The 115,343-nt window shown below is 54.1% G+C and carries 84 protein-coding genes and 2 tRNA genes (2 of these 86 cut by a window edge); 58 read left to right on the top strand and 28 right to left on the bottom strand.

What is annotated here, in order from left to right:
* Positions 1-1,257: the 5' portion of a thioredoxin family protein gene (locus tag KIS77_02280; protein ID MCW5921142.1), read on the bottom strand. The gene continues 939 nt to the left of window position 1, outside the view; only the first 1,257 of its 2,196 coding nucleotides appear in the window; its start codon is at positions 1,255-1,257; its stop codon lies off the left edge, out of view.
* Between the two features lie 370 nt (positions 1,258-1,627).
* Between KIS77_02280 and rpmH the strand changes: the two genes are divergently transcribed.
* The 3 genes from rpmH (at position 1,628) to KIS77_02265 (ending at position 3,048) form a co-directional block, all read left to right on the top strand.
* Complete coding sequence (rpmH, locus tag KIS77_02275; GenBank protein ID MCW5921141.1) at positions 1,628-1,783, top strand: 50S ribosomal protein L34; 156 nt, start codon at positions 1,628-1,630, stop codon at positions 1,781-1,783.
* A gap of 127 nt (positions 1,784-1,910) precedes the next feature.
* The gene (rnpA, locus tag KIS77_02270) at positions 1,911-2,309 is read left to right on the top strand and encodes a ribonuclease P protein component (GenBank protein MCW5921140.1); all 399 of its coding nucleotides are present in this window, start codon (positions 1,911-1,913) and stop codon (positions 2,307-2,309) included.
* Between the two features lie 67 nt (positions 2,310-2,376).
* Positions 2,377-3,048, top strand: a complete 672-nt coding sequence (locus KIS77_02265) for a rhomboid family intramembrane serine protease (protein ID MCW5921139.1) — start codon at positions 2,377-2,379, stop codon at positions 3,046-3,048.
* A 207-nt stretch (positions 3,049-3,255) separates the two neighbouring features.
* On the opposite strand, the gene KIS77_02260 is transcribed toward KIS77_02265, so the two are convergent.
* Positions 3,256-3,329: transfer RNA gene (locus KIS77_02260), tRNA-Met, on the bottom strand.
* Between the two features lie 132 nt (positions 3,330-3,461).
* Here KIS77_02260 and KIS77_02255 point away from each other — a divergent pair.
* Together KIS77_02255 and KIS77_02250 are read left to right on the top strand one after the other, a co-directional pair.
* Positions 3,462-4,391, top strand: a complete 930-nt coding sequence (locus tag KIS77_02255; protein MCW5921138.1) for a DNA/RNA non-specific endonuclease — start codon at positions 3,462-3,464, stop codon at positions 4,389-4,391.
* Positions 4,392-4,435: 44 nt separating this feature from the next.
* Positions 4,436-5,041: a hypothetical protein gene (locus KIS77_02250; protein MCW5921137.1), complete on the top strand. Its 606-nt coding sequence runs from the start codon at positions 4,436-4,438 to the stop codon at positions 5,039-5,041.
* A 9-nt stretch (positions 5,042-5,050) separates the two neighbouring features.
* Here KIS77_02250 and KIS77_02245 read toward each other — a convergent pair whose 3' ends face one another.
* The gene (locus tag KIS77_02245) at positions 5,051-6,106 is read right to left on the bottom strand and encodes an iron-sulfur cluster-binding domain-containing protein (protein MCW5921136.1); all 1,056 of its coding nucleotides are present in this window, start codon (positions 6,104-6,106) and stop codon (positions 5,051-5,053) included.
* Positions 6,107-6,109: 3 nt separating this feature from the next.
* The gene (locus KIS77_02240) at positions 6,110-7,948 is read right to left on the bottom strand and encodes an ABC transporter ATP-binding protein (protein MCW5921135.1); all 1,839 of its coding nucleotides are present in this window, start codon (positions 7,946-7,948) and stop codon (positions 6,110-6,112) included.
* Positions 7,949-8,174: 226 nt separating this feature from the next.
* Here KIS77_02240 and KIS77_02235 point away from each other — a divergent pair, with 226 nt between their 5' ends.
* The 4 genes from KIS77_02235 (at position 8,175) to KIS77_02220 (ending at position 12,294) form a co-directional block, all read left to right on the top strand.
* Positions 8,175-9,569: a dipeptidase gene (locus KIS77_02235; protein ID MCW5921134.1), complete on the top strand. Its 1,395-nt coding sequence runs from the start codon at positions 8,175-8,177 to the stop codon at positions 9,567-9,569.
* A gap of 75 nt (positions 9,570-9,644) precedes the next feature.
* On the top strand, positions 9,645-10,316 hold the full coding sequence (locus tag KIS77_02230; GenBank protein MCW5921133.1) for an FKBP-type peptidyl-prolyl cis-trans isomerase: 672 nt from the start codon (positions 9,645-9,647) through the stop codon (positions 10,314-10,316).
* 29 nt (positions 10,317-10,345) lie between these two features.
* On the top strand, positions 10,346-10,993 hold the full coding sequence (locus KIS77_02225) for a M50 family metallopeptidase (protein MCW5921132.1): 648 nt from the start codon (positions 10,346-10,348) through the stop codon (positions 10,991-10,993).
* A 311-nt stretch (positions 10,994-11,304) separates the two neighbouring features.
* Complete coding sequence (locus KIS77_02220) at positions 11,305-12,294, top strand: sensor histidine kinase (protein ID MCW5921131.1); 990 nt, start codon at positions 11,305-11,307, stop codon at positions 12,292-12,294.
* 9 nt (positions 12,295-12,303) lie between these two features.
* On the opposite strand, the gene KIS77_02215 is transcribed toward KIS77_02220, so the two are convergent.
* The 3 genes from KIS77_02215 to KIS77_02205 form a co-directional block, all read right to left on the bottom strand.
* Positions 12,304-13,530, bottom strand: coding sequence for a PKD domain-containing protein (locus KIS77_02215; protein ID MCW5921130.1), 1,227 nt, complete (start codon positions 13,528-13,530; stop codon positions 12,304-12,306).
* 577 nt (positions 13,531-14,107) lie between these two features.
* Complete coding sequence (locus tag KIS77_02210) at positions 14,108-15,382, bottom strand: PKD domain-containing protein (protein MCW5921129.1); 1,275 nt, start codon at positions 15,380-15,382, stop codon at positions 14,108-14,110.
* A 545-nt stretch (positions 15,383-15,927) separates the two neighbouring features.
* Positions 15,928-19,110 (bottom strand): T9SS type A sorting domain-containing protein, encoded by a 3,183-nt coding sequence (locus KIS77_02205; protein MCW5921128.1) that lies wholly within the window; start codon positions 19,108-19,110, stop codon positions 15,928-15,930.
* A gap of 711 nt (positions 19,111-19,821) precedes the next feature.
* Here KIS77_02205 and prmC point away from each other — a divergent pair.
* The gene (prmC, locus tag KIS77_02200; GenBank protein ID MCW5921127.1) at positions 19,822-20,679 is read left to right on the top strand and encodes a peptide chain release factor N(5)-glutamine methyltransferase; all 858 of its coding nucleotides are present in this window, start codon (positions 19,822-19,824) and stop codon (positions 20,677-20,679) included.
* Here the strand turns inward: prmC and KIS77_02195 are convergent.
* Complete coding sequence (locus KIS77_02195; GenBank protein ID MCW5921126.1) at positions 20,660-22,504, bottom strand: hypothetical protein; 1,845 nt, start codon at positions 22,502-22,504, stop codon at positions 20,660-20,662. The genes prmC and KIS77_02195 overlap by 20 nt on opposite strands.
* Positions 22,505-22,722: 218 nt before the next feature.
* Here KIS77_02195 and KIS77_02190 point away from each other — a divergent pair, with 218 nt between their 5' ends.
* The 7 genes from KIS77_02190 (at position 22,723) to KIS77_02160 (ending at position 34,665) form a co-directional block, all read left to right on the top strand.
* Positions 22,723-24,042 (top strand): serine hydrolase, encoded by a 1,320-nt coding sequence (locus KIS77_02190; protein MCW5921125.1) that lies wholly within the window; start codon positions 22,723-22,725, stop codon positions 24,040-24,042.
* A 52-nt stretch (positions 24,043-24,094) separates the two neighbouring features.
* On the top strand, positions 24,095-25,057 hold the full coding sequence (locus KIS77_02185) for an Rpn family recombination-promoting nuclease/putative transposase (protein MCW5921124.1): 963 nt from the start codon (positions 24,095-24,097) through the stop codon (positions 25,055-25,057).
* A 224-nt stretch (positions 25,058-25,281) separates the two neighbouring features.
* Positions 25,282-26,004 carry a carboxypeptidase-like regulatory domain-containing protein gene (locus tag KIS77_02180; protein MCW5921123.1) on the top strand — a complete coding sequence of 241 codons (723 nt, stop codon included), beginning with the start codon at positions 25,282-25,284 and terminating at the stop codon, positions 26,002-26,004.
* 31 nt (positions 26,005-26,035) lie between these two features.
* Positions 26,036-32,185 (top strand): alpha-2-macroglobulin, encoded by a 6,150-nt coding sequence (locus tag KIS77_02175; GenBank protein ID MCW5921122.1) that lies wholly within the window; start codon positions 26,036-26,038, stop codon positions 32,183-32,185.
* Between the two features lie 601 nt (positions 32,186-32,786).
* On the top strand, positions 32,787-33,350 hold the full coding sequence (locus KIS77_02170; GenBank protein ID MCW5921121.1) for a hypothetical protein: 564 nt from the start codon (positions 32,787-32,789) through the stop codon (positions 33,348-33,350).
* A complete protein-coding gene (locus KIS77_02165) occupies positions 33,289-33,921 on the top strand; it encodes a hypothetical protein (protein ID MCW5921120.1) in 633 nt (210 codons plus the stop codon). The genes KIS77_02170 and KIS77_02165 overlap by 62 nt, the downstream gene beginning before the upstream one ends.
* A 441-nt stretch (positions 33,922-34,362) precedes the next feature.
* Entirely contained in the window at positions 34,363-34,665 is a 303-nt protein-coding gene (locus KIS77_02160; GenBank protein ID MCW5921119.1) for a hypothetical protein, read from the top strand.
* A 140-nt stretch (positions 34,666-34,805) separates the two neighbouring features.
* Here KIS77_02160 and KIS77_02155 read toward each other — a convergent pair whose 3' ends face one another.
* The 4 genes from KIS77_02155 to KIS77_02140 all read right to left on the bottom strand — a co-directional run bounded on the left by KIS77_02155 (position 34,806) and on the right by KIS77_02140 (position 43,214).
* Positions 34,806-38,975, bottom strand: coding sequence for a choice-of-anchor L domain-containing protein (locus KIS77_02155; GenBank protein MCW5921118.1), 4,170 nt, complete (start codon positions 38,973-38,975; stop codon positions 34,806-34,808).
* Between the two features lie 217 nt (positions 38,976-39,192).
* Positions 39,193-39,777: a gliding motility-associated C-terminal domain-containing protein gene (locus KIS77_02150; protein MCW5921117.1), complete on the bottom strand. Its 585-nt coding sequence runs from the start codon at positions 39,775-39,777 to the stop codon at positions 39,193-39,195.
* Entirely contained in the window at positions 39,740-41,317 is a 1,578-nt protein-coding gene (locus KIS77_02145; protein MCW5921116.1) for a hypothetical protein, read from the bottom strand. The genes KIS77_02150 and KIS77_02145 overlap by 38 nt, the downstream gene beginning before the upstream one ends.
* Before the next feature lie 751 nt (positions 41,318-42,068).
* Complete coding sequence (locus tag KIS77_02140) at positions 42,069-43,214, bottom strand: PLP-dependent transferase (GenBank protein MCW5921115.1); 1,146 nt, start codon at positions 43,212-43,214, stop codon at positions 42,069-42,071.
* A 68-nt stretch (positions 43,215-43,282) separates the two neighbouring features.
* Here KIS77_02140 and queG point away from each other — a divergent pair, with 68 nt between their 5' ends.
* Positions 43,283-44,221 (top strand): tRNA epoxyqueuosine(34) reductase QueG, encoded by a 939-nt coding sequence (gene queG, locus KIS77_02135; protein ID MCW5921114.1) that lies wholly within the window; start codon positions 43,283-43,285, stop codon positions 44,219-44,221.
* 7 nt (positions 44,222-44,228) lie between these two features.
* Here queG and KIS77_02130 read toward each other — a convergent pair whose 3' ends face one another.
* Together KIS77_02130 and glgB are read right to left on the bottom strand one after the other, a co-directional pair.
* Positions 44,229-44,834 carry a Uma2 family endonuclease gene (locus tag KIS77_02130; GenBank protein MCW5921113.1) on the bottom strand — a complete coding sequence of 202 codons (606 nt, stop codon included), beginning with the start codon at positions 44,832-44,834 and terminating at the stop codon, positions 44,229-44,231.
* A 64-nt stretch (positions 44,835-44,898) separates the two neighbouring features.
* A complete protein-coding gene (glgB, locus tag KIS77_02125; protein ID MCW5921112.1) occupies positions 44,899-46,905 on the bottom strand; it encodes a 1,4-alpha-glucan branching protein GlgB in 2,007 nt (668 codons plus the stop codon).
* A gap of 244 nt (positions 46,906-47,149) precedes the next feature.
* Here glgB and KIS77_02120 point away from each other — a divergent pair, with 244 nt between their 5' ends.
* The gene (locus KIS77_02120) at positions 47,150-47,830 is read left to right on the top strand and encodes a Crp/Fnr family transcriptional regulator (GenBank protein MCW5921111.1); all 681 of its coding nucleotides are present in this window, start codon (positions 47,150-47,152) and stop codon (positions 47,828-47,830) included.
* A 120-nt stretch (positions 47,831-47,950) separates the two neighbouring features.
* Here the strand turns inward: KIS77_02120 and KIS77_02115 are convergent, their stop codons facing one another.
* The gene (locus tag KIS77_02115; GenBank protein ID MCW5921110.1) at positions 47,951-48,718 is read right to left on the bottom strand and encodes a DUF481 domain-containing protein; all 768 of its coding nucleotides are present in this window, start codon (positions 48,716-48,718) and stop codon (positions 47,951-47,953) included.
* Positions 48,719-48,874: 156 nt separating this feature from the next.
* On the opposite strand from KIS77_02115, the gene KIS77_02110 reads away from it, so the two are divergent.
* The 6 genes from KIS77_02110 to KIS77_02085 all read left to right on the top strand — a co-directional run bounded on the left by KIS77_02110 (position 48,875) and on the right by KIS77_02085 (position 59,374).
* A complete protein-coding gene (locus KIS77_02110) occupies positions 48,875-50,530 on the top strand; it encodes a hypothetical protein (protein ID MCW5921109.1) in 1,656 nt (551 codons plus the stop codon).
* Positions 50,531-50,775: 245 nt separating this feature from the next.
* Positions 50,776-51,546, top strand: coding sequence for a hypothetical protein (locus KIS77_02105; GenBank protein ID MCW5921108.1), 771 nt, complete (start codon positions 50,776-50,778; stop codon positions 51,544-51,546).
* 309 nt (positions 51,547-51,855) lie between these two features.
* Positions 51,856-55,164, top strand: coding sequence for a SusC/RagA family TonB-linked outer membrane protein (locus KIS77_02100; protein ID MCW5921107.1), 3,309 nt, complete (start codon positions 51,856-51,858; stop codon positions 55,162-55,164).
* A 200-nt stretch (positions 55,165-55,364) separates the two neighbouring features.
* The gene (locus tag KIS77_02095) at positions 55,365-56,834 is read left to right on the top strand and encodes a SusD/RagB family nutrient-binding outer membrane lipoprotein (protein ID MCW5921106.1); all 1,470 of its coding nucleotides are present in this window, start codon (positions 55,365-55,367) and stop codon (positions 56,832-56,834) included.
* Positions 56,835-57,012: 178 nt separating this feature from the next.
* A complete protein-coding gene (locus tag KIS77_02090; protein ID MCW5921105.1) occupies positions 57,013-57,588 on the top strand; it encodes a hypothetical protein in 576 nt (191 codons plus the stop codon).
* A 7-nt stretch (positions 57,589-57,595) separates the two neighbouring features.
* Entirely contained in the window at positions 57,596-59,374 is a 1,779-nt protein-coding gene (locus KIS77_02085) for an alkaline phosphatase family protein (protein ID MCW5921104.1), read from the top strand.
* Between the two features lie 425 nt (positions 59,375-59,799).
* Here KIS77_02085 and KIS77_02080 read toward each other — a convergent pair whose 3' ends face one another.
* Together KIS77_02080 and KIS77_02075 are read right to left on the bottom strand one after the other, a co-directional pair.
* A complete protein-coding gene (locus KIS77_02080; protein ID MCW5921103.1) occupies positions 59,800-60,921 on the bottom strand; it encodes a TIGR03364 family FAD-dependent oxidoreductase in 1,122 nt (373 codons plus the stop codon).
* 218 nt (positions 60,922-61,139) lie between these two features.
* Entirely contained in the window at positions 61,140-62,420 is a 1,281-nt protein-coding gene (locus tag KIS77_02075) for a hypothetical protein (protein MCW5921102.1), read from the bottom strand.
* Between the two features lie 201 nt (positions 62,421-62,621).
* On the opposite strand from KIS77_02075, the gene KIS77_02070 reads away from it, so the two are divergent.
* On the top strand, positions 62,622-63,371 hold the full coding sequence (locus tag KIS77_02070; protein ID MCW5921101.1) for an HAD hydrolase-like protein: 750 nt from the start codon (positions 62,622-62,624) through the stop codon (positions 63,369-63,371).
* 21 nt (positions 63,372-63,392) lie between these two features.
* Positions 63,393-64,502 (top strand): DNA replication/repair protein RecF, encoded by a 1,110-nt coding sequence (locus KIS77_02065; GenBank protein ID MCW5921100.1) that lies wholly within the window; start codon positions 63,393-63,395, stop codon positions 64,500-64,502.
* Between the two features lie 49 nt (positions 64,503-64,551).
* Here KIS77_02065 and KIS77_02060 read toward each other — a convergent pair whose 3' ends face one another.
* A complete protein-coding gene (locus KIS77_02060) occupies positions 64,552-64,902 on the bottom strand; it encodes a DUF1573 domain-containing protein (protein MCW5921099.1) in 351 nt (116 codons plus the stop codon).
* A gap of 131 nt (positions 64,903-65,033) precedes the next feature.
* Here KIS77_02060 and KIS77_02055 point away from each other — a divergent pair, with 131 nt between their 5' ends.
* Complete coding sequence (locus KIS77_02055; GenBank protein ID MCW5921098.1) at positions 65,034-65,768, top strand: DUF2807 domain-containing protein; 735 nt, start codon at positions 65,034-65,036, stop codon at positions 65,766-65,768.
* A gap of 378 nt (positions 65,769-66,146) precedes the next feature.
* On the opposite strand, the gene KIS77_02050 is transcribed toward KIS77_02055, so the two are convergent.
* From KIS77_02050 to raiA, 4 genes are all read right to left on the bottom strand, one after another.
* The gene (locus KIS77_02050) at positions 66,147-66,695 is read right to left on the bottom strand and encodes a hypothetical protein (protein MCW5921097.1); all 549 of its coding nucleotides are present in this window, start codon (positions 66,693-66,695) and stop codon (positions 66,147-66,149) included.
* 58 nt (positions 66,696-66,753) lie between these two features.
* The gene (locus KIS77_02045; GenBank protein MCW5921096.1) at positions 66,754-69,150 is read right to left on the bottom strand and encodes a TonB-dependent receptor; all 2,397 of its coding nucleotides are present in this window, start codon (positions 69,148-69,150) and stop codon (positions 66,754-66,756) included.
* 175 nt (positions 69,151-69,325) lie between these two features.
* Entirely contained in the window at positions 69,326-69,688 is a 363-nt protein-coding gene (locus KIS77_02040; protein ID MCW5921095.1) for a hypothetical protein, read from the bottom strand.
* A gap of 170 nt (positions 69,689-69,858) precedes the next feature.
* Positions 69,859-70,182, bottom strand: coding sequence for a ribosome-associated translation inhibitor RaiA (raiA, locus tag KIS77_02035; protein MCW5921094.1), 324 nt, complete (start codon positions 70,180-70,182; stop codon positions 69,859-69,861).
* A gap of 619 nt (positions 70,183-70,801) precedes the next feature.
* Between raiA and KIS77_02030 the strand changes: the two genes are divergently transcribed.
* Positions 70,802-72,259, top strand: coding sequence for an aldehyde dehydrogenase family protein (locus tag KIS77_02030; protein MCW5921093.1), 1,458 nt, complete (start codon positions 70,802-70,804; stop codon positions 72,257-72,259).
* Between the two features lie 168 nt (positions 72,260-72,427).
* Here the strand turns inward: KIS77_02030 and KIS77_02025 are convergent, their stop codons facing one another.
* Complete coding sequence (locus KIS77_02025) at positions 72,428-74,530, bottom strand: SurA N-terminal domain-containing protein (protein MCW5921092.1); 2,103 nt, start codon at positions 74,528-74,530, stop codon at positions 72,428-72,430.
* A 210-nt stretch (positions 74,531-74,740) separates the two neighbouring features.
* Between KIS77_02025 and KIS77_02020 the strand changes: the two genes are divergently transcribed.
* Positions 74,741-75,559: a hypothetical protein gene (locus tag KIS77_02020; protein MCW5921091.1), complete on the top strand. Its 819-nt coding sequence runs from the start codon at positions 74,741-74,743 to the stop codon at positions 75,557-75,559.
* Between the two features lie 175 nt (positions 75,560-75,734).
* Positions 75,735-76,220 (top strand): hypothetical protein, encoded by a 486-nt coding sequence (locus KIS77_02015; GenBank protein MCW5921090.1) that lies wholly within the window; start codon positions 75,735-75,737, stop codon positions 76,218-76,220.
* Positions 76,221-76,252: 32 nt separating this feature from the next.
* Here the strand turns inward: KIS77_02015 and KIS77_02010 are convergent, their stop codons facing one another.
* Positions 76,253-76,408, bottom strand: a complete 156-nt coding sequence (locus tag KIS77_02010) for a hypothetical protein (protein ID MCW5921089.1) — start codon at positions 76,406-76,408, stop codon at positions 76,253-76,255.
* Positions 76,409-76,457: 49 nt separating this feature from the next.
* On the opposite strand from KIS77_02010, the gene KIS77_02005 reads away from it, so the two are divergent.
* The 15 genes from KIS77_02005 (at position 76,458) to gldN (ending at position 97,997) form a co-directional block, all read left to right on the top strand.
* Positions 76,458-78,350 carry a hypothetical protein gene (locus KIS77_02005; protein MCW5921088.1) on the top strand — a complete coding sequence of 631 codons (1,893 nt, stop codon included), beginning with the start codon at positions 76,458-76,460 and terminating at the stop codon, positions 78,348-78,350.
* 206 nt (positions 78,351-78,556) lie between these two features.
* Positions 78,557-78,997 (top strand): hypothetical protein, encoded by a 441-nt coding sequence (locus KIS77_02000; protein ID MCW5921087.1) that lies wholly within the window; start codon positions 78,557-78,559, stop codon positions 78,995-78,997.
* 215 nt (positions 78,998-79,212) lie between these two features.
* Positions 79,213-81,222, top strand: a complete 2,010-nt coding sequence (locus tag KIS77_01995; GenBank protein MCW5921086.1) for a hypothetical protein — start codon at positions 79,213-79,215, stop codon at positions 81,220-81,222.
* Between the two features lie 161 nt (positions 81,223-81,383).
* Positions 81,384-81,875, top strand: a complete 492-nt coding sequence (locus KIS77_01990; protein MCW5921085.1) for a hypothetical protein — start codon at positions 81,384-81,386, stop codon at positions 81,873-81,875.
* A gap of 139 nt (positions 81,876-82,014) precedes the next feature.
* The gene (locus KIS77_01985; GenBank protein MCW5921084.1) at positions 82,015-84,021 is read left to right on the top strand and encodes a hypothetical protein; all 2,007 of its coding nucleotides are present in this window, start codon (positions 82,015-82,017) and stop codon (positions 84,019-84,021) included.
* Positions 84,022-84,187: 166 nt separating this feature from the next.
* The gene (locus KIS77_01980; GenBank protein ID MCW5921083.1) at positions 84,188-84,676 is read left to right on the top strand and encodes a hypothetical protein; all 489 of its coding nucleotides are present in this window, start codon (positions 84,188-84,190) and stop codon (positions 84,674-84,676) included.
* 140 nt (positions 84,677-84,816) lie between these two features.
* Positions 84,817-86,808 carry a hypothetical protein gene (locus KIS77_01975; protein MCW5921082.1) on the top strand — a complete coding sequence of 664 codons (1,992 nt, stop codon included), beginning with the start codon at positions 84,817-84,819 and terminating at the stop codon, positions 86,806-86,808.
* 163 nt (positions 86,809-86,971) lie between these two features.
* Positions 86,972-87,463, top strand: coding sequence for a hypothetical protein (locus KIS77_01970; protein ID MCW5921081.1), 492 nt, complete (start codon positions 86,972-86,974; stop codon positions 87,461-87,463).
* Between the two features lie 473 nt (positions 87,464-87,936).
* Positions 87,937-89,058 (top strand): hypothetical protein, encoded by a 1,122-nt coding sequence (locus KIS77_01965; GenBank protein MCW5921080.1) that lies wholly within the window; start codon positions 87,937-87,939, stop codon positions 89,056-89,058.
* On the top strand, positions 89,007-89,615 hold the full coding sequence (locus KIS77_01960; protein ID MCW5921079.1) for a hypothetical protein: 609 nt from the start codon (positions 89,007-89,009) through the stop codon (positions 89,613-89,615). Before KIS77_01965 ends, KIS77_01960 begins: the two co-directional genes overlap by 52 nt.
* A gap of 174 nt (positions 89,616-89,789) precedes the next feature.
* On the top strand, positions 89,790-90,275 hold the full coding sequence (locus KIS77_01955) for a hypothetical protein (protein ID MCW5921078.1): 486 nt from the start codon (positions 89,790-89,792) through the stop codon (positions 90,273-90,275).
* A gap of 128 nt (positions 90,276-90,403) precedes the next feature.
* Positions 90,404-92,410 carry a hypothetical protein gene (locus KIS77_01950; GenBank protein MCW5921077.1) on the top strand — a complete coding sequence of 669 codons (2,007 nt, stop codon included), beginning with the start codon at positions 90,404-90,406 and terminating at the stop codon, positions 92,408-92,410.
* A 210-nt stretch (positions 92,411-92,620) separates the two neighbouring features.
* Complete coding sequence (locus tag KIS77_01945; GenBank protein ID MCW5921076.1) at positions 92,621-96,232, top strand: PD40 domain-containing protein; 3,612 nt, start codon at positions 92,621-92,623, stop codon at positions 96,230-96,232.
* A gap of 12 nt (positions 96,233-96,244) precedes the next feature.
* Positions 96,245-96,793 (top strand): HAD-IIIA family hydrolase, encoded by a 549-nt coding sequence (locus KIS77_01940; protein ID MCW5921075.1) that lies wholly within the window; start codon positions 96,245-96,247, stop codon positions 96,791-96,793.
* 337 nt (positions 96,794-97,130) lie between these two features.
* Complete coding sequence (gene gldN, locus KIS77_01935; protein ID MCW5921074.1) at positions 97,131-97,997, top strand: gliding motility protein GldN; 867 nt, start codon at positions 97,131-97,133, stop codon at positions 97,995-97,997.
* 100 nt (positions 97,998-98,097) lie between these two features.
* Here gldN and KIS77_01930 read toward each other — a convergent pair whose 3' ends face one another.
* Positions 98,098-98,634, bottom strand: coding sequence for a YceI family protein (locus KIS77_01930; protein MCW5921073.1), 537 nt, complete (start codon positions 98,632-98,634; stop codon positions 98,098-98,100).
* Positions 98,635-98,842: 208 nt separating this feature from the next.
* Here KIS77_01930 and KIS77_01925 point away from each other — a divergent pair, with 208 nt between their 5' ends.
* From KIS77_01925 to KIS77_01895, 7 genes are all read left to right on the top strand, one after another.
* The gene (locus KIS77_01925) at positions 98,843-102,292 is read left to right on the top strand and encodes a methylmalonyl-CoA mutase family protein (protein ID MCW5921072.1); all 3,450 of its coding nucleotides are present in this window, start codon (positions 98,843-98,845) and stop codon (positions 102,290-102,292) included.
* A gap of 32 nt (positions 102,293-102,324) precedes the next feature.
* Entirely contained in the window at positions 102,325-102,780 is a 456-nt protein-coding gene (locus tag KIS77_01920) for an HNH endonuclease (GenBank protein ID MCW5921071.1), read from the top strand.
* A 74-nt stretch (positions 102,781-102,854) separates the two neighbouring features.
* Positions 102,855-103,091, top strand: coding sequence for a hypothetical protein (locus KIS77_01915; protein ID MCW5921070.1), 237 nt, complete (start codon positions 102,855-102,857; stop codon positions 103,089-103,091).
* 37 nt (positions 103,092-103,128) lie between these two features.
* Positions 103,129-103,422 carry a DUF2442 domain-containing protein gene (locus KIS77_01910; GenBank protein MCW5921069.1) on the top strand — a complete coding sequence of 98 codons (294 nt, stop codon included), beginning with the start codon at positions 103,129-103,131 and terminating at the stop codon, positions 103,420-103,422.
* Positions 103,409-103,669, top strand: coding sequence for a DUF4160 domain-containing protein (locus KIS77_01905; GenBank protein MCW5921068.1), 261 nt, complete (start codon positions 103,409-103,411; stop codon positions 103,667-103,669). The genes KIS77_01910 and KIS77_01905 overlap by 14 nt, the downstream gene beginning before the upstream one ends.
* A gap of 122 nt (positions 103,670-103,791) precedes the next feature.
* Complete coding sequence (locus KIS77_01900; GenBank protein ID MCW5921067.1) at positions 103,792-104,061, top strand: hypothetical protein; 270 nt, start codon at positions 103,792-103,794, stop codon at positions 104,059-104,061.
* A gap of 24 nt (positions 104,062-104,085) precedes the next feature.
* Complete coding sequence (locus KIS77_01895; protein MCW5921066.1) at positions 104,086-104,691, top strand: GNAT family N-acetyltransferase; 606 nt, start codon at positions 104,086-104,088, stop codon at positions 104,689-104,691.
* On the opposite strand, the gene KIS77_01890 is transcribed toward KIS77_01895, so the two are convergent.
* Together KIS77_01890 and KIS77_01885 are read right to left on the bottom strand one after the other, a co-directional pair.
* Complete coding sequence (locus tag KIS77_01890; protein MCW5921065.1) at positions 104,688-106,934, bottom strand: patatin-like phospholipase family protein; 2,247 nt, start codon at positions 106,932-106,934, stop codon at positions 104,688-104,690. The two genes, KIS77_01895 and KIS77_01890, sit on opposite strands and share 4 nt — an antisense overlap.
* 233 nt (positions 106,935-107,167) lie before the next feature.
* The gene (locus tag KIS77_01885; GenBank protein ID MCW5921064.1) at positions 107,168-109,390 is read right to left on the bottom strand and encodes a bifunctional (p)ppGpp synthetase/guanosine-3',5'-bis(diphosphate) 3'-pyrophosphohydrolase; all 2,223 of its coding nucleotides are present in this window, start codon (positions 109,388-109,390) and stop codon (positions 107,168-107,170) included.
* 352 nt (positions 109,391-109,742) lie between these two features.
* Here KIS77_01885 and KIS77_01880 point away from each other — a divergent pair.
* The 5 genes from KIS77_01880 to KIS77_01860 all read left to right on the top strand — a co-directional run bounded on the left by KIS77_01880 (position 109,743) and on the right by KIS77_01860 (position 115,203).
* Positions 109,743-109,824: transfer RNA gene (locus tag KIS77_01880), tRNA-Leu, on the top strand.
* A gap of 57 nt (positions 109,825-109,881) precedes the next feature.
* A complete protein-coding gene (locus KIS77_01875; GenBank protein ID MCW5921063.1) occupies positions 109,882-111,291 on the top strand; it encodes a hypothetical protein in 1,410 nt (469 codons plus the stop codon).
* A 170-nt stretch (positions 111,292-111,461) separates the two neighbouring features.
* Entirely contained in the window at positions 111,462-112,175 is a 714-nt protein-coding gene (locus tag KIS77_01870; GenBank protein ID MCW5921062.1) for an ATP-dependent Clp protease proteolytic subunit, read from the top strand.
* 254 nt (positions 112,176-112,429) lie between these two features.
* Positions 112,430-113,716: an ATP-dependent Clp protease ATP-binding subunit ClpX gene (gene clpX / locus KIS77_01865; protein MCW5921061.1), complete on the top strand. Its 1,287-nt coding sequence runs from the start codon at positions 112,430-112,432 to the stop codon at positions 113,714-113,716.
* A gap of 323 nt (positions 113,717-114,039) precedes the next feature.
* Entirely contained in the window at positions 114,040-115,203 is a 1,164-nt protein-coding gene (locus KIS77_01860) for an OmpA family protein (GenBank protein ID MCW5921060.1), read from the top strand.
* Between the two features lie 95 nt (positions 115,204-115,298).
* On the opposite strand, the gene KIS77_01855 is transcribed toward KIS77_01860, so the two are convergent.
* Positions 115,299-115,343 carry the 3' portion of a DUF4252 domain-containing protein gene (locus tag KIS77_01855; protein MCW5921059.1) on the bottom strand. It continues 729 nt past the right edge of the window, so 45 of the gene's 774 nt are visible here — the last part of the coding sequence; its start codon lies beyond the right edge, outside the window — the gene reads right to left on this strand; its stop codon occupies positions 115,299-115,301.

The following is a 115,343-nucleotide window of genomic DNA, read 5'->3' as shown; positions in this document are numbered from 1 at the left end:
AAATCCCAGCATGCCAACAGTCGGCTTCATGGGGATAAAGCCAAACAACGCCGCGCCAGCATTGGTGCGGGCAGCCTCCACCAACAATGTGCCCACAATAGGGCCGGTACAAGAGAACGAGACCAATACCAGCGTGAAAGCCATGAAAAAAGTGCCGACCAAGCCGCCTTTGTCAGCCATGCGGTCGCTCTTGTTCACCCATGAAGAGGGCAACGAAATTTCATAAAAACCAAAAAACGAAAACGCAAACACCACGAGCAACACGAACACCACAAGGTTGAACCATATATTGGTGCTCATCTCGTTGAGCGCCGTCGGGCCAAGAGCCGCTGTCACAGCGGTGCCCAACGCCAGAAAAATCAGCACAATACTTCCCGCATAAATAAAAGCATTGCGGATACCCGCGCTGCGGTCCTTCGAGCGTTTCACGAAAAAACTCACCGTCATCGGAATCATCGGAAACACGCAAGGCGTGAGCAGCGCGATGAGTCCGCCCAAAAAACAAAGCAAAAAGATAGACATAAGCGAGGAACCGTCGCTACTACCGCTCATGTCGCCGCAACTTCCGACGAACTGCGCCGCGTTGATTTCCGGGCGCTTGGAGAAAAAGAAACCTTTGAAGTTGGGGTCGTTGGGAGGCGTCAGGTCCCGATATTCGGCAGGAATGTTGGCATCCGCGATGTGAGCCGCGCTTGCCGAATCTTCTTTCACTGGCGACACATTCCCTTGCCCTTGAGGCGAGGCATCTGGCAACGGGCTTTTGTCTTCCTTGCCCGAAGCCGCGCCGCAATTAGCCAAAGCGCCGATGCTAAAAGTGAAATCCACATCTTTCGGAGGCAGACACATCTCGTCGTTGCAGACCATGAACGTGATGTAACCCACAATTGGCTTGGATGGGTCTTTTACCTCCACACGCTGGGTGAGAATAGCTTTGTGCTTGAATTTGGTCAGATTCATCTCAAACACCTTGTCGAAGGTCTTGATTATCTCACCGCCTTCCTTCGCCTTGCCGACAAGTTTGAAATGCGACTGGGCATCGAAGGTGATAGTGGTTGCCACTGGCCCATCCTCGCTCTCAAGAAATTGCGAGTAGGTGTACCAACCCTCGTCTATCGTGCCAGTCAAAATCAAATCTACTTGGCAGTTGCCCGCATCCTTTGTGGTGAAAGACCATTTCACGGGGTTTTGGGCGTGAAGAATTGCCGAAGACAAAATCGAAAACAGTGCAAACAGGGAAGTAAAAAGACCGTTGCGCATATTTTTTTGATAAAATTAAGAAATTCAAAAAAGTTGGGAATGCCTCACTCGCCAATATCTAACCATCTCAATCAATCGGCTTGCAAAGAAACAGCGAATAAACGTGTCGCTGCCTACATAGTTGGGGTTTAAAAGAACATTAACCGGATGAAATGTCCGCTTGCAGCCAATTTTCATCCTCATGCAATCCTGCACATTTTTGAATAGGAGACAAAAATAGCGGTTGCAGCAGGATGCTTGAGGGGCGAGCCGGGCATTTTTTAAAGACATTCCCAAAAATCTGAACACCTCTATTTGATTTTTGGAAAGTAGCCTTACCTTTGCGCTCCGATTTTTGAATAGCAGCACTCAATTACTTTTTCGATAAGCGATGAAACGCACTTACCAACCATCCCGCCGCGCCCGTAAGAACAAACACGGCTTCCGCGAGCGTATGTCAACGAAGAATGGCCGCAAATTGATTTCGCGTCGCCGCAAGCAAGGCCGTTACAAGCTTAGCGTGTCGGACGAGCGCCGCCTGAAATAAGCACTTGGCCTACCGCCTTCACCACCTCAATGGTTACGAAAGATATTTGCCCGTTCTGTGGCCGCCGCCGCAGAACGGGTTTCTTTTGTGGCAGTAGTGACATCGAATGTTACTTTTGCCCCCTGCAATGCCCACTTTTTCCAAACATGAAAGGCTCAAAAGCCGCAAAACGATTGCCCAGCTGTTCGCGCTCGGCAAAGACAATTCGTTCGTAGCCTATCCATTGCGAGTACTCTGGTTGGATGCCCCCATGACGGGGGAAGCCCCCCCTACCCCATTGGCAGAGAGAGACGGGGCAGCACAAATCGCCATATCCGTGCCCAAACGCGCATTCAAAACCGCCGTCGCTCGCAACCGCATCAAGCGTCAAATCCGCGAGGCATACCGCTTGCACAAGGCGGGATTGTATGAAAAACTGGCGGGCCGCCGTGTTTCATTGATGTTGGTGTATATTGCCAAAGAAGCACTTCCATACGCCGAAATCGAGGCGGGAGTGAAAAAGATGATTCGGAAATTCCCTTCATAGACCTATCTTGCGGTGCGAAACACGCTCGGCACTATGCCTCAATGCGGGCAAAACTCAGAACCACACCATGCTTTTTCCCATCGGCGACGACAACATCAAGGGGGGCTACGCACCCATTTTCAGCTATGGATTCATCCTGCTAAATGTATTGGTGTTTTTATTCCAAACCTCCATGCCGAGCGGTACTCAGGCCGCGTTCGTGGAGACGTGGGGTGTCGTGCCCTTCCAAATAACACAAGGCATCGAGCTACAGACCTTGCTGACAAGCATATTTCTGCACGGGAGTTGGCTTCATCTGCTTGGCAATATGCTTTACCTCTGGATTTTTGCCGACAACATCGAGGCGGTGGTGGGCAATATCCGCTTCCTGATATTTTATCTGGCCGGGGGCTTGTTGGCAGCGTTGGCACAAGTGGCCTTCGACCCACAAAGCGGCATTCCGATGGTGGGCGCGAGTGGTGCCATTGCGGCAGTAATGGGAGCTTATGTCGTCATGTTTCCCGGCTCACGCGTCAAAATGCTTTTCCTGCTCTTCTTTATCGTTTTCTATGTGCCATCTTGGGTATTTTTGGGCTTGTGGTTTGTGCAGCAGGCCTTGTCGGGCATTGGCAGCATCGGCTTAGAGTTGGAAGGTGGTGGCGGAATCGCTTGGTGGGCACACATAGGCGGTTTTGTGTTCGGGTTGTTGGCGGGCGCTTTTTTCCGAGACCAATCCTATGCAAGAAGATTTGAGCGATAAGCCCAAGAGAGAGTGCCTCTAAAATGTCCCATACCTTTAAGGATAAGGACGCTTTCTTTTGCATCACACTTCTCAGAGCATAGTTTATTACAAATCAGAACCCTGTGCCTTTGTGCCTCTGTGTTGTTTTTGTAAAAACTTAGACGCTCCAACCCTGCGAAAAAAAAAACGCGGATACCCCCTCAGGGAAACCCGCGTCCGACCCGGTAGCGCGAGGGAGACTTGAACTCCCGACCTTGCGATTATGAATCGCACGCTCTAACCAGCTGAGCTATCGCGCCTCGAAAAGCGGGTGCAAAGGTAAATCGCAAAATTGTTTTTGCAAATGAGGCACCAAAGATTTTCAGAATAGCGATTTTATTCCGCCCTCTTAAAAACAAAAAGTTTATGTTTGCCCCAACAAATCTTTTTGAATGGCACGTCACAACACATCCTCCGACTCGGGAGGCTTTTTGTTTAAAACTGGTTTATTCGCTCTATTGGCGGGCGTGGCTTTTTGGGTGTTCAACCAATTTGGTGGCAAAAAGACACCTGAGCTGCCCAGTAGTGTCCCCACCACCGAAATCCCTCAAAGCAGCCAGAATGCCCCTGCATCAGGCACGCCCAATCCAACAAAGGTCCCCGACAACATCCTGCCCCACTCCACCACAGGCGTTGTGGTGCGCCACGAATACTTCGCGCTCTCTTACCACGAAGACCACGAACAGGCCGAGTGGGTGGCCTACGAACTCACTCGCGAGCGACTGAACCAAAATTGGGCGGCCCGCCCCAACACCTTCCGCCCCGACCCCGCAGTGCGCACAGAAAGCGCCACACCGCGTGATTACAGCGGCAGCGGTTACGACCGGGGCCATCTCGTGCCAGCTGCCGACATGGCCTTCGATGCGGCGGCCATTGATGCTACGTTTCTGATGAGCAATATCAGCCCACAAGTGCGCACCTTCAACGGTGGCGTGTGGCGCGAGTTGGAGGAATGTACGCGCGATTGGGCACGCAAGTTCAAGCGACTCTATGTGGTGACTGGCCCCGTGCTGACACAAAAACCATTGGGTGCCATTGGCTTCAACAAAGTGACCGTGCCCGCGTCCTACTACCGGGTACTCTATGCGCCAGAAGTGCACAAGGCCATTGGCTTTGTGATGCCCAACGCATTGAGTGCCAGACCCGTGATGGACTACGCTGTTTCCATTGATGAAGTGGAGCGTATCACTGGGCTTGATTTTTTCCCTAAGCTGCTCGGCGGGCTAAACGAGGAACTGGAAGGCTCGCTCGATAAGGACGCATGGCCCGTAAGCCGCCAACGCTACGAAAAAAGGGTGAACGAGTGGAACAAGCAGCAATGACGTTTTTGTGCGAACTTTGCCGCCCACTTTCCCGACAATCAGCTATGTTTTTTACAAAAAAAATCACTCCGCTCGCGTTCGTGCTTGTAGTGCTTGCGCCTTCCTGCGAGGAACACACCCCCTTCCCAAAACCCCGCGCCTACCCGCGTGTCGTATATCCCGAAAAAGTGTATAAACCTTTTGAGGCGGCCTACTGCAATTTCACTTTCGAGATGCCAGCGTATGCCACCATCGAAAAAGACACGAGTTTTTTCGGCGAAAAACCCAAACACGAATGTTGGTTCAATCTTGACGTGGAACAACTCAACGCCAAAATTTACTGTAGCTACAATCCCATCCGCAGCCGCTCGGATTTTGACGAGCTGGTGGCGGATGCCTTTGTGATGACCAACAAGCACAATATCAAGGCAAATTACATTGACGAGATTCCAGTGCGCCGACCCAATGACCGCGTGTTCGGATTGGTGTTCGACGTGGAGGGCGCGGCGGCCTCTTCCTACCAGTTTTTCTTAACCGACTCGACGAGCAATTTCCTGCGTGGCGCACTTTACTTCAACACGCAAACCCGCCCCGACTCGCTTGCCCCGGTCATTGAGTTCATGAAAAAAGACTTGGATATGTTGGTGAACACCCTGCGCTGGCATCGCTAATGCAGGCTTTCATTCATACCACAGCTCCACACGCTCAGTGGCCGCGTAGCCGATGCACGTGTTCACCATGTCGCCCGGCCCCTCGCGACGCACCGAATCCACGAAAGCCACATCCACCTCGCCTTTTGTGCATTTTGCCAAGCAAGTGAAACACACGCCGCTTTTGCAGGTGTAGGGCAGCGGAATGCCTTGCCGTAGGGCGGCGTTCAAAATCGTTTCTCCCGCAAATGCCTTGAACTCAATGCGTTCTCGCGCATTTGAAGCGACGATGAGGTGTGTTCGAGTAGTATCGAGCTCCTGCGTGGGGAGTCGCGTTTCAGCCACGAAATTTTCTTTGACAATGTTTTTTTCGGGAAAACTCATGGCGCGCAAGGTCATTTCGGCCATTCGCATCATGGCTTTGGGAGCGCAGAGATAAAAAAGAGTTCCGCGCAGTTGTTTGGCCGCGATGCCATCGGCAAAATGCCGCGAAAGGAGTTCTTCGAGCAGCTGATTGTTCAGGTGGCGATGCAGGGCATTTTCCGCTTTTTTTTCCTTGCTAAAAAAATAGAGGCATCTGAACCGTGCGGGAAAATCCTTTATCCACTGGTCAATTTGTGGTTTGAAAATGGTGCTTTGGCTGTCGCGATTTGCGTAATAAAGAATGATTTTCGCACCGTGAGGCTTAGCCAAAATCGCTTTCAAATGACTCATCACTGGCGTGATGCCGCTCCCTGCCGCGATATAAAAAATGGTGTCGGGCTGCTTTGGGGGCAACAAGAAGCGCCCGTGTGGCTCGGTCGCCGTGAGCACATTGCCCGGTTCGGCATAGCGGAGCAGCCAATTGGAAAACTCCCCATTCACCACGCGCTTCACCGTGATGGCAGGCAACGCATCCACGCCGGGACAGGTGCTGAACGAGTAAGCGCGGCGTTTTTCGCCTGTTTGGGTCGAAAAAACAAGCGACACATACTGGCCCGGCAGGTATCGGAGCGGATGCCCGTCGGTCGGTTCGAGGGCAAACGTGGCAGTGTCGGCCGTTTCCCACGTCTTGCGCACGATGCGGAGTTCCCGTTTCTTTTCCATCTTTCAAACGATGTTTGCTGGATTTTGCAATTCCAACGAGTTCTCGCCGTCTTCCCGTGCTTGTTCTTCCGCCTCCGTGTCTTGCGATTGGAATTGTCGCTTATCCCGCTCGCCAATTTGCTGCCTCCACATGGCGTAGTAAAGCCCCTTTTGTTCCACCAATTCTTGGTGAGTACCCTGCTCCACCATACGCCCCCTTTCGAGCACATAAATCGCGTCGGCATACATGATAGTGCTCAATCGGTGCGCTATCATAATGATGATGTGCTCTTTGCGTTCGGCAATTTGCTTGATGGTGTCAGTGATTTCCTCTTCGGTGAGCGAATCGAGCGCAGATGTTGCCTCATCGAAAATGAGCAGCCGCGGGTTGCGCACCAAGGCCCGCGCGATAGAGACTCGCTGGCGTTCGCCGCCCGACATTTTGCCGCCACTTTCGCCCACCACCGTGTCCAGCCCTTGCCCTGAACGAGCCAACAACTGATGAGCGGATGCCTTTTGTAAGGCCGTCAGCATTTCTTCGTCGGTAGCGTCTGGTTTTACAAAAAGCAAGTTCTCACGGATAGTGCCAGAGAAAAGCTGCGGGTCTTGCGTGACAAAACCAATCTGACGACGAAACTGATTGAGCCGGATATCCTTAGTGGGCACATTGTCGAGCAGGATGGTGCCGGCATTGGGTGCGTAAAGCCCGGCCAGCAGTTTGACCAGCGTTGATTTGCCGGAGCCGGACGGCCCGACAAAAGCGACCGTGTCGCCAATTTTAAATTCAAAGGAGATGTTGTCAATCGCATTTTCGGTGGCATTGCGAAAACGAAACACCACATTGTCGAAGCGCAAGCTGTCCAACGCGCCAATGTCCACGGGTTCGTCCGGTCGGGTTTCTACAGGTTTTTGCATCAGCTGGTCGAATGTAAGCAAGGAGCCTTCAGCCTCTCGATAGGTGAGAATGATGTTCCCCAAATCCTGCAAGGGGCCAAAAATGGTGTTCAATATCACCTGCATCGAAATAAGTTCGCCCGTCGTGAGTATGTGGCGAAAAATCAACCAAAGTAGTATGAACAAAATGGACTGCCTCAGCACGCTCAGGATGGTGCCTTGCATGAAGGAAAGCGTCCGCACTTTGCGCACCTTCACCATTTCGAGGTCGAATATGCGTTGGGTAAAAGCTTGCAAACGGCGTATCTCCGGGAAAGTCAAGCCGAGGCTTTTTACCAATTCGATATTGCGCAACGACTCTGTGATGGCTCCCGACATCTTTCGGGTCTCGCGCATGATGGAGCGTTGCAACGTCTTGATTTTTTCGCTGAGCAACCCCGTGAGGCCACCCAGCACCACCACCCCCAGCAAAAAAACCGGTATCAACGACCAGTGCTTCGTGATGCCGTAAAAGACCAAGAAACCCACTCCCACGACCGTGGAAAAAAGGATGTTGATGAATGAGTTGACAAACCGCTCGGTATCTGTCCGCACTTTTTGAAGCATGGCCACCACCTCGCCGCTACTTTGCTCTTGGAACTCCTCGAACGAGAGCCTAAGGGTGTGTCGGAGGCCATCGTTGTAGATTTGAACTCCGAATTTTTGCACCACCCAGCGCATAACAAACTCTTGAAAAGTTTTGAACAGCCGAGCCAGCAGCGCCACTGCTACCGCCACGCCCAGCCACCACAACACCCCTCGGACGAGTTCGCCCTCCGTTTTGTCGCCCGGGTTTAGGGCATACTCGTCAATGATTTTTCCAAAAATGACGGGGTCGAGCAAAGTCAGCACTTGCGCCACACCCGCCAAAGCCAAGGTCAGCGCGACCCACCACTTGTAGGGCTTGAGGTATTGCCATAGAATGCGCATGGGGAAGAAAGTTGTTTTGTTTTGCGGCAAAGATTGCGAATCCGCCCGAACCAGTCAACGCAAGGGCGATTATTGTCAACATCTGTTATTCTTTTATCCCGTTCCCTCGTTTATCAAAATTTCAGGAACTTTGCCCGCCTTTTGCGGCAAATCCTCCGCAAAGGGCAAACCATTTCATCATTCGACCAACCATTCGGCGGACCACCAAATCCGCAGCATTACCACCATGAAAGAGCTCAAACCATATTTCGAGGCCAATAAACAACGCTTCCTCGATGAACTCCTCGAACTCCTCCGCATCCCCTCCGTAAGTGCCGACCCCAAATACAAAGACGATGTGCGCCGCATGGCCGAAGCCACTGCCCAGCACCTTCGAAGCGTCGGTGCCGACACCGTGGAAATCCACGAGACCGCTGGCCACCCCATCGTTTATGGCGAAAAAATGATTGACCCCAAAGCCCCCACCGTGCTTGTGTATGGCCACTACGATGTGCAGCCACCCGACCCGCTCGACTTGTGGGACAGCCCGCCGTTTGAGCCAGTGGTGAAAAAAACCAAGCTCCACCCGCAGGGTGCCATTTTCGCCCGCGGCGCTTGCGACGACAAGGGTCAGTTCTTCATGCACGTCAAGGCATTTGAGATGATGCTGAAAAACAACGCCCTGACCTGCAATGTCAAGTTTATGATAGAAGGCGAGGAAGAAGTCGGCTCGAAGAACTTGGAAAAATTTTGCAAGGAAAACAAAAAGAAACTCGCCTGCGACGTGGTGCTCATTTCCGATACCAGCATCATCGCCAACGATACGCCCAGCCTCACCGTAGGCCTGCGCGGCCTTTGCTACATGGAAGTGGAGGTGACAGGCCCCAACAAGGATTTGCACTCCGGCGTGTACGGCGGTGCGGTGGCCAATCCCGTCAACGTATTGTGCCAAATGATTGCCTCGCTCCACGACTCCAAGCGCCGCGTCACCGTCAAGGGATTCTACGACGACGTGCAAAAAGTGAGCGCCAAAGAGCGCAAAATGATGAACGAGGCCCCCTACGATGAAAAACAATACATGAAAGACCTCAACGTGGCCGAACTCATGGGCGAAAAAGGCTACACCACCATCGAGCGCACAGGCATCCGCCCAACGCTCGACGTGAACGGCATCTGGGGAGGCTACATCGGCGAGGGCGCCAAGACCGTGTTGCCCTCAAAGGCTTTTGCCAAAATCTCCATGCGCCTCGTGCCCAACCAAGACCCGAAGAAGATGGAAAAACTTTTTCAAAAACACTTCGAGAGCCTCGCGCCCAAATCGGTGAAGGTGAAAGTCTCCGCCCATCACGGTGGCTGGCCCGTGGTGGTGCCGACCAACTCGGTGGAATACAAAGCCTCCGAGAAGGCCCTCGAGCAAGCCTTCGGCAAAAAGCCCCTGCCACAGCGCGGCGGCGGCAGCATCCCCATCGTGGCGATGTTCGACCAAGTCCTCGATGCCAAATCAGTGCTCATGGGTTTTGGCCTCGACTCTGACGACATTCACTCGCCCAACGAGCACTACGGCTTGTTCAACTACTACAAGGGCATTGAGACCATTCCGTATTTCTACCAGTATTATGCGGAAATGAAGAAGAAAAAATAATGGTTTGGCGGGCTAGCTGGTCAACCCGCCAAACCCAATAGTTCACTCAAATTCAAAACCGTATTACATTTCACCATGAAAAAAACGCTTTTATCGCTCACGCTCATTGCGGCCACTTGGGGCCTTTTTGCCCAAAAAACAACGCTGAACACTGCTAAAGACAGTGCCAGCTATGCCTACGGCATCATGTTGGCCAACAGCATCAAACGCCAGCTCAGCAACGACCTCAACCGCGAGGTGATGTTGGCCTCTCTCAATAGCGCCCTCCGCGACGAGGAGATGATGTTCACGCCAGAAGCAGCCAACAAAATTTTTAGCGATTACAACCGCGCCATCCAAGCCAAAGCAGGCGAAAAAGCCCGTGAGGAAGGCAAGGCTTTTTTGGAAAAAAACAAGCTTCGCAAAGAAGTGACCACCACCACCAGCGGCCTTCAGTATGAGGTAATGAAGCGCGGAGATGGAACCGCCTCGCCCAAAGCCACCGACAAAGTGGAAGTGCACTACCACGGCACACTCATCAGCGGGGAAATTTTCGATAGCAGCGTGGAGCGCGGCCAGCCCGCACAATTCGGCCTCAACCAAGTCATCGCAGGCTGGACAGAGGGCCTGCAATACATGAAAGAAGGCGACAAGTTCAAGTTCTTCATCCCTGCCGAACTCGCTTATGGCGACCGCGGCGCCGGAGCCACCATCAAGCCCGGCTCGACCTTGATCTTCGAAGTAGAGCTCTTGAAAATCTTGAAATAAAGCAATCGGGCCTATAGCCGACGGGAAACATGAACCACCTCCATTATCGCGCACTCGGCATGATGCTGATATACGTCGTCCTCCGCTTTTTTGGCGGGTCGTTCGGCAGCATCGTCCTGTATCCTGTCACGCTGCTGGTCACTTTCTTGCACGAGTTTGGCCATGCCCTAGGCGCGATACTGACGGGCGGCGCGGTGCGAGCCATGCAAATCAACCCCGATGGCAGCGGCTACACCGTCACGGTGGGGGGCAGCCCCGGCATCGTGCTGATGGGAGGCTATCTCGGTAGCGCCCTGTTGGGCAATGTGCTGTTTCGCATCGGGGCCAAACACCCCTCGCTCACGACCTTCACGCTCACCACGCTGGCCTGCCTGATGGCATTGGCAGGCGTGGTATGGTTCGAATCGTTCGTCAGCACAGCGATACTGTTCGGCTTTGCCGCGTTGCTCTTTGTGGTGGCTCGCAACAAGGGCTGGGGGCAGGATGTGCTGATGTTTCTCGGCTTGGCCGCCGTGCTCTACATCATTCAGGATTTCGATGTCGGCCCTAAAAGCGACCTTGCGATGTATGAGCAAGAAGTCGGCGTTTTTTCCTCTCAAGTTTGGAAATACGTTTGGCTGGGCGTGGCGGGCGCGATTTTTTACCTGAATCTGAAAGAGGTTTTTGGAAAAAGGTAGCGCGTGCAGGGCATTTCAGCAGACACTTGGTCATTGATAATGAGAGTTGTTGCGGTGGGGGCCTTTGGCGAAGGGAAAGGCCTCCACCGCAACAACTCTATTTTTTGAATTTCAAAATTATACCTCTCGTCGTCAGGTTTTGTGCATTCGGTTGGCGGCGTTTACTAAATTTTGAAAGTTTGGTAAACCTATCTTCGGTTTAGCCCATGCACAAAACTCGGCGGTGCGAGGTATAAATGGCCAATGAACAATGGCCAAGTGTCTCGTGAAACAGCCTCCGCCCTCTACCTTAACCCTCAACCCTTTCAACCATGCGCATAGAAAAAATACCCGTCCGACGAATGTCCCACTTTGTCATTGGCTACATGGTGCTGGCCTTTGGGTGGTGGGCCTATAGCCTCTGGCAACAAAACGACCGCCTTTACAAATTGGAAATAAAGGCGCTGGAACAACGCTTCGACCGTCAGAACCGAGGCGTCAATCTCACCCAACTCTATCAAACGGCGGAGTACAAAAAAATAGAGCGCAACTGGCACAAAGGGCACCGCATGATTATCGCCGAAGGCCTTTTTTTCACGGCCTGCCTGATTTTCGGCTTGTGGGTCATCAATCGGAGCGCCAACCGCGAGGTGACGCTCGCCCGCCAACGCCGCAATTTCCTGCTCAGCATCACCCACGAATTGAAATCGCCCATTGCCTCGTTGCGTCTGGTGCTCGAAACGCTGCACAAGCGCGAACTGCCCCGCGAACAAATCGAAAACCTCTGCAAAAGCGGCCTCAAAGATGCCAACCGCTTGCAACAATTGGTGGAAGACCTGCTGCTCGCCGCCCGATTGGACGACAACTGGCGCCCTCTCCTCGAACCCGTTGACTTGCCCTCCATCGCACGCGACGTGGCCGCAGGGCTGCTCATTCGTTTCCCAAAAGCCAATATCCAACTGAATTTCCCCGACAACCTGCCGCTCGTGCTGGCCGACCAATCGGGATTGACTGCGATTGTGCAAAATCTGTTGGAAAACGCCGTGAAGTACTCCCCCGAGGGCACGCCTGTGGAAATATCGGCAACGGTGGAACATGGCCAAATGCAACTCCGCGTGGCCGACTCGGGACATGGCATTCCCGACACCGAAAAAAAGGCTGTTTTTGAAAAATTCTACCGCCTCGGCAATGAAGAAACGCGCCAATCCACTGGCACCGGGCTGGGGCTTTACATCGTCAGTCAAGTGGTGAAAGCACACGGCGGCGCTATTCAGGTGACGGACAACAAGCCGCAGGGGACGGTGTTTGTGGTGGAAATATGAACCGCTCGCCTATCGCTTTTCGACCTTGCCGGAATAAACGGCTCCTTTTTCTGCCACGATAAGCCAATAATACAGACCCGCAGGTAAACCTCCCAAATCCGCCCGCCCTGCCCGCGTCGTCGCTTGCAAGCACAGCCTCCCCAAAGCATCATGTACCCGCACCGTCACCTCCTCGTCCTCCGGCAGCCCACCCCATCGCACCTCGCCCGTCGTCGGGTTCGGCCACAGCGCCACTCCCCCTCTATTGGAGGGGGCCGGGGGGGGACCACTAGTCATTTTCACTTCCACCACCTTGCATTTTGTGTCCGAGCCATACTGGTTGCTCACCGTGAGGCACACGGTGTAGAAACCCGGCGCAGAAAAAGTATGCACCGGGCTGGTGTCCTGACTCATTGCCCCGTCGCCGAAGTCCCACAGCCACTGGGCAGGCTCGTAGGCCGAGACATCCCAAAAGTGCATGGCAAGGCCACTTGTGTCCGTCGGCTCGGGGCGGAAGTCAGCCAGCGGGTGGTTGTCGAGGCCGAGCGTGTCGCAGGGCGAGCCGTCGAGCGGGCCGAGGCGGAAGTTGGGGAAAACAGGCGTATTGCCATAGGGGTATGGGAACTCGATGTCATGCTGGCGAAAGTCGCAGGCTGCACCGGGCAAGTTTGGCCGGTTGATGACGTGCATGTTCTTGGTTGTTGTTGGGGGAACAACATACATTCGGCCATCGGGCGCGTTGATTATATATGAAAACAATGTTGCCAAATTATTGGTGTAGCCATCATAGACAGCTATCAATTGCTTTGACGAAAAAATGTCGTCAGCCTGCAAATCAAATTGGTACAAGTACTCAAAGTCTGCCACATAGAGGTACCGGTTGTTTGGCGACACTGCGCAGCCGCCAAAAATGCCCTGAGTCGTGTCGTTGAACGGAAAGTGCGCCACATTGCTCAATGTACCGTCGCAGCGGTCGAAATCGTAGATAAAGACCCCGTGAAAACGGTTGTAGCGGACATACTTGGAGCCGTCGGGGGAAAACGAGGCCTGAAAACCGCCGTTATCGTCCCAGGCCGGGCCAATGTGCTGCGAATGATGCAGATAAGCGGTGTCTTTGGTGAGCAGCACTATATGGATTTTGTTGCCGATTTCCACCGGCATCGGAAGCCACCAGTCGCGACCGTTGCCGTGTTTGACGGCCGTAATCTGCCCGTAACCAAGTTGATCATTTATCAGTATTCTGTCTTTGACAATCACCCTGCCGGTATCGTTGTTGGCATGGGCGTCAATGATTGCGTATTTGAATTTTTCAGCGTATATATCAAGCGGAGGAGTCTCAGATTTGTAACTTGATTTGTAAAAATAAAATACATATTGAGAATTAGTTGGCGATGGCATAAAAATACTATAGTAATAATATGGATGCCAATGGTACTTTTCACACCAATCTAACTCCCAGCCCTGCATCATTGTATCGCCCCAATTTACTGGCAGATTAAATTTGTTGTATATTTTGCAAGTGTTTGAATACAAAGTATTATTCCCTGATGAATCGCAAATACTGGAATATCCATTTAAAAAATAGACTTCTCTACTATCTATCTCTATCCTTGGTGGAAAAGTATCAAAGCTTAGATTAAAGGCTTCAGCCTCAAGGGTTAGTGTATTGTGGTTATAGCCAAAAAGCCAAACATTGTCAAATTTTTGAGCGAATAAGGCGGGGGCGCAGAAATAGCAGAGCAATGAGAGAAATACTTTTTGCATTTTCTTTCTAAATAAAACAGCCATGCCGCACCTAATATACCATCGGTGCGGCACGACCAAGTGGAAAAATCTATTTGCTGACGATAACTTTCGCGCTTCCGACAGCACCGTTGTCCATACGGGTCACACGCAAAAAGTACAGTCCGTTTTCGAGCTCGCTCAAGTCGAGCTCGTTTTCAGACATATTGACAGAGCGAACAAGCCGACCGGTGATGTCGAGCACTTCAATCAAACGGGGGACACCGTCAATATCAGGCAGCATTATCCAGCCCGATGTCGGGTTGGGATAAACCTTCACCTCCCCCACCCCTTGTGGGTTGCTCGTGCCGCTAGTGATTTTCACTTCCACCACCTTGCATTTTGTGTCCGAGCCATACTGGTTGCTCACCGTGAGGCACACGGTATAGAAGCCCGGAGAGGCGTAGGCATGCACCGGGCTGGTATCCTGACTCATTGCCCCGTCGCCGAAGTCCCACAGCCACTGGGCAGGCTCATAGGCCGAGACGTCCCAAAAGTGCATGGCAAGGCCACTTGTGTCCGTCGGCTCGGGGCGGAAGTCGGCCAGCGGGTGGTTGTCGAGGCCGAGCGTGTCGCAGGGCGAGCCGTCGAGCGGGCCGAGGCGGAAGTTGGGGAAAATAGGCGTATTGCCATAGGGGTATGGGAACTCGATGTCATGCTGGCGAAAGTCGCAGGCTGCGCCGGGCAAGTTTGGCCGGTTGATGACGTGGATAGCAGAAGTTGTATTCGGCGGTATGATATACATCCTTCCGTCGGGGGCATTGATTATGTATGAAAACTTTGTCCAAAGAGAACTGATATGTCCGTCGTATATTCCAATTAGTTCTTTAGAGTACAAGATATCGTTTGCCCAAAGGTCAAATTGATATAAATAATCAAAGTCCGCCACATAGAGGAATCGGTTATTTGGCGATATGGCGCAGCCACCGTAGATGCCTTGAGTTGTGTCGTTGAACGGAAAGTGCACCAAATTGCTCAGCATACCGTCGCAGCGGTCAAAATCATAGATAAAGACCCCGTGAAAACGGTTGTAGCGGACATATTTGGAGCCGTCGGGGGAAAACGAGGCCTGAAAACCGCCATTCCTGTCCCAGGCCGGGCCGATGTGCTGCGAATGATGCAGATAAGCGGTGTCTTTGGTGAGCAGCGATATATGGATTTTATTGCCGATGTCCACTGGCATCGGAAGCCACCAGTCGCGCCCGTTGCCATGCTTGACAGCTGTAAACTGACCATATCCAAACTTATCGTCAATGATTGCTCTATCTTTTACAATTACTTTGCCTTCTCCGCTGTTTTTGGACATATCAATTACAGAATACTTCAAATCATGTTGATATATGACTAAAGGAGCGTTGTCAGATTTAAATGTTGACTTGTTAAAAAAATACACCTTATGCTCGCCCTCTGGGGCAGGTAAAAATATATTGTAGTAATGGTAAGGGTGAGCTCCATACATATCACACCATTGCAATTCCCAACCTTTCGTTAAAGTATCGCCACCTTGCACTACATTATCAGCAGGGCCAAAAATTTTACAGTTGTTTGTATATAGAAGCACATCACCAATTGAGTCACAAATACTACCGCCACCAACCAATAAATATGCTTTTCGGGTATTTGATTTTTCTATTCTTGGTGGAAAAGTATCGAAAATTAAATTAAATGCCTCAGTACCTACATCTTCTGGATAACTATTATAGCCAAAAAGCCAAACGTTGTCAAATTTTTGAGCGAATGAGATTGAAAAGATGAACATTGAAAAAAGTAATCCCAAAGACGTGGGAAGTATGTTAATTATTTTCATGGCAAAACGAAAAACAGTACAGGGTTAGCATGGACGCCGCCAACCCTGTACACGGTGAAAAAGATTTATTTGCTGACAATGATTTTTGAACGGGCAGCCAAGCCGCCGTTCGGATGCGTGAAGCGCAGGAAATAAATTCCAGACGGAAGATTGCTAAAGTCAAGGCTGTTGCCAGACATAGCGACTGTTGCGACTTTCTGTCCTGTCACGTCAAATACTGCGACAAGGCAACCCGCGACATCCATGCCTGTAAAAGAAACGAAGCCGGTGGTAGGGTTCGGAAAGATTCTTAAAGAAGATTCTGCCATCTTCTTTATCGAATCTTCCCGCTCGCCTGCACAATTGACAGGCGTGTATTCCTTCTCCAAAAACAGGTTGTACAGCACTTGCGCCCGCAACACCGCTTCTCCGTTGGTATGTAAGCACAGCGAGCCGATGCTGTCGAGCGTCGCCAATTGAGCGGCGTAGAGGGTGTCGCCTTGCAGAAACATATCAATCTCCAATTCATTGACTTTCTGCTCGGTATGCTCCCATGCGTCGGTGACCGAAATCGCCGCGTTCTGCGTCAGCAGCTGCGTCGCGTCTGTCTGTCGCTGTGCGCGGATGCCAGTCAGCAAGTCGCGTAAACTGTCCGACTTGGAAGCCAGTTGGGCGAGCGTCTGTGCGTACAGCGCCTCGTCCACCTCTGTGTCGGCATTGCGGGTGCTGTCCAATTCCGCCAGTTCGGCACTCAGGGCAACGATGTCCGATTCCTTTGCCTCCACTTCATTCTGCTCATTGGTCGGGCGGTTGTGAAAGGCGTTGATTCCTTGTCTGATTGCCCAAAATGCAGCGGTCGAGGTGCCTGTTTTGCTTTGCTCAAACTGTTGAAAAACCGTTTCGCTCCCCCACGACGGGTGTTCCTGCAATCGGGCATAAAGGTGATTTTCCAACATTTTAGGTATTAAGCCGGGCAGGCCGGAGCTGTGAATGGAGCCATCGGCGATGGCACGCTCCAGCGCTTTGCCAGAAACAGTGGAGGCTTGTCCCGGCGGCAGGCAGGAAAAACCTGCGCAAGAAAATGTGGGGATGGTGGGGGTGGGTTCGACGATGAACCAATTATTCCCCCAATTATTGGGAGGGTTGAATTGAGCATTTTCTGAAGGATCCACCCCAAAAGCAGAAAGTTGCACCACTATTTGATCAGAGGAAGCATGAAAAGCAGTACTGCCCGACCATGTGTTTCCATGGTCTGTGACAAAAAAGGGCAAACCATTTACAAGATAATCCAAGCCCTGTGTGCCAAGTGCCACGTCGCCGTTGAGGAAAAGTCCGGTGCCTCCTGAGAAAGTAGAGCCTTTCAGCACCGTCGCGTCGCACATCGCGCTGAACTCCATGCCCGTGCTGGTGGAAAAGGCATCGTTGCAAGTGTATTCGCTCTGGCTGACGTTTTTGATGAAGTATCCCTTTTTGGAGGCGGAAGAAAAACCGTGCACGTTGTTGCAGTTGAGTGTCATGTTGTTGGCGTTGAGCAAATCGAAACCCAAATAGTGAGGATACTGGCTTTGCGAGGCAAACGTGACGTCGTTTTCGCTTATCTCCGATTGGTTGCCGCCCCAAAAACGGATGCCCCAGCGAGAGCGGTCCAGTTGAATCGAATTGTTCACAACCTTCCAGCCCACCGCGTTTGTGCCCGTGACCTGTGTCGCGTCGTCGAGCAGTATGCCATTGCCTGTGGCAGCAGCATTGCCCGGGTTCGTCACCGTGATATCATTGTTTGCTATCCTGCTGCCCATTTTCAATGGCAGGCACTTGGACGCACGGATGCCGGTAAAGCGGCAATCCATCGGATTGTTGATTATCCTAACAGTGTTCATGCGACAGTTTTCGAGGAAAAAGCCTGAGTTGGCTTGCGTGCTGATATTGTTCAGCGTGACGTTCATGCGATTGGCGTACACGCCGCGTCTTTCACAATCGCTGATATCGGCGCCACCCGTGGTGTTGGGCGAAAAAAACAGGGTTTCCACGCCGGAGCCCCATGCCCAAATGGCGTGTCCATGCCACGGGGCACTTGCGTTGGCCCCTATTGCTATCACACCAAATTTTACATCGCCGAGACTAAGCGAGGAGTTCACAAGCCGAATGCCCGTGTTGAGAATGCCAAAAGTGCCCGCCTGCAAAGTAACAAAAGGATGGTTCAGGATTTCCATTCCATATCCGTCTTCGGAGTTGGGCACCATGCCCGTGTAACCGGGTTTTAGGTTTCCTCCGAAAAAATCGTTGAACGATGTAAAATTCACATCCAATTCGGCACCGGTTGTGCCGGTGTTGTCCAGTCTTATGCCCCTGTAATTGTTTGCGAACGTCCCCGCAAAGCTCCGCAGCGTGCTCCCGCGCTTGGCATCCACCGCAAGCTCGGCATCGGAAAATTGCGGCCTGCGCAGGACAAGCGTCCCGCCAGTCTCCACCAAAATACCTTTGCTAACATCGCCGCAGGTGAACATATCCGCCACGTCCACAATGAGGCTGTCGCCATCCACCACTTTTATTTGAGCGCCCGGGCAAAGGTATAGCTGCCCCCTATCCGCCACATTGCCAAAGCCTATGACGAAACGCTGCACATCAACCGTGAGCACCGGGAAGCTGCCGCTCTCATCCGGCAGCATCATGATGCTGTGCGCACTTTCCCCAAAATCCTCAATCGTGTACATAGTGAGCTCGTCGTAGAGGTCGCTCACTTTCGCCGAGCCAACAATCGGGAAATATGGGGCATCGAAGAGGAGCGTGGATGCCGGGCTATTGAGCGGGGTGATGAGCTCCCACTCTGGGAAAACAGGAGGTACATTGGGTTCGGCAGGTTCGGCATGAACATAGAGCCGCCATGGGATTTCGCCAAAATACCAGTTGGGCTGAAAATCAATGGGAAAGTGTAGCGATAGCGTTCGCTCTATGCTTTCCTCTGTGACTGAAACACGAAAGCGAAAGACCTTCAACACGCTGTTGCTAATGCCAAAAGTCAGTATCTCGCTGAGTTCCGGCGAATTCTGCCCTCCAGCGTGTGCCAAGTTGCTGAAATAGCGAGCTGGGTCGGTGGCGTTTCCAATGAAGCGTGTGCTTTCAAACTTTGGCCGCGCTTTGACAATGACATAGACATCAATATCGGTGCATTCGAGATAAGTGACCGAAGCGGAGATGTTGAACCCGGATGAATTGCAAAAAGGTCGGACGACTGCGGGCAGGTCTGTGCTTGCAGCAGTTACGTTAGCCACGCCAATATAACCGCTTTGTGCATGGCCTTGCTTGTAACAAAAAAGGGAGAACAAAACCAGCAAGGTGACTTTGAATTTTGTTAAGCTACTGCGTGTTGCGTGTTGCGTGTTGCGTGTTGCGTGTTGGGCATCTCATGCCCAACATAGGCGGGGGAAAAGGATTTTTTCATCGGCGGAAAAAATGTTTTGATAACTGAATTGGGTGAATGCGCGCCAGCGGCAGTCTCTCGAATCCCGGACACTCTCGAAGACAACCCCTGACTAGACTTTTCACGAGTTCGAACGCGATTAAAAAAAAGAACTGGCACTAAGGTAGCCCCCTCTGACCATATACCCAAAACCACTTTTTTTCAATAGTCAGGCTCGTGGCGGTGGCGGCGCGTCGGGAAAACGAGCGCCTTCGCCGGGCAACGGCGCGAATCAAACCAAATACGGCAGGACCAGCGCCGGATAAGTCAGGTTTCTAAGGGATAAAAAGGGGAGATTAAGTTTTTGTGAAGCGGGGTGGTTCTTTCACATTTGTCCAATGCTGCCGGACTATGACAAATTGAATGAATTATGCGAATCAAGGGTTGAAAAGTCAAAAATATTGAAAACCAGCCTTCTCCGAAGCGACGTTTACGAAACTTCCAAAGTTTCGTAAACGTAAATCGCTTACAACGAGCGTCGTTTTCCAACCCTTGATTCGCATGAATTTCTGAAACTTGTGGCATGACCGCCTCCACCGCCCACCGCCTCCTCATCCAACAGCTCACTCCGCGCTACGGCGAGGGAGAGGCCAAAGCAATCGCCCGGATTGTGCTGGAGGACGCATTTGGCGTGCGCCCCTCAGATGCCCATGCGCCTGTTGATTCCTTTCGATTGCACGACATTCTCGTGCGGCTGCTCGGCGGCGAGCCAATCCAGTACATCTTGGGGCAAGCCGATTTTTGGGGTCTCAAATTCATCGTGAGTCCCGCCGTGCTGATACCCCGGCAGGAAACAGAGGAATTGGTGGCATGGGTGCTGGAGTTTTTGAAAAACAAGTCGTGGGAAAGACCGGCGCTTCTCGACATCGGCTTAGGCAGCGGGTGCATCGGGGTGACGCTGAAGAAAAAATTTCCCGCACTGAGATTGTTGGGGCTGGAAAAAAGCAGTGCCGCATTGGAAGTGGCCTCGAAGAATGCCCGCACCCTGTTGGGCGAGGGCGCCGCTTTTGAATTTGCCGAAGGCGATATCCTGAATCGCCAAAGTTGGGCAGGATTTTCACAGATGGAGGTAGTGGTGAGCAACCCGCCCTACATCCCGCTCAAAGAGAAAACCTTGATGCCGGAACACGTCACGGAACACGAGCCTGCCGAAGCCTTGTATGTGCCCGACGATGACCCACTGGTTTTTTACCGCGCCATTGCCGACTTTGCCCTTCAAAAACTGCGGCCCGGCGGTGCGTTGTTCCTCGAATGCAATGAATTCAACGCGCCGGAGGTGGCGGATTTGCTTCGCACGTCGGGCTTTGAAGAGGTGCAATTGCGACAAGACCTATTTGGTGCCAACCGAATGGTGCGGGGGCTTATTCGTACATCTTCTTGACGGCATCTGCAGCTCGTCGGTTGAGGTCGCGACTGCCTCTGCTGGTGAGCGCGTAGGTTTTTAACACCTGCCCACTCTCGTTCAGCAATCGCACGCTCTTGATTCTTTCGGCAGCAAGGCTTTTCATCTGAGCCTCGTCGAGCGTGAAATAGCCATCCATGCGGTTTTCCACCTTGGGCGTGGTGGCTACATATTTGAGTTCAGCCACCAAATCCGCCCCCTTTTCAGGGACGAAGGCGAGTTTCATGCCCGGGGTCATTCTTGCCTCGCCAAGACTGCCGAGCAGAATGAGCACTTCCTGAAACTGGTTGAATTGATAGAAGGTGAAGAACATGTTCTGTTTCTCGCCTTCCACAATCGGGAATCGCGGGATTCTGAAATAGAAATTGTCGCCGCGCAACAACTTGCTTTCCACAGGCGGCGGGTCGTTTGGCGGCGGAGCGTTGTTAGGAGGATTAGGTTGGGGATTAGGTTGGTTCGTAGGCGCTTTGTCTCCCGAATTCGCAGGTGTTGATTTCGTTTCCTTGTCCTTATCGGGAGCGGGTTTCTGATTGGTGTCCTTGGAGGTGGTGTTGCTGGGAGGGTCGGCAGGAGGCCTGTTGGGCTTGTCGGTGCCAGAAGGTGGCAAAGTTGGCGTTTTGGTGGCATCCGATTCGTTGCTCCCCGGAGATGTTTTGCTTGGCACTTCCTCCTTAGTCGCCAAATCGGTCGGCACCGAACTGGGTGGGAGGGTCTCCGTGGTGACAGAGTCCTGCAAAGGAGCCGATGTCGCGTTGTTGAGCGAGTCGAGGATGTGTTGGGCTTCCTCGCTGTGCGCGCCGTTGGGGAATTCTTTCAGATAGTCCTCAAAGGCGTTTTTGTCTCCGCGCTCGCGGGTGCCTTTCCACGCCTTTTCGTCTTTTCTATTCTGCCCCACCTCGTTGTACACTTTCACACCCGTGTAGATGGACACTATTGTTACGGCCGCGATGGCTACCCCTTTTAGCAAGGCTCCGGCTAGGCTTCTGGCACCCCGGCTAGCGGCATCCTGCGCTTGACTGGCTGGTGGTGGCATCTGTTCGGGCGGCAAGGGATTGTTGGTGACGGTGATGGAGGTGCCTGCTGACTTGAACTCGGCCTCTGAGGGCGGCACTTCCTCTGCTTGCACGATGATTTTTTCCTCCAGCACGATGTCTTTTTTGTACTCTTTGTTATTAATCATCTCAATCACCGACACGCGCATCACCAAGGGGTATTGGCCAATCTTGATAGGTTTTACATAAAAAACCCATTCCGTGAAATCGTCTTTGTCCACAAACTGCACGGTCTCGCTAAAAGTACGGATGGCAAACGGGGGGTCGGACTCATCCACATTGAGCAGGCTGACCGCCATGATTTCGGAAACTCGGATAGCCTTGATGACATCTTCTGCGGAATCCACCCAACCTTCTTTAAGGTGCTCGATATCAAAGGCGATGCGGACGGTGCATTTTTCTTCTCGCCCCTGCTGCATCACGTCTGGGATGTTGTAGAGCACTTCGCCGCGTTTGTCCACTTCTTGCGATTTGCCGCCATCTTCCGGGACAAGGTCTTTTTCGGCAATTTCCTCGGCCAATATCAGCAGCGCCTTGCTGATGTTATTGCGCGAAATATCATAAGTGGAATGGTCGAGCACCCCGAGCAGGAGTTCGCGCTGAAGGCTTTTGTATCGGGATTTGATTTGGATAAAGTCATTATAGCGCAAGGAGTTGTGGTCAAGTATCTTTTCAAGATAGTCCAACGCGACTTCGACCCCTTCGGCGATGTAGGTTTTTAGGGTCTTTACGATTTCTTCCAGTCTGTTCATAGCAAAAAGGATGGAATGGTTTTCAAACAACCGGCCTTGGCTGGTTTAGCGGTTGTAAAAGTAGGCAAGTTTTGGAATAATACAATGTGATTTGACTGTCTGTGAGTTAGACGAGGCGCGGGGGCGAAAAATCATCGGCAAGCGAATTTTCAGGGAAAAGCCCATTAAGCGCGGAGGCGCTATCTTTGTCAAAATGACTTTATCTAAACTTTCTCGCTATGGCTTTCCGATTGCTGCTTGCCTTCAACCTCTTCGCCTTCTTTGCTTCCAATTTGTTTTCCCAAAACCCCGACCTCTATTTCCCGCCCAAAACAGGCAATACTTGGCAGACAATCGCCCCGTCGGAGCTCGGGTTTTGCCCCGAAAAAATTGACAGTCTCTACGGATTTTTGGAAGAACGCGGCACCAAGTCGTTCATCCTTTTGAAAGATGGCCGCATCGTACTGGAAAAATACTTCGGCACTTTCACCCAAGACTCATTCTGGTATTGGGCCTCAGCGGGCAAATCATTGACGGCCTTCCTCGTCGGCCAAGCACAAGAAGAGGGGCTGCTCAATATCCACAACAAAACCAGCGACTACCTCGGCACGGGCTGGACCTCCGTCCCGCCCGACAAGGAGGCGCTCATCACCGTCTGGCACCATCTGACCATGACCACTGGACTGGAAGACAATGTAGCCAACGACAACTGCGAAATGCCCAGTTGCCTCACCTACAAGGCCGATGCCGGCACGCGCTGGGCCTACCACAACGCGCCTTACCGCCTCGTCCACAAAGTGCTGGAATCTGCCAGCGGCCAAAACATGAACCTGTTCACCAAAAACCGCATGCTCGACCGCACGGGCATGAAAGGGCTATGGCTCGACCGCGTGATGTACGGCAAAGCCCGCGACATGGCGCGTTTCGGGCTGCTCATGCTGGCCAACGGCGTGTGGGATGGCGACACCCTGCTGCACGACCCACAGTATCTCAACGACATGGTTCGCCCCTCGCAAAACCTAAACAAGAGCTACGGCTACCTTTGGTGGCTGACGGGACAGGAAAGCTTCATGTTGCCTGGATTGCAGTTTGTGTTCAGCGGAAAGACCATCCCCAACGCACCCGACGATATGTACGCCGCGCTCGGCAAAAACGACCAGAAAATCCATGTTGTCCCTTCCAAAGGCTGGGTGGTGGTGCGGCAAGGCGAGGCTGGCTACCAAGGCCCCGGCGGCGGCAACGTGCCCATCGTGTTCGACAATGCGATGTGGGGCTACCTCAACCAGCTCGTTTGCGCTCCTGTTTCCGTGAACGAGACCATAGAAAACCCGATTAGAATCTGGCCCAACCCCGCCACCAATGGCTGGCAAATCGAAGCCGCAGCCCCTATTGAGCGCGTCGAAGCTTTCGACCTTCAGGGGAAAATGCTTCTCTCGCTCACAGGCAATCGCGCGACGACGGTTTGGGTGGATGCGGCAGAGTTGCCAAAAGGTGTTTTTGTGGTGAAAATCATTACGAGCGAGATGCAAACACTCGTGGGGAAAGCTGTGAAACGATGAGGAAAGTGCGTTCTTTGCCCTGTTTCGCTCAACCTCGCAACCAATAATCCGCATGGCAAAACGCACTTACTCCCGCCACCATCACGATGCCTATTTCAAAGGAGCCTTCTCCTTGCGAAGCGTCGTGGTGATATACCTGAAAAAATTTCTCCCTCCCGAAATTGCGCGACAGCTTGATTTCGACACCCTCCAAAAATCATCCGACAGCTTTGTAGGGCGGTGGCTAAAGGCCTCCTATTCAGATGTCGTGTGGACTTGCCTCATGAACGACGGCAGCCCGCTGAGGCTATGCTTCATCTTTGAGCACAAAAGCGCCAAACCCTCCGTGCCTATATTTGTCCAGCTGTTGCAGTACATGCTCAACGTCTGGAAAAGCGACCTTCGCCAGAAAAAATCGCTTTCACTGCCTATACCTATTGTCGTATACCACGGCGCAGAGGCATGGGAGCATCGCCCATTTTGGAGTTATTTTGAAGGTATTTCCGAAAAACTCAAACGATTTGTGCCTCAATTCGACTATCACCTCACCGACCTCGCGGCCTTTGAGGTCGAACGCCTACGCGGTCAGAACCTCGAGCACCTGCTCAATGTTTTTTTGGCATTGAAAACCGTGCATGACAAAAAATCATTTTTGCAATCAGCACCGGAGTTCCTTATTTTTGCAGAGGAATTTCTCCTTCAGGAAGAGGGAAACGACCTATTTGAAATGACCATTTCATATTTCGGCCAATCCTCCCCAGAGGACACAAGTCTTGACCAAATCCTGAACACTTTACCTGACAAAATTCAATCTCGCACCATGTCGCTAATAGATAAAATCAGAAGAGAAGGCAAACTCGAAGGCAAACTCGAGGGCAAACTCGAAGGCAAACTCGAGGGCAAACTCGAAGCCAACAAGCAGTTTGTCGCATCATTGCTTCAAAACACCGACTGGAGCGATGAGCAAATCGCTTTCATTGCCGGGGTGACACAAGAATTCGTGCGTCAAATAAAAGCCGACATTCAAAAGAAATAACAAAGCCCTCTCTTGAGATGGAAACGCTGACTCGCTTGCAAGGGGTCAGCGTTTTTTTTTGCTCAAAAAATGCAGCGATTCCGTGTAATTTTCCGTCAAACTGCATCCATGCTTTCGTACGTTTGTAACTGATTGAACATTCCTTACACCTCCGATGAAATACGATTCGAAGTGAGCCGCGAAAGTTGGAATCAATAATTTTCACAACTCGAACGCAAAACAACATGGCTAAAATCTCCATCCCCGCCCCATGCCACGAAAAATGGTCAAAAATGAAACCCGTCCGCCACGACTGCCGTTTTTGCGCCATCTGTGAAAAGCAAGTCATGGATTTTACCAACAAAACCGACGCGGAAATCCTTGAACATTTTAAGAAAAACAACGGCAAAATATGCGGGCGATTCCGCCAAGAGCAATTGAACAGACCCCTGTGCACGCCGACGCTGAAACCTGTTGCCCAAGCCAGAAGAAGCGGCCTGACCGCCGCAGCCGCAAGCGTCGCCGTACTTTTGATGGCCCAACAACCTGTCGAAGTCCAGTACCTCGCTCCCGTTCAGACGGAACAATCACCCGTTCGGCAAGCACCCACCAACACCGCAAAGGTCGCGCCCCGGCATGTAAAAAAACAGAACGCCGCACGCATTATCTCTGGCAAAGTGGTGGATGAATACACCGAAAGGGGGCTGGAAAATGTAAAGGTGAAACTAAGCAACACCCAACATAGAACCACCACCAATGCCAATGGCATCTTCACTTTGGAAGTACCCATCAAGAAACTTCAGAATGACCCAGCAAAAATTCGTTTATCCTCCAATGGATATACCACTTCGGAATTCTTACTAACAGGCCGACTTCAAATCGAAGACCTTTCCCTCGTTTTTTCGCTCGAAAAAAAGCGCCGAAAAAAATCAAAACAGTTGATGGGTTCTCCGATATTTTTTCTCTAAACCACACATTTTTAACCGAATACACTCGACAATGACCAATCACCGAATCACCCCCCTACCCCTTCTCCTCCTTTCTTTTGTCCTGATGCTCGCCTGCAAATCCGCCGCGAAAAAGGACACGCCCACATCATCCATCAAAATCAAACCCACTACGGAAATGCCGACACCGCTGCCGCTCACCGGCGACTACGCCGACGACTGGAAAATCGTGGACAGCCTCGAACGCCAAGGCCTCTTCAAAAGCGCCCTCGAACGCTCAGAAGCCATTCAGGCCAAAGCCACCCGCGACAAAAACAGCCCGCAGGTCATAAAAGCCTTGCTTTACCGGGGGAAATATGTGACCCAACTCGAAGAAGACGGCTTCGTGAAAGCCGTGCAACTCTTTGAAAAAGAGGAGAAAACATCTGCATTGCCCGAAAAAGCCGTGCTGCAAAGCATCCTCGGCCAGCTCTACGCCACCTACCTCAACAATCAGGGCTGGCGCATCAATGACAGGACACCCATCCCCGACGGCGAGGGCGGAGACATCCTCACCTGGTCAGCCGCTCAAATCGAGAAAAGAGCCATCGAACTATACTCTGCCTCCGTCGCCCCCGAAGGCATTTTGAAAGACACACCCGTCGAATCATTCCGCGACGTGCTTTCGCCCGGCCAAGGCGACATGGTCAATGGCCAACCCCTCCGCCCTACCCTCTTTGACTTGCTCGCCCACCGCGCCTTGGAGCATTTTTCCAACGAACGCAGTTGGCTCACCGAACCCGCCTACGCTTTCTCGCTCAACCAACCCGAAGCCTTCGCAAAAGCGGCAGATTTCGTGAAAACAAAATTTGAAAGCAAAGACTCTACGTCGGGCAAGTGGCTGGCAGTCAATCTTTACCAAAAAGTGTTGGCTGCGCACGCTATTCCCACTGGCGGCGATGCCGCCGCCCACATTGATGCCGATTTGTCGCGCCTGCGATTTGCCAAAAACAACTCCACGCTCGAAAACAAAGACGCGCTCTACCTCAACGCCCTCGAAATACTTCACAAAACCCACTACAACCACCCCTCCGACGCAGAAATCGTTTTCCATATCGCGCAACATCGCTACGGCCTTGAGGCGGACAAAGGGCAAAACGCACAGACGGCCGTGACCGAACTCGAAGACGCCATTCGCCGCCACCCCAACAATCACGGCACACAACTTTGCCAAAACCTGCTCGACCAGATTCGCGCCACGTCGTTGAGCATCACCGTGGAAAATGTCTATCTGCCCGAAAAACCCGCCCTCGTGCAGGTGCAACTACGCAACGTGAGCAAGGTGTTCACAAAAGTCGTGCGGGCCAATTTTGACCAGAACTTCCTGAACAACGTGCCCTACGACCGCATCTTGGAGCGACTGCAATCCTTGCCCCAAGTGCAAGCCCGCGATTGGGACATCCCACTCCCCGCCGACTACCAGCCGCACACCACCGAAATATACCTGAGCAGTATGCCACTGGGGCATTATTACTTGCTTGCTGCCGAAAACAGGGACTTTGACCCTAAAAAAGGCCACGTCGCATACACAGCCTTCACAGTCTCCAATCTTGCTGCCGTCACGTTTCGTGAGGAAAACCAACCCAATTTCATCATGGCCCACCGGCAAAGTGGCACTCCCTTGGCCGGCGTGAAACTCGATTTTTTTGCCCCCGAATATCAGCGCCGTCAAGGGCAAGGCCCCCTCCAAAGCATCGTCACCAATCAAAACGGGTTGGCCAAAGGGCGCTTGCCCGACAGCCAATACGCCAACGTCCGTGCCTCATTGGGCAACGACACGCTCTGGCTGGGTCAGCATTACAGCTACCGCAGCTACTATGAGGCTCCACCGCGACTCTACGCGCATTTCTTCACCGACCGGGCTATCTACCGACCCGGCCAGACGGTGTATTTCAAAGGGGTGCTGTTCAAAAGAAACGACGCTCAATTGCCCCAAATCACCCCCAACCAATCCGTCACCGTCAAATTCTACGATGTCAACCATCAGGAAAAAGCAGTGCTACAGCTGCGCTCCAACGAGTTTGGCACCTTCAACGGCGCGTTCACCGCGCCCGCTACCGGGCTGACAGGCCAGATGCACATAAGCTGCGAAAATGCCGAAGGCACCACTTATTTCAGCGTGGAGGAATACAAACGCCCAAAGTTTGAAGTCACCTTCAAACCCATCGAAACGGCCTTCCGCCTCGGCGAAACGGTGACCGCGCGCGGCGAAGCCAAAGCGTACGCAGGCAGCAACGTGGATGGCGCGCAGGTGCGCTATCGCGTGGTGCGGCAAGCGCGATTCCCTTTTTGGGACTGGGGCTGGGGGCGGCGCATCTTCCCCCCGTGGCGAACCGACCAAATGGAAATCGCCAATGGCACGACAACAACCGACGCGGAAGGCAAATTCGAAGTAAAATTCCCCCTAATCCCCGATGCCGACATCCCGAAAAAAGACCGCCCAATGTTCGACTACACCGTCTATGCCGACGTGACCGACATCACAGGCGAGACGCGCAGCAGCGAGCAAATCGTCACTGCCAGCTACGTTGCCTTGCAAGTGAATTGGGGCCTCCGCAACGAAGTGGAATTGAGCAGCCTCGACAGCATTTCCTTGGAAACCAAAAACTTGGCAGGCCAACCTCAAGATGCCAAAGGCACCATCGCGTTCCAGCCGCTGCGCCACCCGGGCAAATTTTTCGCAGAACGCTACTGGCAAAACCCAGACTTGGCCACCATCCCGAAAGATGAGTGGACAAGGCTTTTCCCCGACTTCGCATGGAAGGACGAAGACGCTCCCACCAAATGGGAACGCGAGGATTTCATCGTCCCCTTCGAGTTCAATACCGCTGCCGCCAACAAGGTCAATCTGCGCAAAAACCTCAATGCAGGATGGTATATCGCCACCCTGACCACGCAAGATGCCTTTGGAGAAAAAATTGAAATCGAAAAAATCGTGCGCGTTTGGGACAAAAACAATCGCGCCACACAGTTTGAAAAACCATCAGCCACCGCCGAAAAAACAACAAACGAACCGGGCGAAACCGCCCGAATATGGCTCGGCGGCAAAACCGACAACCTGAACATCTTTTTTGCCCGCGAACAAAACGGCCTCTTGCAAAACCCGCGCTGGCTCAGCGTCAACGGTGCGACCAGCGTCGAAATCCCCGTGCTCGATACCGACCGGGGCGGCATCTCGGCACATTGGTGCGCCGTCAAGAACAACCGACTTTATGGCGGGCAGTCGCTCTACATCGCTGTCCCGTGGAGCAACAAAGACCTGAACATCAGTTTTGAAACCTTCCGCGACAAACTCGCTCCCGGCCAACAAGAAGAATGGCGCATCAAAATCTCCGGCCCCAAAAAGGAAAAAGTCGCCGCCGAGATGGTCGCCGCCATGTACGATGCCTCGCTCGACCAATTCCTGCCACATGAGTGGAACACGATTAACTACCCAACACAGTATCCTCGGGTCAATTTCAGCGCAAGCCAAGCCTTTGGCTCGCACAACGGCAACGTTCGCAACGAAGCAACCCGCAAGGACGCTCGACCCGTGCGACGCTACCAAGCATTGAACTGGTTCGGCTTCCCTCTCTGGGGCGGGCGTGATAGAATCATGAAATTGGCCGCGCGAGCTGACGGTGTTGAATTCAACATGGCAGCCCCCGCACCCGGCGGTGCGAGAGAGGAGGCCGCACAGGACATGATGATGGAGGCAGAGGTAGCAACGGGAAAAGCCGAAACAATCATACAAGACAAGGCGACCGCCCCACAAGCACCGGATGGCATGGGCGGCGGCGAACCCGCTCCCGCCCCGCCAACCCCCATCCGCCGCAACCTAAACGAAACCGTCTTCTTTTTCCCAGAAATGCGCACCGACGCAGCCGGCAACGTGGTGCTGAAATTCACCATGAACGAGGCGCTCACGCGCTGGAAACTGCTCACCTACGCCCACACGAAGGATTTGCAACAGGCTATTTCGGTGAAAGAAGTCGTGACGCAGAAAGAACTCATGGTGCTCGCCAACCCACCGCGCTTCCTCCGCGCCGGCGACGAAATCGAGTTTTCGGCCAAAGTCAGCAACCTCTCGCAAGAAACCCTCAACGGCAAAGCCACCCTCAGCCTGTTGGACGCCAACACCTTGCAGCCGTTGGAAAGTGTCTTCGGGATGACCAGCAGCAGCCGCGAGGCAAACTTCACCACCCCTGCCGGGCAGTCTTCGCCGTTGAGTTGGAAAATCAAAGTGCCGGAAGATTTCACCGGTGCCGTGACTTGGCAAATCTTCGCCGACAGCAAGAACTTCAAGGACGGCGAAGAGAGCACCGTCCCCGTCGTGACCAACCGGATGCTCGTGACAGAGACCCTGCCCATCACCGTGCGCGGCAACCAAACGAAAGAGTTTGTTTTTGAAAACCTGAAAAACGCGCCGTCGGGAAGCAACTCATCCCTCGTCACTCAAAAATACACGTTGGAATTCACGAGCAACCCCGCATGGTACGCCGTGCAAGCCCTACCCTACCTGATGGAGTTCCCCCACGAATGTTCGGAACAGATTTTTAGTCGCTTTTATGCCAACACCCTGGCTTCCAGCGTGACAGAAAAAATGCCGAACATCCGCAGAATCTACGACCGCTGGAAAGGCACCGACGCGCTCAAGAGCAATTTGAGCAAAAATCAAGAGTTGAAATACGCACTTTTGGAAGAAACCCCCTGGGTGCTCGACGCGCAAAACGAGGAACAACAAAAGCAAAACATCGCCCTCTTGTTCGACCTCAACCGCATGGCCGACGAGCGCGAACGCGCCATCAACACCCTCGCCGAACGGCAATATCCCAACGGCGGCTGGGCGTGGTTCCCCGGCGGGCGCGACAGCTGGCACATCACCCAGCACATCGTGAGCGGGTTCGGCCATTTGAAACAACTGGGGGCATTCAACGCCGAAAAAGACCCCGTCGCCGCAGGTATGCTCGACCGCGCCATCAGCTATTGCGACGCAAAACTCGCAGAGCAATACCGCGAACTGGAACGGCTCGTGCAAGAAGGCAAAGCCAAATGGGACGACGACCACCTAGACGGCATGGCGATTCACTACCTCTACGCTCGCTCGTTTTTCCAACCACAACCCGACCCGCAGCAAGGCGGCGCAAAACCGGGTCGCGAACATTCCTACTACCTCTCGCAAGCCGAAAAATACTGGCTGAAAAAAGGGCTGTATCAGGAAGGAATGTTGGCACTCGCCCTGCACCGAAGCGGTCGGCCCGACGCGGCACAGCGCATCGTTGCCAGCCTGCGCGAACGCGCCCTCGTGAAAGAGGAACTCGGCATGTTCTGGCCAGTGGATTGGGGCTACTACTGGTACCAACTGCCAGTGGAGACACAGGCGCTCATGGTCGAGGTGTTCGACGAAGTGGCGCAAGACCGCAAAGCCGTCGAGGAACTCCGTATTTGGCTTCTGAAAAACAAACAAACCAACCGTTGGGAAAGCACGAAAGCCACCGCCGAGGCCGTCTATGCGCTGCTGTTGCACGGCGACAATTGGCTGCAAAACACCAAACCCGTACAAGTCTCGCTCGGTGGCAAAACTTTGAAACCCAACGAATACGAACCCGGCACAGGCTATTTCAAACAAAACTGGGGCCGCGCGGAAGTCAAAAATTCGTGGAGCAACATCAAGGTCGAGAACCCAAACCCCAACATCGTGTGGGGAGCAGCCTACTGGCAGTATTTCGAGGATTTGGATAAAATCAAAGATTTCCAAAAAACGCCGCTCACCATCGTGAAACAACTTTTCAAAGAGGAAAACTCACCCACCGGGCCAGTTTTGAAACCTGTGGCCGAAGGTCAAACCCTGAAACGCGGCGACAAAATCAAAGTGCGCATCGAAATCCGCGTGGACCGCGCGATGGAGTACGTCCACCTGAAAGACATGCGGGCGGCGGGCTTCGAGCCAGTCAACGTACTCAGCGGCTACCGCTGGCAGGACGGCCTCGGCTACTACGAAAGCACGAAGGATTTGGCGACGCACTTTTTCATTGACTACCTGCCGCGCGGCACATTCGTCTTCGAGTATCCGCTCTTCGTCTCGCACAAAGGCGACATGAGCAACGGCGTCACGACTATGCAGTGCATGTACGCACCGGAGTTCACGAGCCACTCGAAGGGGGTGAGAGTGAGGGTGGAGTAGTTTCTTTTGTCATGCTGTAAGCATCTGTCCACTCTACGCGGGAAAAGCCGCTCGCAGAGTACACCGTAGGTTGAACAGATGTTTACAACACGACAAAACCTCACTTTTTACAACCCAAAAAGTTGCCGCAATTTCTGCCCAACTTCTGTTTGAAAAGGGTGCATTTCAAATTGTCACTTTTGTACGCCGGAACGCTGTTCCGGCATATATTGGAAAAGCCCTCCGATTTACTTGCGACAATTTGAAATGCACCCTGCGGAATGTCTTTTAAGAGGCGAATTTTTCGCAAGTTAGGACCATATTTCATTTAGAAGCCGTTTTGAAGTAGTAAAATTATACCTCGCGCCGCCAAGTTTTCAGCATCGTCTAGGGTAACGTGGTTCCCCGGCGGGCGCGACGGCTGGCACATCACCAGCACATCGTGACGGGTTCGGCCATTTCGACAACTACGGGGGCATTCAACGCCGAAAGACCCCGTCGCCGCAGGTATGCTCGACCGCGCCATCGGCTGTGCAGCGCAAAACTGCGCAGAGCAATACCGCGAACTGGAACGGCTCGTGCAAGAAGGCAAGCCAAATGGGACGACGACCACCTGGGCAGCATGGCGATTCACTACCTCTACGCTCGCTCGTTTTTCCAACCACAACCCGACCCGCAGCAAGGCGGCGCAAAACCGGGTCGCGAACATTCCTACTACCTCTCGCAAGCCGAAAAATACTGGCTGAAAAAAAGGGCTGTATCAGGAAGGAATGTTGGCACTCGCCCTACACCAAGCGGTCGGCCCGACGCGGCTTTGTACGTCGTTGCCAGCCTGCGCGAACGCGCCCCTCGTGAAAGAGGAACTCGGCATGTTCTGGCCAGTGGATTGGGGCTACTACTGGTACCAACTGCCAGTGGGACACAGGCGCTCATGGTCGAGGTGTTCGACGAAGTGGCGCAAGACCGCAAAGCCGTCGAGGAACTCCGTATTTGGCTTCTGAAAAACAAACAAACCAACCGTTGGGAAAGCACGAAAGCCGCCGAGGCCGTCTATGCGCTGCTGTTGCACGGCGATGGTGGCTGCAAACACCAAACCAGCACGAGTCTCGCTCGGTGGCAAAACTTTGAAACCCAACGAATACGAACCCGGCACAGGCTATTTCAAACAAAACTGGGGCGCACTTGAAGTCAAAAATTCGTGGAGCAACATCAAGGTCGGAGACCCAAACCCCAACATCGTGTGGGGAGCAGCCTACTGGCAGTATTTCGAGGATTTGGATAAAGATCAAAGATTTCCAAAAGCACACTTACCGCTCACCATCGTGAGCTCAACTTTTCAAAGAGGAAAACTCACCCACCAGGCAGTTTTGAAACCTGTGGCCGAAGGTCAAACCTTCCTGAAACGCGGCGACAAAATCAAAGTGCGCATCGAAATCCGCGTGGACCGCGCGATGGAAGCTGCACGTCCACCTGAAAGAAGACATGCGGGCGGCGGGCTTCGAAGCGATCCAACGTACTCAACGGCTACCGCTGGCAGGACGGCCTCGGCTACTACGGAAAGCACGAAGGGATTTGGCGACGCACTTTTCATTGACTACTGCCGCGCGGCACATTCGTCTTCAGTATCGCTCTTCGTCTCGCACAAAGGCGACATGAGCAACAGCGTCCACGGCTATGCAGTGCATGTACGCACCGGAGTTCACGAGCCCTCCCGAAGGGGTAGTGAGGGTGGAGTAGTTTTCTTTGTCATGCTGTAAAGCATCTGTCCCGCTCTACGCGGGAAAAGCCGCTCGCCCAGAAGTACCACGTAGGTTGAACAGATGTTTACAACACGACAAAACCTCACTTTTTACAACCCAAAAAGTTGCCGCAATTTCTGCCCAACTTCTGTTTGAAAAGGGTGCATTTCAAATTGTCACTTTTGTACGCCGGAACGCTGTTCCGGCATATATTGGAAAAGCCCTCCGATTTACTTGCGACAATTTGAAATGCACCCTGCGGAATGTCTTTTAAGAGGCGAATTTTTCGCAAGTTAGGACCATATTTCATTTAGAAGCCGTTTTGAAGTAGTAAAATTATACCTCGCGCCGCCAAGTTTTCAGCATCGTCTAGGGTAACGTTTACTAAACTTTTGAAGTTTAGTAAACGTGATCTCATCCTTCCAACCATGCTGAAAACTTGGCGGCACGAGGTATATCTTGCACCCTTCGCATTGTGGCGCATGTACCAATGAGACCATTGAATTCATTAAATCGTTGGGGCTTTCCGAAAAAGAAGTCTTCTTTATATTTTCTTCAAAGGATGATGCTGTGATTGAAAAATTATCGGCTATGCTCGGCTCCAATGTTGCCTTTCCTGACCATTATTTTATGGAAAAGTATGGGATGGTAGGCCCATACAGCATTCTTATAAGAATAAAGGAAGGGAGAATAGTAGCCCAAGAAAACTTGATTCCTGAAAAGTACACAGTCGTTACCGAGCTAATTGAGAAATCCGATTAGCGTCACAGAATGATTCAGGAGTCTTTTGTGGAACAGAAAAACTGATGATGCCCCGAAAAAGCGTGAGGCGGTGACTCCCAGTCACCGCCTCACTTGCTTCTGCCCCGAAAGAAAAGAGGCATCGTTCCTTGTCGAGCACCCTATCGCTGCAGGATGAAACGAGCGACCTGTCGCTCGCCACCCTCGCCCGTCGCTTCTATGGAATAGAGGCCGTTGGACAGGGTCTGCGCCAGTTCGAGCGCCTGCGGGCCTTCGTCCGCGAGCAGCAGCGCCTGCTGCACGAGCCTGCCTTGTGCGTCGAACAACCGCACCCACACCTGCTCAGCGGCCCAGCCCGACAGGTCAGCCCACAGGGTGCCTTCCGTCGGGTTGGGGAACAAGCGAAGGGAAGGCTCCTGGTGCCGCGCCGCGCCCGCGCCGCCCGCTGGCGATTGCACAGCGGGTTTTGAAATGGTCTGCACCGGGCAATTGAAGGTCTGTAGGTAGGCCTGATGGAAGATTTTTGGCTCCACCCGAACAATGGCCAATATGTTGCTTGGATTGGCCAATGCGGGAAGAGTGAACTCAAAGATGTCCGACTCGCCGCTGACGATGCCTGCCATGTCCGACATGAACCGGATGGAGTAGAACGGCGAGAAGTTCGGGTTCCGAACGCTGTATTCCCGACCACTTGGCGCCGTGTAGATGGAGTTGTTCGCTGGGCTGAGAGCAGTCACCCCTGGCGGCAAGGAGAAGGCCGCGTACATGAGGCGCGTGGGGCAATTGTTTCGCACTCGGAAGCGATAGGTCCTGTTGCCTTTGTCGTCCTTCGTGATGCCCAGCAATTCGTACTTGATGCACCCCGCCGTCGCCTCGTCGCAAGGCTCTTCCTCTGGCACCGTCACGGTGAAACAGCAGGAAGTGGTATTGCCGCAGCTATCCTTGGCCATGTAGCAAATCTCCGTCTGACCAATGGGGAACGTGCTTCCGGGAGGCAGCCCATTCGTCATTTGGAGCGACAGACCGGGGCAATCGCAGTCGGTGGAAGCGTTCGGCAAATTGTAGTTCAGCACGGGTGGCTCCACGGTCAGGGTCACATTGCTTGGACAAACAAGGTTGACCGTAGAGGGCGCTGGTGTCAGCGACACCAACACATAAGTGGCTAATGTGTCGCACTCCCCATTGGCACCTGAAAGGGTGTCGAAATATGTGCCTGCCGTCGTGTAGGCATTGCCGTTGATGAAAACGGTATCGCCGGGGCAATAAGGATAGGTTTCCGTGAAACTGACTTGTGGCCTCAGTTCCAAAATGTAGGTGGCGAGGGTGTCACAGTCGCCGTTCGAGCCGGGCAGGGTGAGCAACACCGTGCCGGGAGCGGTGTAAGTCGTGTCGCCGAGCGTGACCGATTCGCCGGGGCAGAAGGCGATAGTTTCCGTGAAACTCGCTTGTGGCCTCAGTTCCAAAATGTAGGTGGCGAGGGTGTCACAGTCGCCGTTCGAGCCGGGCAAGGTGAGCAACACCGTGCCGGGAGCGGTGTAAGTCGTGTCGCCGAGCGTGACCGATTCGCCGGGGCAGAAGGCGATGGTTTCCGTGAAACTCGCTTGTGGCCTCAGTTCCAAAACGTAGGTGGCGAGGGTGTCGCAGTCGCCGTTCGAGCCGGGCAGGGTGAGCAACACCGTGCCGGGAGCGGTGTAGGTCGTGTCGCCGAGCGTGACCGATTCGCCGGGGCAGAAGGCGATGGTTTCCGTGAAACTCGCTTGTGGCCTCAGTTCCAAAATGTAGGTGGCGAGGGTGTCGCAATCGCCGTTCGAGCCGGGCAGGGTCAGCAGCACCGTGCCGGGAGCGGTGTAGGTCGTGTCGCCGAGCGTGACCGATTCGCCGGGGCAGAAGGCGATGGTTTCCGTGAAACTCGCTTGTGGCCTCAGTTCCAATATGTAGGTGGCGAGGGTGTCGCAATCGCCGTTCGAGCCGGGCAGGGTCAGCAGCACCGTGCCGGGAGCGGTGTAAGTCGTGTCGCCGAGCGTGACCGATTCGCCGGGGCAGAAGGCGATGGTTTCTGTGGTGGCAATTTGTGGCACCAATTCGACGACGATGGTCAGGAGCGTGTCACAATTGCCATTTTCACCCGGCAAAATAATTTCCACGACGGTCGGCTCGGTGTAGGTCGAATCCCCGATGGTGACAGCGCCGCCAAGGCAAAATCCCAAGGTATCGGATATCGCATTGAGGGGCAATTCTTCCAAGATATAGGTCAGAATGGTGTCGCAATCGCCTGCCATGCCGGGTATGGTGTCCACCACAACGCCGGGCTCGGCGTAAAACACGCCATTGATTTCCACCGAATCGCCTGCACAGAAGGAGATGGTGTCGGTGAGTTCGGTGAGTGGCAACTGGGTAAGATTGTAGGTCAGAACGGTATCGCAGCCGCCGGGGCCAGCGAGCAAAGTGTCCACGACGGTCGTGGGTTCGGTATAGACTGAGTCGCCAATAGTGACCGAGCCACCGGCGCAAAAGGCGATGTTTTCCGTGATTTCTATCAAGGGGGTCACTTCCACTTCAAAGACATATTCTGCCACCTCATCGCAAGCATCCGATACCGTGACGCTGTAAGTGGTGTTGACGGACGGGCTGACCGTGATAGTGGGTGTGGTTTCGTCGGTGCTCCAGAAGTAGGTGTAGGGAGCTTTGCCGCCGGGAAGTTCGGCATTCAGTATGGTTCCGCCCCCTGCATTACAAGTCAATACGGTGAGGAGCGTATCGTTCATGGGCACATAATCAAGGATGGTCAGGGTTTTTTCCGTCACCTCGCAGGAGCAGGAATTGTCGAGGAGGAGCACGATGGTTTCGGAATCTTCCGCAGTGAAGTCCTTGAATATGTTGACTGGCACGAGGATTTGACTTTGGCCAGCCGGGATGGTGTAAGCGGTATCGAGCGGTTCGTAGTCCTCGCCGGGGATGGCTGTGCCGCCCACGCTGAATGTCACCGTGATGGGCTGACTTTGGTCAGAGCCGATGCGGTTTATTTGGATGGCCACATTGTCGCATCCTTCGGTGGTTTCTTCGGCATCAGATGTCCCATTCACCACAAAACGCACGGTCGCATCGCCGCCGCCCTGAAAGGAACCGCCTTTGAGAAACACTGCCGAGTCAAACACCCCATCGCCCACATCGGCGATTTTCAGGCGAATGCGGTAGGTTTCGCACGGAATTACGTTGACAGTGGCGACTAATTGTTTGGTGAAGCCATCGAACTCGACCTCGTTGATGGCTTGGTTGAAAGAAGGGAATTGGCCGCAAAGATTGCTGCTCCAAATCGTCTGGTTGTTGGTGTAATACTGATTGTTGACGAGGTGGTTGATGTTGTTGATGGTGATGGGGTTATTGGTGTTTGGCACCAATGCAATGTTTTTGGTGCCTGCAATGCCGGGGCCTGAGATGAAAAATCCAAACACGTCATTGAACAAGGAAAAAACGTATTCGCAGTATTCTTCCGAAGCAAACACAAATTGGAACGACACGGGCGACTCGGTCGGCGTAAAGTCGAACTCAATGCTGGCGCGGTCATAGATATTGTTGCTTTGCGCCAGTTGCGACAGGTCGCTATCGGGCGTGAAGCTGCCATATCCCGCACTGGCGTTGTCGAATAAATTAGGCCCCGGCGCGACACTGATATTCCCCGTTGCGATGATGACCCCGTTGGGAAAACCGATGTTGGTGTTGCCATTGGAAAAAGTGCCGATTTGTCCCGGAAAGCCCGAGTACGTCACGTTTTCCACGTCGAAGCAATCAGCATTGATGAGGGTTTGTTTGATGAGTTGTTCCGCCGTTTGGCCGCCTTGCACTTGCAACACGGCGGCTCCTGTCTCTTTCAACAGGCTTTTTTTCCACGCATCAGCCTCGGGGCAGGTTTCGCATTTCACCGATAGATACATGGGCGCGGCGACGGGTTCGTCGGTATGCACCCACAATTCGACGCAAGTGGTCATCGCCGTGAAGCGTGCGGCATGGGGGCGCTGCTGCTCCCACGCGACAAGTGGGTCGCTGCACGACATTGCGAAGCGGGTCGTCTGGCCTTGCGTCATGCCGATAGCGACGACCATGTAGGTTTCACCGGGCACAAGGTCGCACAACTCGACTTTGGCTCCCGTGTTTGGCAGGCTTAAGGGCATCCGCATTTTGGCGCCCGACATATTCACGACGAGCGTTTGCGAGGGTTCATCGCCCGTGGCAATGGGCGTTTTGTTCGGAAGCAGTTGGGCGTGAAGTGTTTTGGAGAAAAAGAGGAAAGCAAGTAGCAGGAAGAGGGTAGGAACAATTGGTTTGGAACACATACAGTTTTGGAAAAAATTTGGATGAACAATTGGTTTCGACGAAGGGGGCAAGGGGATTATGGTTGTTGGTTGTTGCCCGCCCGGATGAACATCCGTTCGGGCGGGGTTGTAAGGTGGGAGGGGGTTGCGAACGACAAAAGTAACTAATACGGCGACAATAGTGCATAAAATTGCACAAATGCCCTATTTTACAAAAATATGGGTAAGCCGCTCCACATCAGCGAATAATGGTGACATCGCCTGAATGTGGGACGATGGCGCCGTTGTTCAATTGGAGCTCGACGTAGTAGGCATAGACACCTGTGGGCATCGGCTTGCCTTTGTGGTCGCCTCTCCAGCCTTGTCCGAGGTCGTTGGGTGGGAAGTTGGCCCGCTCAAAAATCAAACTGCCCCAGCGGTCGTAGATTTGCAACAACTTGACTGTCTGGATACAGTCAGGGTTGGTGAAAATGGTGAAGGCTTCGTTTTCGCCGTATTTGTTGGGGGCAAAAACATTGGGGACGTAAAAGTTATTGGGCGAAATGCCAACCGTAATCAGCAGGGTACTGTCGCAGCCGTTGGCGCGAGTCAGCACGATTGGGTAGGTGCCAGCCTTTTGAGTGCTATCGCCATTGGGGAATGTGAAAAAGAGTTCGTCACACAAATCAACTGTCTGAAAAACAACAGCGGAATCAAGCGATTCCGCGACCGACAATCCTTCCAGTCGCCCGTCGCAGGTGTCTTTGTCAGTGACCACGACAGCGTATGTGCCAGAAAGCAGGTTTTCAAAGTATCCGGTTGGTTGTGGGGTTCCGGTAAGCAATTGAAAAAGGTAGGGAGCCGCCCCCCCCCGTCGCGCTCACCGCTATGAATCCCTCGTGCTGTGTGCAGTCAATGTGGCCAATACTGTCCAAACGAATCGCCAAAGGGACATATGGCTGAATGGTGTAGGTACCCGTTCCTTCGCACCCCGACGCATCCCTGACTGAAAGTGAATAGTCGCCCGCGCCCAAGCCACCAAAGATGTTGGCGCTTCCCCACGGGCCGTCGTTCAGTTTGTACTCGAATGGAGGTGTCCCGCCATTGGCCGTGATGATTATTTCGCCGGGATGTTTGCAATTTTCGTCGCGTATTGACACCTCGGAGCCGGGTAGTTGGATGACAAAACTGTCCAAGTTGTTTGTGTAGTCACACTCATCGAGCATGGTCGCGGGAAAATCATCAAAAGAGAAAGGGGCTGAAAGCGAGCCGTTGAAGTTGGCGACCGAATAGAGCGCGGAGCCACTGGGCAATTGTGCGGCGAGTGGAAAATCAGGAAGCACGCCACTGATGCAGCTATCGGCCCCGGCAGTGGGGAAGCTCAACACGCCCAACTGGTTGGCCGCACCCTTGGTCGGGTCAGCATCGAAAAAAGCGACTTCTATCTCGTCGGGCCAATCGCTCGCACCGCGATTGCAGAGCGAATAACGGAGCCGCTGCTTGCCATCCACGCAAAAGACATCCTCGATGTCGAACACCACGTCGTAAGGCGCGAATTGAACATGATAGGTGATGATGGTGTCACAACCGACCAACCCTGCAAGGGTGTCCATGAACACGCCGGGCTGGTCAAAGGTCTTGCCATTGAGGGTGATGGAGGAGTTGGGGCAGAGGGTGAGGGATTGGGAAATCATCTGAACCCCTGCTGGCACTGTTCCTTCCATAATGCTTGCGCCTGCTAACAGCACGCCCTGTTGCCCCGGCTGAGCACCATTGGTTTGATTTTGATTTGCCATGCCATTTGCCCCTCCGACCAAATTTGCCGAAACACTGGGAAAACTCTGCGACAGCATCAATTTGCCGCCTGAGCCGCCGCCACCCGCACCTATTATTTGCACCATGACATAGAACAAACAGTCGCCGCCCCGCCCACCTTTCAGGTCACAATACAACATGCCATTTACCGCCTCGGCCTCAATCAATATCGTACCTCCAGCACCGCCGCCGCCTTGACCGTCATTATTGTTATTGCCAAATTTTAAAACGTCAGCGCCATTTGCCAATAGAACTGCCGCACCTCCAGATGTCACTATCTCTTTTGCCCTTAAAATTATGATGCCGCCTCCATTACCACCTGAACTTCCCACGTTGTCGTTGGTATGGCCAGCTCCTCCTCCCCCTCCCATTATGACTCGTTGCACATCAGATTCAAACACCTTTAAACCACCTACCCCATCTGTACCCAATGTGGGGGCTCCGGGAGCATACCAATACTCCAATCCACCGTTTCCTCCGACCCCGCCGTTGCCGCCGCCATTGTGACCATTGCCGCCCCCACCGCCGTTGGCTGCTCGCCCACGCCCATAAGAATAATCAATCGGCATGATTGCGACTCCTTCACCTTTTTCAGCGGAACGATACGGGTCGGGGGATAGTAATATTGGGTTTCATGAGAAGCGCCTCCGTTGGCATTCACCATTTTGCCCCCTCTGAACCCTCTTCCAGTCACATCGGCACCAGCTTGCAGGGTTAGTGTTCCACTCGCCTCCACAATCAACACCCCACCTGTTGTGCCATCCCATGGCTTGCAAGTCAAGCCATTTGCCGTGATGTTGCCATATTCAGGCACCCTAACCAATTGCACTTTCCCGTTCACATCATAATCCTTTTCGAGCCTGTAAAGAAGGCTTATCTGGTTGCCGGAAATACTTTTGACACGGTTGAGCTCACAATTGCCTGCATTGCCTGTATTCAGAATACTACCGAAGACATTAGTATTCGACAAATTGACTACAGCGCCTTGCATGTGGATAATCAACACTTTATCATTGGATGAAAAAGCAGCGGAAGAGCCTACTTGTAGAGTACTCTCATCACAACCTATGATAGCCAGTACTGGCGTGTAATCATTGACGACACCCGAAATTATGCTTTGAGAAACAGCGCGTGGAGACAAAAACAGGAATAGACAGAGGGAGGGGAAGATTGCAAATTTCATTCAATGGAAATGCTTGAGTTTGTGCGAATGTAGTTGTAACAAATTTCCCACTTTACCCAAGCATTTTCCAAACAGTTCAATGTTAATTTGTCGAGCCACTAAAAAGAATCTTGCTCTAATGCCAAATTTTTGGCAATTCAAACACCCCCCAACGCCCCTTCCAAATCCGCCATCAAATCATCCGCATCCTCCACGCCCACGCTGAGGCGGATAAGCGAGTCGGTAAGCCCTACTTTCAGCCGCTCCTCGCGCGGGATGCTGGCGTGGGTCATGCTGGCAGGGTGGCCGATGAGCGACTCCACGCCACCGAGCGACTCGGCCAAGGAAAACAAGTGGGTACCGCTCAACACCTTAGTGGCATTTTCCACCGTGTTGTTTTTCAGGTCGAACGAAACCATCGCGCCGAACATCCGCATCTGACGGCGAGCGATGTCGTGGTTGCGGTGGGCGTGAAAGCCCGGCCAATATACCTTGCCCACTTTGGGGTGCGCTGCCAAGTATTCGGCTATGACGGCGGCGTTTTCGCAAGCGCGCTGCACCCGCAGGTGAAGCGTCTTGATGCCACGCAAAATGAGGAAACAATCCTGAGGCCCCGGCACCGCCCCGCTGGCGTTTTGGAGAAAATGAAGTCGCTCAGCCAACGACGCATCTTTCACAACCAAACAGCCATGCACCACGTCGGAATGGCCGCCGATATATTTGGTGGCGGAATGCAACACGATGTCGGCACCCAAGTCAAGCGGGTTTTGCAGATAAGGCGAGGCAAAAGTATTGTCCACGCAAACGAGTATGCCGCGACGCTTGGCCACGGCGCACACCGCTTCTATGTCCACGATGTTGAGCATCGGGTTGGTAGGCGTCTCGAGCCATAAGAGTTTCGTGTCGGGGCTGATTTCTCGCTCCACCTTACTTGCGTCGTACATATCCACGAAGCGGCTTTTCAGCCCCCACTGCCCCCACACGCGCACCATCTGGCGATAGGAGCCGCCATACAAGTCGTTGACGGCCAGCACCTCGTCGCCGGATTTCAGCAGTTTCATCACGGCATCCTGCGCGGCTAAGCCTGAGGCGAAGCATATTGCGTCCGTGCCATTTTCGAGCGCGGCGAGGTTTTTCTCGAGCACCGAGCGCGTGGGGTTTTGGGTGCGAGCGTATTCGTAGCCCTTGTGAGCGCCGGGCGCGGCTTGCACATAAGTGGAGGTTTGGAAAATAGGGGTCATAATCGCCCCGGTGGATGGGTCGGGTTCTATGCCCGCGTGTATGACTTTTGTGGCGAATTTCATTTTTGGCAATGTTTATTTGAAAAAGGCGGGCAAAGGTAGGGAAAGTGAAACATCTTTATTTTCGCCCTATGCAAAACGCTGCCAACATTCAACGACACTCAAGCATGATTCGAGCCGAAGCCCAGCGATTAGGATTCGAGTTTGTGGGTTTTGCTCGTGCCGAGCGGCTCGACGAGGAAGCGCGGCGTTTGGAGCAATGGCTGCACGCGGGTGCGCACGGTCGCATGGCCTACATGGAAAATCATTTCGACCTGCGCATTGACCCGACCAAGTTGATGCCGGGCGCAAAGACGGTGATTTGCCTGACGTTCAATTATTTCACGGATAAAAAGCAGGAAGACCCAGAAGCGCCAAAACTCGCCACTTATGCCTTCGGAGAGGATTATCATTTTGTCGTGAAAGACAAACTAAAAAGTCTGTTGCAATTCATGCAGGCAGAAATCGGCGAAGTGAACGGGCGTTGTTTCGTGGACAGTGCCCCGGTGATGGAACGCGAATGGGCGCAACGCGCCGGCCTCGGCTGGAATGGGCGCAACACCCTGACGATTCACCCGAAACGAGGGTCGTTTTTCTTTTTGGCAGAAATAATCTGCGATTTGCCGCTGCTCTACGACGCTCCCATCCGCGACCACTGCGGCACTTGCCGACGCTGCATAGAGGCTTGCCCGACAGAGGCTATTTCGCCGGAAGGCTATTTTCTCGATGCCTCGAAGTGTATTTCTTACCTGACCATCGAGCTGCGCGACGAAATCCCGCCTGAGTTCAAAGGCAAAATGGACAATTGGATGTTTGGTTGCGACGTGTGTCAGGATGTGTGCCCGTGGAATCGTTTTTCCGAGCGGCACTCGGAGCCGGCGTTCGAGCCGCATCCAGATTTGTTGCGGATGAGCCGCCGCGATTGGCTCGAACTGACAGAGGATGTGTTCGGAAAAGTTTTCAAAAAATCGGCGGTCAAAAGAGTGAAGCACGCGGGCTTGAAACGCAACATCGGTTTTTTGGACAAGTAGGCTTTTGTCATTCAAAAACATCGGCCATCCTCACCTCAAAACCAGGCATCACGTCGCCGCCACTCAAAGGCTCTTCGAAGGGGATGGTATGGATGTCGCCGTTGGATTGATAGACCCAAGTCTTGCGGCTTTTCGGGTCAATGAGCCACGCCAACTGGCAGCCACACTCGATGTATTCTTCCATTTTATCTTTCAAATGATTGAGGGACTGGTCGCTGGAGCGTATTTCAGCCACAAAATCGGGGGCGATGGGAGCAAACCGTTGTCTTTTATCTTTGGGAATGGCGTTCCAACGCTCGCTGGATATCCACGCTGCATCGGGCGAACGCTCCGCGCCATTCGGCAGCTTGAATCCAGTAGATGAATCAAAGCCTTCACCCAATTTGTTTTTTTTGTGCCAAATATAAATTTCTCCACTAAGAGTGAAGTTCTGTTTGCCAGTTTCTGAATTGGTAGGAGGCATTATTTCAATAATTTTGTCAGGCGTTCTCTCGATGCGCAGGTCTGGGTTGAGCATGCAGAACTGATAGAATTGCTCGTCCGTCATGCCGCCATTTGGCATCCGGAGTGCAATGCCTGTGAATGTGCTCGGAGCGGTGTCTATTGCACTCATTATCTACTGTTTTATGGAAACAAAGATAGCGGTTTTTCAGGGGGCGTTTCAAATTGCCCCTTTGTCAGGCTTTTTGGGTCTTTTGTTTGCGGGTTGAGGGGGACTTTTTCCCGGTTCCTGCCTTTTTCATTTCGCGCCCGTCGGCCTTTTGCTTGGGGGCTGGCGCCTCCTCCCCTTCAAAAATCATCACGCACAAGGGGGGCAGTTGGAACGTGACCGAATACTCCTTCCCGTGAGAGGCTGCTTTTTTAGCTTTTAATGTTCCATTCACGATGCCGGTGCCGCCATACTTTTTGTCATCGCTATTGAGCACCTCTCTCCAGACACCTCCGTAGGGTACCCCAACGGTGTATTCAGCCATAACGTTGGCATTGAAATGACAAATCACGAGCAGCACCTTGTCGCCCGGCCCGCCTTTGCGGAGGTAAGCGAGCACACAGTTTTCGGTGTCGTCGCCCGAAATCCACTCGTATCCTTCGGGTGAAAAAGCATTGAGCCAAAGCGCCTTGCGTGAGGTGTAGAGATGGTTGAGGTCTTTCACCCAAGCCTGCACGCCTTTGTGGAGGTCGTATTGAAGCAAGTGCCAAGCCACGCCGAGGTCGTGGCTCCATTCGCTGGTTTGCCCGATTTCGCCGCCCATGAAGAGGATTTGCGAGCCTGGGTGCGTCCATTGGTGGCCGAAGAGGGCGCGAAGGTTGGCGAACTTTTGCCATTCGTCGCCGGGCATTTTGTAAAGCAGGCTGGCTTTCATGTGCACCACCTCGTCGTGGCTGAGGGGGAGCATGAATTTTTCGGAAAAAGCGTAAATCATCGAGAAGGTGATTTCGCTTTGATGCCAGCGGCGGAAAATGGGAGGGCGCTTGAAGTACTCTATGGTATCGTGCATCCAGCCCATCATCCATTTTTGGCCGAAGCCGAGGCCGCCATCGAACGTGGGATGCGTCACCGCCGGGAAGGCCGTGCTTTCTTCGGCAATGGTCTCCACGCCGGGATAATTTTTTGAAACAGCCTCGTTGAAGTCTTTGAGGAAAGAAATGGCTTCCAGATTTTCCCTGCCGCCATAAATGTTCGGAATCCACTCCCCTTCTTTGCGCGAATAGTCGTGATAGAGCATGGAAGCGACCGCATCCACTCGCAGCCCGTCCACATGATAGTGCTCCAACCAGAACAAGGCGTTGGATATGAGGAACGAGCGCACTTCGTTGCGACCGTAGTCGAACACATAACTGTTCCAATCCGGGTGATACCCCCGGCGCATATCGGAATACTCGTAGATGTGCGTGCCATCAAACAAATACAGCCCGTGTATGTCGCTGGGGAAATGCGAGGGAACCCAGTCGAGTATGACCCCAATGCCCGCCTCGTGGCATTTGTCTATCAAGTGCATCAAATCCTCGGGCTGGCCCGAGCGGCTCGTCGGCGCGAAATAACCCGTGATTTGGTAGCCCCACGAGGGGAAGTAGGGGTGCTCCATGACGGGCATGAATTCGATGTGGGTAAAGCCCATGTCTTTGACGTAAGGCACGAGGTCGTCGGCCATTTCGCGGAAGTTGAGCGAGCGGTTCATTTCTTTCGGAATCTTTTTCCACGAGCCGGGGTGCACCTCATACACTGACCACGGCTGTGGCTTGAAGGCGCGTTCGCGTCGAGTTTTCAGCCATTTTTCATCTTTCCATTTGTAGTCAAATTCCCAGACAATGGAAGCAGTTTTGGGCGGTGTTTCCCACAACAGGGCGAAAGGGTCGCCTTTGTCGAGGCCGAATCCGTCCCATGTTTTGACGTGGTATTTATACACAGTGCCTTTGTCAAGGCCGGGAATAAAGCCTTCCCAGATGCCGCTGCTGTCCCAACGGGGGTTGAGGATGTGTGCGTCGGGATTCCAGCCATTAAAATCGCCGGTGACGCTGACGCGCTTGGCATTGGGTGCCCACACGGAAAAGCATACACCACGTTGGCCGTCCACCTCCACGATGTGGCTGCCCATTTTGTGGTGCAACTGGAAGTGTTTGCCCGCTTGATATAATGCGATGTCGAAGTCGGTGAGTAGCGAATGAAATTTGACAGTTGGCATGGTTCTGCTTGTTGTTGGGAATTAAGCCCGAAGGTAGTCGTCGGGGCAAGGTGGTTTTATTGACTAAAAAGAATGATTCATCTTGGCGCAAGGCGTTCCGCGATACGCTAACCAGTTTGGGGTGAAAGGTAGCCCAAACCCCATTGAATGTGTTTGAATGCGTTTTTGAGGATTCGCTTGGCACAGTTTTGGTTTTACAGAATGTCGCCTCCCTGTCACTTGTCAAAACCGAAAGGCAGAATCTATGGACGCACCAACCTTGCTCAGCACATTACAGCGTTTTCCGTTGCTCTCGTCGCTCTCGCAGGCCGACTTGCAACGGCTTGCGCAAATGGGCGAACTGAAAACCACTCCGAAACATTCTTTCATCTACTTGGCCGACGAGCCGAGCGACTACATCTGTATGCTTACCAATGGCGCGGTGAAAATCGGGATTTTTTCACCTGATGGCCGCGAAATCATCAAAAGTATTCAACATCCCTACACTGTGTTTGGCGAGTTGGGTCTCACTGGCGAGCAACAGCGTGCAGAGTTTGCCTCCAGCATGAACCAAGATGTCACTTATTTCCGGGTGAAAGTAGATGATTTCAGACATTTGATGCAGCAACATTTCCATTTGTCGCAATCCGTGATGCTTTTTATCGGCGAACGGCTCCGCAAAGCCGAACGCCAGTGGGAATCGCTCATCCTCAAGGACGTGCGCACGCGCATCGTGGAGTTCTTGAAAGAAAGCGCCGGGGAAAGAGGCCGCCAAGTGGGTTTTGAAACGCTGCTGAAACACGGCCTCACTCAACAGGACATCGCCAACCTCGTCGGCGCAAGTCGCCAAACCGTGACGGCGATTCTCAACGAACTGCGCAAGTCGAACCTGATTCACTTCAACCGCAACTCTATTTTGATTCGGGACTTGGACAAGTTGAACTGAATGGAGGCGCAGGTTTTTGAATGTGAGAATGTGCTTTTGGAGTAAAAAAACACGCATCGCAAAGGGCATTTCGACACAGGTCGGGATGCCCGCTGTTTTTTTGGAAAAAGCCGTCGCCATCTACAGCGTCAGCAAAAGGCCATTGCGCCAGTTGACCGTCTCGACAGGAGCGCCCTCGGGCAAGCCAATTTCTCTTGTGAAGGTAAAATTGAGCGTAAAATTCAGTTTCCGGTGAATCGGTATCACCAAAGCCCAATCAGACAAAAAGCGGTAGTTTTTGATGAGTCCGACCACTGGTTGCCAATAGTTAGTGGCGACAAGCGCAATTTTGCTGTCGGGCGGTCGCAGCGATACCGAAATGTAGGTGCTGAGTCGGTTCCACGAGAGTTGGCGAGGCTCCTCCAGAAATTCGTTGCGCTCCCACATCCAAGAAGCGCCGAGGTAAAGGCGACTGCGCTTGTCGGCGCTCAACAAGAATCGTTTGCGCAAACCCGTGCCGACCAAGTTCCGATTGCGAATCAATATCAGCCGGTTCGTCTGCATCTGGCCATACGCCTCCCACACCCACGAGTCGGTCAGGTTGTAATTGTAGCGCAGGTGCGCGAAGGCACTGTTCAAGAAATCGTTGTTGCCCGCTTTCAGCAGGTTGTAATTGAGCAGCAGCAAGCCGATGTGGCGCTGACGCTTGTATTGTACCCGCGAGTCCGCCTGCCACTGATACACGGTCTGTTGTACCTTGGTGTAGTTGAACGCCGCTCGCAGCGTGCCGTACCAGCGCGTGGAGTCGTTGGTGGTTTGGATTCTCAAATCTTCGATGTTCACGATTTGCCCTCGCAGGCGTTTCCCGCCCGTCGCGCACAGCAGCAAGACAAGCCATAGTATTCTCATAGTGCGTTTTTGGGGCAAAAATCCGAAAAATCCGCTTAGGGCATTTGTGAGCGTCCTGCACACTTCCTCCACGTTCACATCATTCTTAATTTTGGTTTAACGCCCTGTTCACAAGTCGCGCATAGGTTGCAGGCTCAAAATCAAATCTTGCATCTTATGTCCTACTACAAAATCATCAGAGGGGTGCGCTACGACCGCAACCTACTCCTAGCTGCCGAATCCTTCACGCAAGGACGCGGTGAAAGCCGTATTTCGCTCGAAGAAATCCAGCAACTTTACCAAATGGCACTCGATGGCCGAGGCATCACCGACATTGAATGGCGTACCCTGCAATACGTCGCTCAACAGTACACTTTCACCGAACCTGCGAAGAAATGGCTTGATGAGCAGTTTGAACTCAACAACATTGGCGACCTCGACAAGCTCATTCGCCGGGTCGTGCGCCACGAATTCGGGCTGCGCGGCCTCAAGTGGAAAATAGACCTCAACGAAGTAGCGCGCCAACACAAGAATTTCCCTTCGAGAGGCTTTATCCCTGCGCTGCGTGGGGCGCTGTCAGCCTTTCTGCGCTGGGGACAAGGCCAATTGAGCCTTGTCGCCGTAGTGTCGCGCCGCGACTTGGCTTACAACGAAAGCAACTCGCCGGAGGAAATTCTGAAATCGTATCTGAATACTGGCACGCTCCTGCTCATCCCTGCCGAACCTACGACGACACAAGCCCCTTTGGACTTTGACTTGCCCGAATCGCTTGATTTTCAGCGTTTCTGGATGTTTGGCCTACATATACCAGACCTATTCCCCGCGCAATTTGCAGCCTTTGTGCTGCGCGACCAACCTACGCAGTACAGCATAGGCTACTTTTCCAGAACGCTCGACTTGGACAACTTGATAGTCAAAGTGACACGTCAATTCGCGCAATTTCTCAATCTGGAATTGGACATTGACACCGATGAAGTGCAGCGCCAACTGGCGCTCACGCCCAACCAGAACTTTGGCAACTCGCTTTTCGCCGCCTTACACGAAGGCATCTTCAATGGGGAAAGCAGCTTTTCCTTCCGCGATTTCATCATGCAGGAAATTTGGCCCGACCCTGACAAATCCATCCAAGCTTACCAACGCGAATACATTGAGACTGGAAAGCTCCGCTTGCTTTCTTCGCCCGATGCCCCCGCTTTCCCGGTGCCGGAAAATTTCTGGCCCGACACGGACGACGTTTGGGTGTTCGGTTTGGAAATGCCGCGCAAGACCAACGTGCGCTTCATCATCACCGCCAATCGTACAGGCGACATCGAAAACGCCAGCTGGAACGACGGTTTCATCCCCAACGACACAGCGTTCGAAGATTCCATCAAGCACGTGGTGCACGAAGAGTTCGGATTGGAGGGTTTGCGATGGACCATCTCGCAGGAGAATTACGAGGCCCAACGACACCGTTTTGGCCCCGATTGGAGATACTTTCCCGGGATACTTCGTCAGGCACTCAACACGACTCTCCACGATTATCTCACGCCCCAATCAGTTTTCAACATCGTCAAGGAAGTGCACCGGGACGAAGTGGACGAACAAGATTTTGACGACCCGATGGAGTATCGCGCCGCCATCAAGCATCATATCATGCGATACCTCAAAAGCGGTCAAATCGAGTTTTTGCCCATCGAGTGCTCCGAAAACAACCCGAGCAACGGAGAGGCGGTGGAGGACAACTGGCTCTTCTCCCTTTCGCTGCCCGACCTGTCTGACCATGGTTTTTTCATCATCATCCCGCGTTGGCCCGATGACGAGCAGTTGCCATATATCTATGGCGTCAACTGAGTACACCGTGATTCAAATATCCTGAGGTTGCCACAAAGTCGCAAAGACTCAAAGAACTTGTTTTACACCTTGATTCGCTAGGATTGGTCAGACGAGCATGATTTATGTCATTTATTTTGAGCAGGTTGCGTTTGCAATCATGCCCAAAACTTGGCGATGCCGGGTATAAAATCTCTGTGTCTTCGCGCCTTTGTGGCAAAATTTCAAATTACGGCACACCCAATGTCTTAGCAAAATTTCCTGCCATGACTATCGGCAAACATATACACGAGCGCATCCTACTCTTTCTCAATCATGCCAAAAGCGCGGAAGACATCATCAACCCGAACGTGGTGCAAGACCACCAAGGAAATGGCTACACCATCGGCAGAGAGGTCGCGCAGCGCCTGCTCGACAAGCGCGACAAACTGCCCGGAAAACGATTCGGCAGCATCAATCAGGTATTGAGCGTCGCGGGGTTCGGCACCGACAAGCTCAAAGATTTGGCGCATAGCGTAGCCATCCCGGCAGCCAAGCACTTTCGCGGCAAAATGTACGAGCATGTGATACTGGAAAATTGGGAGCTCGAGCATCACACCGTTCGGTTTGACAATCGAAAAAGCTTTTTGGAAATCGCGCAAAACATTGCGCATCTCACGACCTGGGTGGGGATGCAGGTGGAGCTGATGGCCGCGCACAAGCTCGGAAGCCCAAAAGCTGCCCGATTGGCCAATTTATTGCTCCAAAAAAGCCAGCCCGAGTTTTTCCCCGACGCGCACTACGGAAGTTTTGCTTTTGCCCTGTGGTTTTATCAGTTCGACGCGGACAACTGGTTCGGCTTCGAAAAAGTGCGTTTGGTCATTGAGGAATACCTCACCTACTACACCTCTCATGCCCACCGCCTTGAATTTTGCCTGTTCAGGGGCTTTGAAAACGAAGGCGTGTTGGTCAATGCCGTGACCCGGCCCGATTTGCCAGTAGTGCTCAATCATGGAGAACAGGAAATCAGCATCTGGACCGCGCAGCTCAACGACTGATGCCCTACTTTCCACAAAGTGTCTTTCGCAACATCAACCCCGCTCCAAGAGATTTGAATCAGCCAGTTTACTTCACTTCCACACGAAGGTTACAATAAGTTAACCAACCAATTGCTTCTCAACAACTTAACCCAAACTTAAACCGCTCTTTCCGACCCTGCGCGAGCGCCCCTCTACTTTTGCCGCCGATTCGGTCGGGGAAATGTTTCCCGGTTCTTCCGCTTTGTTTTCCAAACATTCCATTTGCCCGGCGGGCATTTTTCCGCTAAAGGATTTAATCACTTTTCCATCACTCAACTTTTTCTATCTATGAAGGCTTTTTTCCAAACCTTCAAGGGTGTGTTCTATGCCCTTGTAGCACTTCTCTTGTCCTTAGCAAGTGCCAATGCTCAGCGTCTGAGCGGCACTGTGAAGGATGCCCAGACCAACGAAACTTTGCCCGGTGCCACCATCGCGGTGCAAGGGCAATCGCGCGGCACCGTATCTGATGCCGATGGCAATTTTGCCTTGGATGCCGCACCCGGCGAAGTGCTTGTCGTGACATTGGTCGGCTATGCCGCTCAAACCGTCACCGTCGGCACATCGCCCATCCTGAACATTTCGCTCACGCAAGACACCAAGTTGCAAGAAGTCATTGTGACGGCGCTTGGCATCAGCCGCGAGAAAAAATCGTTGGGCTATGCCGCTCAGGAAGTAAAAGGCGAAGATTTGACCAAGGCCCGCGAGACGAACATCGTCAATTCGCTGGCTGGCAAGGTGGCTGGCGTCACCATCGTGGGCAACCCATCGGGCATCGGCTCTTCTTCCCGCATCACCATACGCGGCGAGCGCTCGCTCAACATCAACCGCAACCAGCCGCTTTTCGTGGTGGATGGCGTGCCCATCACCAATGATTTTCGCGGCTCATCCGGTAGCAGCTTCCAAGAAGCGGACTACGGCAACGGCGCGGGTTTCGTCAACCCCGACGACGTGGAATCCATCACCGTGCTGAAAGGCGCCAGCGCCGCCGCGCTCTACGGTTCGCGTGCCAACAACGGCGTGATTTTGATAACGACCAAGACCGGGAAAAACACAAAAGGCATCGGCGTGTCTGTCAACTCGACCGTTTCATTTGAAAATGTGCTGCGCTTGCCCGACTATCAAAACGTGTATGGTCAGGGGCTTGGCGGCTTTTTTGAGTTCAGGGATGGCAACGGAGGCGGCATCGCCGACGGCGTGGACGAGAGCTGGGGCCCCCGGTACGAAGGGCAGCTCATCAAACAGTTTGACTCCCCCACCTCCAACGGCTTCCGTGGCGGCGACGTGGGCAACCTGTTCACCTCCATCGGCCCGGTTGACCTCGACAAACAATTGGCCGCTCGCGGCGAGATTATCCCCACCCCATGGGTGGCTCGCCCCAACAACGTGAGAGATTTCTTTGAAACCGGCGTGACGCAAACGCACAACGTGGCGCTCACCGGCAGCAACCCCAACGGCGACTTCCGCCTTTCCTACACTTGGCTCGACCAAGTGGGCACCGTGCCAAACACAGACTTGAAGCGCAACACGCTTTCATTCGCCGGCGGCTACAACCTTAGCTCCAAACTGCGCGTGCGCACCGCCATCAACTACCTCAACAACAAAAGCGACAACCGCCCCAACCTGAGCTACGGCACCGAGAACATCATGTACCTCTTCAACTGCTGGCTCGGCCGCCAGGTTGATTTGGCTGCCATGCGCGACTACTGGATGGCTGGCCGCACCGGGCTGAACCAGTTTGGATACAACTACAACTACCACGACAACCCCTATTTCAATCTGTACGAAAACACTAACAGCCAAGACATCAACCGGGTATATGGCAACGTGTCGCTGACCTACGACCTGACCGACGAGCTGAGCGTCATGCTGCGTAGCGGCGCAGACGTGAGCAACGAGTTTCGCGCCCGCCGCCGTGCCTACAGCACACAGCGCTTCCAGCGCGGCAGCTATCGTGAAGAACGCTTGGGGCTGTCCGAGATTAACACGGACTTCCTCATCAGCTACAAAAAGCCCCTAGGCCAGCGCTTCGACCTCAACCTCGGCTTCGGCGGCAACGCCATGCGTCAAGTGGGTCGTTTCTCCGATGTCATCGCCCCAGAACTTGCCGTACCCGGCATTTATGCCCTCAGCAACTCCCGCGTGGCATTGCAAAACCTCACGAACACGCCCTTTTCGGAAAAGCGCATCAACTCGCTCTACGCCACCGGTCAGTTGGGCTTCAACAACTACCTTTATCTAGACCTCTCCGCCCGCAACGACTGGTCGAGCACCCTGCCCAGCAATTCGCGCAGCTACCTCTACTACGCCGCCAACCTGAGCGCCGTGGTGAGCGACATGCTCAACCTCAACCCAAGCGGCGCCCTCTCCTTTGCAAAAGTTCGCTTTGGCGTGGCGCAAGTGGGCAACGACACCGACCCCTACCAGTTGGCTACCATTTTCAACGCGCAGCAACCCGTGTTGGGCAGCCCCTCTTACAGCGAGTCGAGCGTGTTGGTGAACGCCAACCTGAAGCCTGAAATCAGTACTTCCATCGAAACAGGTTTCGACGTGCGTTTCTTCCGCAACCGCCTCGGCCTCGATTTCACTTACTACAACACCCAGAGCAAGAACCAGATTCTCCCGATTCCGCTCTCCAACACCACAGGCTACAGCGCCCGTATCATCAACGCAGGCTTGATTGAAAACCAAGGCGTGGAAGTAACCCTCAACATCACGCCCATCCGCAGCCGCCATTTCTCTTGGGATGTCGCGTTCAACTTCTCCCGCAACCGCAGCAAAGTCAAAGACCTTTTCACCGACCCCGTGTCGGGTCAAGAAGTGACCAACTACGTCCTAGCCTCGCGCTATGTGACCGTGGAAGCTCGTGTGGGCGAGCAAATGGGCAGCATGTACGGCATCGGTTTTGCCCGCGTGAGCAGCGACCCTAACGACAAATACTACGACCCCACCGGGCAGTACGTCGGCCAAATCGTCTACAATGCACAAGGCAAACCCATCGAAACACCCAGCCGTATCTTGCTCGGCAACTACAATCCCGACTGGCTCGGCGGCATCGGCAACACCTTCACATTCAAAGGTGTGTCGCTCGGTGTCTTGTTCGACATTCGCAGAGGTGGCGAAGTGTACTCGCACACCCAGACTGTAGGCCGCGAAGGCGGGCAAATCATCGAGACCCTCGAAGGTCGAGCCAACGGCTACGACATCAGCCTCCCCGGAAACGGCGTCATCGGACAAGGCGTGGTGCAAAACGGCGATGGTTCGTTCAAGCCCAACGAAACCAAACTCAGCGCCCGCGAATGGCACACCTCCTACACGCTCGGTCGCCGACTGATTGAAGGCATGATTTACGATGCCTCCTTCACCAAACTCCGCGAAGTACGCCTCGGATACACCTTGCCCAACAGACTGTTCGGCAATTCCTCCCTGCGCGACCTCAGCATCAGCCTCGTGGGCCGCAACCTCGCCCTCTGGACCAAAGTGCCGCACATTGACCCGGAGACCTCCTCCACCGCAGGCGGCACGGTCATCCCCGGCGTGGAATCGGTGGCCCTGCCCTCCACCCGGAGCTGGGGCGTGAACGTCGGATTCCGGTTTTAAATGTCGTTGAAGCTGCTCCAAAAGGTTGATGAGGGTTTATCAAAGCTTATGAAGGTTGATATTTTGATTCGGAAAGGCAGAGATTCATGCCGCTTTTCACTCCTCATATCAACTTTCATCAACCGTATCAACTTTATCAACCTTTTGAGACAGCCTGAACCCCATCAACCTATTTTTCCTTCATTTCAACATCACACACAATGAAACATATTTTTCTAAAATCATTGGCAATCGTCGGTCTTATCGCGCTTTCGTCGGGCTGCACCAAAGATTTTGACGAAATCAACACCAACCCCAACTCGCCCACAGTGGTAAACAACGGCTTGCTGCTCCCACAAATCCAGCGCGACATGATGAACGCGCTGCTCGGCGAGACCTGGGGCATCGGCAACATCGTGATTCAACACACGGCCAAAAACCAATTCGTGAACGAAGACCGCTACCTCTGGGGCGAACTGAACAGCATCTGGAACAACGTGTACGACAATATGCGCGACGTGAAAATCATGCTCCAGCAGAGCGAGGCCAACGGCGAAAACAACTACAAAGCCGTTGCCCTCATCATGAAGTCCTGGATGTTCTCGCTCGCCACCGATGCCTACGGCGATGTGCCTTATTCGGAGGCCATCAACGCCAAAGAAGGTCAGAACTACCCGAAATACGACGAGCAGGAGCAGATTTACAACGGTATTTTGGCCGACTTGAAAACGGCCAGCGACCTGCTCGGCACCTCCAGCGAGTCTGTGGCTGGCGACGTGATTTTCAAAGGCAACCTCGACAAGTGGAAAAAACTCGCCAACTCGCTGCGCATCCGTGCACTCATGCGCATCTCACGCAAGCGCGACGTAAGCGCCGACCTCCGCTCCATCGTGGACAACCCGGCGCAATACCCCCTTTTCGGAGGCGTGGCGGACAATGCCGTTTACACCTACTCGGCCTCTTCGCCCGACCAATTCCCCCTGCACACCACCCGTATCGGTTCGTTCAACGAGTTCCGCGCCAGCAAAACCCTGCTCGACACGCTCAAAGCACTCAACGACCCGCGTATGCCCATCTTCTTCCGCCCGACACCCGACACGGAGACCGACCCGATTCCAGAATTCGTCGGCCTCCCCAACGGACTCAACGACGTGGATGCGCTTCAGTACAACGGCGGCCCACAGTTCCAGTCGCGCATAGGCACCCTCTATTTCGAGCAAGCCATCTCCACATCAGGCCTTTCCATCGCCAAAGGCGTGGTGATGACCTACGCGGAGTTGCAGTTCCTGCTCGCCGAAGCAGCAGAGAAAGGGCTGATTACAGGCGATGCCAAGACCTTCTACGAGCAAGGCGTGAAAGGCTCCTTCAATTTTTACGGACTTGATGTACCAGCTGGCTATTTCGACCTCCCAGAAGTGGCCTACACAGGCTCGCAGCAGGAAAAACTCTCAAAAATCGGCTTCCAGAAATGGGTGTCGCTCTTTTTTCAAGGCATGGAAGCGTGGTTCGACTGGCGCCGCACCGGCATCCCCGCACTCAAGCCCGGCCCCTCCAATCAGAACAACAACATGATACCCGTGCGATTCCGCTACCCCATTATCGAGCAATCGCTCAACGAGGCCTCCTACAAAGCCGCCGTGCAGCGCCAAGGCCCCGATGATTTGAACTCGAAAATGTGGCACCTGAAATAGAAGCACGCTTCATACAAATTTGAGTTTGGTTTGGTGGAAAAACGGCGCAATGCCGTTTTTCCTCTTTTTTAAAAACTACCCCATTGACTGACCTCAATGACCGCCAATCACCCCCTAAATGACCCTCTAAATGACCCTCAATCACCCCCTAAATGACCCTCAATCACCCTCTAAATCCATGACACACCACCACACACACGAAGCCATTCAAACCATACTCGCAGTATTCCGCGAGCGCGGCCACGAGGAATATCACGGCGAACCCGTGAGCCAACTCGAGCACGCCGCCCAAACCGCGCAACTCGCACAACAAGGCCATCCTGACGATACCGAATTCATCCTTGCCGCATTTCTCCACGACTTCGGCCACCTGTGCGGCACCGCGCCGGAAGACAACATGGACGGCTACGGCATTTGGCACCATGAGGCCATTGGAGCGCGGGAATTGCGCAGACTGGGGTTTTCGGAAAAAATAGCCCGTCTTGTGGCAGGCCATGTGCAAGCCAAACGCTACTTGGTCAGCACCGATGCAGCCTACTATGCAGGGCTTTCGGAAGCCAGCAAAATCACGTTGGAAAAACAAGGTGGCTTGATGACTGCGGAGGAGCAGCGCGATTTTGAGCAGGATACGCTGTTCGAGTGGCATCTGCAATTGCGCAGGCTCGACGAACAGGCAAAGGTGAGCGGGCAGCCTGTGGGCGATTTGGATTGGCTCGAAGACTTGATGCGCGAGCATTTGGAGCCTGCTGTATAGGCGCTATATGGTTTTCTGTGATGGGGCATACTCACTTGAAAATATCGTTGACCGTTATCTCAAAATCGGGCAACGCGGGCGCGGCGGAACAAACCTCATCGCCACTCAACCTTTCAACCACCACCACACCATGCACACCAAGTCATTCAAAATACTCAACCTGTCCTTATTGGTCTCCATCATGGTCGGATGCGCCACACAGCCGTCAGCCCACAAAGACCTCGGCATACGCCACGTCGTCGTCATTGGGGTGGATGGCCTCAGCCCCGACGGCATTAGGAAAGCCGCCACACCCGTGCTCGACCGCTTGATGGCCGAGGGCGCCTACACCCTGCAAGCGCGTTGCGTCACCCCCAGCAGTTCCAGCTCCAACTGGGCCTCCATGGTCATGGGGGCAGATGTGGAGCAACACGGTGTGCACAGCAACGACTATGAGCGCGACAACTTCATCCTACCCCCTGTGGTGAAAGGCAAGGAGGACATCTTCCCCACCATTTTCAGCGAGATAGATGGCCAAATGCCCCAAGCCACCATCGGCGCCATTTACCATTGGGGAGGCTTTGGGCGATTGTTCGAAAAATCCGCAGTGGACTACGACACCGCCGCGCCCGACGAAAACACCGCCGCGCAATTGGCCGCCGCGTTCATTCGGCAAGAAAAACCCACGTTCTGTTTTGTGCACCTTGACCATGTGGACCACGCTGGCCACGAATCGGGACACGGCAGCCCTGCTTACTACGCCTCTGTCAGCAAAGCGGACTCGCTCATCGGGCAAATCATCGCCGCCATAGAAGCCGCTGGCATCGCCGACCGAACGCTGGTCATCGTCTCTTCTGACCACGGCGGCATCGGGCTGGGGCATGGCGGCCTCACGATGGCCGAGATGGAAATTCCGTTCCTACTGTGGGGGCACGGCATCAAAAAAGGGTATCGGATTCCCACCCCCGTCTATCAATACGACAACGCAGCCACAGTAGCCTTTGCGCTCGGTTTGGAGCGCCCTTACGCCTGGATAGGTCGCCCCGTGCAATGCGCCTTCGAGGGATTCGCCGAGCCACCCCTCAACTACCCGGTACTGACCTTTTTGGAAAAACCAATTTTGCTGCCCAAAGCCATCCACAACCAACGGGCAGGCGGCCTCTTTTTCAGCGACACCACCATTCACATGGAAAATCCCAACACGACAAACGACACCGAACTGCGCTACACCCTCGACGGCTCACTCCCCACCGCCTCATCGCCTCGCTACACCGCCCCCATCCCAACAAAGCAAAACACGGTGGTGCGCAGCGGCGTATTTCGCCAAGGAAAACTGGAAAGCGAAGTGGCCGAGGCGCATTACCGATTCGTGCCAGCGGGTAAAAAGCCGCCAGTTCGATACACCTGCTATTTGGTGGATGGCCTCAAACAACTGCCCGATTTTCGCAGCCTCCGCCCCGTGGCTTCGGGGCGCATTTATGAAATCACCTCCGACGAGGTGCCGCTGCCACGCCCGCAACAGATAGCGGTGGCGTACGAGTGCAAGATTCGCATCAAGGAATCAGGCCGCTACACTTTTTTCACCCGTTCCGACGACGGCAGCAAACTTTACCTCGACGGCAAATTGGTGGTGGACAACGACGGCGACCACGGCGTGCAGGAAAAGTCCGGGAAAATAGAATTACCGCCGGGCGACCATTCTATCCGGGTCGAATGGTTCAACGGCGGTGGCGGCGGATGGCTCGATGTCTGTTATCAAGGGCCGGGCATTGCAAAGCAAGTGGTTCCGGTGGAGCTCCTATTCTAAAAACCAACGAATAAAATAGGTCGGGGCTGCCGTGGCCGCAGCGACTTAGTTGCCGCTCAATCGCAAATCATCCGAATGAAGGGTTGGGGTAGCCCCGCTTTGGGCGGAATGTTGACACGAGCGTTCAATGTTTCGCCCAGCCATTCTCGGTTTGTAAGAGGTGTCATCTTTTCAGGAACGAAAAAGGCGATATCTCGGCCTGTTTTTGAGATGTCACCCCTCCATTCTTCCGGGATGACACCTCAGAACCCGCCAAAGCGAAAATCGTTGTATTTCGCCCCGCCAAGAGCGGGGCTTGGATTCATTGGGCGCGCAAATTTCTACCAACATTTTCGCCTCTCCGAGGCTTTTTTACCCCTTGATTCGCACCAATCGCAAATCGCAAATCGCAAATCGTAAATCGCAAATCGCAAATCGCAAATCGCCTACACCACCTCCTCTGCCAGCCCAAAGCTCATCGTCATGCCCGCGCCACTCAGACCATTGACAATCCAGACCCCCGGCTCAGCCTCCACCACAAAATCGGTGTGCCCCGGCAGTTTGGGATAAATGCCATGCCAAGTCTCCGCAATCGTGGGGGCGGGAAATAGCGCGAAAGTGTGCAAATACTCCAGAATCAGCGCATTGATGGCCTCGCTATCGAAAGGCGACACATCCCAGCCATATTCGTGGCTGTCGCCGAGTATGATTTCGCCAAAAGAATTTTGCGACACCAGCACATGGATGCCATACCTCGAAAAGTCGGGGGTTTCGAGGTCGTAGCGCTCACGCACAGGGGCGAGGCTTTCCAGATGCGCAAAAGAGGAATAATGCAGCAGCGTCAGCCCGGCGCAGAGCGATGCCCCCAAGTCCCAATCGGAGGGTTGCGAAGAAGTACGTAGCATTTGCAACTTGCATTTGGTGATGCCGCTCTCGCGGAAAATTTTGGGATACAAAGTCTCAAACTCCGCACCAGAGCAAATGAAGATGCGCTCGGCCTGCCAGTGTTCGTAAAAATCGGACAGTATGTGCGACTCCACATGCGTCACCGCAGAGCCAAAGTGAAACTCCACACCAAGCTCTTTTTCCAAAAACGCGGCAATCTGCGGAATAGCTTGTCGGGAGGTGACGGTACACTCCGTCGCGCTCCACATTGCCCCTTTCAGTCCCTTTTCCCTCACGGCAGGCGAATAAGTCGCCACCTCGTGCGGCGCAAGCAATTGGGTTTGATAGCCCGCCCCAGCGGAGTCACGCTCGAAATCGCGCAGCACGGCCATTTCGTCGTCGTGATAAGCCAGATGGAGCGAGCCGTTTTGTTTGAGCCAAATACCGCTGGCCCGCGCCACTTCCAGCCAAATCTCGCGGCTGCGCAGCGCACGCTCAAGCAACCGACCCACTGGCTGACCAACCGGCCACAGCAAGCCAAAATTGCGCACCGAGGCACCCACCGCGCGCGGGTTGCGCTCGAACACGACCACTTTCTGCCCCTTTTTGGCGGCAGCGTAAGCGACTGCCAAACCCACGATGCCAGCGCCTACGACGGCCACATCAAATTTGTTGTCGTTCATGGTATGTGTGTTTGTGAAAGTTGACGAGGGTTGATAAATTGCGGCATACACCACGACATCAACCCTCATCAACCCTCATCAACCTTTATCAACCCTCATCAACCCTCATCAACCTTCATCAACCCTTATCAACTTTCATCAACCCTCATCAACCCTCATCAACCCTCATCAACCTTTATCAACCTTCATCAACCCTTATCAACTTTCATCAACCCTCATCAACCCTCATCAACCTTTTTTTTCAAAAAATACCAATACGAACCTGCCATCAGCACCAACATCAGCACCGCGCCGCCATAGCAAAGGCTCGTGTAGAAGCCAAGCCAACTCATCTCGCCCGCGCCGAAATTGCGCCAAAGCAACACGCCCACGCTGCCCAAATAGCCGATAGAGTCGGCCACATAAATCAAGAACCCCACGTTGCCACGCTCGCGGAAATGCGCCAGCAAACGGTCGAACAACACACCGTTGAACAAAATATAGGGCAAAAACAGACCGAACCCGGAGGCCACCATCCACACAATCGGGGAAATACCCCCCTGCTGAAACAACACCGTGCTGCCGATGAGCAAAACCGCGCCCAACGCGACGAGCAAGTGATTGAGCCGCAAGGCAAATGCGTTGTCGCGCACAAACATCATGGCACCCACCGCCAGCAGCGAAAGCACCGCCACCGGAATTTCAGCGGTGGTCAGTATAGTCGCGTTGCCACCAAAACCCAACTCTCGCCAGATTTCCACCGTGAAATTGTCGCGCACGTCGCGCACGATGGTCAGCACCAGATAGACCGTCACCAGCAACACCAGCCCCGGGGCGTAACGCCAAAACAATCCCCTGCACGCTTGCGGCGACATCTTTTGGCGCGGCGCCCGCTGCGCCTCGTCCGCTTTCGACGGTGGTGGCAAATGTTCCATCACCCACACGCACAGCAGCAGCCCCGGCACAAACAGCAGCGCAGCCGCAAAGGGCATCCATTGTTCGCTAAGCCCTTGCACATCGAGCAGCCAGCGCCCCGTCGTTTTCACGAACCCCGAAGAAATGATAAAGTTGACACAAAGCATGGCCGCCAACGCCTCCGTCACCCGCCGCCCCTCCAAATAGCCAAACACCAAGCCCCAAGCCATGCCCAACGGCAGGCCATTGACGAACATCCACGCGGCATTCCACGGGAAAGGAGTGAGCGCAAAGCCGAGTAGCGACACCCCCGCCAAACCCGCTACACCGAGCAGGGTCGCCGCCCGATGCCTTGCCGCCATGCCCGATATGACCCGAATGCCAATGAACTTGGATAAGGCATAACCTGCCACCTGCGCCACCACCAACACGATTTTGAACTGAACACCCCACAACATCAGCCCCTCGTAGGTGCCCGCCGTGAACGGCTTGCGAAAGGCATACACACAACAATACGCCACAAAAGCAAACACCCCAGCCACCCCCACAAACACGGCGGGCGGAGCAACTGCAAGGCGGCGGGCAAGCCAGTCGGAACGGAGCATGAAGTCCTGATTGAGCCACAATCATACCGCCCCTTCACACTGAATATGAGGCACTTTGAGAGAAGTAACGATAATTTAAAACCCGACCCGACAAGGTTTTTTTAAGGTAAATTATGAGTAAAACAAGCGTAACCCAAGTGCCGGAAAACTTAATCTGGCCTTTATGCAGCGCCCGCTACCTTCGCCCAAAAAGCAAACAAGATGAACCATCCCCCTATCCGCCTCGTCATGTTCGATATGGCTGGCACCACCGTCCGCGACAACAACGAAGTGTTCCACTGCTTTGTCGAGGCCTGCCGGACACTGGGCATAGAGGCCGCCGACAAACGGCTCAACGCACTGATGGGCGTGTCGAAACTCGAAGTGTTCCACTTGCTTTGGCGCGAGCAATTAGGCGACGCAACAGATGCCGCCGTCATCGCAAAAAAAGCTGCGCACTCGTTCGAGGTGTTCCGCGATATTTTGGAAAACCACTACCGCACACACCCCGTAGAGCCGACCGAAGGCGCGTTGGAAGCATTCGATTGGCTGCGCGAGCGCGACATCTTAATCGCGCTCAACACGGGCTTCTATCGCACCGTGACGAACATCATACTTAACAAACTGGGTTGGCTGGCAGGGTTGAATGCCGACTATGTGGGGAGCGTTGGCACCATCATCAATTTCTCGGTCGCGAGCGATGAGGTGCCGCAAGGCCGCCCCGCCCCTTTCATGATTCAAAAAGCAATGTCCGCGTTCGGCATAAGCGACCCAAAGCAAGTGGTCAAAGTAGGCGACACCCCTGTTGATTTGGAGGAAGGCCGTCAGGCAGGCTGCCTGCTTTCGCTGGCAGTGACGAACGGCACGCACACCCGGGCGGAATTGGAACGGCTGGACAACGACGGCTTGCTCAACTCCCTTTCCGATTTGCCCGTTTTTTTGAAAAAACATGGGCAGATGGTTTTGACCTGAGTTCGGCTACCTTTGCCCCTCGTGCATCTTTCCCGACTCAAACTCACCAACTTTAAAAACTACGAAAGTCAAACGTTCGACCTTTCGCCCCGCCTCAATTGCTTCACTGGCCTCAACGGGATGGGAAAGACCAACGTCCTCGACGCGGTGCATTTTCTTTGTTTGTGCAAAAGCCATACGGGGCTGAACGACAAACACTTGGTACGGCATGGTGCCGCGTTTTTCCGCTTAGAGGGCAGATTCGCCCAACCACAGGGGAACGACGCAAGCCAATCCGACATCGTCGCTAAATATCCTGTCGGCCAACGCAAGGAAATCGAGCGCAACGGTGTGTCCTTCACCCGCTTGACCGACTACATCGGCCTCTTCCCCGTGGTGATGATTGCACCCGACGACGTGACGCTGGTGCAAGATGGCAGCGAAGACCGGCGGCGATTCCTCGACGCCACACTCTCGCAGATTTCCCCCAACTATTTGCAAAATTTGCTGACCTACAATGCCCTGCTCAAACAACGCAACGCGCTCCTGAAAAAATTTTTTGAGGAAAAAACCTTCGATGCCTCCCTGCTCGAAAGCATTGACCGGCAAATGCCCGCCCCAGCCCAAATGTTGCACGAGCAACGCAGCCACTTCATCGCCACCTTCCAACCCCTGTTTAAGGACTTTTATGCCGCCATATCCGCCGACCGCGAACAGGTGGACGCCCGCTACGAGAGCGACATGACCGAACGCGACTTGAACACTTTGTTCCGCTCGCATTTGGACAAAGACCGTCTGCTCCAACGCAGCACCGTCGGGCCGCACCGCGACGACTTGGCGCTCTTCATGGACGGGCAGCCCGTGAAAAGATTTGCCTCGCAAGGCCAACTCAAATCCTTCCTGTTGGCGCTCCGGCTGGCACAGTACGAAGTGCTGCGCCGCGAAAAAGGGTTTGCGCCCATCCTTTTGCTCGACGACATTTTTGACAAACTCGACGAAAGGCGCGTCCGCCAATTGGTGGGCCTGCTGATTGAACGCGAGTTCGGCCAAATTTTCATCACCGATACGCAGCGCAGCCGCGTGGAGGCCATCGTGTCCTCTTTCACGGGCGATTACAAGATTTTTGAAATCGAGAATGGGGTAGTGGATTGATTCGATTGGTTCGATTGACCGCCGGGTCACGCACAGCGGACGGCCCCTCTCAATTCACCCTTCCCCGTATCCACAGCACTTCCGCTTTTTTTTGCTTGTCAAAAAACACCTTTATTTTTTTGCTGAACGCGCCAGTTTGGTAAGCATCGTATTCTACGGCTATTTCACCAACGGCACCGGGCGCGATGGGAGCCTCTGTGTAGCGTGCAGCGGTGCATCCGCAGGTGGTACGCACGGTTTGCAACACGATGGTGTCGGTGGCGGTATTTTTGAATTTGAAAACAAAAGTCGCGGGTCGAGCACGCCGAAGTTCGCCAAAGTCGTGGTCTTGTTCGGTAAGCCAAGCGACGACCGGCGTGGGAGCCGACAACATTTGCAGGCACAGCAGCATCCAAAGCATGAGTGGGAAAGTTGGTAGTCAAAAAATGTAACCTTGTTGTATTAACAGGTGTCGAACCGACGCGCTCGGTCCAGATTGGGGCGCAAAATCTCAAATTTTGGCGATTCATTTCAAAGCAAAATCATTTACCAATGCGCTATTTACTGATTTTCATGCTGTTGGTGGGGCTGTTTATGTTTGGTTCCCGCATTTTTAAGGACTCTCCTTTCGGATTTGGCATCCATGGTGAAGGTCCCTTCAAGACCGAAACTCGCAGTGTGCGTGATTTCCACGCTATCTTCCTAAATGTGGGTGGCGAGGTGGAAGTAAGCGTGGCCGACAATTATTTCGTGGAGGTGCAGGCACAGGAAAACTTGCTGCCCGTGCTGAAAACCGAAGTGGAAGATGGCGTGCTGAGGATTTATTTTAGCGAAAACGTGTCGAACCACAGGGGTTTGAAATTTCGCATCAGCGCGCCCGCTTTCGACCGTTTTTCCATTAGCGGTAGCGGCAAGATAACTGCCACGACCCCCATTCGCTCCGAAAAAATGAAAGCGGAAGTGTCAGGCTCTGGCGACATTGTGCTGCAAGAGGTTGAGTTCGATTCCACCATCGCTTCCATTTCCGGGAGCGGCAGCATACAGTTGGGCGGCAAATCGAACGTGCTGAAAGCGTCCATTGCGGGTAGCGGCGACATAAAAGCCAAGCAACTCACTGCCAACGAACTCAAAGTGGATATAGCAGGCTCTGGCTCGGTCACCTGCGATGTGGCGCAAACGCTCAAGGCCAACATCGCCGGGAGCGGCGATGTGTTCTATTCGGGCCAGCCTACCGTGGATGCCAATGTGAGTGGCTCCGGGTCGGTGAAAAAGATGAGCGAGCAATAAGGTGGCGGAGCTCCCAACGTCGGCTTTATACCTTGATTCAATAGGATTTGTCAGATTTCCCTGATTGATACCCCTGATTTTGAGCAGATTGCGTTTGCGACCACGTCCAAAACTTGACATCGCGAGGCATCCAAACGAAAACCGGGCAGCGTTTTTGCAACAGTGCCCGGTGATACCAAACCAAACTTTTTCTGTTTCAGCACATTCGAGCGTTTATCAGGCTCGAAGTGCGTGTTTGTTTTTTGTCTCGCCAAATACGGCGTAAAATAGATTGCCTGAATTTGCCACAAAGAGAAGCGAAGGCGCAAAGAAATTGTTTGCTGACCCTTTGTGTCTTAGCGACTTTGTGGCAAAATTCAATTTACGGCACACAAGCCCCTACTGAATCCGCACCGGGAAAGTGACATCGAAGTCAACCTCTCCGCCCGGATTGCTAAGGTTGTCCTTGTTGGTGGGCTCGTGGTAAAGAATGACGCGCAGATTGCCGGCACTGGGTTGGTTGGTTTGCCACTTGGTTTTGATGCCCAATGGCTTGCCCTTGCTATCCGTGTCGTCGTAGTTCCAAGTCGCGCTGACGGAAGCATCGGGGATATAGACAATCAGATGCTCGTCGGCCTCTTCCTCTATTTCCTTCGTGATGTCTTCTGCGGGCGTTTTGCTGCGGTCATACACATGGACGCGGCAAGTGATGTTGCCAGTCAAAGGAGGCAGTTCTATGGTCTGCACGGTGGGCGCGTTTCCGCCGGGGCCATCCAAGTCGTTCCACTCGAACTCCCTGTCGAGGCCGGGGCCGATAAAGTGCAACACCACCGTTGTGATGTTCTCCTGTTCGGTGCCTTCGTCATTGTCTTTGCAACCAGCCACGAACAAGCCTGCGAACAACAAGGCCAAAAGAAAAGTGCGAAGTGCGATTTTTTTGTTCAGCATAATTAATGTTTGAATTTTGAAATGATGAATGATGGCGGTTTATCGAGAGAAAGGAATATCACCCGAACAAAAGTTTTGCTCGAATCCCTACGTTCAGCCCCGGCTCATCCGCGTAGAAGCGGAAAAAGTTGAGGTATTCGCGGTAGCGTGTATTTGTGAGGTTATGCACGGTAAGACCCACCTCAAGCGGCATTTTCGCCTCTTTTTTTCTGCCATTGTTGAGGTGAAAGGTGTGTGTCGCGTCGAAACTCAGGACGGTGAATGTGGGAGGCGGCGCTTTCAACAGCCCAGCGGCGGGTATGCGCGACTGCCGGGCAGTGGTGGTGGCCACCAACCGAAGAGAGGTGGCGCCTGCTGTGGACACGTCATCGCTGCGCGACGCGCCAACTGACGATTTCCGATGAATAACCCAACGCAATCCATATTGGAAACGGTCCGTCGGCATCAATGGCAGCCAGTCGTGCTTCTTGTCGCCATTGCTCTCAAACGAATCCGGCACGACGCGTTCCCCGCGCAGCAGCGACACCCTTGATTCCACGAACAGACTTTTCAACACTGGTACCGTGAGGCTGCCATCCAACCCGCGCAGCACCGCGTCGGCCTGCGCATAAAAATAGGCTGGGAAAGCCCCTCTCACGGTGAGCACAAATGTGTTTTGAGGGTCGAGGTAAATGAAATCCCGGATTTGATTGCGGTAGAGCGTCAGCGCGGCCTCCGTTTGTCGGTTGCGGTATTGGAACGTGACATTGGAGTTCCATGCCTTCTCGGTGCGAAGGTCGGGCCGCCCTTCCTCGTAAGTGGCTGCTCCGTGGTGGACACCCCGCGCAAAGAGTTCATTGACGTGTGGCGGCCGCCAAGCATAACCCGTGTGCACGGTGGCCGACAGGTGTTTCCCCAAGTGATAGGTAAGCCCCGCCGTGCCGGACACGTTGGCAAAATGAACCAAGGTGTCAATGTTGGCGAGCGAACCCGAAGTGGTGGCGTTGGTCTGGCGATAATCGTACCGCAGGCCAAATTCTACTTCCCACGGGTCGGGGAAACGCCGCCAACGCTCCAAGAGCCAGACCGAGCCGCCCAGCGCCCGATAGTCGGGTATCAGCCCGCCCCTGCCCACAAGATTGGTTTGCTGGATGCCTTGCACGCCGACGCCGCCCTGCCAGTGGCCAATGGGAAAATGCTCGAGGGCCACATCAAGTGTGTTGGTCCAAAGCCTAAACGAAAGCTGCGGTTTGTCGGCGGCGCTGCCAGTCCTGCGCACCACGTCGTACTCCTCGCGGTTGTTGAACTGAAAAGCATACTGACTCGATATTTTCCATTTTTCGGAAAGGCGGTAGGTGGTGCGGTATTTCGCCAAATAGTGCCGCACCTGCTGATAGGGGCGCTCCACCTCGTAGGCAAACGCATCGCGGTTGTTGAGTGGGACGGGGCTTTCGATGGCCCGCTGCAAATCCGTCAGGTTGCCGACGTGCGCGCTGCGCAGGATGCCGATTTGCTGCGTGAAAATCGAGGTGCCGACATCGTGCGTCCATCGAGCGTTTTTCCAGCCCGCCATGGCGGACAGGTTCAATTCCGCCGCTCCGGTGTTCCCCAAAAAATAGTCCGGTGCGCGAAGATTGCCGCTGCGCTTGGCGGTGCCTTGCAGCCTGAACGTCAGCGATTGGCTCGGCAAATGCCAGTCCACCGCGCCAGAAGCCACGCCCCCCAGCCCGTTGGAAAACCCACCGAGCGACAACCACCCTCCCGCGCCTGCCGCTGCTCGCAAAGGAGCCGGCTCCAACACCACCGCCCCAGCCATGGCGCCCACACCATAGCGCACTCCTGCCGCTCCCTTCACTACGGTGATTTTGTTGGCCGTGAATGGGTCAATTTCTGGGGCGTGCTCACTGCCCCACTGCTGGCCTTCGAGCGCCACGCCGTTGTTCACGATGGCGATGCGATTCGAGTGCAGCCCCTGAATGACGGGCTTGGCAATGGTGTGTCCGGTGTTCAGGGTGGTCACGCCGGGTAGTCGTTTGAGCGTTTCGCCCAAGTTGACCCCTTTCGATGCCTCCAAATCGAGCCTATCCACTTGGCTCTCTGCTTGGATGTTGGGCAACACCAGCGCCTTTTCATGGATGACGACCTCATTCAGAATAGCATCGTGGACAAGTCGAAATTCCATGACCGTATTTTCCGTGAGGCGCACCACCTGTGTGAAATGGGCACATTCGATGTGGCTGATTTCGACGGTATAGGGCGTTTTTTCGCAGAGGTTTGGGATGGCGAACCAACCGTTTTCGTCGGTGATGGCCCCCTTGCCGATTTCTTTGACAAAGACGCTTGCGTATGCCAACGCCTCTTTCGTGTCAGCATCGGTGACGTGACCACGCAGGGCAATGTGGCAGTCTTGGCCGACCATAGCCCCGGCGAAGTGCAGCAGGAAATAGCCAACAATGGTGGCTCTGCCGTTCAGCATGATAAAAACTGTTGAAAATGTGGAACGATGTGCCCACTCGATGCCACCGTCGCAGCAGCTCGCCCTATGCGGAAAGGGCTGCGTGGTACATGATTGCGACGTCATGCGCTCTTCCCAAAATCAGAGAAGCGCAGGCGACAAATGAAATGGGCGACAGAAAGAAAAACAGTGGGACTTAGGCGGAAGGCGGCCCTCGGCGCAGCGTGATGTCGCAGGCTATTTTCGATAAAGCGGGGGCATGGTAGAGAGATGCCCGCTGCGAGTCTGGGAGTTTGGCAATGGCGGCCGGAAAGGCCGCGATTGAAATCAGTTCAGGCACCGACAGCACAAACGCGCAAAGCGAGCAGTCGTCGGGGTTGTACCGTTCGTCGTGCAGGTGCAATCCGCTGTGGCTGTACGCGGCCTCGCATACTGGGTGAGCGGCATGGTCGTGGTCGTGCAAGAGCAAGTTGTGCACGGATTTCAGCGAGCAGGTAGTCGCAAAAATCAGGGTCAATGCCCAAGCGCCGATTTGCCGATATGAATAGTTGAATCGCACGTCAGAAACGGATATGGCTGCGAAAGTAAGGCAAAACCAAGAGAAGTGGATTGTTTTTGTGGAACAATTGCGTTCTTTTTACAAAAAACGAAGCCCGGACGTGGGAGACCGGGCTTCCAGCCTTGTTTTGCGGCTGTGTATGAGCGGAACGCGATTCCGCAGAGAAAAGTCTATTTTTCGATGGGGCGTCCGTAATCGCTTATTTTTTCTTTGTGGCGCACCAACTGTCGTTTGAGGGTGTCCACCGAAGCGTTTATGGCGGATTCAAAGGTTTTGCTCGTTTTTTTGTCCATTACCCAACCGCCCGGCACGTGGAGTTTCACCTCCGTTATCTTGTCTTGCACTCGGCCCCCATTGTCTTGCAATTTCAAATGAACTTCTGCCTCTACGTTGCTGCGGTCGAAATAGCGATTCAAACGGCTGATTTTTTTCTCAATGTAAGTCAACAATTTCTGGTCAGCGTGGAAATGCACGGATTTGATTCTGATGTTCATCATATACGCACTTACTTTTAAAAGGTGAATGAATTTGGATTAAGGCTTGCAATCGGAATGGATAAAGTTTGGCGGCGTTCGGCCATCAGGACAAATTATCCGCACTTCCCTATCCCCTTCCTTTTTTTATATGAAAAAACGCGGCAACGGGCTGGATGACGTTGAATGACGTTCTCGAAAATAATCGGCTCAGCCGATTTTAGCGTATCGTATGCCCAACATCCGTTGCCGCGGGAATGCCAAATGAACTGATAACGTTACGAGAAAGAACGAATGTTTATTTTTTCAACACCCAATGTTAGCTGTTTTCCGATTATCCACACAAATTTTTTTTGAAAAAAATTTCATCATTTCGTCGAAAAAATTTCTTTTCTCCCGCGAATACGGTGTTTGGCAAAATTTGTTTCACCCAAACACCTCTTCTGCCAAAGATACCGTGTGGATTGTTTGAGCAGAAAACGGTGGGTTGCATAGAGGTAACGGCGGAGCGTATATGTTTGTTCTCACCATGGCACGCCCATTTTTCCGTTTTCGGCAGCGCGCACAAATTCTTCCTCGAACTCCGGTTTTTGTTCGATATTTACCCAAATTTGCCACGTCGTTCTCACATTTAAAAACCATGTCCGAACCCTCGTCTACCCCACCCCATTCTATCCTGCAAGAAGCCGAGATGCGGCGCGTATTCGATTTGCAGCAACAACATCAGTATGTGGTGGCGCGAACATCGGCCCGCCAGCGCACCGCCAAACTTCGCCGCCTCCACGACACCATGCTCCGCTTTCGGCGAGAAATTGAAGCAGCCGTGTGGCAGGATTTGCGCAAAAGCCCAACGGATACCAACATTTCCGAGGTGGGCGTGGTGAATAGCGAAATACGCCACGCTATCCGGCACCTTCGCTCTTGGACCACGCCCAAACGGGTCGGCACACCTTTGGTGTTGCTGGGCACTTCTTCCAAAATCGTGTATGAGCCGAAAGGCGTTTGCTTGGTGCTTTCGCCTTGGAACTTTCCTTTCAACCTGACGCTCTCTCCCATTGTGTCGGCGGTGGCTGCGGGCAACTGCGTCGTGGTGAAGCCTTCCGAATACACGCCCGCCAGCACCGCCGTGATGCGAGACATCTTGGCGGCGTGTTTCCCGCCAGAAGAGGTGGCCCTGTTCGAGGGTGGCGCGGAAGTGGCACAGGCGCTGCTTCGATTGCCGTTCAACCACGTCTTTTTCACCGGAAGCCCGGTGGTGGGCAAAATCGTGATGAGAGAAGCAGCCAATCATTTGGCATCCGTCACGCTCGAACTGGGCGGCAAGAACCCCACCATCGTGGACGAAACCGCCGACATTGACAAGGCTGCTGACAAAATTGCGTGGCTCAAGGGCATGAACGCTGGGCAGTCGTGCATCGCCCCCGATTATGTGTTGGCACACGAAAACATTCACGACCGCTTGGTGGAAACCGTCACAGCAAAACTCAAACAGTTTTACGGCGACACGGCGGAGGCAAGGCAGGCATCTCCCGATTTGTGCCGCATCGTGCACGAACGACATTTTGCAAGGCTAAAGACGCTGCTCGACGACGCGCTTCAACACGGCGCCCACGTTGCTTTTGGAGGAAAAACGGATGCTGCCACGCGCTACATCGAACCAACCGTGCTGACCCATGTGCCGGAGGAGGCCGCTATATGGCAAGAGGAGACCTTCGGCCCGATTTTGCTTGTCCGTCCCTATCAAGTACTCGAAGAGACGATAGCCTATATCAATGCTCGCCCGCGCCCGCTGGCCATGTATCTGTGGAGCAGCAGACAGCAGCACATCCAACACATACTGGCGGAAACCCGCAACGGCGATGTGACGATAAATGATTGCGGAGCACATTTCTACAACCCCAACCTGCCATTTGGGGGCATCAACAACAGCGGCATTGGCAAAACACACGGCGAGTTTGGCTTCTTGGAGTTCAGCAACGCCAGAGGCATCTTGCGACAAAACCGGATATTGCCCATCACCAGTTTTTTCATGCCGCCCTATCGGAAACACAACCGCTTGGTGAAATGGATGCTGGAAGGAGTGGTGCGCTGGTTTTGATGAGCAGAGGGTAGCGGATATTTAGCCTGAAAAGCCTTTTTCAAACTTGGCGCTCGTATTGCCTTCGTTGCGGGCCCTTGCCATCTTAATTTTCGCGGTATAAAAAAGTCCCCTTGCTACGGCATACAACCGTTGCAAGGGGATTTTTATTTAGAAACTAAGTTGACGTCAATAGAATCTGCTTCTGAAATCCGCCACCTCGGCCGCCTTTTTCATGGATTCGACAAAACCCATGCGGAAAACTGCTTGCGCCGAAGAGGATGCTTGGCGCTTGAACATGGTCAAGTCGGCGGGCACCTGAATCTGTGGCTTGTCGGTCAGGGGCAACACGACATATACACCGCTATTGCTCGTGATGGGCGGGCTGACCACCCCTTTGTCCAAGGCAAAGGCGGTGCCCACCACGCGGGGGTCGGAGCCGACCTGTATCATGGTGGCACCGCGGGCGGTGTCCACCGGGACGGCCCAAGTAGCCGCTATGGCTGCGAGGTCGCCAGCGGCTTGAAGCATCTTGCCAGTGATGACTTCTGCCTTTTTAAGATTTTTCACCTTTTGGTCGGCTTCCGGGATAGCCTTCAGAGTAGCCACGCTGGCGGGGCCTTTCGGTGTGATGCTTTTGAGGGCTGCCACCACATAGCGGCTGTCGAAATAGCCGCCCGATTGGTCGCGGAAAGAGAAAACCTCTTGGGCTACGGAGTTGACCTTTGTTTTTTTGTCGAAGGCCCAGCGAACGATTTCGCGGGCATCGTCGCCGCTGCCCAACACCCCTACCATGAAGTCGGTTGCGTTCATGGTGCCGCTGGTGAGCACTTGCAGGTTTTGCTCGCCAGCTTGCGCCGTGAGGTCGTCGAGGTTTTTGGCTGATAGCACCAATGCCTGCGCCTTGTCCTTCATGGCCTGTTGGGTGCTTTTGCTCGGCTCTATTTTTTGGCTTAGGAACACAGCCCTCAGCCCTGTTTCGTTTTTGTCAAACTTTCTGTCCGTCACGCGCACAATTTGCAACACTTGCGGATTTTCGAGGCGATAGTTTTTGCCCGGTTCTGCTTGGTAGAAAATCAAATTGGCCAAGTCATTGCCTTCGGCGGTGCGGCCTATCCAGCCGAGGTCGCCCCCTTCGGTAGCACTCTTGGTGTCTTGGCTGAATTGGGAGGCCAGCGAGTCGAAGCGAGCCTTGCCTGTGTTCAGGAGGTCGAGCAGGCTATCAATGCGTACCGCGTTCTCCGGGGTGTTTTGCAAGGCGATGTGGCTCACGCGCACGGAATCCGGCACCACTTTGCGGTCAATAATTTTAGCGATGTTCCAAGCGCCGCCGTCGAGGTAGGGGCCGAAGATGGTGCCGAGCGGGAGTTTCATCAGCGAATCGCCCATGGTTGGCGAGAGTTCGCTTTTCGTTTTATATGCCGGGCTGTAGGTTCCGTTGTTGGAGAGCACGAACACGGAATCGTTGTCGGTGTTGCGAAGCCCGTCCAGGAGTTTTGCCACACCGTCGTAGGCCAAGGAGCTGTCGTTGGCGGTCGGCACCACATCAATGGGGACATACATGATGACGCGGGTTTCCTCCAATTGGGTGTAGAGTTTGGGGTTGTCTTTCAAAAAAGCCTTGTAATCTGCGTCGGTTACGGGCGCTTCCGTGTCGCTCACCTTGTCGAAAGGAATGCGCAGGTAGGCAAAATCGCGGCGCTCGTTGCTTTCGCGGAAAGTCACCTCCGCCAACCATTTGGGGGTGTAAAGCCCCTTGTTAATCATTGCCATGACCTTGTCCTCCAACCTGTCGGCGATGACTTCCTTTTCCTGTTCGGCCCAAGAAGCCACAAAGCGGGGGTCTGCTTGGCCGAGTTGGCCTGCATCAATGGCGCTTTTGACCTGATTGAGATAATTGAAGTCGGGCAGTCCTTCGGGGGTGCGGTAGCGCGAGGTGATGATGGGGCTGAGGTTGTCGCCAAATTGGAGGTCGCGCAGTTCCTCGCGGTCCACGCCAAGCCCCAAGGCTTCGGCCTCTTGGGAAAAAAGAGCGTTTTTCACGAAGTATTCCCACGATTGCTGCCTAGCCTGATAGGGATTGTCTGCGTTGGTGTATATCAAGCTCTGATAGGTTTCGAGTTCGCTGCGCTTGATTTCTTTGCCGTTCACTTTGCCGAGTGTGTTGATGTCGCCTGCGGAGTAGTTGCTGGCGTTCTGCACAATGTCCATGAGGACAAATCCGCCCAGCGCCATTGCCAGCAAGACGATGAGTATCCAGCCGTTTTTACGGATTGTTCCGATTAAAGCCATTTTACCTTAATTGTTTGAAAATCAAAATTTTAAACAGAAAACGAGGTCGTTTTGAAAAAAGCAGGTGCAAAGGTAAAGTTTCGAGATGGAAAAAAGGAAGAATTTTAAAAACTTAGGTAGAAGTCAGAGGGCAGAGGGTGAGGCGGTCTGGGAGGGCGGGCCGTCCAGACCCTTCGGGATGTTCGTTCGATTTTTGGAACGCGACAAGTTGTGGTTCACATAGGGGTGGCTTTCAGCGGCTCACGGGGTGCCGCTTTCGCTTGGACAAACTCCAACCCCGCCATCGGCCTGCCTGCAAGCGGCTCTGGGTCGCTCATCGCCTTCACGGCCCCCAACCTTCCCGCCACGCAGACGGCCACCGTCACCGTCACCCCCACGCGCGGCGCCTGCACCGGCGAGCCGGTCACCTTCCAAATCACCGTGCAAAAATGCTGCGCCACCGACGCAGGAACCCTCGACACCGCTGCCATCGCCGTATGCGGGCCAAAAATCGTGGCGCTCGCGCTGCCCGGAAACCACCATCTGGAGCCGAACGACACGATTCGGTTCATCCTTTTTTCAAACCCAAACAACCCCCTCGGCAGCATCGTGCAATATTCCGACACCCTGAAATTCCCTTTCCTGCCCGGCACGATGCACTTCGACAGCATCTATTACGTCGCCGTCATCGCAAGGCCACTGCTGCCCAACGACAGCATCAACGCCGCCGCCGCCTGTTTTTCGATGTTCAAGGGGCCGAAAATAACGTGGCGCCAAAAGCCGAGCATCACCGTCGCTTCGCCGCCGGAGGCGGTGTGCCGCGACGGCTGCGCGGAGGTGTTGTTCGATTTTACGGGCACTCCGCCTTTCGAGTTTACATGGCTCATCGTGCAGAACGGCCAGATTCTCCTGTCCAAAAACGAGACTTCACCTGCTTTTCAAATGCTCGTCACCCTCTGCACCGCCGATTTCGCCATCCCCCCGACGGGCGGGAGCATTGATTTTCAGGTCAATTTCTTCCAGGATAAGTTTTGCGGGTGCGGGGACTGAGGGGGGGGCAAAATGTTAGTGTAAGATTTTAAAACCGTCGTATGTTTTAACAAAATAATCTTGGACGCCTTAAATATTTTGATTTATTTTTGTATCGCAAATCGGGCTGATGTTGCGCTGTCGGCGCCCAGACAACAAAAGCCTAATCCTTTCACTTTTTTCATCCCGCTTTTTTATGAAAAAGAACCGATTTCTCCTTCTTTTTTTCCTGCTCCTCGCCGCCAATGCAGCAGTTTACTTCCCCTCCTGCCAGCGCGAGGCCGACCAACCCCAAATAAAACCCCTGAGTGACAAACCCGTGGGCGAGCGGGCCTGCCTCGACGACACCGGCTGTTCGTTCGTTATGACCGCTGCTACCAATGGCACTGTAGAGCTATGTGGTGACATTATCAACAACACAGGCTCTTGCAGCAATGGCTGCAACACCCTCAGCAGCGACTTTTTTCTTAGCGTATCGCTTACGGCCAATGTGCCTTACACATTTTGTGTACTCCAAGGTGGCTCTGTGTGCATCCGTAACCCCTCGACGGCATTGCAAGCCATCGATGTGGCGGTACAAGTTGCTGGCACCACCCCCATCAATGTGAATATCCCTGTGGGCGAAAGCCATTGTTTCCATCCCGCTCAAAGCTGTAGTGCAACAAACGACGGATGCAAGTAACAGTGATTTTATGATTATGCCGACTCGCTGTTTTAGCCTGAACGGCATTCGGCTATTTTGACATTGACGATATTGGTAGCCATGCCTCCGGGCACGGCTGTCAATGTCGTTTTCAATTGGGTCGAGACTATGAATTTAAGTGTGTATATCTGCATATTTTCGTTTTTCATCACTTGGGATGTACTCATAGCACAATGTCCCCCGCTCGGTTCGATGGTAGGGGCTACCCAATTGTGCATGAATGAAGTACCTTTCATGTATTCGATACCCAATTCTGCCGATGCCAACCTTGTGTGGACGGCTTCCGTTGTGCCGCCCGCCGGAAATTTTCACGTTTCATTTATTGGTCCTTCCACCGGCCAATCGGTCAATTTGGACATCGGAGGGAACCCTGTGTCAGGGAGCGTGATACACCTCTGCGCCACCCCCACCAACCCTTGTTACGACCCCACCCCCATTTGCATGGACATCATCCCTCCGCCGCATATAAATCCTGGGTCGCAGCACCAAATAGTTTGCGAAGGGGATGAAGTGGTTTTCGAGTGGCTAGGGCCCCAGGGCCAGACCTATACTTGGACTTCCCTTGCCAACGGCATGGCAATCGGCGCCCCTCAGCAGGGCAGCGGCGACCTTGTTTTCATCGCCCAGAACCCCAGCAATATGACGCTTTTTGGGGGAGGGCAGGTTACCTCGTGGCTGGGCAACTGTAAAGGTCTAACATATAATTGGGGTGCTTATGTCCTCCCCAAGCCTAAGATGAACCAGCCCCCCAATGTATCGGTCTGCGGCGGCGCTCCGGTATCCGTCACCTTCTCCTCGGCTACGCCGGGCGCCACCTTCACTTGGACAAATGACAACACCGCCATCGGCCTTCCGGCAAGCGGAACAGGACACATCAACTACACCAGCCCCAAGGTGCCGTCGCCGCAGACCGCCACCATCACCGTCACGCCCCAATACACCAATCAGGGCGTCACCTGCCCCGGCGACCCCGTCACCTTCCATATCACCCTCAACGGCGCGTCGGTGGATGCCCCGCCCAACATCACCGTCTGCCCCGGCGACCCCGTCAGCGTCAACTTCAGCGGCACGGGCAACTCCTACACCTGGACGAACTCCAACACGGCCATCGGCCTGCCCGCGAGCGGCTCCGGCGACCTCTCCTTTTCCGCCCAGGGCGGCCCCCTGCAACAGACGGCTGTCGTCACCGTCACCCCCCAACCCTGCCCCTTCGCGTCGCAGTCGTTCAGCGTCACGGTGCTGCCAGAGGCCCGCGTCAACCAGCCCGACAACGTCACCGTCTGCGGCGGACAGCAGGTCGCCGTGTTCCTGAGCGGCAGCCTCTCTACCACCTTCTCGTGGACGAACTCCAACCCCGCCATCGGCCTGCCTGCTAGCGGCAGCGGCTCGCTTATCGCCTTCACCGCGCCCAACCTGCCCGCCACGCAGACGGCGACCATCACCGTCACCCCCACGCGCGGCGCTTGCACCGGCGAGCCGGTCACCTTCCAAATTACCGTGCAAAAATGCTGCGCCACCGATGCGGGCACGCTCGACACGGCTTCCATCGCCGTGTGCGGGCCAAAAATGGTGGCGCTCGCGCTGCCCGGAAATCACCACCTGGAGCCGAACGACACCATCCGGTTCATCCTCTACTCCAACCCGGCCAACCCATTGGGCAGCATCGTGCAATATTCCGACACCCTGAAATTCCCTTTCCTGCCCGGCACGATGCACTTCGACAGCATCTACTACGTCGCCGTCATCGCCGGGCCGCTGCTGCCCAACGACAGCATCAATGCCGCCGCAGCCTGCTTTTCGATGTTCAAGGGGCCGAAAATAACCTGGCGCCAAAAGCCGAGCATCACCGTCGGCTCGCCGCCGGAGGCCGTGTGCCGCGATGGCTGCGCCGACGTTCAGTTTGATTTCACGGGCACGCCGCCCTTCCAGTTCACTTGGCTCGTCGTGCAGAACGGCCAAATCCTGCTGTTGAGGAACGAGACATCGGCTGCCCACCAACTCGTGGTCACCTTCTGCCCGGCGGATTTCGCCGTCGCGCCCGCCTTGAACGAGTACGTTAATTTTCAGGTGAATTTTTTTCAGGATGGTTATTGCTCTTGCGCGGATTGAGGGAGATTCGCCAATAAATTGTTGGGGTTGAATTTTAAAAGCGAACGCATATTTCAACCTGAAAGGCTTGGACAGATTGAAAGGTTTGGCTTATTTTTATTTCGCCTTTGCAAATAGTCAAACTCAAATTTTATCCGTTCACTTTTTAGCCATCCCTTCGATTATGACAAAATTCAAAATTTTTCTGGCTGCCCCTTTTTTCCATCGTGTGCCTTGCAGGCCTTTACCTCCCCTCTTGCCAACGCGATGCCGATGCCCTTGCCCCTGCCCCAAAGCCTTTGAGCGACACGCCCGTGACGGAACGTGCCTGCCTTAACGACACTGGCTGTTCGTTCGTTATGACCGCAGCTACCAGTGGCACTGTAGAGCTATGTGGTGACATTATCAACAACACAGGCTCTTGCAGCAATGGCTGCAACACTAACGGCAACGACTTTTTTCTCAGTGTATCGCTTACGGCCAATACACCGTACACATTTTGTGTACTCAAAGATGGTTCTGTGTGTATCCGTAACCCCTCGACGGCATTGCAAGCCATCGATGTGGCGGTACAGGTTGCTGGCACCACTACGGCGCAGAGCGGCACAGGAAGCCCCTCGGCGGCGATGTGGCGGTACAGGTTGCTGGCACCACCCCCATCAATGTGACGATACCTGTAGGTGAAAGCCATTGTTTTCACCCCGATGCGCAATGCTCGGTCACAAATGACGGTTGCCAATAAAGGCGATCTTGCGACAGCGTCGACGTGTCGCTTTTGTCTCTGAACAACATTCGGCGATTTTGACACTGAGGAACTTACAAGCCGCACTCTGCCATTTGGCAGGGTGCGGCATTCGATGTCGTTTTCAATTCAGTTAGATTTATGAACGTCCGTGTACGCTCCTGCATATTTTTACTTTTTTTTATGGCTTGGAATGTGCTTACAGCTCAATGCCCGCCGCTCGGTTCGATTATTGGGGCTACCCAATTTTGCGTTAATGAAATACCTTTCACATATTCGATTCCAAATTCCGCTGATGCCGGCCTTGTGTGGACGGCTTCTGTCGTGCCGCCCGCGGGAAATTTTCAAGTTACATTCATTGGCCCTCCCACCGGCCAATCGGTCAATTTGAGCCTCGGAGGGAACCCTGTGTCAGGGAGCGTGATACACCTCTGCGCCACCCCCACCAACCCTTGTTACGACCCCACTCCCGTTTGCATGGACATCATCCCCCCGCCGCATTTGGACGTCATCCCACAGAACTCTTATACAGTTTGCGAAGGAGATGAGGCCATTTTCGAGTGGCAAGGCCCTCCCGGCCAGACCTATACCTGGACTTCCCTTGCCAACGGCATGGCAATCGGCGCCCCTGCCTCCGGCAGCGGAGACCTCATTTTTACAGCTCAAAATCCCACCGATATGCCGCTTTACGGGGCCGGGCATATCGTAGCATGGCTGGGCGACTGTAAAGGTTTTGGGAATGCTTGGTCTGTTCTCGTTCTCCCCCAGCCCTCGATGCTCCCCCCCCCCGACCTCACCGTGTGCGGCGGCGCACCTGTGTCGGTCACCTTCTCCTCGGCTACGCCCACCACTACCTTCACCTGGACAAATGACAACCCCGCCATCGGCCTTCCGGCCTCCGGCACTGGCAACATCAACTACACCAGCCCCAAAGTGCCGTCGCCGCAGACCGCCACCATCACCGTCACGCCCCAATACACCAATCAGGGCGTCACCTGCCCCGGCGACCCCGTCACCTTCCATATCACCCTCAACGGCGCGTCGGTGGATGCCCCGCCCAACATCACCGTCTGCCCCGGCGACCCCGTCAGCGTCAACTTCAGCGGCACGGGCAACTCCTACACCTGGACGAACTCCAACACGGCCATCGGCCTGCCCGCGAGCGGCTCCGGCGACCTCTCCTTTTCCGCCCAGGGCGGCCCCCTGCAACAGACGGCTGTCGTCACCGTCACCCCCCAGCCCTGCCCCTTCGCGTCGCAGTCGTTCAGCGTCACGGTGCTGCCAGAGGCCCGCGTCAACCAGCCAGACAACGTCACCGTTTGCGGCGGCCAGCCTGTGGCCGTGTTCCTGAACGGCAGCCTCGCCACCACCTTCAACTGGACAAACTCCAACCCCGCCATCGGCCTGCCCGCCAGCGGCTCTGGGTCGCTCATCGCCTTCACGGCCCCCAACCTTCCCGCCACGCAAACAGCCACCATCACCGTCACGCCCCAGCGCGGCGCCTGCACCGGCGAGCCGGTCACCTTCCAAATCACCGTGCAAAAATGCTGCGCCACCGACGCAGGAACCCTCGACACCGCTGCCATCGCCGTATGCGGGCCAAAAATCGTGGCGCTCGCGCTGCCCGGAAACCACCATCTGGAGCCGAACGACACCATCCGGTTCATCCTGTACTCCAACCCAGCCAACCCATTGGGCAGCATCGTGCAGTATTCCGACACCCTGAAATTCCCTTTCCTGCCCGGCACGATGCACTTCGACAGCATCTACTACGTCGCCGTCATCGCAGGGCCACTGCTGCCCAACGACAGCATCAATGCCGCCGCCGCCTGCTTTTCGATGTTCAAGGGACCGAAAATCACTTGGTGGAAAAAGCCGAGCATCACCGTCGGCTCGCCGCCGGAGGCTGTGTGCCGCGATGGCTGCGCGGAGGTGTTGTTCGAGTTGGAGGGGCAGCCGCCCTTCGAGTTCGACTGGCAGGTGTCGCAGGACGGGGCGGTGCTGCTGGCGCGGCACGAGGTGACAAGCGGCCATCAACTTTTGGTGCTGGTGTGCCCGCAGGACTTCGACGTGCCGCCCGTGGCGAACGGCGGGCTGCTGGGCTTCATGGTCAGCAATTTCGGCGACAAGGTGTGCTGGTGCGGGGAGTGAGGGGCGTTGGTGGCGACAATGAATTGTTGGAGTTAGCTTTTCAAAGCGAACGTATATTTTAGCCTGAAAGGCTTGGACAAATTGAAAGTTTTGGCTTATTTTTGTTTCGCCTTTATGGATGTTTCAAATTTAATCCGTTCACTTTTTACATCCCTTCGATTATGCAAAAATTCAAAATTTTCTGGCTGCCCTTTTTTTCCATCGTGTGCCTTGCAGGCCTTTACTTCTTCTCCTGCCAACGCGATACCGATGCCCTTGCCCCTGCCCCAAATCCCTTGAGCGACATACCCGTGACGGAACGGGCCTGCCTCGACGACACCGGCTGTTCGTTCGTTATAACCGCAGCCACCAATGGCACTGTAGAGCTTTGTGGTAACATTCTCAACTATACAGGCACTTGCAACTATGGCTGCGGCAGTAGCGGCAACGACTTTTTTCTCAGCGTATCACTTACGGCCAATGTCCAGTACACATTTTGTGTACTCCAAGGTGGCTCTGTGTGTGTCCGTAACCCCTCTACGGCATTGCAAGCCATCGATGTGGCGGTACAGGTTGCAGGCACCACTGCTGTCAATGTGACGATACCCGTAGGTCAAAGCCATTGTTTCCACCCCGCCCAAAGCTGTAGTGCCACAAACGACGGCTATAAGTAACAGTGATTTTATGATTGTGCCAATTCGATGTTTTTGCCTGAACAGAATTCGGCAATTTTGACGCGAGTGACATCGAAGGCCGCGCCTTACCTACTGGGATGGTGTGGTTTCCGATGTCGTTTTTAAATCGTTCTGGCTTATGAGCATTTGTGTACGCTCTTCCTGCATATTTTTGTTCTTCATCGCCCGGGCTATGCTGCTGGCCCAATGTCCCCCGCTAGGGCCGATTGTGGGCCCCCCTCAGTATTGCGTCTCCCTCCCTAGCACCAACATATACTCGATTCCCAATTCCGCTGATGCCGACCTTGTGTGGACAGTTTCTATCGTGCCGCCACTTGGCGGACAAGTTGAAATCGTTGACCCTCCTACAGGTGAATCTGTCACATTGTGGTGGACGTTATACCCTGTGTCGGGGACGATGATACATTTGTGCGCCACGCCCACCAACCCCTGCTACGACCCCACACCCATTTGCATGGACATCATCCCTCCCCCACATTTGGACGTCCTCCCAGTCCCCTTTACAGTTTGCGCCGGCGATGAAGTGGTTTTCGAGTGGCAAGGCCCCCAAGGCCAGACCTATACTTGGACTTCCCTTCCCCACGGCATGGCCATCGGCGCCCCTCAGCAGGGCAGCGGCGACCTCATTTTTACAGCCCAGAACCCCACCAATATGCCGCTTTTCGGAGGGGGCCATATTAGGGAGTGGAATGGTGACTGTGGTGGTGCCTCGATTCCGTGGTCTCTGTATGTGAACCCCAAGCCTAAGATGAACCAGCCCCCCGACCTCACCGTCTGCGGCGGCAGCCCCGTGTCGGTCACCTTCTCCTCGGCTACGCCCACCACTACCTTCACCTGGACAAACGACAACCCTGCCATCGGCCTTCCGGCCTCCGGCACTGGCAACATCAACTACACCAGCCCCAAAGTGCCGTCGCCGCAGACCGCCACCATCACCGTCACGCCCCAATACACCAATCAGGGCGTCACCTGCCCCGGCGACCCCGTCACCTTCCAAATCACCCTCAACGGCGCGTCGGTGGACGCCCCGCCCAACATCACCGTCTGCCCCGGCGCGCCCGTCAATGTCAACTTCACGGGCAACGCTGCCTCCTACTCCTGGACGAACTCAAACCCCGCCATCGGGCTGCCTGCCAGCGGCACAGGCGACCTCGCCTTCAGCGCCGAAGGCTCGCCTTTGCAGCAAACGGCCACCATCACCGTCACCCCCCAGCCCTGCCCCTTCGCGTCGCAGTCGTTCAGCGTCACGGTGCTGCCAGAGGCCCGCGTCAACCAGCCCGACAACGTCACCGTCTGCGGCGGACAGCAGGTCGCCGTGTTCCTGAGCGGCAGCCTCTCTACCACCTTCTCGTGGACAAACTCCAACCCCGCCATCGGCCTGCCCGCCAGCGGCTCTGGGTCGCTCATCGCCTTCACGGCCCCCAACCTTCCCGCCACGCAAACAGCCACCATCACCGTCACGCCCCAGCGCGGCGCCTGCACCGGCGAGCCGGTCACCTTCCAAATCACCGTGCAAAAATGCTGCGCCACCGACGCAGGAACCCTCGACACCGCTGCCATCGCCGTATGCGGGCCAAAAATCGTGGCGCTCGCGCTGCCCGGAAACCACCATCTGGAGCCGAACGACACCATCCGGTTCATCCTGTACTCCAACCCAGCCAACCCATTGGGCAGCATCGTGCAGTATTCCGACACCCTGAAATTCCCTTTCCTGCCCGGCACGATGCACTTCGACAGCATCTACTACGTCGCTGTCATCGCAGGGCCGCAGTTGCCCAACGACAGCATCAATGCCGCCGCCGCCTGCTTTTCGATGTTCAAGGGGCCGAAAATAACGTGGTGGAAAAAGCCGAGCATCACCGTCGGCTCGCCGCCCCAGGCCGTGTGCCGCGATGGTTGCGCCGAGGTGCTGTTCGAGTTGGAGGGGCAGCCGCCCTTCGAGTTCGACTGGCAGGTGTCGCAGGACGGGGCGGTGCTGCTGGCGCGGCACGAGGTGACAAGCGGCCATCAACTTTTGGTGCTGGTGTGCCCGCAGGACTTCGACGTGCCGCCCGTGGCGAACGGCGGGCTGCTGGGCTTTATGGTCAGCAATTTCGGCGACAAGGTGTGCTGGTGCGGGGAGTGAGGGGCGTTGGCGATGACAATGAATTGTTGGGGGTTATTTTTAAAAACAGTCGTGTTTATTGGCAAAAAAGACTTTTATACGACTAAAATTTTGACCTACCTTTGTTTTGCTCTGCGACCGGTCGAATTCAAATTTTATCCGTTCGCTTTTTTACATCCCTCCGGTTATGAAAATATTCAAAATTTTCTCGCTGCCCCTTTTTGCTGCCATCGTCGGTTTTGCAGGACTTCACTTCCTCTCTTGCCAGCACGAAGCCGAAGCCGAACAACTTACCGTGAAACCCCTCAGCGACACACCCGTGACCGAGCGAGCCTGCGCCAGCGGCTACTGTGAGTACTTGATTCTCTCGGATGTCAGCAACACCGTTGAGCTTTGTGGCGACCTTGCTGTCTTTACAGGAACTTGTACTGCTTGCGATACTTACAGTAATGATAAGTCCATTTGGATGACCGTCCCGACTTCTGCACCTGCTACGGTTTGTGTACTGATAGGTGGTTCCCTTTGCATACGGAACCCTTCTACGGCAACCCAGACCATGAATATCACGGTGACTGCTGGCACTGGCGGATCACAAAACGCGACAATTGTTCCGGGGCAAACTGCCTGCTTCCACTCCAACGCCAACTGTGACGCGACGGAGCTCGGGTGCCAATAACAACGTTTACCCACCAATACCCTCCCCGTGCTCCGACTAGGGCAGTGGGAGGCATTTGTACACTACGGTATATTGGGAGAACGCTGCAAAGTCCGTAGGATTTTTTGCACCCAGTGCCGCCGTTTTCAACCCACTGGCTTATGAAAATTCCTATACGCCCCTGCATACTATTTTTGCTTTTTCTCACCGCTCGGAACAGATTGCCAGCGCAATGCCAGCCACTTGAACCCATCCAAGGCCCCCCCCAACTTTGCAGCAATTTCCCCATGATATACTCGATTCCCAATTCCGCCGATGCTGGTCTTGTGTGGACACTCACGGTTGTCCCGCCAAACTCGGTTCAGTTCATCGGCTCTCCCACGGGCGAATCCGTCCAGTTGACTTGGTATGGGCCTGCCGGACTAGCGACCATCATACAATTGTGCGCCACGCCGACCAACCCCTGTTACGACCCTGCCCCCATTTGCATGGACATCATTCCCCCGCCCCATTTCGACCCTCTTGCCATACCTATTCCCACCGTTTGCGAAGGAGAGGAAGTGGTGTTCGAGTGGCAAGGCCCTCCCGGTCAGACTTATACTTGGACCACACAGCCATTTCACCTGTACATAGGCTCTCCGCCGGCTGGCAGTGGCGACCTCATTTTTACTGCCCAAAACCCCACCGACATGACCATTTTTGGAGGAGGACACGTCACTCCGTCATTGGGCGGATGTCAAGGTGGTAATACCTCATGGGCTCTTTATGTGCGTCCTGCGCCATCCGTGAATCCCCTTCCCGACATCACGGTGTGCGGCGGCTCGCCGATAGGAGTGGCCTTCAGCGGCTCGCCGGGCGCCACTTTTGCCTGGACCAACGACAACCCCGCCATCGGGCTGCCTGCCTCCGGCTCAGGCAACATCAACTATGTCAGCGCCAAAGTGACCCAGCAACAGACGGCCACCATCACCGTCACCGCCCATCATACCCTCAATGAATGCACCAGCCAGCCCGTCACCTTCCAAATCACGCTCAACAACACGATGGTGGACGACCCGCCCAACATCACCGTCTGCCCCGGCGAACAGGTCGAGGTCAACTTCACGGGTACTGGAGACTACTACTCTTGGACGAACTCCAACAGTTTTATCGGCTTGGGCAACGGAGGCACGGGCAACATCTCTTTCACAACGGAAGGCTCGCCCTTTCAGCAGACTGCCACCGTCACTGTCATGTCCCAGCCCTGCCCCTTCGCACCACAGACCTTCATCATCACAGTGTTGCCGGCGGTTTTCGTCAACCAGCCAGACAACGTCACCGTCTGCGGCGGCCAGCCTGTGGCCGTGCTCCTGAGCGGCAGCGCCGGCACGGCCTTCAACTGGACGAACGACAACCCCGCCATCGGGCTGCCCGCGAGCGGGTCGGGCAACATCATCTTCAACGCCCCCAACCTCCCAGCCACCCAGACGGCCACCGTCACCGTCATGCCCTACAAGCCGGGTGCATGTGCCGGCGAGCCGGTCACCTTCCAAATCACCGTGCAAAAATGCTGCGCCACCGATGCGGGCACGCTCGACACCGCCTCCGTCGCCGTATGCGGGCCAAAAATCGTGGCGCTCGCGCTGCCCGGAAACCACCACCTGGAGCCGAACGACACCATCCGGTTCATCCTGTACTCCAACCCAGCCAACCCATTGGGCAGCATCGTGCAGTATTCCGACACCCTGAAATTCCCTTTCCTGCCCGGCACGATGCACTTCGACAGCATCTACTACGTCGCTGTCATCGCAGGGCCACTGCTGCCCAACGACAGCATCAATGCCGCCGCCGCCTGCTTTTCGATGTTCAAGGGACCGAAAATCACTTGGTGGAAAAAGCCGAGCATCACCGTCGGCTCGCCGCCGGAGGCGGTGTGCCGCGATGGCTGCGCGGAGGTGTTGTTCGAGTTGGAGGGGCAGCCGCCCTTCGAGTTCGACTGGCAGGTGTCGCAGGACGGGGCGGTGCTGCTGGCGCGGCACGAGGTGACAAGCGGCCATCAACTTTTGGTGCTGGTGTGCCCGCAGGACTTCGACGTGCCGCCCGTGGCGAACGGCGGGCTGCTGGGCTTTATGGTCAGCAATTTCGGCGACAAGGTGTGCTGGTGCGGGGAGTGAGGGGGACGGTGGTGGCGACAATGAATTGTTGGAGTTAGCTTTTCAAAGCGAACGTATATTTTAGCCTGAAAGGCTTGGACAAATTGAAAGTTTTGGCTTATTTTTGTTTCGCCTTTATGGATGTTTCAAATTTAATCCGTTCACTTTTTACATCCCTTCGATTATGCAAAAATTCAAAATTTTCTGGCTGCCCTTTTTTTCCATCGTGTGCCTTGCAGGCCTTTACTTCTTCTCCTGCCAACGCGATACCGATGCCCTTGCCCCTGCCCCAAATCCCTTGAGCGACATACCCGTGACGGAACGGGCCTGCCTCGACGACACCGGCTGTTCCTTCGTTGTGACCGCAACCACCAATGGCACTGTAGAGCTATGTGGTGATATTATCAACTTCACAGGCACTTGCAACTACGGCTGCAACACTAATAGCGCCGACAGGTCTATCACCGTATCGCTTACAGCCAATACCCCATACACATTTTGTGTATTACAGGATGGCTCTGTGTGCATCCGCAACCCCTCGACGGCATTGCAAGCTATCGATGTGGCGGTACAAGTCGCCGGCACCACCGCTATCAATGTGACGATACCTGTGGGTCAAAGCCATTGTTTCCATCCCGCTCAAAGCTGTAGTGCAACAAACGATGGCTGCAAGTAACAGTGATTTTATGATTATGCCGACTCGCTGTTTTAGTCTGAACGGCATTCGGCTATTTTGACACGAACGGCATCGGAAGCCGCGGCTTGCTGTTACAAGGCGTGGTTTCCGGTGTCGTTTTCAAATCGTTATGCCTTATGAGCATTTGTGTACGCTCTTCCTGTATATTTTTACTTTTTTTCATAGCCCGGAGCATGCTGACAGCCCAATGCCCATCCTTGGGGCCGATAATGGGACCGCCTCAACTTTGCGGGAACGTACCCAATCCCAACATATATTCTATCCCAAATTCCGCTGACGCCGCTCTCGTCTGGACAATCACGGTTGACCCTAACCCTAACTCGGTTGAATTTGTCGGCCCTTCCACAGGTCAAACCGTCACTCTGGGTTGGTGGGGCCCTGCCGGATGGGCGAACGTGATACAATTGTGCGCCACCCCCACCAACCCTTGTTACGACCCCACTCCCGTTTGCATGGATATTATCCCCCCGCCGCATTTTGAACCTTATGACCCTGATGGTCAGACTCACCACCAAATAGTTTGCGAAGGTGACGAAGTAGTCTTCGAGTGGCAAGGCCCTCCTGGCCAGACCTACACCTGGACTTCCCTTGCCAACGGCATGGCAATCGGTGCCCCTCAGCAGGGCAACGGCGACCTCATTTTTATAGCTCAAAACCCCTCCAATATGCCGCTTTTCGGGGGAGGAAGTGGCACCGCATGGATGGGCGGCTGTAGAGGTACCAGTCCTGCGTGGTCTGTTCTCGTGAACCCCAAGCCTAAGATGAACCAGCCCCCCAATGTCACTGTCTGCGGCGGCGCTCCTGTGTCGGTCACCTTCTCCTCGGCTACGCCCACCACTACCTTCACCTGGACAAACGACAACCCTGCCATCGGCCTTCCGGCCTCCGGCACTGGCAACATCAACTACACCAGCCCCAAAGTGCCGTCGCCGCAGACCGCCACCATCACCGTCACGCCCCAATACACCAATCAGGGCGTCACCTGCCCCGGCGACCCCGTCACCTTCCATATCACCCTCAACGGCGCGTCGGTGGATGCCCCGCCCAACATCACCGTCTGCCCCGGCGACCCCGTCAGCGTCAACTTCAGCGGCACGGGCAACTCCTACACCTGGACGAACTCCAACACGGCCATCGGCCTGCCCGCGAGCGGCTCCGGCGACCTCTCCTTTTCCGCCCAGGGCGGCCCCCTGCAACAGACGGCTGTCGTCACCGTCACCCCCCAACCCTGCCCCTTCGCGTCGCAGTCGTTCAGCGTCACGGTGCTGCCAGAGGCCCGCGTCAACCAGCCCGACAACGTCACCGTCTGCGGCGGACAGCAGGTCGCCGTGTTCCTGAGCGGCAGCCTCTCTACCACCTTCTCGTGGACGAACTCCAACCCCGCCATCGGCCTGCCCTGCGCGGCAGCGGCTCGCTTATCGCCTTCACCGCGCCCACCCTGCCCGCCACGCAGACGGCCACCATCACCGTCACGCCCCAGCGCGGCGCCTGCACCGGCGAGCCGGTCACCTTCCAAATCACCGTGCAAAAATGCTGCGCCACCGATGCGGGCACCCTCGACACCGCCGCCATAGCCGTCTGCGGGCCGAAAACCGTCGCGCTCGCGCTGCCCGGAAACCACCATCTGGAGCCGAACGACACCATCCGGTTCATCCTGTACTCCAATCCGGCCAACCCATTGGGCAGCATCGTGCAGTATTCCGACACCCTGAAATTCCCTTTCCTGCCCGGCACGATGCACTTCGACAGCATCTACTACGTCGCCGTCATCGCAGGGCCGCAGTTGCCCAACGACAGCATCAATGCCGCCGCCGCCTGCTTTTCGATGTTCAAGGGGCCGAAAATAACGTGGCGCCAAAAGCCGAGCATCACCGTCGCTTCGCCGCCGGAGGCGGTGTGCCGCGACGGCTGCGCGGAGGTGTTGTTCGATTTTACGGGCACTCCGCCTTTCGAGTTTACATGGCTCATCGTGCAGAACGGCCAGATTCTCCTGTCCAAAAACGAGACTTCACCTGCTTTTCAAATGCTCGTCACCCTCTGCACCGCCGATTTCGCCATCCCCCCGACGGGCGGGAGCATTGATTTTCAGGTCAATTTCTTCCAGGATAAGTTTTGCGGGTGCGTGGACTGAGGGGGGGCAAAATGTTAGTGTAAGATTTTAAAACCGTCGTATGTTTTAACAAAATAATCTTGGACGCCTTAAATATTTTGATTTATTTTTGCATCGCAAATCGGGCTGATGTTGCGCTGTCGGCGCCCAGACAACAAAAGCCTAATCCTTTCACTTTTTTAATCCCGCTTTTTTATGAAAAAGAACCGATTTCTCCTTCTTTTTTTCTTGCTCCTCGCCGCCAATGCAGCAGTTTACTTCCCCTCCTGCCAGCGCGAGGCCGACCAACCCCAAATAAAACCCCTGAGTGACAAACCCGTGACTGAGCGAGCCTGCGTCGACGACACTGGCTGTTCGTTCGTTGTGACTGCAACTGCCAATGGCACTGCAGAGCTGTGTGGTGATATTCTCAACTACACAGGCACTTGCAGCAATGGCTGCAGCACTCTCGGCCAAGACAGGTCTATCACCGTATCTCTTACGGCCAATACACCCTATACATTTTGTGTACGCAAAGGTGGTTCTGTGTGTATCCGTAACCCCTCGACGGCGGCACAGGCCATCACTGTGGCGGTACAGGTTGCAGGCACCACCGCCATCAATGTGACGATACCTGTGGGCGAAAGTCGTTGTTTCCATTCCAACGACGACTGTGATGAAACATTCAACGACTGCCAATAACAGCGACTTCATGACAATGCCGTCCCGCTGTTTTGGGCGGCGTGGCGCTTGAAATTTTAAGACTGATGACCTTGGCAGCCCTGCCTTTCGGTACGGCTGCCAAGGTCATTTTCAATTCAGCCCGGCCTATGAACATCCGTTTACACACCTCCTGTATATTTTTGTTCTTTATCGTCTGGAGCACACTGACAGCCCAATGCCCCCCTTTGGGGCCGATGGTGGGGCCGCCTCAACTTTGCCGCAGTATACCCAATCCCAACGTATATTCTATCCCCAATTCTGCTGATGCGGACCTCGTGTGGACAATTACGGTTGACCCTTTCCCTAACTCGGTTCAATTTGTCGGCCCACCCACGGGTGAATCTGTGGTGTTAGATTGGTCGGGGCTTGCCGGATGGGCGAACGTGATACAATTGTGCGCCACACCGACCAATCCCTGTTATGACCCCACCCCTATTTGCCTCGACATCATTCCGCCGCCGCATTTTGACCTTGACTTCCCGGGTTACCAAATAGTTTGCGCCGGCGATGAAGTGGTTTTCGAGTGGCAAGGCCCTGCAGGCCAGACGTATACCTGGACTTCCCTTGCCAACGGCATGACCATCGGCGCCCCTGCCTCCGGGAGCGGCGACCTCATTTTTACAGCCCAAAACCCCTCCGATATGCCGCTTTTGGGTGGGGGAAGTGTCACCGCATGGGTGGGCGGCTGCAGAGGTACTATTCCTGCGTGGTCTGTTCTCGTGAACCCCAAGCCTAAGATGAACCAGCCCCCCGACCTCACGGTCTGCGGCGGCGCACCGGTATCCGTCACCTTCTCCTCGGCTACGCCGGGCGCTACTTTCACCTGGACGAACGACAACACCGCCATCGGCCTTCCGGCCTCCGGCACTGGCCACATCAACTACATCAGCCCCAAAGTGCCGTCGCCGCAGACCGCCACCATCACCGTCACGCCCCAGTACACCAATCAGGGCGTCACCTGCCCCGGCGACCCCGTCACCTTCCAAATCACCCTCAACGGCGCGTCGGTGGATGCCCCGCCCAACATCACCGTCTGCCCCGGCGACCCCGTCAGCGTCAACTTCAGCGGCACGGGCAACTCCTACACCTGGACGAACTCCAACACGGCCATCGGCCTGCCCGCGAGCGGCTCCGGCGACCTCTCCTTTTCCGCCCAGGGCGGCCCCCTGCAACAGACGGCTGTCGTCACCGTCACCCCCCAACCCTGCCCCTTCGCGTCGCAGTCGTTCAGCGTCACGGTGCTGCCAGAGGCCCGCGTCAACCAGCCCGACAACGTCACCGTCTGCGGCGGACAGCAGGTCGCCGTGTTCCTGAGCGGCAGCCTCTCTACCACCTTCTCGTGGACGAACTCCAACCCCGCCATCGGCCTGCCTGCTAGCGGCAGCGGCTCGCTTATCGCCTTCACCGCGCCCACCCTGCCCGCCACGCAGACGGCCACCATCACCGTCACGCCCCAGCGCGGCGCCTGCACCGGCGAGCCGGTCACCTTCCAAATCACCGTGCAAAAATGCTGCGCCACCGATGCGGGCACCCTCGACACCGCCGCCATAGCCGTCTGCGGGCCGAAAACCGTCGCGCTCGCGCTGCCCGGAAACCACCATCTGGAGCCGAACGACACCATCCGGTTCATCCTGTACTCCAATCCGGCCAACCCATTGGGCAGCATCGTGCAGTATTCCGACACCCTGAAATTCCCTTTCCTGCCCGGCACGATGCACTTCGACAGCATCTATTACGTCGCTGTCATCGCAGGGCCGCAGTTGCCCAACGACAGCATCAACGCCGCCGCCGCCTGCTTTTCGATGTTCAAGGGGCCGAAAATAACCTGGCGCCAAAAGCCGAGCATCACGGTCGGCTCGCCGCCGGAGGCTGTGTGCCGCGATGGCTGCGCGGAGGTGTTGTTCGAGTTGGAGGGGCAGCCGCCCTTCGAGTTCGACTGGCAGGTGTCGCAGGACGGGGCGGTGCTGCTGGCGCGGCACGAGGTGACAAGCGGCCATCAACTTTTGGTGCTGGTGTGCCCGCAGGACTTCGACGTGCCGCCCGTGGCGAACGGCGGGCTGCTGGGCTTCATGGTCAGCAATTTCGGCGACAAGGTGTGCTGGTGCGGGGAGTGAGGGGCGTTGGTGGCTATCCAAAGGCTCGACAGGTGCAATGAATGCCATCTTCTTTTCTTGCATCTGAAAAATCTTTTTCTCTCTCAATGCGTTTTTGCCACCGCAAGTCATTGTCTTTTGCAACAAACGCCTCAATTTTACCTTTCTGAAAGCGACAGGCTGCTCAGCAGGTGCTGACCTTCGCCCTCCCAACTCAAAAACTACCCGGCCATGACAAAAACGGCTACTTGCACGGTTCTCTTCTGTTCTTTTTTTGTTGCCTTGTGCGGCGGTGAGGCGCTTGTGGCTCAAACCACCTCTCAAACTTCTTTTGGAAAAAACCGTGTGCAATACAATCGCCAAATTGACGAGTGGATGCTTTATGAGACCTCCAACCTCATCACTTACTGGTATGGCGATGCCCGCAACATAGCTCAGTCGGCCCTGCAAACAGCCGAGCTCGATTTTCCCTCTTTGCAGCAAATGCTGGAGCACCAAATGACCGACAAAATCGAGATGTTGGTTTTCTCTGATTTGACCGACCTTAAGCAAAGCAATATAGGCGAGGATGAGGTGTTTCAGCTGCGGGCTGGGGAGACAAAGGTCATTGGCACCAAAGTATTTGTCTTTTTCGATGGCAACCACCACCATTTGCGCACTCAAATCCGCGAAGGCGTGGCGGGAGTGCTCATCAACTCGATGTTGTTTGGTACCAATTTGCAGGAAATCGTGCAAAACGCGGTGTTGCTCAACTTGCCGGGATGGTACACCAACGGGCTTTCGGCTTACTGTGGCGAAGAGTGGAGCAGCGAGCTAGACAACCAACTGCGCGACTTGATACGTTCGGGCAAATATCCCAATTTCGACAAATTGGCCAAAAGCCACCCCCGGCTTGCCGGCCACGCCTTCTGGAACTACATCGGCCTGCACTTCGGGCGAAGCACGGTCAGCAACCTGCTATACCTCACCCGCATCAATCGCAGCGTTGACGTGGGCTTCCTATATGTACTCGGCAATGGCTACCGGCGCACCACCGAGCTTATGCTGGAATACTACAAGCGCCGCTATCAGGAGGAGGCCAAGTTTATGAAAAAACCCGACGATCTGACGAAAATAACCGTGAAAAACAAACGCAAACTCCCATTGAGCGAGGCGAAAATCAGCCCCGATGGCAAGCGCATCGCATGGGTGAGCAACGACATCGGCAAATGGCGCGTGTGGGTGCAAGACCTCAAGACCGGCAAACGCCAGCGCGTGTTTGGCGGAGGTGCCCGCAACGCACTGCAAACCACCGACTACAACTACCCAAAACTCGCGTGGAGCCCCGACAACAAACAACTGGCCGTGATGTATGAGCGCCGCGACATCGTGCGCTTGGCCATGCTCGATTTGAGCGGCAACAAAATCAAGCGAACCATTGCCGACCTGTCGCCGGAGTATCAGCGCGTGTTCAGCCTTGATTTTATCAATCCGGTGGAGTTGGTGTTTTCGGGTGCCGTGCGCGGCTATTCCGATTTGTTCATGTACCGTACCGTGACGAAGCAGACGGAGCGCCTCACTCAAGACTTCTGGGACGACCTCGACGCATCTTACACCATTCTCGACGGGCGCAGAGGCATACTTTTCAGCAGCAATCGCGTCTCTGACACCCTGACAACGGAGCGTTTGGATACCATTCTGCCACTTGGCCGCTTCGATATTTTCTTTTTCGACCTCGATAGCCGCAGCCCAGAATTGGTTCGCATCACCCAGACGCCCATGTTCGACGAGCGCAACCCGATTGGAGTGGACAGCACCTACTTCGCCTTTTTGAGCGATGAGAATGGGGTGTTCAATCGCCAAGCGGGCTATCTGGAGCCTTACCATGCTTACACTGAGGCCGTCATTTATCTCAACGATGGAGCGGAAGTGAAAACGTTGGACGACAAACAGCCCGGTGAGTGGCCCATGGAGCGAGTGCTCGAATTCTTGGCCCCCTTGGACACGGTGCTGCAAAACATTGACTCAACCACCGTGGACAGCATCCGCTCGTTTGTTATTTTCAAAAAACGCGCCCGCACTTGGAACCAAACCAATTACGACCGCAATATTGCGGAACATCATCTTTCCATGCGCAGTGGCCGAATGGTGGAGACCATCATCCGCGAGGGCAAAACCCTGTTTTACAGCCCTAAACCAAACCCCGAGGCTCAAGCGCCAGCCCGTATCACGCGCTTCCGCGAACTGACCTACCGCCAAGCGGGACTGCCAGTGCCGCCCCAACCAGACTTGGAAGGCATCTCCCAAATCCCTGAAAAACAGCCCATCGAACCCCAAATCGCCAAAGCCGACTCGATAACCCCGATCCCTCTTGGGTGGCTGTTTCAGGTGCCAGAACATCTTGCCACACCTCCCCCTGCTTTGTCGCAGGAAAGCGAGCAAACACGCTTGACCAAGCCAGTGCGCGAGGAGACGGGGGAAGAACCAGGCATGAGAATTGATTCCCTGCCAGCGCCACGCCGCCCGCTTAAGAGTATGCGCCCCCTCGCGGACGCAAGCAAAAACCAATCAGTCATTCGCTTCAACCCTTCGCAAATCATCCCTTACCGCCTGAAATTCCGCACGGATTATGTGTCCACCAGTCTAGACAACAACCTGCTTTTCGGCGGACTTGAAACCTTTGCCAGCTCACCCGGCGGTTTTCAAACACCCCCACCCGGCATTCTTATCAAAGCGAATTTTAAGGACTTGCTGGAAAATTATGTGGTGGAGGCAGGCTTCCGACTGCCCACTACCTTCAACGGCGCGGAATACTATGTGTGGTTCGACGACAAAAAACGCCGTTGGGACAAACGCTACGCCCTCTACCGCAGGAGCCTCGTCAACACCCTCGACCAAAACCTGCCGGGCTTGCCGCCCTCCCAACAGCAGATTCGCACCAACACCATCCTCGGCTTTTACGAATTGCGCTACCCACTCGATGTGTTTTTCAGCGTGAGAGGCCATGCCATCATTCGTCAGGACAAAACCATAGCGCTGAGCACCAATCGGGCGACGCTCGAAACGCCCGACTATGCCGAGCAACGAGCCTCCGTAGGCATGAGCTTGGTCTATGACAACACGGTGGATGTGGACATGAACCTGAAAACGGGTTCGAGAGCAAAACTCTACGGCGAAGTGGTGAAGCGGTTCGACCTGAATTTCCAACCCAATTGGAGCCTCAGCTTCAACAAAGGCATCATGAGCGTCATCGGTCTCGACGCTCGCCACTACCAATTGCTCGACCGTCGCACCATCCTTGCGCTGCGCTTGGCGGGTGCCACGAGCTTTGGGTCGGAAAGGATACTCTATTATCTCGGAGGGGTGGACAATTGGATTTTTCCGCGATTCAATCAAAACATACCCATTCCGCAAGAGGGCAATTTTGCCTATCAAACGCTTGCCACCAATATCCGTGGGTTCAACCAAAACATTCGCAACGGCAACTCTTTCGTGCTGGCCAATGCCGAGCTGCGCGTACCTATCTTTAAATACTTCTCCAACAAGCCTGTTATGGGCAATTTCTGGCGCAACTTCCAATTGGTCGGGTTCTTCGATGTCGGCACCGCTTGGCAAGGCAGGTCGCCTTATGATGGCGACAACCCCATCAACATTGTTTATTACTACTACCCCAACAACCCCAACACGCCGCCCATCGTGATTGCGAAAGTCAACTACTACCGCGACCCCTTGGTGGCAGGATATGGATTTGGCGCTCGGGCGCTCATCTTCGGGATGTACCTGCGTGCCGATTACGGGTGGGGCATCGAATCGCGCGTGGTGCAAAAGCCTCTGTTCCACTTTGCACTGGGTACCGACTTTTAGGGCTTATCAAAAATGACATACCATCGGCCTGCTTTGTTTCTCGACCGAGACGGTGTCGTCAATGTGCGATTGCCGGGCGATTATGTGCGTGCGCCAGAGGCATTTGTTCCTACGGAGGGTTCGGAGGAGGCCATGCGCTTGTTGGCCGAGCATTTTGGCCGCATCATCGTCGTCACCAATCAGGCAGGTATTGGGAAAGGACTCATGACCGAGAAAAACTTAGCCGATGTTCATCGAAAAATGTTCGATTGGGTGCATGCCGCCAACGGGCGCATAGACCGCGCATATTACTGCCCTCACTCCAAAGAAGCAGGTTGCCGTTGCCGCAAACCAGCCACCGGGATGGCGTGGCTGGCACTGGCGGATTTCCCCGATATTGATTTTGAAAATGCTTGGCTGGTGGGCGATTCGGCCTCCGATATCACTTTCGGGCAGGCCTTGGGAATGCACACGGCACTCATCGCAGGCAAATCGGAAGATGCTGAAATGTTGGCGAACATGAAGGTTGACTTCCGGTTTGGCTCCCTGTTGCATTTTGCTCGCTTTATCGCCAACTGTTAAAATTTTTAACGCCTGCAACAGGGTTTCGACGCGCCCCGTTTGAGCTCCGCTCTCGTTACGAAAAACTTTTAATTTTCACACGAGAATGTCTTTCTACTTTCAACAAGGGAATTCTGCCCGAGTATTGCCTTCCTGACACCCGAATATAAAAGCACCTGCGAATGGCTTTTTGATTTACCTAATGCCCACCCGGTTTCTTTTATCCTTCTTTCAAATTATACCTTGATTCGCTAGAATTTGTCAAATGAACATGATTGACACCCCTGATTTTGAGCAGATTGCGATTGCATCTATGCCCAAAACTTGGCGCCGCGAGGTATACTAAACACACTACCACATGACAAATCTGCTGTCACTGCGGGCAGCCCGTTTATTGGGCCTCCTCGGCGGAACCTTGCTCTCCGCCACCCTTGCGCTCGCGCAAACTACCGACCCCATCCCCGAATTGACATACCCGCCGCTCGACGACATCACGGAGCGGACTGTCGTGAGCGAACACCGAACCCTGCTATATCCACCGATTCGAGAGGCGGATATTTTGTGGGAAAAACGAATTTGGCGCGTCATTGACACACGCGAAAAAATGAATCTGCCCTTTGTAGCTCCCGAATCACCTTTGTTCACCATTTTTTCCGAAGCGGCGCTCGCAGGCGACTTGACTGTTTACAGCACCGTAAACGACCAATTTACCACCCCTCTATCGCTTACCGACGTGGAATCCATTTTGATGCGCAAGGATACCATCCTGCTCTGGAACCCAGAAGATTACACCGAACAATGGCGGGAAGTGAGAACCGAGCTGAACTGGGAGGATGTTCGGCGTTACCGTCTGAAAGAGAGCTGGTTTTTCGACACCCGCACCAGCACCCTTCGGGTGCGCATCCTCGGCATTGCGCCGCTCATTGACGTGTTGGACGAAGACGGCAATTTCCGCTATGAAAAACCGCTGTTCTGGGTGCATTACCCCTCGGCACGCGCCCTATTGGCAGGCAGAAAAGCCCCCTTGCACGGAGGCAACCACGCTACCACCCTCTCTTGGGAAGACCTTTTTGAGATGCGGTATTTTACCTCTTTCGTCATGAAGGAAAACAACCTGCACGACATGCGTCTTCAAGACTATCTGGCCGGCACCGACCTACTGCTCCACGCACAAAAAATAGAAGACGACCTCTTCAATCGGGAGCAGGATTTGTGGAGTTGGTGAACGAGGCCGCTATACCCTCTCCGCAAGTCTCGAAAAAAAAAGCCCGGTGGCAAGTCTGATATGACTACCATCGGGCTTCTCCAATAATTGCGCGTTGCTCTTATGACTGTGCCTTGGCGTATTGGACATTGGCTTGGATTTTCACTTCGTCTGACACGACAGCGCCGCCCGCTTCTGTGACGGCATCCCAACGAAGACCAAACTCCTTGCGATTGAGCGTGCCCGTCACTTCAAACCCCGCCTTGCGATTGCCATAGGGGTCGGTAGCCGTGCCGCCAAATTCGACTTTCAGCGAAATAGGCTTGGTCACGTCGCGAATGGTCAGGTTGCCATCGAGTTGATAATCGTCAGCACCCAGTTTTTTCAGGCTAGTAGACTTGAAAGTCATTTGCGGGAATTTTTCGCTGTTGAAAAAGTCGTCGCCGCGCAAGTGGTTGTCGCGAGCTTCCACGCCGGTGTTGACAGAGGCCGTATCAACGGCAAACTCGATATTGGCATTGGTGAAATCATCGCCATCGTTGGTAACGGAGGAGGTAAACTTGTCGAACTTGCCCGACACCGTGGCGATGACGAGGTGGCGGACGCGGAAGGTTACTTCGGAGTGCGCAGCGTCGAGCTGCCAAGTTGTGTTTGCCATGTTGATTTGTTTTTTCAAATTTAAGAATGACATCTAAACAAGGTGTTTGTCATTTAGTTGTTGAAACACTTAATTTTTTTGAGTGTGATAAATTTTCTCAAACCCGCGTCTTCATTTTCAAATAGGAAAACCCCTCCGCACGGCAGTTTTCTCCTAATTTTGCCCCATCAAAAAGGCCCCATCCAATTCTGCCTAACCATACAGCGCCATGCAAAATCCAACCGCATACCAGCCCAAAAACAAAATCCGCCTCGTCACCGCCGCCAGTCTGTTCGATGGTCATGATGCGGCCATCAATATCATGCGCCGTATCATGCAGTCTTCGGGCGCGGAAATCATCCATCTCGGTCACAACCGCTCGGTGCAGGAAATCGTGGATTGCGCCATTCAGGAGGACGTGCAGGGCATCGCCATCACCTCCTATCAAGGCGGCCACAACGAGTATTTCAAATACATGCACGACCTGCTCAAAGAGCGCGGCGCGGGTCACATCAAAATCTTCGGCGGCGGCGGCGGCACCATTTTGCCTTCGGAAATCGAGGAATTGCACGCATACGGCATCACCCGCATTTACCACCCCGACGACGGGCGCAAGATGGGTTTGCAAGGCATGATAAATGACGTGCTGGAAAAATGCGATTTCCCGGTGGGTTTTTCCCTCAATGGCGAACTCAAACATTTTTCGGAAAAAAATCCCGGCGCGGTGGCGCGGCTTATTTCCATTGCCGAAAACAACCCCGATTTTCACGAAAAAGAAATCGCGCCACAACTCGAACGAACAACGAACAACGAACAACGAACAACACCCGTTCTGGGCATCACCGGCACTGGCGGCGCAGGCAAGTCCTCCCTCGTGGACGAACTTGTGCGCCGCTTTCTGCTTGATTTTCAAGACAAAACAATCGCCATCGTCTCCGTTGACCCCTCCAAGCGCAAGACTGGCGGCGCCCTGCTCGGCGACCGCATCCGCATGAACGCAATCAACAATCCTCGCGTGTATATGCGCTCGCTGGCGACGCGGCAAAGCAATCTGGCCTTGTCCAAGTACGTCCACGCGGCAGTGGACATTCTGAAAGCGGCGAAGTACGACTTGATTATTTTGGAAACATCAGGCATCGGGCAGAGCGACACGGAAATCGTGGACCACTCGGACCTGAGCCTCTATGTAATGACCCCCGAATTTGGCGCGGCCACGCAGTTGGAAAAAATTGATATGCTCGACTTCGCCGACGTGATTGCCATCAACAAGTTCGACAAACGCGGCGCCCTCGACGCCCTGCGCGACGTGCGCAAACAGGTGCAGCGCAACCGCAACGCATGGAATGTGGCGGTGGACGAAATGCCCGTGTTCGGCTGCATCGCCAGCCAGTTCAACGACCCCGGCGTGAACCAACTTTACCGCCGCATCATTGACCTTTTGAATGAAAAAACCGGAGCGAATTTCCAATCCCACTTCCACGCCACCGACGAGATGTCGGAGAAAATCTACATCATCCCGCCGCAGCGCGTGCGCTATTTGTCGGAAATCGCCGAGACGAACCGCAAATACGACCTCGACGTGGAGGAGCAGGTGGCGATTGCGCGGAAGATGTGGAGCTTGAAAAATACGATTGAGATGCTCCAGTCGTCCGACGAATCAAAATCGTCGGACGACTTGCTGCAAACTTTGCAAAAACGCTATGCTGACCTCGAAGCCCAACTCGACTGGCGCTGCAAACGCATCCTCGAAGGTCACGAAGCGAAAAAGGCGCAATACGCCGCCGACGAGTACATTTATCACGTCCGCGACAAAGAGATTCGGGTAAAAACTTTCACTGAAAGCCTGTCGCACACCCGCATCCCGCGCGTGGCATTCCCGAAATTCAAGGATTGGGGCGACATCCTGCGCTGGCGTTTGCAGGAAAATGTGCCGGGCGAGTTCCCCTACACGGCGGGCGTTTTCCCCTTCAAACGCGAAGGCGAAGACCCGACCCGGATGTTTGCCGGCGAAGGCGGCCCCGAGCGCACGAACAAACGTTTCCACTACGTCAGCCTCGGCTTGCCTGCGGCACGCCTGAGCACGGCGTTCGACTCGGTGACGCTCTATGGCGAAGACCCCGATTACCGCCCCGACATTTATGGCAAAGTCGGCAACTCCGGTGTGTCCGTTTGCTGCCTCGACGACGCCAAAAAACTCTATTCAGGCTTCGACCTTTGCGACCCGAAGACGTCAGTTTCGATGACGATAAATGGTCCTGCGGCCACCATCGCAGCGTTTTTTATGAACGCGGCGATTGACCAGCAGTGCGAGAAGTACATTCGGGAGCATAAGTTGGAACACCTCGTGGAGGCGAAGTTGAAGGAGAAATATGACGATAAAGGTTTGCCGAGACCGCGATATAATTCCAACGTTGATACTAACGTCGGAAGGGTTTCAAACCCTTCCGACGTTACGGACGTTACGACGCTACCCGAAGGCAACGACGGCCTCGGCCTCTTGCTCCTCGGCATCACCGGCGACGACGTGTTGCCAAAAGAAGTCTACGAAAAAATAAAGGCCTACGCCCTTTCCGCCGTTCGCGGCACGGTGCAGGCCGACATTTTGAAAGAAGACCAGGCGCAGAACACCTGCATTTTCAGCACGGAATTCAGCCTGCGCGTGATGGGCGACGTGCAGGATTATTTTATCAAAAACAAGGTTCGGAATTTCTACTCGGTTTCGATTTCCGGCTACCACATTGCCGAGGCTGGCGCCAACCCGATTTCGCAACTCGCTTTCACCCTGGCCAACGGCTTCACGTTTGTGGAATACTACGCCTCGCGCGGCATGAAGGTGGACGATTTCGCGCCCAATCTTTCCTTCTTTTTCAGCAATGGCACCGACCCCGAATATGCGGTCATCGGGCGCGTGGCGCGGCGGATTTGGGCAAAAGCCATGCGCTTCAAATACGGCGCGAACAAGCGCAGCCAGATGCTCAAATACCACATCCAGACCTCCGGGCGCAGCCTCCACGCGCAGGAAATCGCATTCAACGACATCCGCACGACCTTGCAGGCGCTCTACGCGATTTACGACAACTGCAACTCGCTCCACACCAACGCCTACGACGAGGCCATCACCACGCCGACGGAGGAATCGGTGCGCCGCGCCATGGCGATTCAGTTGATTATCAACCACGAACTGGGGCTGGCGAAAAACGAAAACCCGCTGCAAGGCTCGTTCATCATCGAAGAACTGACCGACCTCGTGGAGGAGGCCGTGCTGTCGGAATTCGACCGCATCACCGAGCGCGGCGGCGTACTGGGCGCGATGGAGACGATGTACCAGCGCGGCAAAATCCAAGAGGAGAGCCTTTATTACGAGACGCTGAAACACACGGGCGAACTGCCCATCATCGGGGTCAACACCTTCCTCTCGAAGGAGGGTTCGCCGACGATTTTGCCGAAAGAAGTCATTCGCGCGGAAGAAGAGGAGAAGGAGGCGCAAATCCAGACGCTGCGCAACTTGCACAAGGCCAACGAACTACAATCGAAAGACGCGCTGCGCCGCCTGCAAATGGCTGCCGTCCACAACGAAAACCTCTTCGCCGAACTCATGGAGGCGGTGAAAGTTTGCTCGCTGGGGCAGATTACGCACGCGCTGTATGAGGTGGGGGGGCAGTATCGGAGGAATATGTGAACTTGTTTTTTTGCACTTTAAATTACTGGGAAATGCAGTTTGCAATCGAAATTGATGACAGTTATGTAATCCCTGAAACCCATCTCGACAACTCACAATTTATTGAACAGCGTCTTGCTGATGCTCCTGCGGAAAAACGCACTCAACTTGGGCTATTGCTTCGCTATCTTTATCAAAAAACCGACGGTCGAACTAACATTGAAAGAAGTGTAATTATAGCTGTTGAACCTCTAATCTCGCAAGCAGAAAATATTATGGCGCGTTGGTTACAAACTCGTACTAATGGAAGTGAGCGAAAAAATTATGGAACCAAAGCCTTGATTACTGCTCGAAATGCACATTATCGTTGCGAAAAATGTGGATTCCCCGATGTTAGGGCACTTCAACTTGACCATATTGATGGACGACGTTCTTCCGAAACAGACTTTATGTGTCTTTGTGCTAGCTGTCATCAGATAAAATCGAGGAAAAAAGATTGGCTTGGTTAAACTGGAGATTTGCCTTCTTCTCTTTTTATTTTAAATTTGTCTCCCAAAAACCCTCAAACCGAAAAGCAAAAGACATGAACCTAAATCTTGAAATCGGCTACGAGCAACTCTTAAAGTTGGTGATGCAATTGCCTTCCAAGCAAAGGAAGCAATTAGCCGAGGCTATTCAAAAAGCAGAAGCGGCTCCGCAGCAGCCGAATAATTTGCAAGAACTGCTGCTCACCGGCCCCGTCTGGACGGAAGAAGAATATCAGAACGTGTTGAAAACCAGAGAGCAACTCAACCAACTCGCCGAAAATGGTCTTAATTGACACCTCCGTCCTCATCGAGTATTTTCAATAAAACGCCATGTTCCCACACCTCCTCTCTGTCCAACCCACAGCCAAATACAAACTCCACCTTCGCTATGACGACGGCACGGAAGGCATGGCCGACGTGTCGCACCTGGCCGGGCGCGGCGTTTTTCGGCAATGGGACGAAGGCGACTTATTTTTTCAGGTAAAAATTGACCCCGAAACGAACGCCCTTGTTTGGAACGAAATGCTCGACCTCGACCCCGACAGCCTCTACCTGCAAATCAAGGGTTTGACTTTCGAACAATTCAAAGCCTCGCGAAAACAGCCCGCCCATGCCGCAGATTAGCCGCTTCTTTGGCATCATCATTTCGATGTATTTCAATGACCACAACCCGCCGCATTTTCACGCCCAATACGGGGAAGATGAATGTCTTATTGAAATCAACACTTTGACTGTTATCGAGGGTAAAATTCCTTCACGAGCACTCGGAATGGTCATCGAATGGGCAACTTTGCACAAAGAAGAATTGATGGAAAATTGGGAGAAAGCCAGCAATCTTGAGCCTCTTTTGAAGATTTTACCGCTGCGATAAATTTCCCCTCTTGAACAGACTTTCCACAGTTGGCAAGCAGTATGGGATGAATGTGATTTGCCTTTTCGCCGCACACGACTAAATTTGTCTCCCAAAAACCCTCAAACCGAAAAGCAAAAGACATGAACCTAAATCTTGAAATCGGCTACGAGCAACTGCTCCAACTGTTCCGGCAACTGCCGCCGAAGCAGAAAAAGCAGTTTTTGCAGGATATTCAAAAAGAAGTCGTTGTGAGCGCAGAAAAGGTAGATTTGGTGCAAGAACCTACTGCCGATTACGCCCGGCTGGAAATGAAGGATGCGGCTGCGCTTTTGCTGAACGACTACCTGCACGACGAAGAACTTACCGCTTTCACCGCCTTAGATGCCGAGACTTTCCATGAAACGCGGTGAAATCTGGCAAGTCAACTTACTCTCATGCTCGAAATCAACTTCCCTTCCTTCCCCACCCTCCACACCCCGCGCCTGCTCCTGCGTGAAATGACCCCCGACGACGCGGAATCCCTTTTTCAACTGCGCTCCAATGAGCAGGCGATGCGCTATCTGGGTCGGCCTTTGCAAAAAGACGTGAGCGAGGCGGTGGAGTTCATTGAAAAAATTCGGGCGAATTTTGCTCAAAATGAGGCCGTTGCATGGGGCATTGCATTTCACGGGCAGCCCAACCTGCTCGGCAACATTTCCTTCTGGAAAATGGACAAAGCCAACCACCGCACGGAAATCGGCTATATGCTGCACCCCGACTACTGGGGTCGAGGCATCATGAGTGAAGCGATGGCCGCCGCCCTCGAATACTGCTTCCGGGTGCTGAATTTCCACAGCATCGAGGCCAACACCGACCCCGAAAACGAGGCTTCTGGGCGGCTGTTGGAAAAACACGGCTTCGTGCAAGAGGCTTATTTTCGGGAAAATCTCTACTTAGAGGGGCGCTTCTTGGATTCGCGCATTTACTCGAAAATCAATCCATATCATTCTGTGCATTCGTCGGACGAATCAAAATCACCCGAAGAATTGAGCAAACATTAGAACGCCAACCCGAAATTGATGTAAGTCCCCACCCTGCCCGACTCGGGCGAATACATCACGCTGAGTTCGAGCGGCCCGATGGGTGAATTGTAAGCAGCCGTCAGCGCCGCGCCAGAAAGAAAATCGGGCGCTTGAAGTCCTTCTCTGCGACTGATAAAATTGTGCGCGGCACCATCGGCGCGAAGCGTCGCAAAAAGATTGCCGAGTATTTCCTGACGCACCCCCACCGACAATGCTGCCACGCTGGGTGTATAGACCGTCGCCTCCTGCAAGCCTGCGAACGTGACTTGGTTGCGGAACTGACGCAACAAGCCGCCGAGGGCAAAGTCGTTGAGCAGCGTCTGCCGATAACTAAAATTCAAGCCTGCTTGGGCTTGCCACACGAGCGTGGTGCGGCGGCTGAGAGGCTTGTAACAGTCGGCATTGAAAGTGAATCGAGGGAAGTCGTTGGCCCTGATGCCAAGCGAGTCGAGATTGTCGAACGGGTCGCCGTTGATGATTGCCGTGAGGGCGGGGCGCTGCTGAAACAAGTAGCCCACTTCCACGCCCATTTTTAACCCGCTTCTGGGGAGCACCGAGGCATCAAGCGTGTTGAGCGCCACGAAGCCGAACAGTGTCTGCACCTGATTCTCGCCGCGCAAGTCGAGCCGCGACGCGATGGAGGGGCGGTAGTGGAGCCATTCGTAGCGCCAACCCGTGCCGAGTGTCAGACGGCGTTTGGTGGAATATTGTAGTTTGGATTCTACTTTAAAAAAGGTTTGGCGCTGCGAGCCACTGGGGACAAACCGTTGGTAGTTGGTGAAGCCGAACGTTTCAAACTGGGCACCCGCGATAAAGGCCAGTCGGTTGCTTTTCCCAAATTGCTGCAAATGCTCGCCGCGTGCCCGGAAGTTCTCGCTCAGCGCCAAAGTGACCAAACTACGCGACGCTGGCATGAAAAGATTGCGGGTGGTGAGGTTGGCGTTCAAGCTGATGCTGCTAAACGAGTTGTAGTGCAGCGCGAGTTTTGCCTGCGTGAGGGCGTTTTCTTCCACGTCAAAAATCACCTTGTTCGTGCCGTTTGGCAAAGATTCCAGCGAGTAAAGGATGCGATTGTAGTAGCGCGTCCCGAATACGTTGCGCACCCTGCTCGAAAGCCTCGCCACGTTGTAATAACGCTGAGGGTCAAAACCCATCATTTTGAGAAAGTAAGCCTCGCTGGTGCGTTTCAGGCCGCGCACTTCCACCTCCGACACGAAGACCGAATCCGTGTTTGGCAAGCCTCGTGCGTTCAAATCCGGCTTTCCATAAATGGCGTCGAGCGAGTCCGCCAGATGCTTGAGGCGTGGGTACCAGAGCCATCCCTGTTCTATGCCGACATCAATAATCTCGTTGCCCCTTCCAAAACTCGCGGCGCTAAAGTCGTCCTCCACCGGGTGTTCTATGTAAAGGCTGCACAACTTGACTTGTTCTTGGTGTTGCAATCCATCGGGCAAAAAGATGACTTGCATCAAAATCGAAGCGGCATCGGTCAGTTTTTCTTGCGGCAAGAGGCCACTCGACACACTACTGCCAATGATGTAATCGGCTCCCATGTCTTTCACATCGGACACGGGAAGATTGCGCACGATGCCGCCATCCACCAACACCCTGCCATCAATCTCCACCGCCGTGAACACACTCGGAATAGCCATGCTTGCCCGAATGGAGTTGACCAGGCTACCCTCTTTCAGCACCACGGGGTGCCCTGTGCTGACCTCCGTGGCGACACATCGGAAAGGAATCGGCATTTTGTCAAAATCCGTGATGTTGTAGGCAGGGGCAAACATCTCGGCGAGTTTCAGCCACATTTCGGTACCTTCCAACACACCCGTAGGCAACTTGAAGCCATCCCCGGTCAGTTGCAGCTCGAGCGCATATTTGCCGTACTCCTCCTTTTCTTCCATAATCATGGACCGAAGGGAGGTTCTGTTGGTGAGCAGCACATCCCATTCGAGGGTGCGTGCCATTTTTTCAATCGAATCGCTCGAATAGCCCAGAGCGTACAGCCCGCCGACAATGCTGCCCATGCTTGTGCCTGTGAGGTAATCAATCTTAAGCCCGGCGGAATCAATGGCTTTCAGCACGCCGATATGTGCCAGCCCTTTGGCGCCGCCGCCGCTAAGGGCGAGGCCGATTTTGGGGCGGGCCTGTGAAGGTTGTTGGGCTTGCAGTGAAAAACAAAGGAAGAGTGGCAATACTGCCCAAAGTAAAATTTGCTTCATGAGCTGTTTTGTTTTGTGTCACAAAAGTAGGGGATATTTATCCCCTTGCTTTGCAAGAATTTTCAGTTCATCACGAGCATCCTACTTGATTTCAAACGAATTGCGATTTCAATCATGTTGAAAACTTGACAATTTGAAGCATATTTGAACAAAAAAACAAGCGGGTTTGCGTGGCTGCTTGGCCGTGCAAACCCGCTTGCTTGCGAGATGATGTAGCAAAAACATGAGCTGTCTCAACTCTCTCGAATTACTTGCGACACCCAATCAAAACTTTTTAGTTCCCTTATCACCACATTGAGTTGGTCGAGATTGGCGACCACCAGCCCGACTCGCCCCTCGAAATACCCCCCCTCACCAGAGATGGAGAACGACCTGATGTTGATGCCAAGTCCCGATATTTTGTCGGTGAGTTCCTTGATGACACCCGGGCCGCTGTCAATACCTGTGACTACGAGCGTGGTGAGGAAGTTGGATTTCACCACGTTGCCCCACCCCGCACCGAGAATGCGGTGGCCGTAGTTGGAAAGCAGGTGGTCGGCATTTGGGCAGGTGGTTCGGTGGATTTTGAACCCTTGGCTGACGGTCATATAAGCAAAAATCGCGTCGCCATGCACGGGATTGCAGCAGGTAGCGAAGGAGTAGGGATAGTAGCTGCCCGGCTCCCCGTTGATGATGACTTGTGGCTTGTCGCCGGGTTTGAGGCGAACCGCGGGGGGGGCTTCGTCAGTAACGGCCTCCGCTGCGTCCGGTTTGATGTTTTTTTCCTCGATTTCCACCAGATGCACACCATCCGAGCGGAATTTTTTGAGGTCTTTCAAATCCACCTGTTCCAGATAGATGGCACTCAAAAATTCCAATCGGTTGGGATAGCCATACCATTTGGCTAGCATATCGGCATTGTCTTCCACCGAGCATTTGAAAGCGTTGAGTTTGCGTTCGAGTATCTCACGGCCAAACTCCGCCTGCTTGCGCTTTTCTTCTTTGAGCGCGGTGCGAATCCGCGTCTTGGCCCTTGAAGTGACGACGAATTGGAGCCAATCCTCTTTGGGCTTTTGTTTTTTGTTGGTGATGACCTCCACTTGGTCGCCGCTGTGGAGCACATAATCAATGCGCTCGAGTCGGTTGTTCACCTTCACCGCTTGGCAGGTGCAGCCAACGTCGGAGTGAATGCTGAAGGCAAAATCAAGCGCGGTGGCTCCTTCTGGCAATATTTTCATCTCCCCTTTCGGAGTGAACACATGTATGTCGTCGGTGAGTAGGTTGCTCTGGAAATCGGCGAGGAATTCCACTGCATTTCCGGTGCCAGTGTTTTCCAGCGTCTCGCGCACCTGATTGAGCCAATTTTCGAACACGTCTTTCTTTTGCTTGCTCAGCCCGGCCACCCCTTTGTATTTCCAATGCGCAGCAAACCCGCGCTCGGCGATGTCGTCCATCCGCTCCGAGCGAATTTGCACCTCCACATAGCGTCCTTCCGGGCCGACCACCGTGGTGTGGAGCGATTCGTAGCCATTGGCTTTGGGGCTGGTAATCCAATCCTTGAGGCGTTCGGGTATGGGTTTATAGTAGTCGGTCACAAAAGTGTAAACCTGCCAGCAAGCCATACGCTCCTCATTGGGCGGCACGTCCAACACGATACGAACGGCAAAGAGGTCGTAGATGTCTTCAAATGACACCTGTTTGGTCTTTATCTTATTCCGAATCGAGTAAATCGTCTTGGGGCGCCCGGTGATGCGAGCCGGGATGCCCATCTCGTCGAGCCATGCATGGATGGGTTTGGTGAACTCTCGGATATAGTGTTCGCGGGCACGGCGGGTTTGCGCCAGCTTGTCGGCGATTTCGTGATATTCTTCGGGGTGGTTGATTTTCAGGCACAAATCCTGAAACTCGCTTTTGATTTGATAAAGGCCCAATCTGTGCGCCAGAGGGGCATAGATGGAGGTGGTTTCGGCAGCGATTTTCAGTTGTTTGTGATGCGCCATGCTTTTGATGGTGCGCAGGTTGTGGAGGCGGTCGGCCATTTTTATCAGCACTACCCGCACATCAGAGACCATCGCGCGGAGCACCTTGCCTATGTTTTCGGCTTGTGGGCTTTCCGAGTCGTGCAGTCCATCGAGCTTGGTCAATCCATCCACTATGAGCGACACGCGCGGGCCAAAACGCTCATGGATTTCCTTGAGCGTGATGTCGGTATCTTCCACCACGTCGTGGAGCAGCGCACAAATGGCCGCCGTAGGCCCCAGCCCGATTTCTTCGACACAAATCCGCGCCACGGCGATGGGGTGCGTGATGTAGGGTTCGCCCGACTTTCTGCGTTGTTTTTTGTGTGCCTCTGCTGCCATTTCAAAGGCCGCGCGAATGGCTTTGCGGTCCTTTTTGTTGAGCGGAGTTTTGAAGGATTTGAGCAGCTTGCGATAAGCGCGGTTGATAAGGGCGCGGTCTTCCGCTTCGCCGGGCATGGCAACCCCATTGAGTGGGCGGGCTTGGTTGCCCTTCTCCTCTTTATTTGTCTCGGTTGGTGCCGCCACGTTGGTGAAATCTTCCTGCTCCATGATGCCCATTGCGAATTTTCAGCGAAATTAGAATCAAACTTTGGGTTGGCAAAATATGTTTACGGCTCGTTAACGGTTTTTATCTTGGCGAGGTGCTTTCTTTTTTGCCGAAAGGCTGTACTTTTGCCCTCCTTTTTGAAAAAGGGGTGTTAGGAACGAATGACAGACTTTTGGAACTGAAAATTTTAGAATTACAAAAAATCTGCCAACTGTCATTACACCGAATGAGGTGGCACGTTGCATAAATAAACTTCACAACGCGGGCGTGGCGAAATTGGTAGACGTACCAGACTTAGGATCTGGCGCCGAGAGGCATGGGGGTTCGAGTCCCTCCGCCCGCACTTCTTTTGTTTGATGTGCCCCCATCAGCCAATAACTACTCAACTTATTACAGATTCATGGTTGTCCGCAACGATATTGACAATTCGTCCGCCCTCCTCACCGTCACCGTCACCCGCGAAGAACTGAAGCCCCAACTTGATGCTGAACTCAAGAAATTTCGCAATCGAGTCCCCGTCAAAGGTTTTCGCGCAGGCCACACCCCCATTGATGTCGTAAAAAAACTTTATGGCTCGGCTATCTTTAGTGACACACTGAATGATTTGCTCTCCAAAAAACTCTACGACTTCCTCCAAGAGAGCGGGCTTGAGGTGCTGGGACAGCCTTTGCCAAGCGAGGAACAACGGAAGTTTACCTTCAAAATCAGCGACCCTGAACCGGAATATGCCGTGACCTATGAGGTCGGCTTCGTGCCGTCATTTGAAATAAATGGTCTGGAAAAAAGCACCTCTTTCGAGAAACTGGTTATCTCAAACCTCGACGAACTGGCCGAGCAGGACCTCGAATACGCTCGAAACCGGATGGGCAAACGCAGCAACCCGGAAGACGATATTCGGGAAGACGACATCGTGCGCATCGCCTCTCGCGAACTCGAATCTGAAAACGGAGAAATAAAAGAGGGAGGTTGGGAAACTACCATAACGCTCTTTATCAAGGACATGACCGACGAGCCGACAAAAAACCAGTTGCTTTCCGCAAAAAAAGGCGACACGCTCCGGTTCAATGCACGCACCCTCGAAAACCATGAAAAAGACGAGATGTATCGGAAATACATCCTGAACATCCCAGCCGACGACGCGCGCGAGGTGGGCGATTGGTTTGAGGGCACCATCGAAGAAGTCAGCCGTGTGGAAGCCGCCGCGCTCGACCAAGAGTTCTTCGAGGGTTACTTTGGCCCCGACAAGGTGAATAGCAAAGAGGAGGCCATGGAACAATTGAAAAAAGGCATCCAGCAGTTCTACGATGTGCGCTCCAATGCGCTCCTGATGCGCGCTTTTCAAGAGCGATTGATGAGCAATAACCCCATTGAATTGCCCGAGAAATTCCTGAAACGCTGGCTGCTCGTGTCCAACGAAGGCAAGCTCAGCGAAGCACAACTCGAGACCGAATTCCCCTATTTTATCGAAAACTTGCGCTGGACAATGCTGCGCGAAAAAATCATGAAAATGTACGGCCTAAAAGTGACGGAGGCCGACATCGTGGAAGCCTTTAAAGACCGTGTCCGTAGCTATTTTCAGATAGACTTGCCCGAACACCTCATCAACAACAGCGTGCAGCGCCTGATGGAAAATGAAAAGGAAGTGGAAAAAGTGGAACGCGAAATCGAGACAGACAAAATCTTCGCAGCCATCCGCGACCAAGTGACGGTGACGGAAAGAGCCATTCCATCGGATGAATTCCACAATATATTGGACGCAGCGACCCAAAAGGCAGAGGCCGAACAGTTGGAGGCCGTGAATGAGAAATGATGCGACAAGGCCGATTTTCACCTCGGCTTCGTGCGTTTTTTCGTTCATCGTTCGAGACCCGTCGTTTGTCACTCATGGATGCCCTTTCATAGAGATTTACAGTTCCATTTTTTTCGAGCGCAACCCGCCGTTTGAAAAGTTGTTTCATTTGCCTCAAAAATTATTAAATCATGTTTGACAAAAACGAATTTCAGAAGTACGCCACCAAGCATCTCGGCATGAGCAGCATGCACTTGGACAAGTACATGACGGCCACCGGAGCCGTTGCAGCGCCCAACATCCGCGCATTCACGCCAGCAGTCATCGAGGAACGCCAGATGAACGTGGTCGCCATGGACGTCTTTAGCCGTTTGATGATGGACCGCATCATCTTCATGGGTGTGCCCGTCACGGAGTATGTCTCCAACGTGATACAGGCCCAGCTCCTGTTCCTCGAATCAAGCGACCCCAAGCGCGATATCCAAATGTTTATCAACAGCCCCGGCGGTTCGGTCATTGACGGGCTTGGCATCTACGACACCATGCAATATGTCGCGCCCGATGTAGCCACTATATGCACCGGGTTGGCGGCATCCATGAGCGCCGTGTTGCTCGCTTCCGGCACCAAAGGCAAGCGCAGCTGCCTGTTTCACAGCCATGTCATGATTCACCAGCCGATGGGTGGGGCGCAAGGCCAAGTTTCAGACATCGAGATTACCTACAAGCTGATTAAGAAAATGCAGAAATCACTCTACGATATCCTCGCTCACCATACGGGTCAGCCTTATGAGAAAATCGAAGAGGACTGCGACCGCGACAATTGGATGAACGCCGAGGAAGCCAAAACCTATGGTTTAGTGGATGAGGTGCTCGACCGCAACAACCCGCGCAGAAAGCAAGACTGAGCCACAAGGGGCACGAGTAAATCAGATACAGAAACAGCAAGAGTCATCTCGAATCCTCGGCGATGGCTCTTGCTGTTTCTGTGTTCGTTTGTTACTCCCAGCGGGATGCCTCATCTTTCTGAACAGTATCCAAAACATCAAGCGACAAACATCCCATTCCCTGCAACACTGGCGATTTTCGCGTAAGTTTGCAGCCCCAATCGAACCGCCTCAAAACCCAACTCACACAAACTCGAAAGTACGCTCAATACACTATGATAAATCGTGGCAGACCAACACAACACCGCTGCTCTTTCTGCGGACGCAGCGAAGAGGAAGTGATGATACTCGTCTCCGGCATGGACGGGCAGATATGCGAAACCTGCGTGGAAAAAGCGCAGGAAATCATTGACCAAGAACTCCGAAAAGCCGGCGTGCAACAAGAGGCGGAGCCTTCCGAAGGCAAAAGCAGCCGATACAGCGGCCCTATCCATCTTATCCCTCCCCGCGACATCAAGACCTTTCTCGACCAGTACGTCATTGGTCAAGATGATGCTAAAAAAGTGCTGGCGGTGGCCGTTTACAACCATTACAAACGCCTCCAGCAGTACGGCAACACCACGCCGGATGACGTGGAAATAGAAAAGTCCAACGTGCTGTTCGTCGGCCAGACGGGCACGGGAAAAACGCTCTTGGCCAAGACGATTGCCAAACTGCTCAACGTGCCCTTTGCCATTGTGGATGCCACCATTTTCACCGAAGCAGGCTATGTGGGCGAAGACGTGGAGAGCATCCTCTCGCGCCTGTTGCAAGTGTGCGATTTCGACGTGGAGGCTGCCGAACGCGGCATCGTTTACATTGACGAAATTGACAAAATCGCCCGCAAACAGGACAACCCCTCCATCACCCGCGACGTGTCGGGCGAGGGCGTGCAGCAGGGAATGTTGAAAATGTTGGAAGGTGCGGAAGTACTCGTGCCGCCGCAGGGAGGCCGCAAGCACCCGGAGCAAAAATTGGTAAAAATCAACACTCAGAACATCCTCTTCATCGCGGGAGGCGCTTTCGATGGCATTGAAAAAATCATCGCCCGGCGCGTCAACACACAGATTATCGGCTTCAACAAAAAGGAAACCGAGCGCATTGACAAAGAAAACCTGCTTCAATACGTCAGCCATCAAGACGTGAAAAGCTACGGCCTCATACCCGAACTCGTGGGCCGTATGCCCATCGTCGTCCACCTCGAACCGCTCGACCTGATGGCGCTGCGCCGCATCCTCACCGAACCGCGCAACGCGCTCATCCGCCAATATGAAAAATTGTTTGCCCTCGAAGGAGTGCAGCTCAACATACTGCCCGAAGCGATTGATTTTATTGCTGAAAAAGCCCTCGAATACAAACTCGGCGCGCGTGGCTTGCGCTCACTCTGCGAGGCCATCCTTACCGATGCCATGTTCGAACTGCCCACCTCGACCAAAGGCGATAAAAAACAGTTGGACATTGACCGCGAATATGCCGAGGAAAAACTGGAAGGAGCACGAATCGGGCGTTTGAAGGCTGCGTGAGGCCCGCTCGCAAAAGATAAACGCGGCGCAAGAGATACACTCTTTGCGCCGCGTTTATTTTGAAAACCGTAAAAACTTATGTCAAACAGTGTTTGATAGCTCATTTACGCATTCCGATTCGACACACACCTCTGCCACTCAAGTGTTAAAACCTATCTTTTCATCGAAAAAGAAACATCAAAAGCGACATTCTGGCGTTAGTGTCTAAATTTTGCAGCGAGGAACAAATGGCAGCACCGGGAAACACCGTCAGACAAGCCCGCGAACGGCACATTCTTTGTCGCCTGCTGCCATCAATTGCTAATCAAAACATTAAGACCGCTATGTCTTTTGAAAGAAAACTTGGGTGGCTTGCCAGCGCTTTGGCGCTACCGTTCTTTATGGCCGCGCAAACCAAAGACGCGCCCATCAACTTCGCCAACCCGTCGTTCGAGGATTTGCCGCGCTCCGGCGTAACCCCCTCTGGTTGGTACGACTGTGGCAGCCCCGGAGAAACCCCACCGGATGTGCAACCCGGCCAATTCGACGTGACCAAGCCGCCCAGCCACGGCAACTCCTATCTCGGCCTTGTGGTGCGTGACAACGAAACATGGGAAGGCGTGGCGCAACGCCTCAGCCGCCCCTTGGAAAAAGGACAGTGCTACGAGTTCACGATGGACATCTGCCGGTCGGAGCTTTACCTGAGCACCAGCAAACTCACCGGCCAAAGCGCCAACTATGCCACGCCTGCCAAATTGCGCATATGGGGCGGCACTGGCTTTTGCAGCAAAGCAGAATTGCTTTACGAGACCTCCGTCGTCACCAACACCCGCTGGCTTGGGCACACCTTCCGCCTAAGCCCAAAGAACAGCAACTATTCGTTCATCTTTTTTGAGGCTTATTACAAGACCCCCGTTTTGTTCCCGTACAATGGCAACATCCTGCTCGACAACGCCAGCGCCATCAAGCCAGTCGTGTGCGGCCCCGACAAAATGCCCGACGAAAAGCCCCCTGCGCCTCCTATCACGACCAATAAACCGAAGGAAAACAACACAACGAGCAAGGGCGGCGCAACCGTGCGGGAGGATAGCTCAACCAAGCGCCAGCCCGAGCCAGTCAAGCCCGTCGCAACAGACATTGAGCGCAGAAAAGGCAAAATTTATCGCCTCGACCATGTTTATTTCGATGCCGGAAAATTTGAAATAAAGCCCGAAAGCGAACCTGAACTTGAAAAATTCTACAAGTTCTTGCGGGAAAACCCGGACATCGTGGTAGAGGTGCGCGGACACACCAACAATCTCATGTACCCCGACTCCACGGCAGCCTTCAACCTCTCGACCAATCGAGCCAAATCAGTGGCCGAATGGCTCGTAGAAAAAGGCATTGATGCCAGCCGCGTCCAATACAAAGGGTATGGGTGGAAAATGCCGGTGGAGCCAAACACGTCGCCAGAAGGCAGAAAAAAGAACCAACGCGTGGAAGTGAAGATTGTGAACATGAACGGGTAGAGGCGGAAGAGCATCCGCTAGAACCAAAAAGCACGAGCGCGGAGGACACCTTTTGAAGGCATCCTCCGCGCTCGTGCTTTTTAGCCTTGTGGGCATCAGTTTTTCACGATGCGCACCTGTTTCACACCGACCTTGCCGCC

The sequence above is a fragment of the Saprospiraceae bacterium genome, from assembly GCA_026129545.1.
Classification (GTDB): Bacteria; Bacteroidota; Bacteroidia; order Chitinophagales; family Saprospiraceae; genus M3007.
This window is presented reverse-complemented; position numbering and strand designations above follow the sequence as displayed.

Excerpts from the sequence above, each read along its gene's own strand:
- KIS77_02265 (MCW5921139.1), top strand. The coding sequence starts at position 2,377 with ATGCTTTTTCCCATCGGCGACGACAACATCAAGGGGGGCTACGCACCC.
- rpmH (MCW5921141.1), top strand. The coding sequence starts at position 1,628 with ATGAAACGCACTTACCAACCATCCCGCCGCGCCCGTAAGAACAAACAC.
- KIS77_02250 (MCW5921137.1), top strand. The coding sequence starts at position 4,436 with ATGTTTTTTACAAAAAAAATCACTCCGCTCGCGTTCGTGCTTGTAGTG.
- KIS77_01930 (MCW5921073.1), bottom strand. The coding sequence starts at position 98,634 with ATGGCAAACACAACTTGGCAGCTCGACGCTGCGCACTCCGAAGTAACC.
- KIS77_02120 (MCW5921111.1), top strand. The coding sequence starts at position 47,150 with ATGGACGCACCAACCTTGCTCAGCACATTACAGCGTTTTCCGTTGCTC.
- KIS77_01970 (MCW5921081.1), top strand. The coding sequence starts at position 86,972 with ATGCAAAAATTCAAAATTTTCTGGCTGCCCTTTTTTTCCATCGTGTGC.
- KIS77_02050 (MCW5921097.1), bottom strand. The coding sequence starts at position 66,695 with ATGCTGAACAAAAAAATCGCACTTCGCACTTTTCTTTTGGCCTTGTTG.
- glgB (MCW5921112.1), bottom strand. The coding sequence starts at position 46,905 with ATGCCAACTGTCAAATTTCATTCGCTACTCACCGACTTCGACATCGCA.
- KIS77_02130 (MCW5921113.1), bottom strand. The coding sequence starts at position 44,834 with ATGAGTGCAATAGACACCGCTCCGAGCACATTCACAGGCATTGCACTC.
- KIS77_02010 (MCW5921089.1), bottom strand. The coding sequence starts at position 76,408 with ATGAGTACATCCCAAGTGATGAAAAACGAAAATATGCAGATATACACA.
- KIS77_02245 (MCW5921136.1), bottom strand. The coding sequence starts at position 6,106 with ATGGAAAAGAAACGGGAACTCCGCATCGTGCGCAAGACGTGGGAAACG.
- KIS77_02195 (MCW5921126.1), bottom strand. The coding sequence starts at position 22,504 with ATGAACAGACTGGAAGAAATCGTAAAGACCCTAAAAACCTACATCGCC.
- KIS77_01980 (MCW5921083.1), top strand. The coding sequence starts at position 84,188 with ATGAAAATATTCAAAATTTTCTCGCTGCCCCTTTTTGCTGCCATCGTC.
- KIS77_02155 (MCW5921118.1), bottom strand. The coding sequence starts at position 38,975 with ATGTGTTCCAAACCAATTGTTCCTACCCTCTTCCTGCTACTTGCTTTC.
- KIS77_02240 (MCW5921135.1), bottom strand. The coding sequence starts at position 7,948 with ATGCGCATTCTATGGCAATACCTCAAGCCCTACAAGTGGTGGGTCGCG.
- KIS77_01915 (MCW5921070.1), top strand. The coding sequence starts at position 102,855 with ATGAACCTAAATCTTGAAATCGGCTACGAGCAACTCTTAAAGTTGGTG.
- KIS77_02255 (MCW5921138.1), top strand. The coding sequence starts at position 3,462 with ATGGCACGTCACAACACATCCTCCGACTCGGGAGGCTTTTTGTTTAAA.
- KIS77_02025 (MCW5921092.1), bottom strand. The coding sequence starts at position 74,530 with ATGGCTTTAATCGGAACAATCCGTAAAAACGGCTGGATACTCATCGTC.
- KIS77_01985 (MCW5921084.1), top strand. The coding sequence starts at position 82,015 with ATGAGCATTTGTGTACGCTCTTCCTGCATATTTTTGTTCTTCATCGCC.
- KIS77_02190 (MCW5921125.1), top strand. The coding sequence starts at position 22,723 with ATGGCTTTCCGATTGCTGCTTGCCTTCAACCTCTTCGCCTTCTTTGCT.
- KIS77_01995 (MCW5921086.1), top strand. The coding sequence starts at position 79,213 with ATGAACGTCCGTGTACGCTCCTGCATATTTTTACTTTTTTTTATGGCT.
- KIS77_01875 (MCW5921063.1), top strand. The coding sequence starts at position 109,882 with ATGGTTGTCCGCAACGATATTGACAATTCGTCCGCCCTCCTCACCGTC.
- KIS77_02170 (MCW5921121.1), top strand. The coding sequence starts at position 32,787 with ATGGCGATTCACTACCTCTACGCTCGCTCGTTTTTCCAACCACAACCC.
- KIS77_02105 (MCW5921108.1), top strand. The coding sequence starts at position 50,776 with ATGACTATCGGCAAACATATACACGAGCGCATCCTACTCTTTCTCAAT.
- gldN (MCW5921074.1), top strand. The coding sequence starts at position 97,131 with ATGACAAATCTGCTGTCACTGCGGGCAGCCCGTTTATTGGGCCTCCTC.
- KIS77_02015 (MCW5921090.1), top strand. The coding sequence starts at position 75,735 with ATGAAAAAGAACCGATTTCTCCTTCTTTTTTTCCTGCTCCTCGCCGCC.
- KIS77_02005 (MCW5921088.1), top strand. The coding sequence starts at position 76,458 with ATGAATGAAGTACCTTTCATGTATTCGATACCCAATTCTGCCGATGCC.
- KIS77_02085 (MCW5921104.1), top strand. The coding sequence starts at position 57,596 with ATGGTTTTCTGTGATGGGGCATACTCACTTGAAAATATCGTTGACCGT.
- KIS77_01905 (MCW5921068.1), top strand. The coding sequence starts at position 103,409 with ATGCCGCAGATTAGCCGCTTCTTTGGCATCATCATTTCGATGTATTTC.
- KIS77_02115 (MCW5921110.1), bottom strand. The coding sequence starts at position 48,718 with ATGAGAATACTATGGCTTGTCTTGCTGCTGTGCGCGACGGGCGGGAAA.
- KIS77_01895 (MCW5921066.1), top strand. The coding sequence starts at position 104,086 with ATGCTCGAAATCAACTTCCCTTCCTTCCCCACCCTCCACACCCCGCGC.
- KIS77_02100 (MCW5921107.1), top strand. The coding sequence starts at position 51,856 with ATGAAGGCTTTTTTCCAAACCTTCAAGGGTGTGTTCTATGCCCTTGTA.
- KIS77_01940 (MCW5921075.1), top strand. The coding sequence starts at position 96,245 with ATGACATACCATCGGCCTGCTTTGTTTCTCGACCGAGACGGTGTCGTC.
- rnpA (MCW5921140.1), top strand. The coding sequence starts at position 1,911 with ATGCCCACTTTTTCCAAACATGAAAGGCTCAAAAGCCGCAAAACGATT.
- KIS77_01925 (MCW5921072.1), top strand. The coding sequence starts at position 98,843 with ATGCAAAATCCAACCGCATACCAGCCCAAAAACAAAATCCGCCTCGTC.
- KIS77_01965 (MCW5921080.1), top strand. The coding sequence starts at position 87,937 with ATGGATATTATCCCCCCGCCGCATTTTGAACCTTATGACCCTGATGGT.
- KIS77_02235 (MCW5921134.1), top strand. The coding sequence starts at position 8,175 with ATGAAAGAGCTCAAACCATATTTCGAGGCCAATAAACAACGCTTCCTC.
- KIS77_01950 (MCW5921077.1), top strand. The coding sequence starts at position 90,404 with ATGAACATCCGTTTACACACCTCCTGTATATTTTTGTTCTTTATCGTC.
- KIS77_02090 (MCW5921105.1), top strand. The coding sequence starts at position 57,013 with ATGACACACCACCACACACACGAAGCCATTCAAACCATACTCGCAGTA.
- KIS77_01910 (MCW5921069.1), top strand. The coding sequence starts at position 103,129 with ATGTTCCCACACCTCCTCTCTGTCCAACCCACAGCCAAATACAAACTC.
- KIS77_01955 (MCW5921078.1), top strand. The coding sequence starts at position 89,790 with ATGAAAAAGAACCGATTTCTCCTTCTTTTTTTCTTGCTCCTCGCCGCC.
- KIS77_01945 (MCW5921076.1), top strand. The coding sequence starts at position 92,621 with ATGACAAAAACGGCTACTTGCACGGTTCTCTTCTGTTCTTTTTTTGTT.
- KIS77_02140 (MCW5921115.1), bottom strand. The coding sequence starts at position 43,214 with ATGAAATTCGCCACAAAAGTCATACACGCGGGCATAGAACCCGACCCA.
- KIS77_02075 (MCW5921102.1), bottom strand. The coding sequence starts at position 62,420 with ATGCTCCGTTCCGACTGGCTTGCCCGCCGCCTTGCAGTTGCTCCGCCC.
- KIS77_02225 (MCW5921132.1), top strand. The coding sequence starts at position 10,346 with ATGAACCACCTCCATTATCGCGCACTCGGCATGATGCTGATATACGTC.
- KIS77_02055 (MCW5921098.1), top strand. The coding sequence starts at position 65,034 with ATGCGCTATTTACTGATTTTCATGCTGTTGGTGGGGCTGTTTATGTTT.
- KIS77_02145 (MCW5921116.1), bottom strand. The coding sequence starts at position 41,317 with ATGCCGATTGATTATTCTTATGGGCGTGGGCGAGCAGCCAACGGCGGT.
- prmC (MCW5921127.1), top strand. The coding sequence starts at position 19,822 with ATGACCGCCTCCACCGCCCACCGCCTCCTCATCCAACAGCTCACTCCG.
- KIS77_02180 (MCW5921123.1), top strand. The coding sequence starts at position 25,282 with ATGGCTAAAATCTCCATCCCCGCCCCATGCCACGAAAAATGGTCAAAA.
- KIS77_02070 (MCW5921101.1), top strand. The coding sequence starts at position 62,622 with ATGAACCATCCCCCTATCCGCCTCGTCATGTTCGATATGGCTGGCACC.
- raiA (MCW5921094.1), bottom strand. The coding sequence starts at position 70,182 with ATGAACATCAGAATCAAATCCGTGCATTTCCACGCTGACCAGAAATTG.
- KIS77_02175 (MCW5921122.1), top strand. The coding sequence starts at position 26,036 with ATGACCAATCACCGAATCACCCCCCTACCCCTTCTCCTCCTTTCTTTT.
- KIS77_02095 (MCW5921106.1), top strand. The coding sequence starts at position 55,365 with ATGAAACATATTTTTCTAAAATCATTGGCAATCGTCGGTCTTATCGCG.
- KIS77_01990 (MCW5921085.1), top strand. The coding sequence starts at position 81,384 with ATGCAAAAATTCAAAATTTTCTGGCTGCCCTTTTTTTCCATCGTGTGC.
- KIS77_01920 (MCW5921071.1), top strand. The coding sequence starts at position 102,325 with ATGCAGTTTGCAATCGAAATTGATGACAGTTATGTAATCCCTGAAACC.
- KIS77_01890 (MCW5921065.1), bottom strand. The coding sequence starts at position 106,934 with ATGAAGCAAATTTTACTTTGGGCAGTATTGCCACTCTTCCTTTGTTTT.
- queG (MCW5921114.1), top strand. The coding sequence starts at position 43,283 with ATGCAAAACGCTGCCAACATTCAACGACACTCAAGCATGATTCGAGCC.
- KIS77_02220 (MCW5921131.1), top strand. The coding sequence starts at position 11,305 with ATGCGCATAGAAAAAATACCCGTCCGACGAATGTCCCACTTTGTCATT.
- KIS77_01900 (MCW5921067.1), top strand. The coding sequence starts at position 103,792 with ATGAACCTAAATCTTGAAATCGGCTACGAGCAACTGCTCCAACTGTTC.
- KIS77_01870 (MCW5921062.1), top strand. The coding sequence starts at position 111,462 with ATGTTTGACAAAAACGAATTTCAGAAGTACGCCACCAAGCATCTCGGC.
- KIS77_02230 (MCW5921133.1), top strand. The coding sequence starts at position 9,645 with ATGAAAAAAACGCTTTTATCGCTCACGCTCATTGCGGCCACTTGGGGC.
- KIS77_02110 (MCW5921109.1), top strand. The coding sequence starts at position 48,875 with ATGTCCTACTACAAAATCATCAGAGGGGTGCGCTACGACCGCAACCTA.
- KIS77_02030 (MCW5921093.1), top strand. The coding sequence starts at position 70,802 with ATGTCCGAACCCTCGTCTACCCCACCCCATTCTATCCTGCAAGAAGCC.
- KIS77_02080 (MCW5921103.1), bottom strand. The coding sequence starts at position 60,921 with ATGAACGACAACAAATTTGATGTGGCCGTCGTAGGCGCTGGCATCGTG.
- KIS77_02060 (MCW5921099.1), bottom strand. The coding sequence starts at position 64,902 with ATGCTTTGGATGCTGCTGTGCCTGCAAATGTTGTCGGCTCCCACGCCG.
- KIS77_01885 (MCW5921064.1), bottom strand. The coding sequence starts at position 109,390 with ATGCCCGGCGAAGCGGAAGACCGCGCCCTTATCAACCGCGCTTATCGC.
- KIS77_02185 (MCW5921124.1), top strand. The coding sequence starts at position 24,095 with ATGGCAAAACGCACTTACTCCCGCCACCATCACGATGCCTATTTCAAA.
- KIS77_02045 (MCW5921096.1), bottom strand. The coding sequence starts at position 69,150 with ATGCTGAACGGCAGAGCCACCATTGTTGGCTATTTCCTGCTGCACTTC.
- KIS77_01860 (MCW5921060.1), top strand. The coding sequence starts at position 114,040 with ATGTCTTTTGAAAGAAAACTTGGGTGGCTTGCCAGCGCTTTGGCGCTA.
- KIS77_01975 (MCW5921082.1), top strand. The coding sequence starts at position 84,817 with ATGAAAATTCCTATACGCCCCTGCATACTATTTTTGCTTTTTCTCACC.
- clpX (MCW5921061.1), top strand. The coding sequence starts at position 112,430 with ATGATAAATCGTGGCAGACCAACACAACACCGCTGCTCTTTCTGCGGA.